Origin of the sequence: Bradyrhizobium sp. S3.3.6, assembly GCF_040546905.1 — a bacterium.
Lineage (GTDB): Bacteria > Pseudomonadota > Alphaproteobacteria > Rhizobiales > Xanthobacteraceae > Bradyrhizobium > Bradyrhizobium cytisi.
The window spans coordinates 338,170-450,346 of sequence record NZ_JBEPOT010000004.1 but is presented as its reverse complement, the minus strand read 5'-3'; the positions used below and the strand labels follow the sequence as shown (position 1 = coordinate 450,346).

The window sequence follows — 112,177 nt, the reverse complement described above, 5'->3', positions numbered from 1 at the left end:
ATCGGGTTCATGCCGGCGGCAACCGACTTGGCGCCTTCGCGAACGATCGCAGCCGCGAGAACGGTTGCGGTGGTGGTGCCGTCGCCGGCCGCATCGGCGGACTTGGAGGCGACTTCGCGCACCATCTGCGCGCCCATGTTCTCGAACTTGTCGTCGAGCTCGATCTCCTTGGCGACGGTGACGCCGTCCTTGGTGATGCGGGGAGCGCCGAACGACTTGTCGAGGACGACGTTGCGACCCTTGGGACCGAGCGTGACCTTCACCGCGTTGGCGAGGATGTCGACGCCGCGCAGCATCTTGTCGCGCGCATCTACGCCGAATTTGACTTCTTTAGCTGACATCTGGATTTTTCCTTGAGGGGTTTAGCTGGGGGAGAGAGGGGGGCTGTTAGGCCGCCTTCTTCTTGGAAGCGGGGACGTCGAGGACGCCCATGATGTCGCTTTCCTTCATGATCAGCAGGTCGACATTGTCGATCTTGACCTCGGTGCCGGACCACTTGCCGAACAGCACGCGGTCGCCGACCTTCAGGTCGATCGGGATCAGCTTGCCGGCTTCGTCGCGGCCACCAGGGCCGACGGCGACGATTTCGCCCTGCGAGGGCTTTTCCTTGGCAGTGTCGGGAATGATGATGCCGCCGGCGGTCTTCTCTTCTGCGTCGATGCGCTTGACCACGACGCGGTCGTGAAGCGGACGGAATTTCATGCAGTCCTCCTAAGTAGTTGCACGGTATGGGAATTTTTAGGCGTTAGCAGTCTGTGCCCACGAGTGCTAGCACAGGTGAGGCTGAAATAGGACAGGAATTTTGCGGGGGCAAGGGCTTCTAGCAGAAAAATCGGCACTCAGAAGGCCTGTCTGCCAGAATCCCTTTACCATCGTTAACCGGTCTTGGAGGGCCCTTGGGGCCGTATTAGCACGGAGCCGCGTCTGCTGCTAACGCATTGAATTTCAACAGCTTGTTAAACTTTTGGGCTTGAGATGGATTGTCAGTTTGCGTCACATTTCTCTCATGTGAGCGCATCTCCACCGGGTGGCTCGTCAGCAGCGTACCGGCAAGCCATCCCTGAATATGCGCTCCTGCAAAGGAGGTTGGCATGGGCTTGCGGGCGGGCGCCGTTTCCGACGATTTCCGGAAACAGCTATTGGGTTACGGGCTGACGACGGCACAGATTCTCTATCGGATGCCGGATCATCCTTCGCTGCTTCAGACCTATGTCTGGCAGAACTACGACATGTTTCCGAAATTCCCGGCGCTGAAGGATTTCCTGGCGTTCTGGGAAGAGAAGCTCGACGGCCCGCTTCACTCGGTGACGGTCGCGCATTCCAAGCTGATCAAGCCCGCCGAGCTGCGCGCCGTGGATGGCGTGTTCCGGCTGAATTGAGGGCTTGGACGGTGCGGTAGGGTGGGCAAAGGCGCGCGCACTTCGCGCGCCGTGCCCACCATCTCTCCGCGCTTCCATTTGCAATGGTGGGCACGCTTCCCGCTTTGCCCACCCTACGAGATATGTTTCCGTGCTAGCCTTTCCCGATAACACCAGGGGAGGCCGGCCCATGGCCAAGAAGACAAGCAAGAAAACAAGCAAGAAAACAAAATCGCGCAGCGCAGCCCAGACTGCGGTGAAGAAGCGGAGCGGCGCCAAATCCGCCGCGCGATCCTCCGCGCGCAAAGCCGTGAAAGCGAAGGCGCGCACGACGCCCGCCAAGACAACAACCAAGGCCGCAACGAAGAAACCCGCGCGCCCGAAGCAGCGCATCGCCATCAGCCACCATCGCGAGGAAGATTTCAAAGCCGACGGCCTGCGCGCCTACGCAAAATACCGCGACCTCGGCATCGCCGCTGCAAGCCATGGCCTCGCGCAAGCCCATGTGATCCGCCTGCAAGGCCCCTGCGATCCTGCCGAGGTCTCAAAACTGCACTTCCACGACGTCGACTTCCAGATGGTCTACGTGCTCAAGGGCTGGGTGAAGACCTACATGGACGGGCAGGGCGAGACCTTGATGAAGGAAGGCAGCGCCTGGACCCAGCCGCCGAAGATCAAGCACATGATCTTGGATTATTCTGACGACGTGGAGTTACTGGAGGTGATTTTGCCTGCGGAGTTCAAGACGGTGGAGTTGAAGGCGTAGCGGCCCGACTCGCTCCGTCGTCATTGCGAGGAGCCCTTGCGACGAAGCAATCCAGACCGCCGCCGCGGAAAGATTCTGGATTGCTTCGCTGCGCTCGCAATGACGGGCCCCCCGACTACCGCTCGAGATAGCCCAGTTCTTCGCTCATGATCTTGCGCGCATATTCGCCGAAGACATCGATCAACCGGCCGCGCGCGGCATAGGGCGGATAGAGCAGCGCGATCGTGACGGGGACAGCAGGGTTGAAGGGACGCGCAATCAGGGCCGCGCCAGAGCTCTCGTCATGCGCGGCAATCGGATTGATGATGCTGATGCCGAGACCCGCCGCGACCAGGGCACAGACGGATGCGCCCAGATCGGTCTCGGCAACGACGCGGCGCGTGACGCCGGCCTGCGCAAAGATCATATCGATGCGATCGTGGAGCGGGCTCCCCGTGGCGAAGGAGATGAAGGCCTCATTGGCGAAATCGGCAGGGCGCAGCGTCTTCTTCTGCGCAAGACGATGCGCCTTCGGCATGATCGCGACGCAACGGGTCTTGAGCACCGGCTCGACATGCACCCCCGCAACCTCGCCGTAAAGCATTGCGAGCCCGGTGTCGCAAAGCCCGGAACTGACCCAGTCGTGCACGGCGCTCGCCGTGCCTGACCGGATCGAGATCATCACATGCGGATAGTCGACCTTGAAGCGCGCCGCGATGCGCGTCAGCAGACCGCCGGCCAGGCGCGGCATCGCCGCAACGCTTAGCCGACCCATGCCGAACGAGCGGATGCTTGCTGCGCTGGTCTCCAGTCCCGCCAGGCCGATGAAAGTCTTCTCGACCTCCTGGAAAAAGCGCGATCCGTCCACGGTCGGACGGAGGCGGCCGCCGCTGCGGTCGAACAGCGGGAATTGCGTGATCGCCTCCAACTGTCCGATCAGGCGGCTGATCTGGGGTTGCGAGGTATGCATGCGCTGAGCCGCCTGCGTCATCGATCCCGTCACGAAGACCGCCCGAAAAGCCTCCACATGCTTCAAGCCCATGCGTCTGGTGGCCATATCAAATCCGTATAAGGGAGTGTGAAACTGGAATTTCATCAGATCGGTCTTTTGGACGATAGTCCAGAGCGTGACGCCGTTCGCACGGAGCTGCCCTATCGTTGCTCACCGAGCGCGGACGGCGTCACGAACATTCGCCAAGAGAGGGACGACATGAAAGCGACAACGATCAAGGCACTTGCCGCGGCGAGCGTCGCTGCAGGTCTTCTTTCCGGCGAGGCCATCGCTCAGGGTGCGGGCAGGCTGGACAAGATCCGTGAGACCGGCTCGATCACATTGGGGTATCCCGAGACCTCGGTGCCCTTCGCCTATCTCGACGGTAACCAGAAGCCGATCGGCTATACCGTGGAAATCTGTGAACAGGTGGTGCAGGCGATCAAGACGGCCCTCAAGCTCCCCAAGCTCGAGACTCGCTATAACCCGATAACCTCGGCGACACGCATTCAGCTGCTCGCCAACGGGACGATCGATCTCGAATGCGGCAACACGACCAATAATGTCGAGCGGCATAAACTTGCCGCCTTTGCTCCCACCACCTTCGTTGCGCAGGTCGTCCTCGTCGCGCGCAGGGATGGTGGGGTCGATGTCAACGACCCCACTTCGTTTCGCGGCAAGGCCATCTCCGCCCAGGCCGGCGGCCAGACTTTCAAGGTGATTACGCTGATCAACGCCAGGAACAATCTCGGCATCACGGTCGTGCCAGCCAAGGACACCGCCGAGACCTTCTTGTTGGTGTCGACGGGCCGGGTGGCCGGCTCAGCCAACGATGACGGTCTCGCTTATGCCACGGTCGCCTCGTCCAGGACGCCGGATGACTACCTGATCGGTAGCAAGGGTCTCGAGATGGCGCCTTACGGTATCGTCGAACCCAAGGACGATCCTGCTTTCAAGAAGGTGGTCGACGACGCCGTGATCGACCTGATGAAGAGCGGACAGGTTGCGGCGCTCTACGACAAATATTTCAATTCACCAATCCCGCCGCATGGCCTCAACCTGAAATTTCCGATGAGCGCCGCCCTCAAGCGGGTGCTGGCCAACCCGACCGATTCCGGCGATCCGGCAGCCTACGAATGACGCGCCAAGCGCTCTAGAGGTCCCGCAATGGCACATCGACACGACACGAGTCCGGCGGACGCTGGGTTGCCACCGATCGACCTGCGCAGCGATACGGTCACCAGGCCGACCGATGCGATGTATGCCCGCATGGCCTCGGCGCCGCTCGGTGATGACGGGCTGGATGGCGACCCCACGGTGCAGGAGCTGGAGGCCGTCGCAGCGGCGGCGTTGGGCAAGGACGCCGGCCTGTTTGTGCCGAGCTGCACCATGGCCAATCTGTTGGCGACGCTGGCGCAGTCGCAGCGCAGCGAGCAGATTGCGTTGGAAGCGAATGCCCATATGTACACCTCCGAACGAGGGGCGGCGACGTTTACAGGACAGTTCTACCTCGCCATTGCCGGCACCGACGGCGCGATGGACCTGAATTTGCTGGAAGACGCGCTACAGGGCGAAGGGCTCAAGCTCAGGACCGCCCTTGTCGCGATGGAAACCTCGCACAACAACGCGAGCGGCGCCGTGCTGCCGCTGGAGCATATGCAGGCCGTGCACGCCATGGCCTCGGCCCGCGGCGTTCCGGTGCATCTCGACGGCGCGCGGCTCTTCAACGCCGCGGTCGCGCTCGAAACGGCACCGGGCGAGGTTGCGAGCCATTGCGACACGGTCTCTCTGTGCCTGTCGAAGGGCCTGAGCGCGCCGGCCGGCGCTGTGCTCGCCGGGCCGCGCGCCGTGATCGACCGGAGTCGCAGGTTTCGCCGGATGCTGGGAGGCACGCAGCGCCAGATCGGCATCCTGGCTGCCGCCGGCCTCGAGGCGGTTCAAGTCATGGGTACGCGTCTGGGCGAGGACCACCGGCGTGCGCGAGCCCTGAGTGTTGCGCTGAACGCGATCAACCCAAAGCTCAGCGCGACAATCCCGCAGACGAATATCGTGCAGGTCGATGTCTCTCTCTCCGGGCGCGACAGTGCCGCGTGGTCAGGGGCTCTCGAGAAGGCGGGGCTGAGGGCGAGGCCCTGGGGGCGGCGTCGCTTGCGCTGTGTGACCCATCGCCATATCGACGACGCCGATATTGATCGCGCGGTCGCGGCATTTCGCACCGTGGCTGGAGTTTTGGCTTAGACTCTCTCCGCCGTCATTGCGAGGAGCCCGCGACAAAATCGCGAAGCGATTTTGCGCTGGTGCGACGAAGCAATCCAGACTATCTCCAAGGATGCATTTCTGGATTGCTTCGCTTCGCTCGCAATGACGGCGGAGAGACCTACGTCAACACCCCCACGATCGCGCCCATCAGACACGTCGTCAGCGTGCCTGACACGATCGATTTGAGCCCTAGCGCATTGATTTCGTCGCGCCGCTCCGGCGCCATGACGCCGAGGCCGCCGATCATGATGCCGAGGCTGGCGAAATTGGCGAAGCCGCACATCGCGTAGAGCATGATCAGGCGCGAGCGCGGATCGAGCGTGCCCGGCGGCAGCTTCGAGAAGTCGACATAGGCGATCAGCTCGTTGAGCACGGTCTTGGTGCCCATCAGGCTGCCGGCGGTGACGGCCTGATCCCAGGGCAGCCCCATCAGCCAGCACACTGGCGCCATCACGAGGCCGAGCAGGCGCTGCAACGAGATTGCGGCGCCGCCGATGTTTGGCAGCAGGCCAAGGATGGCGTTGACGAGGTAGACCAGCGCCACCAGCACCAGCAGCATCGCGACGATGTTGATCAGCAGCTCGATCCCCGCGCCCGTGCCCTTCACGATCGCATCCATCGTGCTGGAGACTTCCATCTCGGGATCTTCCAGCGCGCCGCCGGTGCGCTTGCCGGATGTCTCCGGCACCATGATCAGGCTGACGAGGATCGCGGCCGGTGCGCCCAGCACGGAGGCAATAACGAAATGCGCGGCCGCGTCGGGGATCAGCGGCGCCAGCAGCGTCGCATAGAGCACCAGCACGGTACCAGCGATGCCGGCCATGCCGCCGGTCATCACCAGAAACAATTCGCTCCGGCTCATCTGCGCTAGGTACGGCCGCACGAACAGCGGCGCCTCGACCATGCCGAGGAAGATGTTGGCGGCGGTCGAGAGCCCGACCGCGCCGCCGACGCCGAGCGTGCGCTCGAGCAGCCAGGCCATGCCGCGCACGATCGGGGGCAGCACGCGCCAATAGAACAGCAGCGTCGTCAGCACGCTCATCACCAGCACGATCGGCAGCGCCTGGAACGCCAGGATGAAATCGGCGCCCGGCGTCTTCAGGTCGAAGGGCAGGGGACCGCCGCCGACATAGCCGAACACGAAGGAGGAGCCGGCGCGCGAGGCCGCGGAGATGGCGCCGACCGCGTCGTTGATGGCGCCGAAGGCATGCGCGACGACCGGCACCTTCAGCAGCACGATCGCGGTGACGAAGGTCACGACAAGGCCGATCAGCGCCTGCCGAAGCGAGACCGCGCGGCGATTCTCCGCCAGTGCGAACGCGATCAGCAGCAATGCGAAAACGCCGATTGTCGATTGCAGCCGCAGCATGATGTCCCCAAACCCCCGTGATTATGGCCGCGCCTGCGTTGCAAACGCAATGCCGGATGGCTCCAGGTGCCGCCCGCTGTTGACAAGCAGGCCCGCGTCAGCCACGCGAGGCACCTCGATACCAGGGGCGGACCAGCCGAGCGTGACCGAAGGGGCGATGCCAGAACAGCCAGTTTCAGCCAGTCCGGCGGTCAGCGCCGGTGAGCTCCTCCGCCACCGCGCCTTCCTGTTCTTCCTGCTCTCCCGCAGCCTGTCACGCTTTTCCAGCCAGATCGCGGCGGTCGCAATCGGCTGGCAGATTTACGACCTCACCGGCTCGGCCTTCGACCTCGGCATGGTCGGCCTCGTGCAATTTGCGCCCACCGCACTGCTCGTCTTTGTCGCCGGCCACGCCGCCGACCGTTTTGAGCGCAAGCGCGTGGTCCAGCTCTGCCAGCTCGTGGAAGCCGCGACCGCGCTTTATCTCGCAGGGATCACCTATCTCGGTGCGGTCAGCGAGGTGCAGATTTTCGTCGCGACCTTCGTGCTTGGCATCGCCGGCGCCTTCGAGAGCCCGACCACGGCGGCGCTCTTGCCGCTGATCGCGCCGCAGGGATCGCTCCAGCGCGCAACGGCAGTCGCAAGTGGCGCAGGGCAGGTCGCGACCATCACGGGGCCGGCGCTCGGCGGCTTTGCCTATGCGATCGCACCGCATCTGGCCTATGCGGTGATGCTGCTGTTCTGGATTTTTGGGATGATCCTCACCGGCTTCATCCAGCCGCGCCCGCAGGCCGTCGCCAAGGAGGGCACGAGCTCGGACAATATCTTTGCCGGCGTCCGCTTCATCCGCAGCAATCCGGCGATCCTCGGCACCATCTCGCTCGACCTGTTCGCCGTGCTGTTCGGCGGCGTCACCGCGCTGCTGCCGATCTACGCCCGCGACATTCTCCAGACCGGCCCGATGGGACTCGGCGTGTTGCGGGCGGCGCCAGCCGTCGGCGCACTGCTGATGACCATGGTGCTGGCGCGCCATGCCATCACGCGGCATGTGGGCCTGCGCATGTTCCAGGCGGTGATCGTGTTCGGGGTCGCCACGATCGTGTTCGCGCTGTCGTCCTGGATGTGGCTGTCGGTGCTGTCGCTCGCGATCCTGGGTGCGGCCGACACCATCAGCGTCGTGATCCGCTTCTCGCTGGTGCAGCTCGCCACCCCCGACGAGATGCGAGGCCGTGTCGGCGCGGTCAATTTCCTCTTCATCAACGCATCGAACCAGCTCGGCCAGTTCGAGAGCGGACTGACGGCCGCGCTGTTCGGCGCCATGCCCGCCGCCGTGCTCGGCGGCGTCTGCACCGTCGCGGTGGCGCTGCTCTGGATGAAGCTGTTCCCCACCCTGCGGCAGGTGGAAAGTTTGGAGTAGGACCTCCACTCTCTCCCCGTCATTGCGAGGAGCCCTTGCGACGAAGCAATCCAGACTGCTTCCGCGGACGCATTTCTGGATTGCTTCGCTGCGCTCGCAATGACGATTGTTGAAGCGGTACGCGAACTTACTTCGCATCACCCCCGCTGCTAACGCCCCACGCTTCCTACTGTGCATGGGGTTGTTTTCGCGTTTTGAGTTCAGCCGCGTCCCACGAACGGCATCTTGGTGGCCATGACGGTCATGGTCAGCACGTTGGCGTCGAGCGGCAGGCCGGCCATGTAGGCGACGGCATCGCCGACCGCTTTCGCATCCATGCGCGGCTCGTGCTTGGTGGTGCCGTCCGGCTGCAGCACGCCCGGGCCGTTGACCATGCGGTCGGTCATGGGCGTGGCGGCATTGCCGATGTCGACCTGGCCGACCGCGATGTCATACATTCGGCCGTCGAGGTTGGAGGCCTTGGTGAGGCCGGTGATGGCGTGCTTGGTCGAGGTGTAGGCTGCCGAGAACGGCCGCGGCGCATGCGCCGAGATCGAGCCGTTGTTGATGATGCGGCCGCCGCGCGGGCTCTGGTCCTTCATGATGCGGAAGGCGTGCTGGGTGCACAGGAACGGGCCGGTGAGGTTGGTGTTCACGACCGCCTGCCACTGCTCGAGGCTGAGGTCCTCGAAGTTGACGGCGGGTGCGCCCATGCCGGCGTTGTTGAACAGCACGTCGAGCCGGCCGCAGGTCGCCTTCACCTTGTCGAACAGCGCGGCGATCGAGTCCGGCTTGGTCATGTCGGCGGTGATGCACAGGCTCTTGCCTGCTGGGCCGAGCTTCGCGGTCTCCTCGAGCATGTCGAGCCGGCGCCCGACCAACACCACGGTGAAGCCGATGTTCATCAGCGCCAGCGACGCGGCGCGCCCGACGCCGGTGCCCGCACCCGTCACCAATGCGATCTTTTTTGCTTCGCTCATCGTTTCCTGCCTTTTCTTCAGTTGTCAGGTTTTCGGTTCTTTTTCGTTCTTGTAGGGCGGACGCGGAATATTCTGATGCGCCGCGCGCAACGCCGCCGACCAGCGCGAGCGCAGGTCGTGGAAGTAGGGCTCGCCCGCCTCGATGCGATGGTTGAGATCGGCGTCGCATGCATCCGCGCGCACCACCAGCACGTCGATGGGGAGGCCGACGCCGAGGTTCGAGCGCATGGTCGAATCCATCGAGATCAGGCCGGTCTTCAGCGCCTCGTAGAGCTCGACGTCGTAATGCATGGCGCGGTCGAGCACCGGCTTGCCGTATTTGTGCTCGCCGATCTGCAGGTAGGGTGTATCGGTGGTGCACTCGATGAAATTGCCGGCGGTGTAGACCATGAACAGGCGCATGCGCGCACCCTTGATCTGGCCGCCGAACAGGAAGGAGACGTCGAAGGAGACGTCCTCGGATTTCAGCGCCGGCCCTTCGGTCGCGTGCACCGCCCGGATCGCCCGGCCGATGCGCTGGGCGGCCTGGAACATGGTCGGCGCGTTCATCAGCGTCTCGATCTCACCCGTGTCGGGGTCTTCCAGGCCCTCGGTCAGGGTGGAGAGCACCGACTGGCTGATGGCGAGGTTGCCGGCGCTGGCGATCGCCATGATGCGGTCGCCGGGCTTGGAGAAGATATGCAGCTTGCGGAAGGTCGAGACATTGTCGAGGCCGGCATTGGTGCGGGTGTCGGCGATCATGACCAGCCCGTCCCGAACCAGGATTCCACAACAATAGGTCATTTCCAGTCCCCGACGCGTTTTGGCTCAAGCAACAGCTAGTTGCGTGGAATTACTAGCCAATTTCAAAGGGCCGGTCCAATCCCAATGCGCCCCTGAATGAAGCTAGCTCTGCCGCTGCGACTGCGACTGCGATTGGCCGCCGCGGCCGGCCTGCTCGACCTTGACCGCGACCGTCAGCGTCTCCGCGCCGCCGCCATAGCGGGTCCCGCGCACCGGTGCTGCGCCGAGATAATCGAGCCCGATCGCGACGCGGACATGGGCGTCGGTGGTGCAGATGCTGTTGGCGGGATCGAAGCCGACCCAGCCGAGATCGGGAACATAGGCTTCCGCCCAGGCATGGCCGGCGTCCTGATGCACGGTGCCGTCGGAGCGCAGGAAGTGTCCGGAGACGAAGCGCGCCGGCACGCCGCCGGTGCGGGCGCAGGCGATGAAGATATGCGCGTAGTCCTGGCAGACGCCGCGCTTGAGCGTGAACGCCTCGGTCGCCGACGTGCCGCTGTTGGTTGGATCTTCGTCGAAGGTCATGTGGTCGCCGATTTGCGACATCAGCGTGTGCAGGAAGCCGAGCCTGTCGGTCTCGGCCTCGCTGCGCAACTGCCGCGCGACCGCTGCCATCGCCGGATTGACAGTAGTGAGATCGGTGGTGCGCAGAAACATGTCGGCGGGAAAGCGCTCGTCGGCGCCGCGCAGCACACCGCCGGTATCGTGGGTCTCGATCAGTCCTTCGGCGGTGATCTTGATGTCGGAGACCGGCCCGCAGGACAGCACATGGGTGACATTGCCGAAGGCGTCCTCATGGATGTCGAGCTTGGTGTCGGTCGAGACGTCGATCTGCCATTCCGCCACATATTGCCCGTCATGACTGCCCGGCGTCATGCGCAGGATCTGGATCACGCTCGTCGCCGGCGGTTCGTAGCGATAGGTCGTGGTATGCAAAATTCGCAGGCGCATGGTGGACCATGGTTTCTATGCGTCATTCCGGGACGATGCGATAGCATCGCTCGAGATTCCGGGTCTGGTCCTTCGGACCACCCCGGAATGACGAAGGTCAGATCAGATACTGCTTCGTGATGATTTCGCCCAGCCTGGAATTGTCGGTGATGAATTCCTGAATGAATTCATGCACGCCATGCTGGAAAATGTCGTTCATGTTGCTGTGTTCCAGCCGGTTGCGGATGCCGCGGGCGTGGCGTTGCGCCGGGCCCTGGCGGCCATAGTCGACGCCAATCTGGTCGAGGTTGCGAACGAGATTGTCGTAGCAGCTGGCAAGCGAGCGCGGCAGCGTGCCGTTGAGAATCAGCAGATCGGCGACCAGCCAAGGTTTCAGCGTCTCGCGGTAGACCCAGTGATAGGCCGTCAGTGCCGACACCGAGCGCAGGATCGAGCTCCACTGATAGAAGTCGAGCGGACCGCCGACGTGCTCCTCTTCGGGCAGCAGCACGTGATACTTGACGTCGAGGATGCGTGCGGTGTTGTCGGCGCGCTCCAGATGCAGGCCGAGGCGCGAGAACCAGTAGGCGTCGTTGCGCAGCATGGTCCGGTAGGCCGAGCCGTCGAAGCGCAGCGAGGTCTCCTGCACGAAGCGCAGGAATTTTGCGAGGTCCTCGCGGGTGGAGGTGCCTTTGCTCCAGACCTCCTGAAGCTCGATCCAGGCCGAGTTGATGGTGTCCCACATCTCGCTGGTCAGCGCCGTGCGCACCGAACGCGAGTTCAGTCGCGCCGCCTCGATGCAGTTCCTGATCGAGGACGGGTTGTCGGCCGAGAACGAAAGGTAGTCGACGACGTTGTGCTCGTTGGCTTCCTCGTGGGTCTGATAGAAGCTTTCCGCGACGCCGGCGGTGAGCAACGCGGAGTCCCACTCGTTGGTCTTGCCGATATAGGCGGCGGGAAGCGCGGTGACGCGTAGGGTCGCATCGATGGTGCGCGCGAGGTATTCGGCCCGTTCGACATAGCGGGCGAGCCAGTAGAGGTTTTCGGCGGTACGCGACAGCATCTCTCTACTCGTCCAAAATCCAGGTGTCTTTGGTGCCGCCGCCCTGGCTCGAATTCACCACGAGCGAGCCTTCCTTCAGCGCAACACGTGTCAGCCCGCCCGGCACGATCGTCGTGCTCTTGCTGCCGGTGAGCACGAAGGGCCGCAGATCGACGTGGCGCGGGGCGAGGCCGGAGGCCGTGCAGGTCGGGCAGGTCGAGAGCGCCAGCGTCGGCTGGGCGATGAAGCCTTCCGGTTCGCGCTTGAGCTTCTCGCGGAAGGCTTCGATCGTCGCTTTGGTCGCGGCAGGGCCGATCAGCATGCCGTAGCCGCCGGAGCCGTGTACTTCCTTCACGACGAGCTCGCTCAAATTATCCAGCACGTAGGCGAGATCCTTCGGCTCGCGGCAGCGCCAGGTCTGCACGTTCTTCAGGATCGGCTCCTCGCCGAGGTAGAATTTCACGATCTCCGGCATGTAGGAATAGATAGCCTTGTCATCGGCGATGCCGGTGCCGACCGCGTTGGCGAGCGTGATGTTGCCGGCCGCGTAGGCCGACATCAGCCCGGGCACGCCGAGCGCCGAGTCGGGCCGGAAGGTGAGGGGATCGAGGAAATCGTCGTCGACGCGGCGATAGATCACATCGACCCGTTTCACCCCTTCCGTCGTCCGCATGAACACTTCGTTGTTCTTGACGATGAGGTCGCGGCCCTCGACCAGCTCGATGCCGAGCTTGTCGGCGAGGAAGGAGTGCTCGTAATAGGCGGAGTTGTAGACGCCGGGCGTGAGCAGCGCGACCGTCGGCTCGCCTGAGGCACTGTTCGGCGCGACCGAGCGAAGAGCGGAGAGCAGCTCGTCCGGATAGCGCTCGACCGGCGCCACCCTGTGGCGGGCGAACAGATCCGGAAACAACCGCATCATGATCTCGCGGTTTTCCAGCATGTAGGACACGCCGGACGGTGTGCGCGCATTGTCCTCCAGCACGATGAAGTCCTCGGCATCGACCCTGATGATGTCGATGCCGGCAATGTGCACGTAGACGTCGTGCGGCACCTGCTGGCCGTTCATCTCGGGGCGGAAGACCGGGTTCTGGAAGATCAGATCTTCAGGCACGATTTCGGCGCGGAGGATGTCGCGGCCGTGATAGATATCGCGCAGGAACATGTTGAGCGCGCGCACGCGCTGCTTCAGGCCCCTCTCCAGCAGCGACCATTCCTTGCCGGACATGATGCGCGGGATCACGTCGAAGGGGATCAGGCGCTCGGTGGATTCGGAATCGCCATAGACGGCAAAGGTGATGCCGATGCGGCGGAACAGGAGCTCGGCCTCCTGGCGGCGATATTCGAGCGCCTCGGGAGGCGTCTCCTTGAGCCAGCGGGCCAGCTCCTGATAGGCGGGGCGAAGGTCCCCGCCGGGAATGTTCATTTCGTCAAACGCGACTGCCATAGATCCCGACTTGTCCCCGCAAGGCGTTGCGCCATTTGGCAGGTCGTCAGGCCTTGGTGAAGACCGCAACGTCCTGGCCATGCGGCAAGAGTGCATGACTCTGAGGAGGTAGCAAGGGGCGGGCCAGCGCGATAAGCATGGAGAAAGGGCATTTGCCGGATATGGCCGGGAAGGTGCCTGAAAAAATGGCTGAGGACTGCTTATTTCGGCAGCAAAACCGCGTGACTTCAACGCGTTACCCCGGCAAATTCGGTGGGACAGCGAGGGACTTTAGGTATGAGCGAGATCGTCACGGCGGGTATTCTGGTCATCGGGGATGAAATCCTGTCCGGCCGGACCAAGGACAAGAATATCGGCTTCATCGCCGAATACCTGACCAATATCGGCATCGACCTGAAGGAAGTCCGGATTGTTTCCGACGACGAGGACGATATCATTGCCGCGTTGAATGCACTGCGGCATCGTTACAACTACGTATTCACCACCGGCGGCATCGGACCGACCCATGACGACATCACCGCCGACAGCGTCGCCAAGGCCTTTGGCGTCGGCATCGACCACCACCCCGAGGTGGTTGCCCGTTTCCGCGAGCGCTGGAGCGAGCAGGACCTCAACGAGGCCCGCCTGCGCATGGCCCGCATCCCCGACGGCGCCGAGCTGATCCAGAGCGCGACCATCCTCGCCCCCGGCTTCAAGATCGGCAATGTCATCGTGATGGCCGGTGTGCCTTCGATCATGCAGGCGATGATGGACATCGTCTCGCCCAAGCTGAAATCCGGCGTCCGCATGCTGTCCGAATCGGTCCGCGCCAATGCGCGGGAAGGCGACATAGGCAGCCCGCTGCGGGCGATCGCCGCCGCGCACCCCGACACCATCATCGGCAGCTATCCCTTCATGGACGAGGAGCAAAAGCCGAACACCAATCTGGTGGTGCGCTCGCGTGATGCGGATAAGCTGGCATCCGCGATGGCGGCGGTGAAGGAAATGCTGGCGGGGTTGAACATCACCCGGTAGCAAATGAACTGCCGACAGACGAATGCAGGAGATGATGATGGCTGGTGAAGCACCGGAACTGAGCGCGCAGGAGCGCGCGGGCAAGGCCTTCCCCGTTTCGTGGGACCAGTTCCACCGGGATTGCCGGGCGCTGACCTGGCGGCTCAACGAGGTTGGCCCCTTTCACGCGGTGATCGCGATCACCCGCGGCGGTCTGGTGCCGGCGGCGATCGTAGCGCGCGAGCTTGGGGTACGCGTGATCGATACGGTCTGTATCGCCAGTTACGATCACACCAAGCAGGGCGATCTCCAGGTCCTCAAGGGCATCTCGGATCAGGCGATGAAGCTCGGGGGCGGTACCGGCAAGGGGCTGTTGATCGTCGACGACCTCGTCGACACCGGCAAGACCGGCAAGCTGGTGCGCGAGATGCTGCCCGACGCGCATTTCGCCACAGTCTACGCCAAGCCGAAGGGGCGCCCGCTGGTCGACACCTTCATCACGGAAGTCTCGCAGGACACCTGGATCTTCTTCCCCTGGGACACCGCGCTCTCCTACCACCCGCCGCTCCGCGACGGGGCGGCGTAAGTATCGCCGTCATTGCGAGCGAAGCGAAGCAATCCAGACTGCTTCCGCGGAGACATTTCTGGATTGCCTCGCTTCGCTCGCAATGACGGGCGGAGCCAGCCATGCCCCTGCAAAACCGCGTCACGCCGACCGGCAACATCATCGCCACCCCGCATCGCGGCCTGTTCACCGGTAATCGCGGCATCATCCATGATCCCGCGACGAAGACGCTTCTGAAGAAGCGCTGGTCGTCGCCGGCCTGGCTCACCTGCACCTGCGAATTCCGCGGCCGCCGTCGCGAGGTGATGGCGCAACGGAGCTGGACCGAGCTGTTCTTTCTCGATGAAGCCACCGCGCTCGCCGCCGGGCATCGTCCCTGCTTCTATTGTCGACGCGACGATGCCAATCGCTTCCGCGCCGCGTGGGAGAAGGGCAACCGCGTGCACGACGTCCGCATGCACGACATCGACACGGTGCTGCACCACGAGCGGCTCGATCACGGCAAGAAGCGGCTTCACACTCTGCTGGTGCCGGTCGCTCAGCTTCCCGACGGCGCGATGCTGCAGCAGGGCAAGGAAAGCTTTCTGGTCACGCGGGGCAGAGTGCTGCTGTGGTCGGCTGCCGGCTATGTTGCGGTGGAGCAGCATCCGGACGAAGCAACGCTGCTGACGCCGCCATCGACGCTACGCACGATGAATGCCGGCTACCGGCCCGTGCTGCATCCGACCGCGTTGCCTTAGCGCAGCGGCTTACCCTCTTCATCCACCGTCGTCCGCGCATCGCGCAGTGCCCATTCGCGGATCACCTGGCGACAGCGGGCGAGCTCGGCCTCGCTCGCCGCATCCGGAACCTTCAAAGCGCGTTCCACCATCGCCTTGCAGATCAGCAGAACGGAGCGGTCCTCCGCGTGCGTCGGCGGCGCAACCGCTGCCAGAGTGGCGGCGACGAGCACAGGTCGGATCACCACCATCACCCGAGCTTGTCGCGCGCGAGCGCGGCGCCGGCGCCGAGCGCCATCAGCTTGGCTTCCGCGATCTCGCGGCGCATCGGCGCCATGCCGCAATTGGTGGTGGCGATGATGTTGCTCTTGGGCACGAACTTCGAGACCGCGTCGATCACCTTGACGACGTCCTCGGCCGTCTCCACCGTATCGCTGGCGACATCGATCACCCCGGCCTGCACGATCTTGTTTTTCAGCAGCGCGAGCAGATCAAGCGGCACTTTGGAATTGCGGCACTCGATCGCAACCTGCTGGATCGGGCTCGCATCGATCGCCGGAAAAATCTGCTCATACTGCCGCCACTGCGCGCCGAGCATCTCCTTCCAGTCGGTGTTGGCCTTGATGCCGTAACCGTAGCAGATGTGCACGGCGGTGGCGCAGGTGAGCCCCAGCGCGGCGCGCTCCAGCGCCTTGATGCCCCAGTCGTTGACCTCGTCCATGTAGACGTTGAAGGCGGGCTCGTCGAACTGCACGAGATCGACACCGTCGGCTTGCAACGCCTTGGCTTCCTCGTTCAAAAGCTCGGCGAAGGCGAACGCCATTTTCACCCGATCGCCATAGTAACGATCGGCGATGGTGTCGATGATGGTCATCGGGCCGGGCAGAGTGAATTTCAGTTTCTTCCTCGTGTGCGTGCGCGCCACACGCGCCTCGTCGGCATGGACGCGGCCCTTCAACCGAAGCGGCGCGACCACCTGCGGCACCATCGCCTTGTAGCGATCTTTCCGGATGCCCATCTCGACCTTGTGGGCGAAATCGATGCCCTCGATCTTCTCCAGAAAACCGTGCACGAAATGCTGCCGGGCCTGCTCGCCCTCGGTGACGATGTCGATCCCGGCGTCCTCCTGGACCTTCACCGCAAGCATCGTCGCGTCGCGCTTGGCGCGTGCAAGCTCGTCACCTTGCGACTTCCAGGGCGCCCAGAGCATGTTGGGCTCGGCGAGCCATTCCGGCTTGGGCAAGGAGCCCGCGATCGTCGTTGGAAACAGCATGGGTCCCTCCCGGCGGGTTGTGATTGCGCCTCTGTCTGCCATGTCTTAACGTCGAGGTACAGAACAACAAAAGTCGCCCCCACCGTGCGTCATTGCGAGCGCAGCGAAGCAATCCAGAAACTTTCCGCGGCGGCAGTCTGGAGTGCTTCGCTGCGCTCGCAATGACGGAGGAGAGAGCGTACCGAATACAAACAAAGGAAACGCCATGATCGAATTCTTCTTCGACTGCTCCAGCCCGTGGACCTATCTCGCCTTCCACAATATCCAGCCGCTGGCCAAGGAGCTAGGCGCCGAGATCATCTGGCGGCCGATCCTGGTCGGCGGCATCTTCAACACCGTCAATCCGAGCGTCTACGCGCAGCGGGAGACGCCGGTGCCGCTGAAGGCGCGCTACATGAAGAAGGACCTTCAGGACTGGGCGCGCTCGGCGGGCCTAGCGATCAAGATGCCGCCGACGGTGTTTCCGGTGAACAGCGTCAAGGCGATGCGCGGCTGCATCTGGTTGGGCAAGGCGATGGTGCCGTTCGCAACCGCCTTGTTCGAGACCTATTGGGGCGACGACAAGGACATCTCGCAGGACGCGGTGCTGGCCGAGATCTGCAGGAAGGTCGGCGTCGACGAGCAGAAATTCTTTGCTGGCATCTCGGAGCAGGCGATCAAGGACCAGCTCAAAACCAATACGGAAGAGGTCGTCGCGCGCGGCGGGTTCGGTTCGCCGACGATTTTCGTCAACAAGACCGGCATGTATTTTGGCAATGATCGCCTGCCGCTGATCCGCGAGGCGCTGCTGCGTAACAAGGCGAGCGCGGCCTGATGGTGCGGGCCGTCGTCTGCCGCGCGCTCGGCGCACCCGAAATGTTGCGGTTGGAAGAGTTTCCCTCGCGCGCCCTGAAGCCGGGCGAGGTTCGGGTCGCGATCCGCGCCGCCGGGTTGAACTTTCCGGATGTACTGATGGCGGCCGGCGAGTACCAGCTCAAGCCCGAGCTGCCGTTCACGCCTGGCATGGAAGCCGCCGGCGACGTGACCGAACTCGGCGCAGAGGTGAAGGGCGTCGCTGTCGGCGACAAGGTCATCGTCAGGATGCGCCACGGTGCCTTCACCGATGAAGCGGTCGTGACGCCGTCACAGCTCACGCCACTGCCATCGAACTTTGATTACGCCGAGGGCGCGACCTATCTCGCCGGCCACGGCACCGCCTATCACGCGCTGATCGATCGCGGCAGGGTCCAGCCGGGCGAGGTGCTCTTGGTGCATGGCGCTGGTGGCGGCGTCGGCCTTGCCGCCGTCGAGATCGGCAAGATGCTGGGCGCGACCGTGATCGCGACGGCGTCCAGCGACGAGAAGCTGGCGATCGCCGAGGCACGCGGCGCCGACCATCTCGTGCGCTACGACCGCGAGCCGTTTCGCGACGCCGTCAAGCGCATCACCGATGGCCGTGGCGCCGACGTGGTGTTCGACCCCGTCGGCGGCGAGGTGTTCGAGAACTCGATGCGCTGCATTGCCTGGGGTGCGCGGCTGCTGGTCATCGGATTCACCGGGGGCATCGGCTCGGCGAAAACCAATCTGCTGCTGATCAAGGGCGCCAGCGTGCTCGGCGTGCGCGCGGGAGAAGCGGTGCGGAAAAATCCGGCGCTCGGCGAGTCGCGCCTGAAGGCGCTGCTGCAATGGGCGGAGGAGGGTAAGCTGCGCCCGAATATCTCGCACCGCCTTCAGCTGGAAGATTGCGCCAAGGCGATGCGGCTGTTGCTCGACCGCAAGGCGATCGGGCGGGTGGCACTGGTGATGGAGTGACGTGCCGTGGTGACGGTGCCGTAGGGTGGGCAAAGGCGCTCGTGCGCCGTGCCCACCACCTATCTGCGAGTGAAACGAAATGGTGGGCACGCTTCGCTTTGCCCACCCTACGATCCCTCACTTGTATTCCCGCTCTGTCCACCACGGAAAATAATCCGGCATATCGCTGGACACCTTGTTCTTGAACTGCGCCGGCCGCTTCTCCAGGAACGACACCACGCCTTCCTTCACGTCCTCCGAGCGGCCGCGGGCGTAGATGCCGCGGCTGTCGACCTTGTGGGCTTCCATGGGATCGTCGGCGCCCATCATGCGCCACATCATCTGGCGGATCAGCGCCACCGACACCGGCGCGGTCTTGGCCGCGAATTCCTTGGCGAGCGCGCGGGCGGTCGGCAGCAGATCATCGGGGGCGACGACCTTGCTGACGAGGCGGCCGGCGAGCGCTTCCTGCGCCGGGAAGACGCGGCCCGAATAGCACCATTCCAGCGCCTGCGAGATGCCGACGATGCGGGGCAGGAACCAGCTCGATGCCGCCTCCGGCACGATGCCGCGCTGGGAGAACACGAAGCCGAAACGCGCGGCGTCCGATGCGATGCGGACGTCCATCGCGAGCTGCATGGTGACGCCGATGCCGACGGCAGGACCGTTCACCGCGGCGATCACGGGCTTCAGGCACTTGAATATGCGCAAGGTCACCTGACCGCCGCCGTCGCGGACCTGCGGATCGCTGTAGTCGACCTTGCCGTCGGCAAAACGCTTCACCGGGCCGCGACGCGCGTCGCGATCAAACGTGTCTGCACCGGAGGAAAGGTCCGCGCCCGCGCAAAAGCCGCGGCCTGCGCCGGTGACGATGATGGCGCGGACGTTGTCGTCCTTGTCGGCGGCGTCGAACGCGTCGATCAGCTCGGCCTGCATCTGCGCGTTGAAGGCGTTGAGCTTGTCGGGCCGGTTCAGCGTGATGGTGAGGATCTGCTCGGCGACCTCGTATTTGATCGTCTCATACGCCATGGGTGGTTTCCTTCCCTTGTCTCTTTGACGTTCTCTCTAGCACGTCATTCCGGGGCGCGCGAAGCGCGAAGCCGGAATCCATTTCTCCACACCACTTGTGCGGATGAATGGATTCCGGGCTTGCGCCAAGAGGGCGCAACCCGGAATGACGAGAGTGTGTTTACTTCGCCGGCGGCTTGGGCCAGGGCTTCTGCGCGCCGCGCAGGCTCTCAAACGCCTTGGCTATGCCGAGCACGCCGATATCGTCGAAGCGGCGCCCGACGATCTGCACGCCGACGGGAAAACCCTTGGCGTCGAAGCCGCCATTTATCGAGACCGCCGGGTTCTCCGACATATTCCACGGCACGGTATAGCAGATGTGCTCGAACGGCTTCATCGGATCGTTGGTGGGCGAGGCCCAGTCCGCCGCATAGTTCACATTCGGCGCGGTCGGCGAGATCACGTAATCAATCTCGCAGAACAGCTTTGACGCCGCCGCACGGATCGCCATGGTCTGATTGAAGCCACGGATGACATCGACGCCCGACAACTTTGCGCCGGACTCGCCCCATCTAAAAATATACGGCAGCACCTTTGCCTGTTCGGCCGCCGTCAGCTTCGACAGATCGTCCCACATTCGTGCGCGCCAAAAGTTGTTGAGGCCGTCGAGCATCTCGCGCGTGAGGATGCCGTCGACTTCGGTGACGACGCTGCCTGCGGATTCGAACGCCTTTGCGGCCTTCACCGCGACCTCTCGCACCGGCTTCTCCAGCGCCATGCCGGTGCCGGGATCGAGCATCAGGCCGATGCGCAGCTTGCGCGGGGATTTCTCCAGACCCTTCCAGTTGAGCGGCTCGGCGGGCAGGCTCGTGCCGTCGCGCCGGTCGGGCTTTGCGATCACGCTCATCATCAGCGCGCAATCATCGACCGTGCGGGTCATGGGGCCGGCGACGCGGCCGACATAAGCGGGATCGATCGGCACGCGGCCAAAGCTTGGTTTCAACCCGACGAGACCGCACCAGCCCGCGGGCAGGCGCACCGAGCCGCCGATATCGGTGCCGAGATGCAGCGGGCCATAGCCGGCTGCAGCTGCGGCGCCCGCACCGGCGCTGGAGCCGCCGGGATTCTTGGAGAGGTCCCAGGGATTGCGCGCGAGCGCGTGGAAGGAGGAGAGCCCCGAGGACAGCATGCCGTAATCGGGCATGGTGGTTTTCGCGAACATGATTGCGCCGGCCTCACGCAGCCGCGCGGCGGGCGGAGCGTCCTTCTCGGCCGGGACGAGCTTGACACTGGCAGCCCCCAGCGGCACCGGCACTCCCTTGGTCGCGATGTTGTCCTTCACCGTAACAGGCACGCCGTCGAGCGCGCCTGACGGCTCACCGCCGTTCCAGCGCGCGGTCGAGGCCTTGGCAGCCTCTCGCGCGCTGTCGGGATCGAATGCATAGAGCGCCCTGAGGTGTGGTTCCCACGCAGCGACATGCGCGAGCACGTCCTCCAGCACCTCGCTCGGCGAGAACTGCTTGGCGCGATAGCCTGCGATCAGATCGACCGCGGAGAGATCGTGCAGCGAGGTGACCGCCTCTTCGACGCCCTTCTTGTGCATCGTTAAACCACCGGCATGCGCGTTTCGATGATCCGGGCGAACATGCTGGCGCCGATCGGCAGGATCTTGTCGTCGAGCACGTAGCCGGGATTGTGCACCGGCACGGAGCCCTCATGCCCGACCCAGAAATAGGCGCCGGGAATGGTTTGCAGCATGTCGGCAAAGTCCTCGCTGCCCATCTTCGGCTGGCTGCGGGTGATCACCTTGGCGGGATCGACGATGGTGCGCGCAACGTCCTCGACCACCTTGGACTGCTCGACCTGGTTGACCAGCACACCAAAGGTGTCGCGGATGTCGACGTCGATCTCGCACTGATAGGCGCTGGCGATGCCAGCGCAGATCGTGCGGACGCGTTGACTGATCAGGGCGCGGACTTCATCCGAGAAGGTGCGGATGGTGCCGCAAAGATGCGCTTCGCCGGGAATGACATTGTAAGCGGAGCCGGCATGGATCTGGGTGATCGACACCACGGCGGCCTGGAGCGGCTCGACATTGCGGCTGACGATGGTCTGGATCGCCTGCGCCAGCGTGGTCGCGATGATCACCGCGTCCTTGGAGCGCTCCGGCATTGCGCCATGCGCGCCATAGCCGGTGATGCGGAGGTCGAAGAAGTCGGCGCCGGCCATCGCCGGGCCGGGCAGGATCGCAATCTCGCCGAGATTGAGGTCGGGCGCGTTGTGCAGGCCGTAGAGCTCGTCGCAGGGGAATTTCTCGAACAGGCCGTCCTTGATCATCGCGCGGGCGCCGCCGAGGCCTTCCTCGGCCGGCTGGAAGATCAGGTGCACGGTGCCGTCGAAGTTCCTCGTTTCCGCGAGGTAGCGCGCGGTGCCGAGCAGCATGGTGGTGTGGCCGTCATGGCCGCAGCCGTGGAAGCGGCCGGGGATTTTCGAGCTCCATTTCAGATTGGTGTTCTCTTCCATCGGCAGCGCGTCCATGTCGGCGCGCAAGCCGATGCGTTTGCCGCTCGCGCCCTTGCCCTTGATGACGCCGATCACGCCGGTGCCGCCGAGGCCGCGATGCACCTCGATGCCCCAGCCCTTCAGCTTGTCGGCGACGATGCCGGAGGTGCGGACCTCCTCGAAGCCGATCTCGGGATGGGCGTGGAGGTCGCGGCGGATGGCGGTGAGTTCGTCGGCATAGCCGTCGATGCGGTCAATGGTGGGCATGTGTCCTGTCCGGTTGGCGTGATAGGGCTTAGCGAGATTTGGGCATGAAAACGGGGCCGTTCGGCTTGATGCGGATACCCGGCCGCAGGCGCGTCCAGGGCAGCGAGGCGGTATCGGCCGGCATCGCGCCGGGCGCGGCGCAGATCATCAGCTTTTCCGCGATCGGCTCGAAATCGGCGCGGAAATGCACCGAGCTCTTGTTGACCAGAATCTTCTCCGCCGTCGGCTCGATGCCGACATAGCGGTACATCGCCTGATCGGCGAGCTGCGCCTTGTGCGAGGAGACGACGACACGGACGTCGCCGATGCGCAAGGCCGCGGACGGGCCCATCTCCATCTCGCGGCCGCCGTAATAGGGGCCGGGCGCGATGAAGCGGCCGTCGGAGAGCTTCTCGACGACAAAGGTCTCGGTATAGGGCTCGTCGCCGGGAATGCCGGACTTGCCGCCGAGCGAGAGCGTGATGGTGGCGCCGACGCCGGCCGCATGCGCGGCCTTGGCCGACGCCGGATCGTAGATCGCGCCGGTCGCGGCGCTCGCCTTGTTGCGCACCAGCGCGCGCAGCATGCCGGTGGTGTCGGAATCGCCGCCGGCGCCGGGATTGTCCTGGGTATCGGCGATGATGATCGGCTTGCTCGCGCTCTTCGAAAGCTCCATGGCGTGGCGGACGCCATCATCGGGCGACCAGATCTTGCCGTCGAAATCGTTCTCGTGGCTTTCGATCAGCTTGACGATCGCATCCGCCGCACGGTCGGCATCTCCTTGCGTCTTGCCATAGGCGAACACGCTCGGCCCGCAATCGCGGAAATCGGCCGCGGGGAAGCCCGGCGCGAAAGAGAGCGTCGGAACCGCATCGCTTTCGAGAGCGGCGAGCTTTTCGTAGATGCCCTTGGTGGGAAAGTCGTTGGTGCATTGCCAGCTGATCGCGATCAGGAAGGGCAATTGGCGGAACGACTTTGCAAAGGGCTGCTTGGTCTTCAGCAGCAATGCGAGGTGCCTTGCAGAGGCGCGGCCGGTCTCTGCCATGTCGACATGCGGATAGGTGCGGTAGGCAATCAGCGCGTCCGCATGCTCCATCATCTCGGGCGTGACGTTGGCGTGGAGGTCGAGGCTCGCGACCAGCGGAACATCCTTGCCGATGACGCGGCGCACGCGCGCCAAAATCTCGCCTTCGCCGTCGTCGAGATGCTCGGTGACCATCGCGCCATGCAGATCGAGATAGACCGCGTCGATCGGGCCGGCGGCCGCGATGCCGTCGACCATCACCTTCACGATGCGCTCGAAGGCCTCCTTGGTGACATGCGCCGAGGGGCTTGCACCACAGGCGATCGTCGGAACGAGTTCCCAGCCATGGGCCTCAGTGCTGTCGACGAAGCCGGCAAGGCCGACATTGATGCGCCGCATCACCTTCAGCACGTCGGCACCTTCCGTCATCGCCGGCCAGCCGCCGCCATGCTGGAAGTCCGCGAACGTCGCCTTCGTCGGAGCGAAGGTGTTGGTCTCGTGCAGGAAGCCGCCGACGGCGATACGTGTCATCAATACAAGTCCAGCGATTGAAAGTTCGCGACGTTAGCCTTGGCGCTGAGGCGAGAGCAAGGTGGGGAGCCCATGTCGCCGCGCATGGCTTTAAGTCATTTTCGAATGCTGGTGATCGCTCCCGTCATTGCGAGCGAAGCGAAGCAATCCAGAATCTTTCCGTTGCGGCAGTCTGGATTGCTTCGCTCCGCTCGCAATGACGGAGTATGTGGATCAAGCCGTCGCCGCCACACCCTCCGACACCGGCCGGAAATTCGCAAAATCCCAGCCGCGGCCCGGCGCTGCTTCGAGCAAGGCCCGCGTGTAGGCCTCCTGCGGATGCGTCAGCACCGCGCCGGCCGGGCCCTGCTCGACGACGCGGCCGTGCTGCATCACCACGACCTCGTCGCAGATTTGGGCGGCGACGCGCAGATCATGGGTGATGAACAGGATGGCGATGCCGAGCCGCTTCTGGATCTCGTGCAGGAGTTCCAGCACCTGCGCCTGCACGGAGACGTCGAGCGCGGAGACGGCTTCGTCCGCGACCAGCACATCGGGATCGAGTGCGAGCGCGCGCGCAATGGCGATACGCTGGCGCTGGCCGCCGGAGAACTGGTGCGGATAACGCGACACCGCGTCGGCCGGCAGGCCGACCAGCTCGAGCAGCTCGCGGGCGCGCTTCATGGCATCGGCATGCGAGACGCCGTAATTGATCGGGCCTTCCGCGATGCTCTCGCCGACGGTGACACGCGGGTTGAGCGAGCGGTAGGGATCCTGGAACACGATCTGGATCTTCTGCCGGTGCGGCTGCAGCAGGCGGCGCGAGATGTCGGAGATCTCGCGGCCGGCCAGCCGCACGCCGCCGGAGGTCGGATCGATCAGGCGCACGATGCAGCGCGCGACCGTCGACTTGCCCGAGCCGCTTTCGCCGACGATGCCGAGCGTGCGGCCCTTGCGCAGGGTGAGCGTCACCTTGTCGGCGGCAACGACCTCGCGGCCTTTGCCGAAGAACGCGCGCTCTTTATAGACCTTGCTGAGCTCGTTGGCCTCCAGCACCACCGGTTCCTTGGTCTCGGGCCGTGCTGCCCGGGGCACCAGGCTCGGCACCGCAGAGAGCAAATTGCGGGTGTACTCCATGGTCGGATTGCGCAGCACGGTGTCGAGCGGGCCGGTTTCAACCAGACGCCCCTGCCGCATCACCGCGACGCGGTCCGCGATCTCGGCGACCACGCCCATGTCGTGGGTAATGAACAGCACGGCGGTGCCGTGATCGCGCTGGAGGTCACGGATCAGGGTCAAGATCTGCTTCTGCGTGGTGACGTCAAGCGCGGTGGTCGGCTCGTCGGCAATCAGCAGCTTCGGCTCCAGCACCAGCGCCATCGCGATCATGATGCGCTGCCGCTGGCCACCGGAGAGGCGGTGCGGGTAGGAGGCGAAGATGCGCTCGACCTGGGGCAGGCGCACCTGCTCCATCATGTCGAGGATCCGCTTCTTGCGCGTTCTGGCATCGAGATCGGTGTGGGCGCGCAAGACTTCGTCGATCTGGCGGCCGACGTGCACGACCGGGTTGAGCGCGGTCATCGGCTCCTGGAAAATCATCGCCATCTGCGTCGCGCGTAGCTGGCGCAGGCGGCGGTCGGTCGCGGTGAGGATCTCCTCGCCGACGAGTTTGACGCTGCCGCTGGTCGGAACCAGCGTGCCCTTCGGCAGCAGGCCCATCGTGGTGAGCGAGGTCACCGACTTGCCCGAGCCGCTTTCGCCGACGAGGCACAGCGTCTCGCCTGCGTGCACCTGGACCGAGATGCCGTCGATGATCTTGGGCCCGCCCGGCTTCTTGCCGACGGAGACGACGAGGTTGTTGATGTCGAGAATGGGGTTGGTCATCAGGTCACTCCGTCGTCATTGCGAGGAGCGAAGCGACGAAGCAATCCAGAAATCTTTCTGCGGAGGCAGACTGGTTTGCTTCGCTTCGCTCGCAATGACGGAACAAGGGGCACGGCCGGCGAGACAAATCACTTGCCCTCCCGCTGCTTCATGCGGGGATCGAGCGCATCGCGGGCGGCGTCGCCGATCAGATTGATGCTGAGGATGGCGATCGAGAGCAGCAGGCCCGGCCAGAAGATCAGCGTCGGCTTGAGCTGAAAATACTGGCGGCCCTCGGCCATGATGTTGCCCCAGGTCGGCGTCTCCGGCGAGATGCCGGCGCCGAGGAAGGAGAGGATGGCCTCGGTGAGGATGGCGGAGGCGCAGACATAGGTGCCCTGGACGATCAGCGGCGCGATCGTGTTCGGCATCAGATGCCGCCACATGATTTTTGGCAGCGACGAGCCGACCGAGATCGCCGCTTCGACATAAGGTTCTTCGCGCGCCGACAGCACCACCGAGCGCACCAGGCGCGCCACGCGCGGGATCTCGGGAATGGTGATCGCGATCAGCACGGTCCAGATGCTGGCGCCGGACAGCGAGACCACGGCGATGGCGAGCAAAATGCTCGGCATCGCCATCAGGCCGTCCATGACGCGCATCAGGACGGAATCGATCAGCTTGAAGAAGCCGGAGACAAGACCGATCGCAAGGCCAATGACGATCGAGAGGATCGCCGAGCCGATGCCGATCAGAAGCGAGATTCGGCCGCCATAGATGACGCGCGACAGCAGGTCGCGGCCGTAGGCGTCGGTGCCGAGCAGGAATTGCGCCGAGGAGGGCTTCAGCCGCAGTGACGGTGCAAGCTGGATCGGATCATGCGGCGCGATCAGCGGCGCCAGCACCGAGATCAGCACGATCAGCGCGAGCAACACCGTCGCCGTGGCGATGATCGGTGTCGAGGTGAGGAAGCCGAAACGCGGCCGCAGCGGCGACGTGATCGGAATGGATGACTGGGGAAGGGTATCGACTGACATTTTGTTGTTGTCCTAGCCTCAGTACCGGATCCGGGGATCGAGCAGCGTGTAGGCGACGTCGATCAGGAGATTGACGACGACGTAGATCAGCGAGGTCAGCAGGATCATCGCCTGGATCACCGGATAGTCGCGCGCCAGCACCGCATCGACGGTGAGGCGGCCGATGCCGGGGATGTTGAACACGCTCTCGGTCACGACGACGCCGGAGATCAGTAGCGCGAAGCCGGTACCGATCACGGTGATCACGGGCACAGCGGCGTTGCGCAGCGCGTGCCGCATCATCACCGCGACCTCGTTGATGCCCTTGGCGCGTGCCGTTCGCACGTAATCTTCGCCGAGCACATCGAGCATCGCCGCGCGCGTCATGCGCGCGATCAGCGCGATGTAGATGAAGGAGAGCGCGCAGGTCGGCAGGATGATGCGCTCGAAGAAGGCGCCGAAGCCGGTCGAGATGCTCTTGAAGCCCTGCACCGGCACCCAGCGCAGGTCGATCGCAAAGACCTCGATCAGGACATAGCCGACCACGAACACCGGCACCGAGAAGCCGAGCACGGAGAGGCCCATCACGAAACGGTCGATCCAGGTGCCGTGCTTCCAGGCCGCGATCACCCCCAAGGGCACGGCGACGATGACGGCGAGGATGATGGTCGACAGCGCGATCGAGATCGACGGCTCGACGCGCTGGCCGATCATCTTCATGACCGGCAGGTTGGAGATCAGCGACGTGCCGAGATCGCCGTGCAAGAGCTTGCCGACCCAGGTGATGAACTGCACGATCAAGGGCTCGTTGAGGCCGAGCGAGGCGCGAATGCGCTCCAGCCGCTCCGGCGTCGCATTGTCGCCGGCGAGGATCGCGGCCGGGTCGCCGGGCGTCAGCCGCAGCAGCAGGAACACGAACAGCGCGACGACGCCCATCACGGGCACCGCAGCCAGAACGCGGCGAATGAGATAACCTAGCATGAACCTATCTCCGGCTGCGGAACTTGCGACGCCCAGAGGGCACCCGTGGATTCGATCGTGTCTATCATGCGTGCCTGTCGTTCGGGCTGGAAAAGCCGGCCGGAGAACCGTCGTCTCGGGGCAAATTGTGTGCCAAGGGCAGGGCGGTCGCAAGAGGCCGCCCCGCATCGGTTTTGCGACCACTCAGGATGCACAGCGCATCTCGCGCTCAACCGCAAGTTCGCCCCGAAGCGAAGGGACGGTTGGCGGCGCGTTGAGCCCGCGCCAGCCGTCGATGGTTGCGGCAATCATTTGCGCGGTCGCGGCCGATAACGTCCAGCCGAGATGGCCGTGGCCGGTGTTGAAGAACACGCCGGGCATCCGGCCTGCTCGCACCACCGGCATCATGTCGGGCATCATCGGACGCAGCCCGGCCCACGGAATAATGCGAGACGTCTCGACCGCCGGGAAATTGCTGCGCACCCAGTCGATCAATGGCTGCACGCGGTCGGCGCGGATGTCGCGGTTGAAGTCGTTGAACTCGGCCGTGCCGGCAACGCGAAAACGATCCGCGCCGAGCCGGCTAGTGACGATCTTGGCGGCTTCGTCGAGCAGGCTGACGGTCGGCGTCGCGCTACGGCTTTCGTCGGTATCGAGGTGCACGGTGATCGAATAGCCCTTCACCGGATAGACGTTGACGCGCTCGTCGAGCAGGGCGGCGAAGTGACGGCTGGCAACGCCGGCGCAGACCACGACGCCATCAACCTTCAGCACGCCGCGCGCGGAGGCGACCGCGTCGCTTGCGGACAGATCAGCCCAGCCGATGACGAAGCCGCCGCGGACTTGCGCGATGGAATCGATATTGGCCTCATGGATGAAGGTTGCGCCGCGACGCTTGCAGGCATCCGCCAGCCCGCGCGTGAACTTGTGGATGTCGCCGGTCGCATCCGACGGCGTGTAGAAGCCGCCGTAATAATCCTTGCGCAGCGTCGGCTCGATCGTGCGGATTTCCTCCGAAGTCACCGGGCGCCGATCGAGCCCACCTTCCTGCAGCAGTGCATTGACGCGCAGGCCGGACTCGAAACCCTTCCTGTCGTGATAGATGTGGAGGATGCCGCGACGTTCGAGATCGAAGTCGATGCCTTCGCGTGCCGCAATCTCGAACAGGTGCTTGCGGGCTTCGATCGCGAGCCGCGTGGTCAGAATCGTGTTGGCACGGTAGTTTCCGATATTGGCGACGAACTCGCTCATCCAGGAATATTTGTGCCAGTTCGGCCGCGGGTTCATCAGCAGCGGCGCGTCGCGCCGGAACATCCAGCGCAGGCCTTTCAGGATCGTGGCGGTGCTATTCCACACCTCGGCATTGCTGGCGGAGAGCTGCCCGCCGTTCGCAAACGAGGTCTCCATCGCGGCGTAGCGGTGCTTGTCGAGCACCGTCACCTCAAAGCCGCGTTCGAGCAGGGCATAGGCAGTCGTTACGCCGGTGATGCCGGCGCCAATGATGGCGATATGAGTCATGATGAAGTCGGGGCTCCCGTGAGTTAGAGTCGGCTAACCGCCGGCCCGAAAGCCGTTGGCGGCGCCCCATCTGTCACGGTTACCTGAGAGCTTGATCCGACACGGACCTCGACGAGGGCGGACCTCACAAGGCCAATACGGACTATCCCCTTCGGTGGACGTCACGATGTCTCATTCGTGCCGTCTCTCTCCAGATCGTCCTGACGATACAGTCCTTTTGCCTGAGAGTTTCCGGGGCGGTTGCTCCGTCGGCGCCGCAATGAAAGCTGGAAGCCTTCATTGCGATCTCTCCCGCATCGTCGCGTGGACCATCGAGCAGTACGATGCGCCTTATTTTTAGACAAGGCTAAATTTGAACCGCGCCTGCCAACGCATTGTGCAGTGCGAAGTTGATTCAATTACTCCAGCGTCGCAAGCAACCCAGCCATCAAGCGCCCGCGTTCAACCAGGCTCTCGACCTCGATGAACTCCTCGAGCGTGTGGCCATTGCCGCCGCGCACGCCGAGACCGTCGAGCGTCGGAATTCCCATCGCGCCCGTAAAGTTGCCGTCGGAGCCTCCGCCGGAGCTCGCATGCGGTAATTCCGCGCCGAGAGATTTGGCGATGCCGCGCGCCTTTTCATACAGCGCCATGGTGCCGGCATCCGCCTCCCACACCGGCCGCGTCACGCCACGCGTCACCTTGAAGTTGACGTCGTTCGCGGTGCCCGACAGTGCCAGCATCCGCTCGACGCCGCGGTCGAGATCGGCCTGGCGCTTCGCCATGGAGAGCGCTTCGCCGGTGGCAGTCGTTGCGACGCAATTGACCCATTGTCCGCCATGCACGACGCCGACCGAGAAAGTGCAGTCTTCCGTCGTCATCGCGTCGATGGCAAGAATCTGCCTTGCCATCTCGCGGATTGCCGAGCGACCCGCCGACAGGGTCGCGCCCGCGTGGCTCGGCCGCCCCGTCGCTTCCAGATTGAATCGCGCGATGGCGTAACGTCCGGTGGTGACGCCGTTGTCGGCGCGGCCGGGCTCGGGCACCAGCACATATTTGTTGCGCGCAGCTTCCGCCTCGATGATGTCGCGCGTCGAGGGCGTGCCGACTTCCTCGTCCGGCGTAAATAGGATGGTGACCGGCAGCGGCGTGGTGAAGGACGCGCGCGCCAGCTGCCGGATCGCTTCCAGCGAGAGATAGTTGCCGCCCTTCATGTCGTAGATGCCCGGGCCGTAGCACTTGTTGCCCTCGCGCCGCCATTTCAGCTTCTCGATGGTGCCGACCGGGTGGACGGTATCCACGTGCCCGGCGATCAGGATGCCCGGCTCGCCCTGCTTTGGATGCGGGAAGCGCGCGCGGACGACGCCGCCAAAGCCCTGACGGCCGGCGATGCGCTCGATGGTCGCACCCATGATCGCCATATCCCGCGCTGCGATATCGAGCATACGGTTGACCGCTCCTGCGTCCCAGGTCGGGCTCTCGCATTCCACCCAGGTGCGCAGGCCCTCGAGCATCGCCTCGGAATCGAAGGGAAGATTGGCTGGATTCATCTTGATGTCTCTCAAGCTTCGAAAGATGGAATGCGCATTGCATCGGCGCGGGCAGGACAAGCGGGAAGAGTTGTAGAGCCAAACCGGTCATTGTGGAGCCCGTGCGCGCGATGCCATGGGCTGCACCGAAACCGGATTGACGCGCTCAACACTGTCTGCAAGTCTCGAAAAGATAAAGGCATTGCATGAGGTTAGTTCGCCTAAGGAACGAACCGAATGCCCAACCAATAACCTGCCTTTGAACAGTTTCACGCCAGGAGAAACTTTCTATGTTGAGCTTGATGCGCCGGGGGCGACGCGCGTTCGCCTCCACACTCGCGCTGTCGGTCGTCGCACTTGCGACGGCGATGGCCTCGCCGGTGTTTGCGGCCGGCAAGACCATCACCGCGGTGATGCATTCGGATCTGCGCATCATCGATCCGATCTTCACCACCGCCTACATCACGCGTGACCATGGCTACATGGTCTATGACACGCTGATCACGACGGATGCGAACTTCAAGATCCAGCCGCAGATGGCGGACTGGAAGATCTCGGACGACAAGCTCACCTACACCTTCACGCTGCGCGATGGACTGAAGTGGCACGACGGCGCGCCGGTGACGGCGGAGGACTGCGTCGCTTCGCTGAAGCGCTGGGCCGCCGTCGACGGCATGGGCCAGCAGATGATGACCTTCACGGCCAGCATCGAGGCGACCGACGCCAAGACCATCACGCTGAAGCTGAAGGAGCCGTACGCGCTCGTGCTGGAATCGATCGGCAAGCCGTCCTCGCGCGTGCCCTTCATGATGCCGAAGCGCCTCGCCGAGACGCCGCCGGACAAGCAGATTCCGGAGCAGATCGGCTCCGGTCCGTTCAAGTTCGTGCAGGGCGAATTCCAGCCCGGCGTGAAGGCGGTCTACGTCAAGAACACCGACTACGTGCCGCGCAAGGAGCCGGCGAGCTGGACCGCCGGCGGCAAGGTGGTGAAGGTCGACCGCGTCGAGTGGATCACCATGCCGGACTCGCAGACCGCGGTGAACGCGCTGCAGTCGGGCGACATCGACTTCATGGAAGTGCCACCGTGGGATCTGCTGCCGGTGCTTGAAGGCAATCCCGACCTCAAGGTCGATACGCTGAACAAGTTCGGCTACCAAACGCTTGGCCGCATGAACTTCCTCTATCCGCCCTTCGACAATCCGAAGATCCGCCGTGCGGCCTTCCTGGCGATGAACCAGAAGGACGTGCTCGACGCGCTGGTCGGCAACCCGAAGTACTACAAGATCTGCGGCGCCTTCTTCATCTGCGATACGCCGTTCGCAACCGACGTCGGCTCCGAGACGCTGGTCAAGGGCAACGGCATGACGGAAGCCAAGAAGGCTCTCGCCGAGTCCGGCTATGACGGCACGCCCGTCGTGGTCATGGTGCCCGGCGATGTCGTGACGCTGAAGGCGCAGCCGACCGTCGCGGTTCAGCTGCTCCGCGAAGCCGGCTTCAAGGTCGACGCGCAAGCGACCGACTGGCAGACGGTGGTGAGCCGTCGCGCCAGCCAGAAGCCCCCGAAGGAGGGCGGCTGGAACATGTTCTTCACCAACTGGGTCAGCGCCGACGTGTCCAACCCGATCTCCAATCTCTCGATCGGCGGTCAGGGCAAGAAGGGCGGCTGGTTCGGCTGGGCGGAAGACGCCAAGATCGAGAAGCTCAAGGACGACTTCGTCCGCGCTGCCTCGCTCGACGATCAGAAGAAGATCGCGACCGAGATCCAGAAGGAAGCCTATGACCAGGTGATCTACGTGCCGCTCGGCCAGTATCTGGCGCCGAGCGCATGGCGGAAGTCGCTCTCCGGCGTGCTCGACGGCCCGGCGACCCCGGTGTTCTGGAACATCGACAAGTCCGAGTAAGGCCAAGCCCGAAGGCGAAGGCGCGTGTTAGCGCGCCTTCTGTCCCAATCATCACGCGGCGCCGCTGTCATCAGTGGCGCCGCTCGCCGGGAGAACTTGTCGGCAGAACTCGTCAGGAGAACTTCAATGTTCCAACTCATGCGCCGGGGGCGTCGGGCGTTCGTCTCCAGACTTGCGATTTCAGTCGTGGCGCTCTCGGCACTGGCCTCGCCAGTTCTTGCCGCAGGTAAGACCATTACCGCCGTGATGCATTCGGATCTGCGCATCCTCGATCCGATCTTCACCAGCGCCTACATCGCGCGTGATCATGGTTACATGGTCTACGACACGCTGATCGCGACGGATGCGAACTTCAAGATCCAGCCGCAGATGGCGGACTGGAAGATCTCCGACGACAAGCTCACCTACACCTTCACGCTGCGCGACGGCCTGAAGTGGCATGACGGCGCGCCGGTCACCGCGGAAGATTGCGTCGCCTCCCTGAAGCGCTGGGCCGCCGTCGATGGCATGGGACAGCAGATGATGCTGTTCACCGCGAGCATCGAGGCGACCGATTCCAAGACCATCACACTGAAGCTGAAGGAGCCGTACGCGCTCGTGCTGGAATCGATCGGCAAGCCGTCCTCGCGGGTCGCTTTCATGATGCCGAAGCGTCTCGCCGAGACGCCGCCGGAGAAGCAGATTACCGAGCAGATCGGCTCCGGGCCCTTCAAGTTCGTGCAGGCCGAATTCCAGCCCGGGGTGAAGTCGGTCTACGTCAAGAACACGGACTACCTGCCGCGCAAGGAGCCGGCGAGCTGGACCACCGGCGGCAAGGTGGCGAAGGTCGATCGCGTCGAATGGATCACGATGCCGGATGCGCAGACCGCATTGAACGCGCTGCAGTCGGGCGACATCGATTTCATGGAAAATCCTGCCTTCGAAATGTTGCCCAGCATCGAAGCCGACAAGGAGCTCAAACTCGAGATCCTGAACAAGTTCGGCTTCCAGACCGGCGCGCGGATGAACTTCCTCCATCCGCCATTCGATAACGTCAAGGTTCGCCGCGCAGCACTGCTGGCGGTCAACCAGAAGGACGTGCTCGATGCGCTGATCGGCAATCCCAAATACTACAAGACTTGCGCCGCGGTCTTCATCTGCGACACGCCGTTCGCGACGGATATCGGCGGTGAGACCCTCGCTAAGGGCGGCGACATTGCTGCGGCCAGGAAGGCGCTCGCCGAGTCCGGCTACGACGGGACACCAATTGTGCTCATGGCGCCGGGCGACGTGCTGACGCTGAAGGCTCAACCGATCGTCGTGGCCCAGCAACTGCGCGAAGCCGGCTTCAAGGTCGATCTGCAGGCGACCGACTGGCAGACGGTGGTGAGCCGGCGCGCCAGCCAGAAGCCCCCGAAGGAGGGCGGCTGGAACATGTTCATCACAAACTGGGTCAGCGCCGACGTGGTCAATCCGATCTCCAACGTCGCTGTCGGCGGGCAGGGCAAGAAGGGCGGCTGGTTCGGCTGGGCGGAGGACGCCAGGGTCGAGCAGCTCAAGGACGCCTTCGTTCGCGCGGCCTCGCTCGATGATCAGAAGAAAGTGGCAACCGAGATCCAGAAAGAGACCTATGATCAGGTGCTCTATGTCCCGCTCGGTCAGTATCAGGCGCCAAGCGCGTGGCGGAAGTCGCTCTCCGGCGTGCTCGACGGCCCGGCGACGCCGGTGTTCTGGAACATCGACAAGTCCGAGTAAGGCAAGTCGGAACAGGGAAAGATGTTTCCCTGCACCTTTCGTCCAATCATCACGCGGCGCCGCCATCATCAGCGGCGCCGTTGTCGTTTGGCGGTCCTGCGTCGGCGAAATCCGCCGAACTTTAAGTCTTCCAGACTCCAATCATTGCTATTTGTTTCCGAACTGAAATAGATGGTTGGTCCTCGGACATCACTTTCCCTTCCATCGATTTGAATCCGTTGGTTTGATTCCCTTGCTCGATTTTGCATTGCAGGCGATGGCCGAACGGTCGGATCGCGCGCCGTCGCGCTGGCGCCGGCCATTGCTGCGCTGGCTGGATGGCGTTGAGGCAGGCTGGGCCGTGCCGCTTCTCATCGCGTGCTTCGTTGCGATCTGGGCGCTGTATCTCGCCATCGCCTATGCCGGCGGCGGGCTGCATCCCGACACGCTCGAGGCCTGGACGCTGGGACGCAATTTCGCCTTCGGCTATCACAAGCATCCGCCGCTGATGGGCTGGATCGCGGCTGCATGGACCGCCGTCTTCCCGCTCAGCGACTGGTCGCTGCAACTGATGGCGATGGTGAATGCGGGCCTCGCGCTGGTCTTCGTCGATTGCGTCGCGCGGCAATTCGTGACCGGCCACAAGCGCATCCTGGTGCTCCTGCTCCTCATGCTGACGCCGGCCTATCAATTCCACGCCCAGCGCTTCAACGCCAATGCCGTGCTGCTCGCGATCTGGCCGCTTGCCATATGGTGTTTTCTACGCGCGTTCGAGACCAGGTCCGCTGTCTGGGCGGTCGCGCTTGGATGCACCACGGCGCTCGCCATGGCCGGAAAATATTACTCGATCTTCCTGGTCACGAGCTTTGCATTCGCCGCGCTGGCGCATCCGGCGCGGCGCGTCTATTTCAGCTCGGCGTCGCCCTGGATTTCGGTCGTCTCCGGGCTCGCAGTGCTGTCACCGCACATCTACTGGCTTGCGACCACGGGCGCATCGACCTTCACCTACGCGCTGAACCACGCCAACGGCAATGCCGTCAGCTCGCTCGGTGACGTCAGGAATTTTCTGCTGGGACTGCTGGCAGCCATCAGCGTCGCCGCCGTGATCTGGGTGCTCGTCGCGGGTACGCGGCTCAAGCGGTTTCCGGCCGACTTCGCCGCGATGAGCCTGGGCCTCCGGCTTCTCTTCTACGTTGCCATCGGCACGATTGCTCTGCCGGTCCTGACGTCGCTCGCGATGGGCACGGATCTGCCGTCGCTATGGGGCTTGCAGGGATTGTTCCTGTTCGTCGTGCTGATCGTCTGCGGCGCGCGTTATCCCGTCGAACGGTTCTACACCGTCAATGTCACGGTCATTGTCGCCGGCGTTGCGCTTGTCGCCGTGCTGGTCGCCGCGCCGATCCATGCCGTTTATCGCAATAGCCACGGTTATGAAGAGGGACGGAATCTTTACGCGCAGGCAGCCAGCGAGCTCACCCGGCAATGGCGCGACCTGACCGGCGAGCCGCTCGGAGCCGTCAGTGGTGACGATTCGCTCGCTTTCGCCACGGCCTTCTACAGTCCGGATCATCCGCATTATTCGCGGCCGTTCGAGCACCAGTACGATTGGGGCCTGCCGCGCCAGACGACGCTCGACCGGGGTTGGGCAGCGCTCTGTTTCCGTGATCAGGATGATTGCGGCCGCTGGATGGAATGGGTGTCCGCGCGCGCCGAAAACTTTGTCAGGCGGGAATTCACCGTGCGGGCCTCGCTGTGGGGCCAGCCGGGCCTGAGCCGGAACGTGGTCGTGCTGATGGTGCCGCCACGCGCGAGCAGCGGCGCATCGCCCGAAAGCGCAGCGCAGGATTTCAGCGCCAGCAGGCGCAATCCGGAATAGGCGCGTCTCTCAGCAATGGCTGTCGCGCACCCGTTCAAGGCCTTCGCTTGCGAAGGGCGGCGGTGTGGAGGCGGGCTGCTTTGCGTCAGCAGCCTTTCGCTGCGCCTCAGTCTGTTCCGACGCGTGATCAGTTTCGTTGCGTTTCGGTTCCATGAGGCGATCTCTCGAAAATGCTGCAGGACAACATCGAGGCGCCTGCGAAGTTCCTCACACGATGGGGCGATGATGCGGCTTGAACAGCCGTCCCTTCTCCACCACCAGAACGATCGCGAGCGCTGCAAGCGTCGACAGGAAGAATCCGATCGAGAACGGCAGCAGCGTGCCGTCAAAGCTCTGGCCGATCGCGGTTCCGACCGCGATGCCGATCAGCGTCGTGATCGAGCCGTAGAGCGAGGAGGCGGTGCCGGCGATGTGGCCCTGCGGCTCCATCGCGAGCGCGGTGAAATTGGCGACCATCATGCCGAACGAGAACATCATCAGCGCCGACAACGCCATGAACAGCGGAAGCGGCAGCACACCGAGGATCTCGGTCAGCAGCATCACGCCGGCCACCGCGGTGTAGAGCGTCAGCGCGCCGTGTGAGATCACGCGCATGCCGAGCGTGCCGACAAATCTGGCGTTGAGGAAACCGGCAATGGCGGTGCCGGCCGCGATTGCCGCAAAGGCGAGCGGGAAGTAATGGCCGAGGTGATAGATGCCGGTGAACACCTGCTGCGCGGAGAATACGAAGGCGAACAGCGCGCCCATGACGGCGCCGGCGGCCGTCGCATAGCCGATGGTCTGGCGGTTGGTGACGGTCTGGCGGAAGGCCGAGAGCACGTCGGCCGGCGCCAGCGATCTGCGTTCGGACTCGGGGAGGGTTTCGGGCAGTCGCAGCACGCTCCATGCGAGCGCGAGCACGCCGTAGAGCATCAGCACGACGAAAATGCCGCGCCATTGCGTGACCAGCAGCACGGCCTGTCCGAACGAGGGCGCGATCACGGGCACGGCGATGAAAATCATCATGGCAAGCGACATCACGCTCGCCATGCGGCGGCCGGCATAGCAGTCGCGCACGATCGAGGTCGCGATCACGCGCGTCGCGGAGGTGCCGAGGCCCTGCAGCGCACGGGCGAGCAGCAGCGTCTCGAACGAGGGCGCTGCGACCGCCAGCACGCTCGCCACCGCATAGACCGCCATGCCGCCGAGCAGCACCGGCCGGCGCCCGAACCGGTCGGACAACGGACCCATGACGAACTGTCCCGCGCCGAAGCCGATCAGGAAGGTCGACAGCACGAGCTGAAGATGGTTGGCGTTGGGAATGCCGAAAGCCGCCCCGATATTGGGCAGCGCCGGCAGCATCATGTCCATCGCGAGCGGATTTAGCGCCATGATGGACGCGATCACGACAACGAATTCGGGAAAACCCATCGGACGGTGCCCGGAGGACACCCAGTCGTCGGCATTGACGTCGGACAAGCAGCTCACCTTTGATTCCAGAGCGCACATCTAAGGCCCATGCTGCATCGCACAACCCATGTTTTGGGATGGCTGTCAGGCGGGACCGGGAGGGACAACAAATGGTGAAGGGGTCGCCGGCTCAGGCAGATCGAGATCGTCGCCGCCGTCACGCGCGGGCTGGCCGCCCGCGCGTCGCGCCAGGCACAAGTTTGAAACCAGGGATTCACCATAACACCGGGGACAACCAGTCGGGGAGATGAATCCGCAACGCATCCTGTCCAATGTGGCCTGACCGGACGCCGATCAGGCGGCGTTGAGGGGATATAGCGAGCAGGCAGGGTATCAGGGGTGTCGGACGTCACCGGAACAGCACGATGGTCGGGACCGTCGGCCGAGATGGCCGGCCAGCGCAACGCCCGGCTTGCCTGCCTGATCGCACTGGTGGCGGTGCTGGTGCTCGGCAATCTCGCCAACTATGCCGCGCCCGATATGAATTACGGCTGGGACGTCCGCGTCAACTGCGCCGCGGTCGAGGCCCATGTCGACGGGCTCGATCCGTACTACGTGAAAAATCTGAAGGGCACCCGGTTCTCTTATCCCTATCTGCCGGCGACGCTGGACGCCTTTCGTCCGTTGTGCGCAGGCGGCTTTCTTGTCGACCATCGCCGCGGCGTCTTTCTCGCCATCGCCGTGCTCTGTAGCCTGTTGCTGCCCGGGATCGGCCGGACACGCAGCTTGCGCGACGTGGCGCTGAGGGGACTTTACGTGCTCGGCGCGTTCGTTGGTTTCGAATGGGTGCTGGCCTCGGGCAATTTCGCGATCCTCGGCGGCGGACTGACCGCCGCAGCACTTGCCCTTCTGCTTCGCCCCGCGAAGCCCGATGATCGGCATGATGTCCCTCGCATGGCAGGGGCGGCACTGCTCGGAATCGTGATGTCGTTCAAGCTGGTCTTCTGCCCGGTACTGGCCGCGCTCTATTTCCTGCCGCTGCCGCGGCGGCGGAAACTTGTCCTGATGACGGTGGCGGGCCTCGGCTTCGCGCTGCCGATCCTGGTTTCGGTCGTCTTCTATCCAGGCTTGTTCTCGAGCTGGTTGCTCGCGATCACGGGCGGGATCCCCGGTCAGCATTCTGTCCAGATCGAGGAAACCAATCCGTCGCTGCTGCTGTGGGCACAGACCATCGTGGACCGCGTTGGACTTGCCGACAGCAAGCCGCTCGTGTTCGCCATTTACGCGCTGGCGGCGAGTGCGCTCGTGCTCGCGCCGCTCGGCTGGTCGCTGCTGCGCGCGATCCGCAACAATGAGGGATCGTTGCCGGCGCGCCTCGACCGCTGGCTGATCGATCATCCCCAGGCCGCGATGCGGATCACGGTGCTTGCGATGTACGGCCTCTATCTCTGCTCGCCGCGCCTGAAGGAATATGCGTTCTTCGAGCTCGCGGTTTACGCCGCCGTCCTGATCGTCGATCTTCCGGCCGCAGCCCTTGCAGCGGTCCTGACCATCGGCGTTGCCGTTCCGACGCTGGTCTCGATCACGGGGGTTACGATCGAAGGTGGTTTTGTCCAGCTCGCGGTCGCACTGATGTGCTTCTGGATCCTGTTGCTCGATTTTCGAGCCGAGCCGGAACGCCTCGAGCAGAAGGCCGTGCGTCCATGACGAGCGTCGCCTCGTCCGCAGACGCAGGAGCGGAGCGGTCGCTTGCCGCGGGGGCGCCGCGGAGGAGCCGGCTGAGCCGCTTCCTGCTGATCTTGGCCGTATTGCTCCCCACGGCGGTCGCCGTCGATCTCAGCGTCAACAACACCTTCGGCGCGGACGTGCGGGTCAACTGTGCGGCGGTGGATGCCCATCGCGGGGGACGCGATCCCTATTTCGTCAGGAACCTGAAGGGCACTGATCTTTCCTATCCCTATCTTCCGGTCACCCTCGATGCCTTTCGGCCGCTCTGTGCCGGCGGCTTTCTCGTCGCGCATTACAAGGCCATCTATCTCGTGCTTGGGCTGATCTGCGTGCTGCTGCTGCCCGGTCTCGGCAGGGGCCGCGAGGGCCTGCGCGACGTCGTGCTGCGTGGCGTGTTCGCGCTTGGGGGTTTTCTCGGGTTCGAATGGGTCTTGGCGAGCGGCAATTTCGCGATGCTAAGCGGCCTGCTGACGGCTGCATCGCTTGCGCTGCTGCTGCGTCCGGCGCAGTCCGAAGGGCGCGAGGATGCGGGCTTCGTGCCGCAGCTCGCCGGCGCGGCCCTGCTCGGCCTCGTCACCTCGTTCAAGCTGGTGTTTGTCCCGGTCCTCGCCGCACTCTATTTCCTGCCGCAGCCGAGACGTCGCAGGCTTGTCCTGATCGCGGTAGCGGCGGGCATGTTCGCGCTGCCGATTCTGGTTTCAATGGTGTTCTATCCCGAGCTGTTTTCAAGCTGGTTGAGCGCGATCTTCGGCCAGATTCCCGGACAGCATTCGCCGGGAAGCGAGGATAATCCGTCTCTGCTCTTCTTCGCCCAGACACTTGCCGACCGCGTGTCGCTCGCCGGCAGCAAGCCGGTCGTTGCCGTGCTCTATGGGCTCATCGCGGTCGCGCTCGTGCTCGCGCCGCTCGGCATTTTCGTGTGGCGCATGGTCAGGGCACGGGGCAGGGGCGCCAAGACCTTGCCGGCGAAGACCTCGCCGCTTCAGGCCCTCGACGACTGGTTGATGGCTCATCCCGACACCGCGCTGCGCATCACCGTGCTCGCGATGTACGCGCTCTATCTCTGCGCGCCGAGACTGAAGGTCTATGCCTTTTTCGAGGCGGCGCTTTATGCCGCCGTTCTCATCGTCGACCTGCCTGCGGTGATGGTGGCGATCGTGCTGACGATCGCGATCGCCATTCCGTTCGTGGTGGCGGTCTCCGGCATTGCGTTCGTGGACGGATTCGACCTGCTCACGGTCGCGATCGTCTGCTTCTGGATCCTGCTGTGGGCGCAGTCGGCGTCGTCAGCTCAAATGGTGCGGGCAGCCGGGGTCGAACCGGCACAGCGCTTGCGCACCGAGGGATTTTAAGTCCCTTGCGTCTACCAATTCCGCCATGCCCGCTTGATCCAAAGAGATCAAACACTTAAGTCCCGTCCAGCCGTCTGGAATTGGCGCTTGCCGTGCTGGGCGGGCGGTTCTTCCTTAAGCGAGCCGGCGGCACAAGGCAAAGCCTCAATCCGGACATTTGGCCCTGCTTTAGGCATTCTCAATTCACGGGGACTATTTTTCCGGCCATGGCTGCTTCGCTTTCCTCTTCCCTGCGCGCCTGCTGCGCGGTTGCCGCGCTGGTCGCGGCCGGCTTCGCGCTGTCCGGCTGCGCCGGCGTGAGCGAGACGATCGCTCCGGGCTTTGCCGATCCCGCCAAATACGAATTGTACGACTGCAAGCAGCTCGAAGGGGAGCGCAAGGCGCTCGCCGCCCGCACCGCCGAATTGCAGAAGCTGATGGACAAGGCGGAGACAGGGGCCGGCGGAGCGGTCGTGTCTGAGCTTGCCTATCGCAACGATTACGTCGCGGTCCGTGGCTCGGCGCAGTTGGCCGACGACGCCTGGCGCAGCAACCGGTGCCGGGAAACGCCGCCCAATGCGGCGCCGGCGGCCGCTGTGCCGCAGCGGCCGGACATCAAGCCCGCTCCGAAACGCTAGGGCGATGCGGCTCCTGCGTCAGGGCCGCCAGCCGTAGATCCAGTCCTGCCGCGCCAGCATACGGTCCGGCCCGAGTGCGCGGATCGCGAGATCGCGCGCGAGCGCGAACGGGCCGCCGAGATGATAGATCCGGCCTTGCTGCCGCGCGGTGCGCTGCACCTTCCTGACACGGGCCTGACGTATCAGGCCATATTGCTTCAGCGCAGCCGCGACGCCGGCTGCATCCTCGGCAGCCTCGATGCTCAGGTGCCGGGCGAGCACGGCTGCATCCTCGATCGCCATGCCGGCACCCTGGGCTGCGAACGGCAGCATCGCGTGCACGGCGTCGCCGAGCAGCGCGACCTGACCCGCGCTCCAGGGGCATCCGTCCGGAACGGCGAACAGCGCCCATTTGCGCCAGCTGTCGACGGCGGCGAGCATCATCCGCGCCGTCGGCGGCCAGCGCGGCGCTGCGAACGCGTCCATCACCTCGAGAGGATCGCCGGGCGTGCTCCAGCCCGGCCTGTTCCAGGTGCCCGGCAGCACCGCGACCACGTTGAGCTGGCGGCCGCCGGCGATCGGGTAGGCGACGAGATGGGCGTTTGAGCCCATCCAGAGCTGGACCCGCCGCGCGGTGTACTCCTTGGGCAGCTGCGTGGCATCGAGCGTGCCGCGCCAGGCGATCAACCCGGAGAAGCGCGGCTGCACCTCGGGAAACAAATGCTGGCGGACTGTCGACCAGATGCCGTCGGCACCGATCAGGGCGCTGGCGAGATCGCTACGGCGGATGGTTCCGCTGCGATGGACGACCGTCAGTCCCCTGGCATGGGGAGCGACATCCTCGAACGTCGCGCCCAACTTCAAGTCGATATCGGGATGGTCCGCGATCGCGCCGGCGAGCGCGGATTGCAGGTCGGCGCGATGGACCACCCAATAGGGGGCGCCGGCGCGATGGGCCGCGGCCTCGCCGAGCGGCATTCGCAAAAGTTCGCCGCCGGCCCGCGCGCTCATGATCGAGACCGCGTCCGGGACGACCGCGCGCAGCTTCAGCCGTTCCGTCAGACCGAGCTCGACCAGCACGCGGCTGGCATTGGGGGAGAGTTGCAGGCCGGCGCCGACGTCCTCGAGCCGCTCGGCCTTTTCCAGCACGACGATGCGAAAGCCGCGGGCGGCCAGCGCAAGCGCAGCCGTCAGTCCTCCGATTCCGGCACCGGCGATGACGATCGTTCGCGGGAGGGCCACCCCTGACCGAGGTGAACGGTCAGGCCACCTTGTCCTTCAGCACGCATTCCGGCGGACGGGCTTCGCCCGCCTTCAGGTCGGCCGCGAAGCGGTACAGCGTCGAGCAGTACGGGCAGATGATCTCGTTGTCATTGCCGAGATCGAGGAAGACGTGCGGATGATCGAACGGAGGGTTGGCGCCGACGCACATGAACTCTTGCGAGCCGATCTCGATGACGGGGACACCGGCATCGTTATGGAAGTGCGGGACGACATGGTCGGACATCGTAACTCATCCTGGAGTGGCAATGGTGGCAGACACAATCACGAACTGACGCGGCATCATTAAGGCGCCGCGGACCATACTGATGGGTGCAGGTGATTGCTAGTCCAGCGGAACCGAAAGCTCCGCAATTGCCCCATGCTCATTTGCTCATGCAAATTCGACACAATCTTGCGGCCTGAGAGAAGCCCTTCTTTCGTCGGGGACGTTGTGTCGCAATTTTGGCATACTATGTCTGCGGACGCGTATAATTGCGGCAAAAGACGAACCATCAGGCGCAACTGATCTTAGGACCGTCCAGGCTTTCAGCATGAAGTGGCTGCGAATCAGCTCAGCATTGACCGGGATCGCCGCATGCAGCCTTGTGCTCGTGCAGGTAGCACCGCATGCCCGCGAGGCCGGCGCGATTCTCGCCGCCCGGGACGATCCCGCGGCCCTGTCGGAACTCAAGCTCGATGCGGCTCTCGCGCACAACGACCGCCTGGTTCAGGACAATATCGAGGCCGCGCTCGCGGCCGGGGATGGCGATCTCGCCGACAGTTTTGTCACGCTCGCGCATGACCGCAACATCGCGCTGCCCGACGATCTCCTGAGCCGGGTCAGCGATGCCGTCAAAACTGAAAATTCCACATCGCATTTTGCCAGGCGCTTTGCCACCGGGCTCGTCACCGGCAATGCCGATGATGTCGCGAGCCTGTCCGGGACCGTTGCCGGCGATCTCTTCGTGATCGGCGATATCAGGGACGTCGTCCGCGAAGGCAAGCATCTCGCCATGGGCGAGGACACCGACCGCCTCGTGCTCGGCCTGGCCACCGCGGGCCTCGCGGTGACGGCCGTGACCTATGTGTCGGCCGGCGGTGCCGCGCCGGTGCGCGCCGGGCTGACGCTGGTGAAGGATGCCCGCAAGGTCGGACGGCTCGGCGAAGGTCTCGCCGCATGGGCCGGCCGGTCGGCGCGCGAAGTGGTCGACACGCCGATGCTCCAGAATGCGGTCGCCTCCGGCTCGGTGCTGCGGCCGGGTGAGACGGTGAGCGCGATCAAGGCCGCGTTCCGCGTCGAGAAGGCTGGCGCGCTGGTCCGGCTCGGCAAGGACGTCACCCGCGTAGCCGAGAAGACCGGCACGCGCGGCGCCATGGACACGCTGCGTATTGCCGAGGGCCCGAAGGACGTCGCGCGGGCGGCGCGGCTTGCGGAAGCGCAAGGCGGCAAGACACGCGCGATCATGAAGCTGCTTGGCCGCGGCGCGCTGTTGCTTGTCGGCGGCGCATTCGATCTCACGCTGTGGCTGCTCGGCGCGGCGTTGACGCTGTTCGGCCTGTTGTCCTCGATCAAGGCGACCACCGAGCGCCTGACGCAAGCCTGGTGCGATCGCCGGCGACGCCGCCGGCTCCGCCGGGCGCGGCTGGCCGCCGACGCCGCTCTGGCAAACACGGCCGTCACGGCCTAAAGCGCGATCTTCGTCGCGCTTTAGGTTATTGTTTGAGCATGATCTTGCCGGAAAACCGCTACACACTTTTCCGGATCATGCTCTAAGATCAATCTTCCCCCACAAACACTGCGGAACTGCTGATGCCGAGCTTTCACAACGGCGCCGTTGAAATTGCCTACCTCGACGAAGGCGAGGGCGATCCGATCATCCTGCTGCACGGCTTTGCCTCGAGCAAGAACGTGAACTGGGTCTACCCGACCTGGGTCTCGGAGCTGCGCAAGAACGGCCGCCGTGCCATTGCGCTGGACAATCGCGGCCATGGCGACAGCGCAAAGCTCTACGAGCCCGCGCAATATTCGATTCCGACCATGGCCGGCGACGTGCTCGCGCTGATGGACCATCTCGCCATCCCGCAGGCCGACATCATGGGCTATTCGATGGGCGGGCGGATGACGGCCTGGCTCGGGCTGAACGAGCCGCAGCGGCTGCGCTCGGCGATCCTCGGCGGCATCGGCATCGGCGGCCTGATCGAGGGCACCGGGCCCGGCGAGAACGTGGCGAAAGCGCTGGAAGCTCCTTCGCTCGACGACGTCACCGATCCCGTCGGCCGCACGTTTCGTGCGTTTGCAGACCAAACCCGTTCCGATCGCCGTGCGCTCGCCGCCTGCCTGCGTGGCACGCGCGATCTCATGACCAGGGACGAGGCCGCGCGCATCGACGTGCCCGTGCTGATCGCGGTCGGTTCGACCGATGACGTCGCGGGTTCGGCCAGCGCGTTAGGGGCGATCATCCCCGGTTCGGAAGTGCTCGATATTCCGGGCCGCGACCACATGCGCGCGGTCGGCGACAAGGTCTACAAGACCGGCGTGCTGGATTTCCTGGCACGGCGCGGCTGAGGTCTCTTCCGCCGGCTCGTCGTCGCCAGACGAGCCGAATAGCGCCATCAGCACCACGAAGGTCGCGACCCACACCATGCGCGCGCCATAGCGGTCGTGCGGGCCCGAGATCACGCCGCAGATGAAGGCATTGCCGAGCAAGGCCAGCGTCACGGTCGCCGCCAGCAGCGTCAGATCGTCCAGCCGGCGATTTGCGAGTGCGTGTCCGAGGAGCCCGACCAGCGCCAGCATCGAGACCAGCGCGACGGGGACGTGCAGCCAGTTGACGTAGTCGAAATTGACGCCCCGGTTTTGCTGGCGCGCCGCGCGCATCGGCGCCACTTGCGCAGGGATGTAGCGTTCGATGATGCCGTAGGTGTGCGGGATCCAGACACTGGCGCCTTCGCCGGTTGCGACATGCAGCAATTGCTGGCCCATCGCCCGCAGCGCTGCACCGGCCTGCCACGCAGGATAGTCGGCGAGTGAGTGCACGACGATGTTGCCCATCTCGTCGTTGAGCCCCTCGAAGCGGCCCAGCGTGTTGAACATGCTGGTGCCCCACAGGAACTCGTCGGCGGTCGCCGGCAGCTCGTTACGATAGGGACAGAGCTTGAAGCTCTCATGCGGGCAGTGATCGCCAAGATAGCGCGCGACGATGCCGTCCTGCATCATGCGGCCGAAGGCGACGCCATAGCCGCCGGGCGTCCAGGCCCATTTGCCTGACAGCGCGTGGTTCGCCGAGATCAGCATCAGGCCGCCCACGACGATTGTCAGGCTCGCCTGCGCCAGTCCGGCAATCGGGAGGCGACGCCCGAGGAACGGCCGCGCCATCCAGCCGGCGACGCAGAGCCCGAGCAGCACGCCGAGCGTGGCGCTGTGGGTCGCGGCGGCAAAGGCGGTGAAGCCGAACAGCGAGACTTTTTCGAGCACCGAAGTCCGGCTTGCACCAGTGATCAGCAGGAACAGCGACAGGATCGAAAGACCCGCAAAGATGTCGGTGAGCAGCATGCTGGCGAGCCAGGGCAGCGCGGTCGACAGCATCAGCAGCAGGCTGATCGCGACGAAGCGGAATGTCTGCATCAGCCCCAGCACGCGCAGCGTCAGCTGCAACAGCCATAGCGTCGCCAGCGACTGGACCGCGAGGTTGATCCAGAAGCCGAAATTCTCGCCGTAATGCAGATAGAGGCCGAACACGGTGGAGCGGCTGGGGACGAGATAACCTTCGTACCAGCGCGCCAGATAGCCGCCGGTATCCCATTGCAATAGCGGATAGCCGTTCCAGAACGCCGGCGCGATCATGAGGAGGGGCAGAGCCACCGCCGCCAGCCGCAGCCAAAACGTACCCGCGGCGCGCGCGCGCAATTGATCGGTTGTGATGCTCAAATCCGCTCCGTCCCTGTCCGGACCATGCCCGCAATCACGGTTGGGGCGAAATTCACCAATAGTTTGACGTCGCCCGGCTTGAATTTGGCGAGACTCTGACCATTTTGAGCCGACCTTGCCGCCTGGGGGCGTTCTGAGAAACCGTTGTGCTTCAATGCGTTGGCGGGCTTTCACGAGGCAAGGCACTGTTCACTCTCAGGCAAGCCCGTCAGGACTTTGTCGCCTAGACTGTGTTATAGAACCAGCCAAACGAGCCAATTCGAAAGAGCAGATCCCATGGCAGTGCATCAGGTCAATCCGGGAGCAAAGCTTGCGTCGCTCGATCCGATCTGGGAGCGGATCCGGGGCGAGGCGGAGGACATTGTCCATCGCGAGCCCGAGCTTGCGACCTTCATCTATTCGACGGTGCTGCATCACAGCCGCCTGGAAGACTCGGTGATCCACCGTCTCGCCGACCGGCTCGATCATGCCGCGCTGTCGGGCGATCTGGTGCGCCAGACCTATGACGAGGCGCTGCGCGACGATCCCGATCTCGGCAATGCCTTCCGCGCCGATCTCGTCGCCGTCTACGACCGCGATCCCGCGACCTCGCGCTTCATCGACCCCTTGCTCTACTTCAAGGGCTTTCACGCGATCCAGACCCATCGCCTCGCGCACTGGCTCTTGCTGAAGGGCCGCAAGGATTTCGCGTATTACCTCCAGAGCCGCGCATCGGCGGTGTTCCAGACCGACATCAATCCCGCCGCGCGTATCGGCCGCGGCATCTTTCTCGACCATGCCACCGGCTTCGTCTGCGGCGAGACCGCTGTCATCGAGGACGACGTCTCGATCCTGCACGGCGTCACGCTCGGCGGCACCGGCAAGGAAAACGAGGACCGTCATCCCAAGATCCGCCACGGCGTGCTGATCGGCGCCGGCGCAAAGATCCTCGGCAACATCGAGATCGGCCATTGCGCGCGCATCGCGGCCGGCTCGGTCGTGGTCAAGCCGGTGCCGCACAACGTCACGGTTGCGGGCGTGCCCGCCAAGATCGTCGGCGAGGCCGGCTGCGCCGAGCCGTCGCGCACCATGGACCAGATGATCAACGCGATGGGGCTTTAGAGGCGCGTTAAGGGCCGGATTTTCCGGCCCTTTCCGTCCCCAAATTCTTTGGCAATTCATGCTGGCGGTTCGCCGCGTCTCGTCCTAAAACCCGCCGACCAATTTTGATCGGAGACTTGCCGTGGACGTCAAAGAAGTCAGAAAGCTCGATGCGTATCTGAAGCGCGTATTCGGCAATCCCAAGATCCGCGTCGTGCCGCGGCCGAAGAAGGACGACTCCGCCGAGGTCTATATCGGCGAGGAGTTCATCGGCGTGCTCTTCGTCGACGACGAGGATGACGATCGCTCGTTCCAGTTCCAGATGGCGATCCTGGAAGACGATCTGGTCGAGCAGGAATAGGCGCGCGCTCTCTTTTCCGTCATTGCGAGCGAAGCGTTTTCGTCATTGCGAGCGAAGCGAAGCAATCCAGAGATATCTCCGCAGACGCAGTCTGGATTGCTTCGCTCCGCTCGCAATGACGGATGCTACTCCCGCGGCCTCATAGCTCTATTTCTTTGCCAGAATGCGCAGCCGCGCCGGCGACCGTGATGCCCTCCGCATCGACGAGCTCGGCTTGCACGACCATGTCGTGCTCCGTCCGCTCCGTCACCCGCGCTAACTCCCACCGCCGGAAGCCGCATCGTGCAGACCCACGGATGTATGATGGCATTATGCGCCTGTTTTGCCCGACGGGTCAAGCCTGATTTCGTAAAATACGAAGTCAGGCCGATGCTGGGCTACTGTGCATGGGGTTGTTTTCGCCTTTTTGTTGCGGTGGGTCCGCGCTCAGCGTCGCGGCCCGCCCAATTGCGCCGTCAGCTTCTCCATCGCGTCCGCGACGTCGCGCCATTGCGACAGCCAGCTGCGCGGAAAGCGGAAGGTGAGGTCGGCGCCGCCGACGCGGCGCTCGGCGAGGCACATGCCGGGCGTGGCCGCATCGCGCGTGCAGCGCGCAGTGAGCGCGGGGCTCGTCGCGGAATAGAGATCCTCGCTCCCATAGGGCGTGTCGCTGCGGAACATCCGCATCGTCAGCCCGTCGTCCGGTGTCGCCGCAGCCTGGTCGAAATAGCGCGGATAGATCGTCGCGGTTCGCTGCTCGGGCGACAGCGCATCGTGATGCGCTGCGATGGAGAGGAAAATGCGGTCGATCGGCTGCATCGTCGTGTCCACCGTTTCAGCGGTCACGTGCCTCGGTCCATTGGGCGCTTCCAGCGAGGGATAGAGGAAATCGAGATCGATGCGCTCCTGCGGTCCGGAGTGCCGCTGGATCTTCATCCGGATCGCCGGGATCGGCAGGTTGAACAGCGTTCCGCCGACGCTGACCGGCAGCTTGTCCGGCGCGTCGGCACCGCCCGTGCTCCAGGTCGGCCACAGCAGATAGGCAACCAGCGCGATTGCGCTCGCCGCGCATGCGCCGGTGAGCGCAAACGGGACGAGATGCGCCCGGGCGCGGGTCTTTGCGCTTGTCCTGGATGAGCGGGGAGAGGTTACCGAAAACACCGTCATGACGTCGCGCAAATGGGCCCCGGGGGTCGGCCGGTGGCCGACGAATCACCGGCGAATATGCCACGTGGCGGCGATATCGCAGAGGGTTCCCGGCTACCAGGAACGGGTGAGGGCTCTGCGTGGGCCGGACGGCGGCGTTAACCTTCGCTTAAGGATAATGTAGCGTTAACCGGCACGATTTGTCACAGGAAGGCTCCTCGCGTTGCGTATGGGCGGACTGTTCCGATGACACCTGAAGCTTTCAATACTCTCTTCTCGATCGGCATCGGCTTCGCGCTCGCGGGCGCGCTCGCAAACGGATACCAGGCGATGTCGCAACGGCCGGCCGGTTTCGGGCTGTTGCAGGAGGGCGTGGCTCCCAGGACGTTTGCGGCGGTGCCGTTCCTGGTGTTCGCGGCGCCCTTCATCATCATGCGCAACACGCTGCGCGGCATGCGGTTGGAAAGCCGCCGCTTCGAGTTCGTGATGATGGCGACCGTCATCGCCGGCTTCTGGAGCATGATGAGCGGCACCTTCTTCCTGATGACGCTGCGCGCCACCGGCGTGCTGGGCTGAGGCCTTGCAGGGCTGCGTGGCGCGGCAGCCCTTTGCCTCCGCGCCGTCGTTTGGCTATGGCTGGGGTTGACGCGACAGGAGACCTCCATGGCGATCTACGAGCTCGACGGGCAGGCGCCCGATCTTCCCTCTGACGGCAATTACTTCATCGCGGAGACTGCGACCGTGATCGGCCGCGTGCGCCTGAAGCCGGGCGCGAGCGTCTGGTTCGGCGCGGTGCTGCGCGGCGACAACGAGTGGATCGAGATCGGCGAGGGCGCCAACGTGCAGGACGGCTCGACCTGCCACACCGATCTCGGCTTTCCCCTGGTGATCGGCAAGAACTGCACCGTCGGCCACAACGTCATCCTGCACGGCTGCACCATCGAAGAGGGCGCGCTGATCGGCATGGGCTCGATCGTGATGAACGGCGCGAGGATCGGCCGCAACAGCATCGTCGGCGCCGGCTCCGTCATCACCGAGGGCAAGGAGTTTCCCGAACGCTCGCTGATCATCGGCTCGCCCGCGCGCGTGATCCGCACGCTCGACGATGCCCAGGTGCAGAAGATGGGAAGTGCTGCGCGGTTCTACGTCGCCAACGGTCCGCGCTTCAAGAACGGCCTGAAGCGGATCGGCTGAAGCCGGCCCTCTGCCGGGCGCGCATCACCGCGGTTCCCGAACAGTAAAATTACCGCCTGGAATTTTAAGCCCCCGCTAGCGCTGCAGTGCCTATCTGTTTCATGCTCGGTCTCGTCGCGCTCATTCTCGCCGGCCTCAACGTCGTCGTGATGCGGAGCTCGGTGGTCGGGGCGCTGGCCGAGATCACGCAGGCGACCGACCGGATTGCGGATGGAGATGTCAAGAGCGAGGTGCCGCATCTGCGCCGTCATGACGAGATCGGACATCTTGCGCGCGCCGTGCAGCACTTCCGCGACGCGGTGGCGCGTGTCTTCGAACTCGAGGAGCTCGAGCTCGGCACCGCGCAGGCCCGCGATGCCGCGATGACCGAGCGCGACCGGTTCAACGACAAGTACCAGGCCAAAAAATGGCAGCTCTCGGCAGCGATCAACAGCATGCCGCAGGGCCTGATCATGCTCGACGGCAAGGCGGCCGTGGTCGCCATGAACGCCAATTACCGGCGGATCTACAACCTGCCCGAGACCATGCAGGCCGGATCGACGCTGGAGGAAATCCTCCAGCACCGGGTCAAGAGCGGGTTGTTCAGCGGCGACGTCGCAAAATACGTCGCGGCCGTTCGCGAGCGCATCGCCAAGCGCGAGCCTGCGGCCAATGAGATCAGCCTGAACGACGGCCGCACCATCAAGATCTACGAGCGCCCGATGGATGGCGGCGGCTGGGTGTCGGTGCAGGAGGACGTCACCGAACAGCGCCAGCGTGAGCGCATTCTCGAACGCATGGAGCGCTTTCTCGCCACCATCATCGAGAACGTGACCGAGGGCATCATCGCCAAGGATGCACGCAACCAGCGCTACGTCTTCGTCAACAAGGCGGCCGAGAAGATGATCGGCATGTCGCGCGGCGAGATCATCGGCAAGACCGCGCGGGAATTGTTCTCCGCCGAGGCGGCCGAGCTGATCGAGCGGCGCGACCAGCAGCTTCTCGCGCAGAAGCAGCAGCTCGAACCGATCATCGACACCATCGACAATCCCACGCGCGGACGCCGCGTGATCTCGGCCCGCCGGGTCCAGATCGGAGGCGCCGGCGAGGAATCCCACATGTTCGTGACGATGGTCGAGGACCGCACCGAGAAGATGGTGGCCGCCGCATAAAACGTCGCCATCCTGTCGCGCCCCAATTGCTTCAGCTTGTCGAACGTGTCCTCGTCGAGCGCGATCAGTTTGCGCATGATCGTGGCTGCCTCCCTGTTTCAAGCGGATGTGACGGGATTTGCTCCGGAACCTGTCTTTGCCGCAGCGGTTGATAGGGCAAATAGGGCAAGGAGAATTTCGGATGGGCAGATCGTCCGCAAGCGCTTACATCAAGACGATGATCGTGATCTTCGCTCTCGCCGCGACGCCGGCGATTTCGTTCGCGCAAACTACGGGCGGCTCGACCGGATCAACGTCCGGCGTCGCCAATGCGCCGGCGCCGCCGCCTGGTACCAACAGCCTGGGCACGGCGCAATCCTCCGGCGCGAACAGGGCGCCCGGTGTCACCACCGGTGCGGCTTCGGGTGCGAATGCGAGTGCAGATGCTACGGTGAACGCCGAGAACCGGCAGCTCGACAAGAAGATGAAGAGCATCTGCCGCGGCTGCTGACGCTCGCGCGGAAGTGAGCCGCCGCGCCTATCATCGATGATCGAGTGACATTAGCTTGGCCTCTCTTTGGAATGTGGAGCGTTTCCACGCGGAGGTTGAGTTCATGCTACGCAAGATGATCGTGGTCGCACTGGCCATCGCGGCAGTCGGTCTCGCAACGCCCCAGGCGCAGGCGCGAGGAGGTGGCGGCGGCCATTGGGGCGGCGGTGGCGGCTGGGGCCACGGCTGGCACGGCGGCGGCTTCTGGCCCGGTGTCGCGATCGGCGCCGGCATCGCGGGCGCCGGCTATTATGGCGCCTATGGCTACGGCTATGGCGGCCCCTATTATTACGATTCCGGCGCCGGCTATGACGATGGCGGTTATGGCGCGCAGTGCTACCTCGCGCGGCAGCGCGTGATGACGCAATCGGGCTGGCGCGTCCGCCGCGTTCAGGTCTGTGAATAGGGCTGCGACTAGCGCGGGTGCGCGGCCGAGGCACCTAGATACCGCAGCAGTAAAAAAGCAGCAGTAAAAAACAAGGCCGTTGACGCAATATACCGTCAACGACCTTGCCAGCCCCGGATATTAAAATCGGCTCACGCCATCCGGTATGGGCAAGCATCGCGCGGAATCATACGGACGAGTGTGATCCATTTCACAAGTGGCAAAAATAAAAGGTGGTGGCGCGGGATCCAATCAGCCGCGTGAGCGTTTGTGGGCGCTGGCATGGCGGTGGCGCGCGGGTTTCCTCGGGGTAACCGAGGGCGTGTCGCCCTCGGTGGAGCGGACGCTGGCAAAGGATTGTCGCAGACCGTCGATGGATTCGTTCAAATTGGCGACCTGCTCCGACAGACGCTTGGTGTCGGCCTGCTGCGAGGCGAGCAGCCGCCTCATGGTCAAAAGCTGGTCTTGCACGACCTGGAGCTGGTCGATCGATTCCTGCTGGGTCGCCTCCAGCCCCTTGGTCTTCTCGACGAGCTGCTCGGAGGCCTGCGCCGTGCGCGCCTGAAGCTGCCGCGATGCGACCACCCGGTCGGTCTCGGGCGCTGCGCCGGTATAGGCGCGCCAGATCGCGATCGAGGTGACGCCGGCGATCAGCAGCAGCAGCGCTGCAGCCGTCAGCGCGATCGGCTGGGCACCGAGACGGAGGAGGGGATTGGACCGTGTGTCCTCTGCGAGATCGATCATCGCTGACAAAACCCAAATTGAAACTTGGTGAGTGGCGAAGAGCGGCAGCACGCGAACGCAGAACGAGGCGGCCGGAACGTCCCGAAAGCGTTACAGTTCAGCAACAAATGGGACGAAAAGGTGGCCGCCGGTGGAAAAAGCGCAATTGACCCAAGGCGACGGCTCTGGCGGGCGAGGGCGGCACGCCCAAAAGAAGTCCCTGTCGGGCCGAATTCGGGTTGAGCGGAGAGTATCACGGTACAGCCTATCGTGATGCGAAGGTGCCGCGGAGGCGGGCGGACTCATCGTCGACCGGAGGGCTTACGGCTGAAACGTCGCAAACTGGCCTGAATAGGTCTTCGAACGCGGCGCCGCGTAGGGGCCGAGTCGGGACGTCGTCAGCCCAAGCCGCACCAGTCCCTCGGCCAGCGTCACCGCCGCCGCAACGCCGTCGACCACCGGCAGGCCGTGGGTGGCGGAGAGCTCGGCGGCAAGATCGGCCATACCGGCGCAGCCGAGCACGATGGCCTCGGCGCGGTCGTCGCGAATCGCGGCCGCGATTTCCGCGGAGATTTTGCCAAGGGCGTCTGCGTTGCGCTCCTCGAGCGCGAGCACAGGGACCTCGGCGGCGCGCACGCGGACGCAGCGCTCGGCGAGGCCGTACTTCCGCAAATTATGCTCGATCGGCACGATGGAGACACCGAGCGTCGTTACCACCGCAAAGCGCGCCGCGATCAGGCTCGCCACATGGAAGCCGGCTTCGCCGATACCGATCACAGGCGCTTTTGCCACCGCACGCGCGGCATCGAGGCCAGTGTCATCAAAGCAGGCGATGATGTGCGCCTCCGTGCCGTCGCGGTCGGCGTCACGGATGCAGCCGAGCATGCCGGGGACGGCGAAGGCCTCGTCGTAAAATCCTTCGATCGAGACCGGCCCCATCGCGGGCTGGCGTGCGTCAATCACAGTGCCGGGCTGCGCGATCGCGCGCGCCGCCGCGGCGATCTTCGCCGTCATCGACGCGGTGGTGTTGGGATTGACGACGTGCAGTCGCATCGCAGTTAGACAAGCCCTTTGCCGGCGTCCGAGCCCTTGGCCGCCTGCCGCTTGTTGAGCATGTGGATGGTGCCGAGCGCAAGCGTGATCACCGCGAAGGACACCGCGGAGATGATGGTGCCGAGCGCATAGATGTCCGGGTTCGTCACGGTCGTGGTGAGGCCCTGGAGATCAAGCGGCAATGTATTCACCGCGCCGATCGCCTGGCTGGAGCGCGCGAGCTCGTCCCAGGACAGAGTGAAGCCGAACAGGCCGATGCCGATCACCGAGGGCAGGATGATCGGCAGCACGACATGGCGGAAGGCCTGCCACGGCGTCGCACCGAGATCGCGCGCGGCTTCCTCGAGCCGGGGATCAAAGCGGTTGAAGATCGCAAACATGATCAGGAGGCCGAACGGCAGCGTCCAGGTCAGATGCGCGCCGAGTCCGGAGGTGAGCAGGCCCATCGAGGTCTCGAAATTCTCGTTCCAGTGTGCCTTGATCAAATCGTCGATGATGCGGAATTCGAGCGAGATCCCGAGCGAGGTGATGATCGAGGGAACGATAAGGCTCGCAATCGCCGAGTAGAACAGGATGCTTTGCGCTTTGAACTTCCGGCGGAAGGCCATGCCGGCAGCGACCGACAGCACGACGGTGACTGCCATCACGATGACGCCAAGCAGCAGCGAGCGGCGGAAGGCTGCGCCGAGATCGACGATGCCGGTGCCCTGGAACAGCTTTGCCAGCCAGTAGGTCGATACGCCGTTCATCGGGAAGGTGAGGCCGCCTTGCGGTCCCTGGAACGACAGCACGTAGATCGCGATCATCGGGCCATAGAGAAACAGCACATAGGCCGCGAAGAAGATCGCGAGCACGTAGAAAGAGCGCGGGCGTCCTTCCTTCATCGCCTACAGCTCCTTCTTGATGTCGACGATGCGCGACATCATGGTGATGATCAGGAAGGTGATGACGAGCAGGATGACGGCATTGGCGGCCGCGGCCGGGAATTGCAGCGCGTTCACCCGCGTCTCGATGATCTTGCCGGCAGAGGCAATCTGCTGGCCGCCCATCACGCCGATGGTGATGAAGTCGCCCATCACGATGGTGATCACGAAGATCGAGCCGATCACGATGCCGGGCTTGGCCAGGGGAATGATGACGTTGACCAGCGTCTGGAAGCCGGTGGCGCCGGCGTCATAGGCTGCCTCGATCAGCGACTTGTCGATGCGCACCATCGAATTGAAGATCGGCACCACCATGAAGAAGGTGAAAAGGTGCACCAGCGCCAGCACCACGGAGAATTCGGAGAACAGCAGCCATTCGAGCGGCTGGTTGATCAGCCCGCTCTTGACCAGGCCCGAGTTCACCAGGCCGTTGCGACCGAGCAGCGGGATCCAGGCGATCATGCGGATCACGTTGGAGGTCCAGAACGGGATCGTGCAAAGCAGCGACAAGCCCATCTGCCAGGTCTTTGACTTGACATGGAAGGCGAGGAAGTAAGCGACCCAGAAGCCGATGAAGAGCGTGATCGCCCAGACCATGACGCAGAGCTTCAGGGTCTTCACATAAGTTCGCCCGATCGTGCAGAGATCGGGGAGCTGCGCGATGCAGCCTTCGAACGTGTCGGTGTAGCCGCGGCCCGAAAAAGTCGGCAGCAATTGATATTCGTTGTAATCCCAGAACGAGACGATGACGACGAAGACGAGCGGGATCAGGAAGAAGGCGAGAAACACCAGCATCATCGGCCCGGCCTGAAGCCAGGAGATGAAGGAGGGCGACAGGCGCGCCGCTTTCGCAGGGCGCGCCGTCTCCGATCCCCGGACGAGGTCCGGGGATGGCTGTTGCAGGATGTCTTCCGACGTATCCATCACGCGGCGATGAACTCGTTCCACTTGCGGACCATGTAGTCGTTCTCGTCCATCACGGCATTCCAGCACGCGACGCCGCCCATGCGGTCCTCGTAGGAGCCGCCGTCACGCACCGCGCCTGCCTTCTCGAGCAGCGAGCCGTCGGGCGCCTTGATGTCCTTTTCGGCCGGCTTGCCTTCCATCCAGTAAGCCCATTCGTAGGGCTCCATGTTCGCCTTCGCGGTCGAGAGCACGGCCGAATAGTAGCCCTGGCGGTTGAGGTATGCGCCGGCGTAGCCGGACAGGAACCAGTTCACGAACTCATAGGCCCAGTCGAGCTTCGGACCAGAGACGCCCTTCGAGACGCAGAAGCCCGAGGCCCAGGAGCGATAGCCTTCCTTGAGCGGCTGGAAGGTGCAGGCGATGCCCATCGAGCGCACCTTCGTCACCGCCGGCGACCACATCGACTGGATGACGGTCTCACCTGAGGCCATCAGGTTGACGCTCTCGTTGAAGTCCTTCCAGAACGCGCGGAACTGGCCGGCCTTCTTGGCCTCGGTCATCACCTTCATCGTGAGATCGATCTCTTCCTTGGTCATGTTGCCCTTGTCGGCATATTTGTACTTGCCGGTGGCTTCCACGACCATCGCGGCATCCATGATGCCGATCGAGGGGATGTTGAGGATCGAGGCCTTGCCCTTGAACTCGGGGTTGAGCAGTTCAGCCCAGGAGCTGATCGGGCGCTTGATGATGTCGGGACGGATGCCGAGCGTGTCGGCGTTGTACACGGTCGGGATCAGCGTGACGAATTCGGTCGCCGTCTTGGAGAAGGTCTTGGAGTCCTTGCCCTCGAGATAGAGCACCTTCCAGGGCGCGGTGCCCTGGCTGCCGATCTTCTTGCCGCCGGGGGTCTCGCCCTTGGTGAAGACGGGCGTGATGTTGTCGAACTCCTTGATCTTCTTGGAGTCGAGGGCAAGGATGTTGCCCGACGGTACCAGCTTCTTCAGCGAGAAGTATTCGGTGTCCAGCACGTCGAAGGAATTCGGCTGGGTCATCACGCGCTTGGTGACGTCGTCGGTGGTCGCGGTGATGTATTCGATCTTGATGCCGGTGTCTTTCAGGCACTGCTTGGAGATGTCGTCGCCCTCGTTCACGGCGGTGCCGAGATAGCGCAGCACCTTCGGCTCGGCCGACATCACGTAGGGGAAGCCGGTGATGGCGCCGGAGCCGGCGGCAAGGCCGGCGAGACCTGCGGTGCTCTTGAGTAGCGTGCGGCGGCTGACGCCGGTCTTTCTGGTGGTCTCGGTCATTCCAGTCACTCCTCTGTGTTGCGCATTTTCTATGATGACGGCGCTATTGCAGGCGTTGCGCCTTGACGGGATCCCAGGTGACCAGCACGCGATCGCCTGGACGAAACGGATGGACGTCGAAGGTGGCTTCGGGAACGTGGGAGAACAGGGCGGTACCGTCGTCGAGCGTGAGCGAGACGGCGACATAGGAGCCCTGATACTCGGTCTGGGTCAGCAGCGCCGGTGCGCCAAACGCACCGTCAGTGACCGGCTTGATGCCAAGCTGATCGGCGCGCACGGCGATGAGTTTGCCGGCGTCGCTGAGGACGTTGTGACCGCCGATGAAGCGGGCCACGAATTCGGTGCGGGGATGGTGGAAGATGTCGCGGGCCGTGCCCTGCTGCTCGATCTTGCCCTGGTTCATCACCACGATGTGGTCGGCGAGCGCCATCGCCTCTTCCTGGCCGTGGGTGACCTGGATGAAGCTGATGCCGAGCTCGCGCTGCAGCCGCTTCAACTCGCCGCGCATCCTCACCCGCAGGAATGGATCGAGCGCCGACAGCGGCTCGTCGAGCAGGAGGATCTGCGGCTCGGTAATCAGCGCGCGGGCGAGCGCAACGCGCTGCTGCTGGCCGCCGGAGAGCTGGGCGGGCAGGCGGCCTGCATAGGGACTCATCGCCACCAGCTCCAGCAATTCGCCGGCCCGCTTATGCCGCGTCGCACGATCGACGCCGCGCATTTTCAGGGCAAACGCAACATTGTCGAGCACGCTCAGGTGCGGAAACAGCGCGTAGGACTGGAACATCATCGCCGTGCCGCGCTTGGCAGGCTCGAGGTCGGTGACGTTCTGGGGGCCCAGGATGATGTCGCCCTCGCTGACCGCCTCGTGGCCTGCGATCATGCGCAAGGTCGAGGTTTTGCCGCAGCCGGAGGGGCCGAGCAGGCAGCAATAGGTGCCGGCGGGAATCTTCAGATTGACGGTGTCGACCGCCAGCGTCGTGTCGTAGCGCTTGGTGACGGCGACCAGTTCGAGAGCGGCGGGAGTGGCCATGGCGTGTCCGCGAGAGGGGCGATCTTCCGTCTCTCTCCGCAAGGTCCGTGCCAACAGTGCAAATTTGGTCGAATTTTAAAACTGTGCAGCGGAGTCAGGTCGTTAGACCGAATCCGGCGCGGTTGTCCGGCGCACGGGCCGGGCAGGGATGTGCACACGAAATGGGCGAAGATTGTATAAAGTTTCGCCTGTGATTGGATACAGCTCGTCGACTACCATTCGAGACCTGATGTCGTAGACCGAGCCCTCAAACCAGTCCTTCGAACTGATGGCCGCCAAATCCCGCCCGAAATCCGATGTGCCCGACGCGAGCGATCGCGTCAGCCGGATCAGGGAGGGCGTGACTGCGGCCATCCTCGAGCATCGGCTGCTGCCGGGCACCAAGCTCGGCGAGGACGAGATCGGCGAGATCTATGGCGCGAGCCGCACGCTGGTCCGCACCGCGCTGCAGCAGCTCGCGCATGAGGGCATCGTCAACATCGAGAAGAACCGCGGTGCCTTCGTCGCGCGCCCGACGCCGGCGGACGCCCGCGAGGTGTTCGAGGCGCGCCGGCTGATCGAGCCCACCATCGTCGATCATGCTGTCGATGCCGTCTCGCCAGCATGGATCAATCGCCTTCAGCAACATCTGGCTGAAGAGCGCGAGGCCGAGCAGCGTGGCGACACGCGCGCCTCAGTCCGCCTCTCCGGCGAATTTCACCGGCTCATCGCCGAGATGAGCGGCCACAGCATCTATCTCGGTTTCCTGAAGGAGCTGATCGCGCGCTCCTCGCTGATCATCCTACTCTATCGCCGTCACGACACGCCCGCCTGCGGCACCGATCATCACGCCGGGATCGTCACCGCGATCCGCAAGCGCGACAACCAGACTGCGCGTGCGCAGATGCTGTCGCATCTGAACGAGATCGAGGCCGAGCTGTTCCTGAAGGATCCCGCCGCTGACGAGCTGCGGCTCGCCGACGTGTTGGGCGCGTAAGCGAATCGCACCGCTCGGCTAGGGCAGCGAAGATCCTTGGTTGCGCCTGACGATCTTCAGCACCAGCAAAACAGCACCGATGACCAGCAGCAGGACACCGACGAGAGTCGTGCCGCTGGATTCAAAGGTTACGCCGACCGCGGTCAGCAGGCATCCGATGATGATTGCGAAGAGCCCGCCGAGTTTCTTGATGAGCAGGACGTGTCCGTCACTTGTTTGTGCCACCATATTACGCCTCGCCACTTGATGTCGCGGCCTGCTTGCAAAGTTTGTCTCTCGCCCCATGATCTCTTGTTGCGCAGGCCGCACCGGATCGTACTCCTGTTAATGAGGGTTGCAATCTTGCGTTGATCGCGGGCCGAATCCGATGTCCGCCTTTTGACTAGAGTTCGATGCAAGTGAGGCAGCCGCGCTTACGCATTTTGCGGAGTAGAGGAGTAGAAATGTTCTGCTGCCACGACCAATGTATCTCTCATCGACTCGTATGGCTGACTTGCAGAATCTCCCTGTGGTTGTAAATTGACTCGACAGGATCATCGGCATCTATTGGTTGATGCGCGTTGAGTTCTAGAACCGAGCCGACATGAGTTGGATCCGTTCTGCGGAGTGGTGCGATGGCGTCGCATTCAGTCATCGATGAGCGGGAGCCGGCATACGTTTCGACCGGCCATCTGCCAAGTCCGGAGGCTGTGCAGTCGCTGGTGAATGAGGCGCAGCGACGCTTCAAATCAAATCGCGATGGCGAGAATTCGCAGGTCTATCCGGCGCTTGCCCGGGTGCCGAGCGAGCTGTTCGGCGTCTGCGTCGTCGGCACCAGCGGCCATGTCTATGGCGCCGGAGACCTCGACTACGAATTCTCCATCATGAGCGTGTCAAAGCCGTTCTTGTTTGCGTTGGTCTGCGAGACCATCGGGCCCGAGGAAGCGCGCGCCAAGCTCGGAGCCAACGCGACCGGGCTTCCATTCAATTCGCTCGCCGCGATCGAACAGGGTAGCGGCCGCACCAATCCGATGGTCAATGCCGGCGCGATTGCGGCCACCAGTCTTGCGCCGGGCGCCACTGCTGCGGCGCGATGGACGTTCATCCATGACGGGCTGTCGCGCTTCGCTGGCCGCGAACTGCCGCTCAACGAGGAAGTCTATGCGTCAGCGTCGCAGACTAATTTCCGCAACCGCAGCATCGCGCGGCTGCTGGAGAGCTACGACCGCATCTATTGCGACGCGAAGGAAGCGACTGATCTCTATACGCGGCAGTGCTCGCTCAATGTGAGCGCCCGCGATCTTGCCGTGATGGGTGCGACCTTGGCCGATGGCGGCGTCAACCCAGTCACCAAGAAGCGTGTCGTCGATGCCTCGGTCTGCCATTACGCGCTCGCCGTCATGATCACCGCTGGACTGTATGAGACGTCAGGCGACTGGCTCTACGACATCGGCCTGCCCGGCAAGAGTGGAATCGGCGGCGGCATCGTGGCGGTGTCGCCGGGCAAGGGAGGTTTCGGCACCTTCGCCCCGCCGCTCGATGCCGCCGGCAACAGCGTGCGGGGACAACTCGCGGCAAAATTTCTGTCGCAGCGGCTGGGGATGGATCTGTTCGTATCGCAACCGGAGCAATGAATGCGCAAAAACGATCGGCGGGCCGTTGGCCTGATCGATCGTAACCCCCATCAAGCGGGAGGACGTCATGGCCACGCAGACAATCTCGATCGGCGGCATTCACGGGGAAGAGCGCGTGTCATGGATTCCCATGATTTCGATCGCGCTCGGCCAGATGATCATGTCGTTCAACGTGGCCTCGCTGCCGGTGGCGATGGGCGGCATGGTCACGAGCTTCGGCGTGGCGCCGACCACGGTCGCGACCGGGATCGTGGCGTATTCAATGCTGGTGGCGGGCTTCGTGATGCTCGGTGCCAAGCTCGCTCAGCGCTTTGGCGCCTTGCAGGTGTTCCGCGGCGCAGTCGTTCTCTTCTTCATCTCGCAGCTCATGATGACGTTCAGCCCGACGGCCACGGTCATGATTTCGGCGCAGGCGCTCTGCGGTGCGTCCGGCTCGGTCATTGTGCCCTCGCTCGTCGCGCTGATTGCCGAGAACTATGCCGGCCGTCAGCAGGCCACCGCACTCGGCGTGCTCGGCTCGGCGCGCGCGGCGGCCGGTGTTCTGGCTTTCGTGATCGGCGGCGTGCTCGGGACCTATATCGGCTGGCGGCCGGCGTTTGGCATCCTGATCGCCGCCTCGGCGATCGTCTTCCTGATGAGCTTTCGTCTGAAGCCCGATCGTGGCCGGCCGGACGTGCAGATCGACCTGATTGGCGTCGCGCTTGCCGCAAGCGCAATCATCCTCATCAGTTTCGGCTTCAACAATCTGAACGGCTGGGGCCTCGCGGTTGCGACGGCGAATGCGCCATTCGATCTGCTTGGCCTGTCGCCCGCGCCAATCATGATCGTGCTCGGAATCGTGCTGGGACAGGGGTTTCTGCTCTGGACGCACCGGCGCCAGGCCGCTGGTAAGACGCCGCTCCTTGCCCTCGAGGTGATCGACTCGCCGGAAGAGCGCTGTGCGGTGTTCGCCTTGTTCGCGGTGGTGGCGCTGGAGGCCGCGCTGAACTTCACCGTGCCGCTCTATATCCAGATCGTGCAGGGACGTTCGCCGATCGCGACTGCGATTGCGATGATGCCGTTCAATCTCACGGTCTTCTTCTCGGCAATGCTGATCGTGAATGTCTATGAGCGGCTGACGCCGCGGCAGATCGGCCGCTACGGCTTTGCGCTGTGCACCATCGCGCTGGTCTGGCTCGCTTTCGTCGTGCGCAACGACTGGAGTGAGGTCCCTGTGCTGTTCGGGCTGGTGCTGTTCGGCATCGGCCAGGGCTCGCTGGTGACGCTGCTGTTCAACGTTCTGGTGACGGCGTCGCCGAAGGCGCTCGCCGGCGACGTCGGCTCGTTGCGCGGCACCACGCAAAATCTGGCTGCGGCGCTCGGCACGGCGGTGGCCGGCGCGCTGCTGGTCGGCCTGCTCAGCACCATTGCGCTGGGCAAGATCACGGCGAGCCCGGTGCTGACGCCGGAGCTGCAGGCGCAGGTCGACCTCGGCAACATCACCTTCGTCAGCAACGATCGCCTGCGTAGCGTGCTCGAGCGCACCAGCGGCACGCCGGAGCAGGTCGCGGAAGCCGTCCGCGTCAACACCGAGGCTCGGCTGCGGGCGCTGAAGATCGGACTCTTGATCATGGCGGGCCTCGCGCTGATCGCGATCATCCCGGCGGGACGGCTGCCGAACTATCTGCCGGGCGAGATTCCGAGCGATGAGACCACAGCGAAAACGTGAGTTCGAAACCGGGCAGGGGATTTCGCGAAGGAGACCCCCATGAATGAGATGGATCGCCGCGACGCGCTGCACCTCATGTTCGGAGGCGTGATCGTCGCAGGTGCAGGCGTGAGCCTGTGGCCGCAGGACGCCGCCGCCTTGGTGGACGTGTCGCCGCTCGATCAACCAGCTTCGACCAGACGCGAACCCGCGGGACGGGTTTATGCGCAATCGACCCGGCCACGGCCTCCGGCTCACCGCCCACCTCGTCGGCCGCCGCCGCGACCGCCGTCATGGCACCGGCGGCGCCGGCGTTGGGTATGCTGGTGGCATCGTGGTCGCCGTCATTGCGGCTGGCGTTGGCATTAACCGAGGGAGGATGTCATGACGACTTACGATCACAGCGCGCCGATGGGCGCGACCGGGCTGCCACAGCCATCTCGCTGGGTCTGCGTGCTGCTGGGTCTTTTCATGGTGTTCACGGGGCTGATGGTGCTGGGCGACGTTGCCTTCTTCACCGTGATCAGCGCGCTGTTCATCGGCTGGATGGCGATCGCCACCGGCGCCTTCGAGATCTTCCACGCGTTCTGGACCAAGGGCTGGGGCGGCTTTGTCTGGCAGGTGGTGCTTGGCGTTCTCTACATCGCCTTCGGCATCGTTCTCATCAGCCAGCCGCTGACCGGCGCGCTGCTGCTGACCTACGCGCTTGGCGTCGCGCTCCTCGTCTCCGGAATAGTCCGCATGCTGATCGGCATCGGCCGCTGGCAGCAGGGCGGCGGCATCATGCTGGCCTCCGGCCTGTTCGGCGTGCTCGCCGGCCTTGTCATCCTGACCGGCTTTCCGATGACCGGGCTCTGGGTGTTGGGCATGCTGCTCGGCATCGATCTGTTGTCGCACGGCATCGGCTGGCTGACCTTTGCCTGGCGGCCCGTCGCAGCGGCCACATAGCGGCACCCCAGCGCGGAGATTGAACATGTCGGGATTGAGTGCGCGGGCCGGCCTCGCGGTGCTGCTCGCAATGATTGTCTGGAGCGCATCGCCCGCGCCGGCCCAGCAGGATTCTGCCGTCCTGTTCCGCAACGTCAAGATCTTCGACGGCAACAATGCGACGCTCTCGGCCGTATCCAATGTCCTCGTCAGGGATGGCAAGATCGAGAAGATATCGACCGCGGACATCGCGGCCACTGGCCAGATGATCGACGGCGGCGGCCGGGTGCTGATGCCGGGACTGATCGATGCGCATTGGCACGCGATGCTGGTGAGGCCGACGCCGATGGCGGCCCTCGGCGATGTCGGCTACAACAATCTGCTCGCCGCCAGTGAGGCGACGGCCACGCTGATGCGCGGCTTCACCACCATACGCGACATGGGCGGGCCGAGCTTCGGCCTCAAGCGGGCCATCGACGAGGATCTCGTCGCCGGCCCGCGCATCTATCCGTCCGGCGCCATCATCACCATCACCGGCGGTCATGGCGATTTCCGCCAGCTCACCGATTTGCCGCGAACGATCGGCGGCATGCTCAGCCGCATGGAGCTGATCGGCGGCAGCCTGGTCGCCGACAGCCCGGACGAAGTGCGCGTGCGCGCGCGCGAGCAGCTGATGCAGGGTGCTTCCCAGGTGAAGCTCACCGCGGGCGGCGGCGTCGCTTCGCCCTTCAGTCCGTTGGATGTCTCGACCTTCACCGAGCCCGAGCTGCGCGCCGCCGTCGAGGCCGCCGACAATTGGGGCACTTACGTCGCCACGCACGCCTATACGCCGGTCGCGATCCAGCGCTCGATCGCCGCCGGCGTGAGATGCATCGAGCACGGTCACCTCATGGACGAGGCGAGCGCGAAGCTGATGGCGGAGAAGGGGATCTGGCTCAGCACGCAGCCGTTCCTGGATATGTCCGCAGCCGCCGCGCTCGGGCCTTCGGAACAGGACAAGATGCGGCAGGTCGTTGCCGGCACCGACCGCGTCTATGCGCTGGCAAAGAAGTATCACCTCAAGACCGCCTTCGGCACCGACGTCCTGTTCTCGCAGGCGATGGCGGAGAGGCAGGGCTCAATGCTCGCCGCGCTGACGCGCTGGTACACGCCGGCCGAAGCGCTCACGATGGCAACGTCGACCAATGCCGAGCTGTTGAGCCTGTCGGGCCCGCGCAATCCCTATCCCGGCAAGCTCGGCGTGGTCGAGGAGGGCGCGTTCGCCGATCTCCTCCTGGTCGACGGCAATCCGCTCGACAACATCGCCCTTGTCGAGGATCCCGCGACGAATTTTGTGGTGATCATGAAGGGCGGCAAAGTCTACAAGAACATCCTGCCGCGCTGAAAGCTGCCCCCAAAAAAGTTGCGGCCAGGCTTTGGGGGAAGCCTGGTTGTTGAAGGTTCCGTCAGTGCGGCTGCCCGATCAGCTCCGCATTGCGCTGAACCTTGCAGATGATTGCGGCTGTCGACCGAGATCACAACTTGTGATAGTTTAAGTCATTTCATCACGTAGGACTGGAGGTAGCTATGAATTGGAAGCCACCACGGAAGTCCATCAGCGATCTGAACGCGATCCATGTGCCGAATGAGTCCGGCGACGCAGTTGCTCATTTTGAGTGGCCAGATGAAATCGCCTTTGAATGGGAAGATCTGGTGATGTCCCTGGCGAGGACATTGGCCATGGCGCTGCCTGAGAAAGGTTTGACTCAGGAAGAGCGGTTGCAGCTTGCTCGCTCTGTCGCGATGCCGACTGCTGAGCGTATCAACGTTTTTCTCGAGAAAGAGGAAGCAGAGTTCAGTTTCAGCGATAAGCTCGAAATTCTTGCCGACATAAGGCCTGCGATCTCCGGTGAGGTTGGCGCGGCTGTGGCAGATCTCGTCATGGAGCATTTCAATTGCCACTGGCGGTCGAACGGGAACGACGCTGGTTTCGTCATCGCAAAGGGCGTTGACGTAACCGACGAGCGGATACCGGATTTCGTCTATGATCCGGGCGGCAAAGGCGGCTTCGAGCCAGGGCAACTGATCGCCGTCGAGGCGAAAGGGAGTCTCTCCAAGACCGGCGGCCCACGCCCTGCGATCAAGCGGCTCGCCAAGAAGGCCTTCGGCGGACAAGTGAAGAAGTATCTGGGCGCCAAGGCCGATGGATGCTTGATCGCTGCGGGTTACGGCGTGGCCTATGGATCGGTACCAGGCAGCAGGGAGTCGACCCTCGCTATCGCCAGCTCGCACAAATTTCAAACTGCCTTGCAGCCGCACAAGGTGCCGGTCCCGCTATCGGCCGCGGCGACAGGGCAGATCCTGCCGGCGCCTGCCGAGGCGGAAGCCGAACTGCACCACGACGAGGAGCAACAGGAGGACCGGTCAAAGATGGATTTGCGAACGGCGCCTCAAATTGAATATCGGCAGGACGAACGGCGCAGCGAGCGCGAAGCGGACGATACAGGTGGGTTGGGCGACGGCGGCGATGATGGTGGCCGCGAGCGTGGCGGAGGACGGCCGCGTGCGACTCCGGCGCGTCGCGTGGCACTAGCAAATTATGAGACGGTGTTTCAACTATGCGGAGCGCTGGCCGCGGCCAGGTCAATTCGCGACATTCTGTCGGACGAGAGAACGCGCGTGTCCGAAACTGCAGACCGGTTTCAGGAATTTTACGAGATCGGGGATGGCGAACCGATTCTGATCGGGTCACCCTATCGTTATGCTTGGTGGTACCCGGATCACAGTTTTGGAATCTCGGCAAAATCAGCTGAGGAGATACTCAAGATCATTGCGCAACCGGGAGAACTTCCACCCTCACTCGATCTCAGCGTCGTGCCGTTCGATCGACGCCGTATTCGAGACGGAGCGATCGAGGCTAATTTTCAAGGTGATGGCTTCGCGTTCTTGACGAGTTGGTCGGGCCCCTACAGACATCGCACCTGGGACCTTCGCGAGGGCGCCTGGGCGGACTAAGGCCCGGATGTTACGATGGAGTGACATCGCGAGCTCGTCTTGACAGCCCATCGCCGCGGCCACGCGCTCTTGCCCCCAAAAAAGTTGCGGCCAGGCTTTGGGGGAAGCCTGGCCGCGCGCGAACCGGTCTGGGACGGGGAGGGGTGGGGATGTGACCGGGTCGCGTAACTCCTTCGCTTATCTCTACTGATCTCTTGCGCTGGCGGTGGAGACCGCCGGCTTGGTATCGCCGAGCGACACCCAGACATTAGGATCGGCCTGCGACTGGCGCTTGACGAAGCGGTAGCCGGTCTCGGTCCAGGCAACGACGCTCTCGTTCTGATTGTCGAGAACGAACTCGCCCTTGTCGGTCTTCACCGTCAGCACCGCGTGTCCTTCGCCCTTCTTGTCGCGCACGACGGTGATGAGCAGGGCCTCGCGCGGCCATCCGGCATCGATCAGCATCTTGCGCTTCAACAGCACGTAGTCTTCACAGTCGCCGTAACCGTCGGTCGGCAGCGACCACTTCTCGATCACGCCCCAGTGGTCCTGGTCGGTCAAAGGCTTGATGGTCTCGTTGACCCAGCGATTGACCTTGGTCAGGTCGCGCCACGCGGTCTGCGACATCACGATGTCGCGCGGCTGCGTCGGCCCGCCCTGACACTGAGCGGTATTCTCTGCACAAAACTCGACCCAGCCGATCGGCGCACGCGTGGTGTCGCCGAGACTCGCGTAGAGCAGACGGCTTTCACCGGCCTGCGCTGCCGCGCTGATCCCGAAGAGCATGGCGGCGATCGCCACTCTCTTCCCCTGTCCCCTGAAGTCCAACATTGCGGCCCCCGTTTCTTGTTGGGACCACATTTCGCATGGAGCTTTTGAGTTGCCGCTAAGTCAACCAAGTCAAGTCGAGACGAATACAAGTAAAAGGCGCGGAGATTTCGACCTATACTTGAATATAATTCGAGTAAAATTGGAGAATACTGCAATTGATTCAAATTGTAGGGATTAACGCGGAAACGCTGGCGGAACTGCAGTTTCAGTGCGCGAACAAGCTGCGCGTTAACCGGCGTGAGGCCGCAACCGGACGCGAAAAAGGCGGCATCCGCATCGCGGAAGCCGCCTTTGAGGCCGAGAAATCAGGGGTTTTGGCGCGCTTTCGCTTTACCGCGCGGTAACGCTCTCTTCGAGTGTCTCGATCGGCTGCGAGTGCAAGAACTCCAGCGCGAAGCCATCTTCGAGGTTTCGGACCACGCGGCCCTGGACCCGGCCGAGCAGAACCGTCGATTTCAGCGGCGGGCGATTCTCCGCGGCGATGGCGGCGCCGGACAGCGACAGGTCGATGATGCGGCAGGTCATCTTGGTGCCGTCCTCGAGCGTCAGCACCGCGATGGGGTTGCGCGGCACGATGCGGTCGTGGCGGCGGTCCTCCGGCAGGTTGAGGATGTCGCGGTTGGCGAGCCAGGTCAGCTGGGCCGCGAGCTTGTCGCGCTTGCGCGGCGTCGCGCCGACCGTCATTGCGAAGCCGTTGTCGATGATCCGGGTGATCTTGCCCTCGACCCGGCCGATATGGTCGAGATAGGCGACCACGCGGTCGCCGACATTGCCGATGCCGGGCGCGAGCAGCGCAAGCCCGCCGGGCGACATGTTGATCACCTGGCAGGGAAATTCACGGCGATCCGGCAGCATGTAACGGCCGAGCAGGTGAACCTTCACCCGTTGGAAACGCCGACGTTCCTCGGCGGCCGGAAGAAATTTTTTGTTCGCCAACGCCATTTTCACTACCCGACCCCCCGCCCGGGCGGAGTCCGGGACGACCCTAAGGTGCACAGGGTTAATGCCGCGTTATGATTTGGCGCGGCGATGACGCACCGAAACAATGCGTTCAAAAACCCACATCAAGGGCGGGCAGGCCAATACCGCCAGTGCGCCGAGGTCGAGCGCGACCGCCGCCGTCCCCACCGATTTGGCCAGCCACCCCGCCACCGCCGGCCCCAGCATCATCGCGCCGTAGAAGAGGGTGTAAAACACGCCCATGCCGATCGCCCTGGTCTCCGGGACGAGCACGCGGGCGGCGAGACTCATGATCGGGCCGGCCGGATGGCCGCCGATCAGGCCGATCAGGACGAGGATGGTGATGACGGCATCCGATCGGCTCAGCCAGGCCAGCAGGGCGGCCACGACGAGGCTTGCCGCAATCGCCAATATAAAGGGCCGCTTGAAGCGATCGGCAAGGTACCCGCCCGCCGGCACCGAAACCACCGATAGCCACATCACGACGCTGATCGCCGAGCCGGCCCCCGCGATGCTCCAGCCGCGCTCGGCGAGCAAGGAGGGGCCGAACGAGAAGATCATGGCGAAGCCGACATTATAGAGGCCCCAGATCATGCCCGCGACGATCACCGCCAGCAGTGCGAGCAGATCGAGCCGGCCTGAGCCGGCCGCGGTGACTGTTGCGCCCGGCGGCGGCTGGTAAAGCGTGATCAGGACGATGCCGATCGCGCTCAGCGCACCAGTCGCTGCGAATACGGCGCCCGCGCCATAGGCGGTGCCGATCGCCGGCAGCACCAGCAGCGAGATCGCAACGCCTGCCGGCCAGGAGTTGACGAAGATCGCCATCGCGGTCGCGATCTCCTTACCCGCGAACCAGTCGGTGCCCATCTTGGTGAGTTGCACCGTCAGCAGCACGCCGCCGGCGCCGCAGACGAGCCGGCCCGCCATCTGCAGGCCCCAGATGTCGGTGGTTGCCATCACGAGGCTACCGGCCGTCATCAGCAGCAGGGCCACGATCGTCGTCGGCTTGTCGCCGAGCGTCCGGCCGATCGCGCCGCCCGGCAGCGCCAGCACCACGCCCGGGGTGAAATAGAGCCCGATCAGGAGGCCGATATCGGCGAGCCCGACGCCAAAGGTCTTTTCAAGCAGCGGTGCGACCGCCGCCACGCTCTGGAACTGGAACGCGATGGTGAGGCGAACAACGAACAGGATCGCAAGAATGCCCCAGCGATTGCGCAATGCCTGGTCTCCCCAACCCGCTTATCAAGCGTGCGGTGGGGACCAGAGTCAACAGGCTGCTAGCCCGCACCTTGGCGCCACCGCGCATCTCACTTACGCTTCACCTCACGCCCGCACCAAACAAACACAACGAACGGGCGCCGAGGAAACAGCCATGCAACAGATCCGCGTCTGCACCCACGCCGGACCAGGCTCAGAGCCCGTGATCAAAACTGTGCCGTGGCCGACGGTCGGCCGCAAGGGTGCGCTGATCAAGATCGGCGCGTGCGGCGTCTGCGGCACCGATTTGCATATCCTGAAAGGCCATTGGCCGAAGCCGCTGCCTTGGCCGTTCACGCTCGGCCATGAGATTGGCGGCGTCATCGTCGAATGCGGCGACGAATTCACCGAAGACTTCATGAGCAAGCCGCTCAAGGTCGGATCGAAGGTGATGATCCCGCCGTTGATGCCGTGCGGCCGCTGCTACTACTGCATCCATTATCCGCAGACCGCCAACAAATGCCTGACGCCGGTCTATTACGGCCGCTATCTCGGCTTCGACAAGGTGCCGCACATGTGGGGCGGCTGGGCCGAATACGTCTACGTCGACCTCGACATGCTGCCGGGCACCAAGATCTACAAGCTGCCCGAGGATATGTCGCTGCGGCTGGGCGCATTGTCCGAGCCGCTGACCTCCTGCATCCGCGCCTTCAACCGCGCGACCCGCGCCGGCGGCTTCAGCTGGGGCGATACGGTGGTGATCCAGGGCTCGGGCCCGATCGGCATTTTGGCGGTCGCGGCCGCCAGGGAGATGGGGGCAGGGCGCGTCATCTGCGTCGGCGCGCCGGAAGAGCCGCGCCTCAAGCTCGCGCGCGAGTTCGGCGCGGAAGCGACCGTGAACATCGAGGAGATCAAATCGCCGCAAGATCGTATTGCGCGCGTGCGCGAGATCGTGGGTGGTTTCGGCGCCGATCTGGTGATGGATTGCTCGGGCCATCCGACCGCCGGTCCCGAAGGCATCGAGATGCTGCGTGACGGCGGCACCTATGTCGAGATGGGCCAGTTCACCGATGCCGGCTCGATCGAGACCTCCTGGCACCGCATCTGCACCAAGGACCTCAACGTGCTGGGCTCCTGGGGCTTTACCGGCAATGATCTGCCGCTCGGCGTCGACATGCTCTACCGCACCCGCGACAAATATCCCTGGCTGAAGATGCAGACGATCTATCCGTTCACGGAAGCGGGCATCGCGCACGCCGTGAAGGACGCGATGGCGATGAAGACAGTGAAGTCGACCATCGTGCCTTGGCCGGAATTGGTGGAATAACAGTAGCCCGGATGGAGCGCAGCGCAATCCGGGGCCGCTGGTCCCGCATTCTGCTCCGCTCCATGCGGGCTACGAGCCGGAGTTTGGAATGAAGGACGAGGTGACAAGCGAACAGACAACAGAATCCAAGCCACGCACCCGCTCGCCCTTCAATGCCATCCGCGCGATCGACTACACCGTCATCTTCGTGCGCGACATGGCGGCGATGCGGCGCTTCTATGAGGGCGTGCTCGCCTTGTCCCTGCTGCGCGAGTTGTCGCCGAACTGGATCGAGTATGGCCTCGGTAGCAACACGCTCGCATTGGCGCGACCAAGCCGGACCGCGGCTGATCCGCCGACGCCGACGGGCAGCGCCTCGCTGCAACTGGCCTTCAGGGTCTCCGCAGCCGAGGTCGATGCGTGCGCTGACGAGCTCGTGCGGCAGGGCGTGGCGCTGCTGTCGCCACCGACGAACCAGCCGTTCGGGCACCGGACGCTGTTCTTCCGGGATCCCGACGGCAATCTTCTGGAGATTTATGCCGAGATCTGAGATGGACGGGACCGAATGCCCAAAAAGTTCCTCAGGGAATCCGCGACTTATTCACGTCACGGTGAAACTAAGGCCAAGGTTCCGGCTTTCAATTGACGGGAGAGTTATCGTGAAGCGAATCCTGAAACCCGTCACCTACATCCTGGCTGCCATCTACTTCCTGGTGGATGCGGTGTTCATGGCCGTGGCGCGGCCGATCTCGGGCTGGCTGGCGCGGCATTTCGAATTCAAGCGGCTGCGTGCCTGGATCAAATCGCTGCCGCCTTATCCGTCGCTCGCGCTGTTTTCCGTGCCTGTTATCATCCTGGAGCCGATCAAGCCGGTGGCCGCATACCTTGTCGCGACCGGTCAGTTCCTCAGCGGTGTGTCGGCATTTGTCGGTTGCGAGCTGCTCAAGCTCGTGCTGGTCGAGCGCCTGTTCCACCTCACCCGTGACAAGCTGATGCGGATTCCGGCATTCGCCTGGGTGTACGGGAAGTTCACCGAGATGAAGACATGGCTGCAGGCCACCGAAGCCTGGCGCGCCATCCGCGCCTTGAGCCGCGCCGCGAAAGACTATGTCGTGCGGCTCAGAACAAGGCTCGCGGGCAGCTTCAGCAGGCTCGTGACGTCAAGGGACTAGAACCGCACCCTCTATGCGAGCTTGCGCGCCGCGGCGGCGGCCTTGTCGCCGGTGTTCGGTGCACAATTTTGGCCAGATGGCAGCAAAAGTCCGCCGTTCCAGTCCAAAAGAGCGCTGAAGGCGTCAAAGCGCGCCAAAAGCGCCGGGGCTGAGCATCCCGGCCTTGTTCACCCTGTCGCCAAGGCCATGCATCAAAGCCATGGTGATTTGGCTGCTTCTGGCGTAAATAGCGTCCAAATCAAAATCATCGTGGGTGTGACCGGGCCTTCTGCAGTGACTGCAGCGTCAGGCGCCCCGGCTTTCCGTTCCGCGCCCCGGACCAACCAAGGTTTTCCATCCCGTGTCTTTTCCGGCCCTGACTGCGCCGCTCGCCCGTGCCTTGGCTGAGCGCAATTACGATTCACCGACCCCGGTTCAGCTCGCCGTGCTCGGCGAGGATGCCGTCGACCGCGACCTTCTGGTGTCGGCTCAGACCGGCTCGGGCAAGACCGTCGCGTATGGTTTGGCTATGGCCAAGGATCTGCTCGATGGTGCCGAGCGGTTCGCGCAGGCCGCAGCCCCTCTGGCCCTCATCGTCGCGCCGACCCGCGAGCTCGCCTTGCAGGTCCAGCGCGAGCTGACATGGCTCTACGAGCATGCGCGGGCGCGCGTCGTCTCCTGCGTCGGCGGCATGGACCCGCGCCGCGAGCAGCGCGAGCTGGCCGCGGGCGCCCATATCGTCGTCGGCACGCCCGGCCGCCTGTGCGATCATTTGCGGCGCAACCGTCTCGACATTTCGGAATTGAAGGTCGTCGTGCTCGACGAGGCCGACGAGATGCTCAATCTCGGCTTTCGCGAGGACATGGAGTTCATCCTCAAGACCACCCCGGACACGCGCCGCACCTTGTTGTTCTCGGCGACGTTTCCGCGCGGCATCGTGGCGCTGGCGAAGCAGTATCAGCAGCAGGCGTTCCGGATCGAGGTCGCCGGCGACGAGGGCGGTCACGCCGATATCGAGTACCGCGCCATCCGGGTCGCTCCCGGCGATGTCGAGCATGCGGTCGTCAACGTGCTGCGCTTCTACGAGTCGCCGAGCGCGCTGGTGTTCTGCAACACGCGCGATGCGGTCAGGCATTTGCAGGCGGCGCTGCTGGAGCGCGGTTTTTCCGTGGTCGCTCTCTCCGGTGAGTTGACGCAGAACGAGCGTACCCTGGCGCTCCAGTCGCTCCGGGACGGGCGCGCCCGAATTTGCGTCGCGACCGATGTGGCGGCGCGGGGCATCGACCTGCCGAGCCTCGACCTCGTCATTCACGCCGATCTGCCCAATGACGCGGAGGTCATGCAACATCGCTCAGGCCGCACCGGGCGTGCGGGCCGGAAGGGCGTCAGCGTTCTGCTGGTGCCGCCGATACGACGGCGGCGTGCGGAGGTGCTGCTGAATCTGTCCGGCATCGACGCCGTCTGGGGGACCGCCCCGCAGGCGGATGAGATTCGCAAGCTCGATCATGAGCGCATGAAGGACGTGTTGTTCACCGAGGAGACGACCGCCGACGATCTCGAGCTGGCGAAGGCCTTGCTGGCCGAGCGGTCGGCCGAGGACATCGCCGCAGCACTCGCGCGGCTCTATCGGGCGCGGCTGCCGTCACCTGAAGACATTCTCGATCCCGGCGAGGCGCGTGGCCGGCCGCGCGACGATCGTGGCCGCGACGATCGGACATCGCGCGATCGCACGTCGCGCGACGATCGCACGCCGCGCGACGATCGAAAGCCGCGCGGCGATGACCGCTCCGAGAGGCCCCGACCCAAATCGGGGAAATCGTCGCCGAAGCACGGCATGACAGAGGCTACCGTATGGTTCCGGGCCAACATCGGACGAAGAAAGAACGCGGAAGCGCGCTGGCTCTTGCCGATGATCTGCCGTCGCGGCGGCATCGACAAGGGCGACATCGGCGCCATCAAGATCATGGACACCACGACCGAGTTCGAGATTACCGAGCGGGTTGCGGAATCCTTCGCTGCCAAGATCAAGCGTCCGGACAAGGAAGACAATATCCGCCTCGAGCCGATGACGGGTGCGCCGCAAGCAAAGGCGGCTCCCGAAGAGCGGTTCGAAGCGCCCAGGCGCGAGACCCGAGACAGCGATCATCGCGAACGCCGCGACGATCGCGCGCGCGACGCCGGTGGCTTTAAGCCAGCCGGAAAATCACACGGCGAGCGCGGGCCGAAATTCGAGGATGCTCCTTCTTTCGGAAAGAAAAAGAAGCACAAGAGCAAGCCTGGCCATGCAGAGCCTTCGGTCGCGCCGTGGCCAGCGAAGGGTGCGCCGGGCAAGAAGGCCAAGAAGAAGCACCGCGGCTGAACCCCGGCAGCGTCACGCACGGGGAAGGGGGCTATCGGGTGAGCCCGCGCAGCATGTAGGTCGCGCTCGCGCCATAGGACGAGAGTTTGTCGCGCAGCGCCGCATCCGGTGCAACGCCCTGGAAACCGAGACGCTCCCACAGTGGTTGCGTGCCGTAGACCGAGACCAGCGCAAGCGTTGTGATGCCTGACGATCGCGCCAGCTCTTCGATCTCTGCGAGATAAGCGCGCGCCACGCCGCCGCGGAAGTCGGGCAGCACGGCGACATCGTGCACATAGAGACAGTCTGCAGCATCGGGCAATCGGTCGAGGAACCCGTCGAGCGGCGGAATCTGTTGCTGAATCCAGGGATGCGCGAGGCCGTAGCCTGCGATCTGGTTGCCTGCAGCGAGCACGCAACAGCCGTCCGGATAGAGCCGCATCTTTTCCGCGAATACTTCCGGGCGCTCGGGGAGATCAGGATGGATTCGTGCCGCGATCGCGCTGATCGCGGCGAGGTCTTCAGCGTGCGCGCGGCGCCAATGCGGCTTGCTCATCCCGACTGTTCCGTATCAACCATCGCAATTTATTCCGCCGCGCCGATGTGCGCAGCCAAAAATATCTTTGCGCCATTTTGAGGAATACCGCACGCGGTGCGGCGTCCTACCCATGCGAACCAATTGCATGACAGGAGACACCATGACGACATCTTCGATCCGCCTCGCGCTCACGCTCCTCGCGTCGCTCGCGATGACCTCGGCTGCCTTCGCGGCGCCGCCGGCCAAGACCGGCAAGACCGACAAGGGCAACGTGCTCACCGACGCCAAGGGCATGTCGCTCTACACCTTCGACAAGGACATGGAAGGCAAGTCGGCCTGCAACGGACCGTGTGCGACAAACTGGCCGGCGCTGAAAGCCGAGGCCAGCGATGCAGCCGGTGACGGCTACACCATCATCACGCGCGACGACGGCTCCAAGCAGTGGGCCCATAACGGCAAGCCGCTCTACACTTTCGCCAAGGACACCAAGCCCGGCGACGTCACCGGCGATGGTTTCCTGAACGGGGCTTGGCATCTGGCAATGCCGTGAGCGAGTGCGCTTCCGTCGCCACCTAGACGGCGAGGGCTGGCCGAAACGCGAGAAGCATCGTCGTATGCGCGGGTGCCGTGCAACTGCGGCCGGTTGCGCTAGCGGTAGAACGTTCCGGCAGGCTCAAACGGCTCTCGGGATCGACGCCTCTCGATAGCTCGATAGTTTGCCGGCACTGATCTCAAGTTGGTGCGCAAAATTGTAGCAACTTTAGAGACGCAGGATTCGCTCTGCGCCGCCGCGTCGCACTAATCGAATTATTTCGAATTGAGAGTCAGAAAGCGAACCGAAGCATCGACTTTCGTCGGTCATAGTTGGCTCCGGCGGGGGCGAGAGCGGCATGTCCGCAGCAGCAACCCACCATCGTGAAAGCAGGGGCACTGATGTCCCGGTGCTGTACGCATCTGGACGCGTCGGGGAGTCTTCAATCCATTATCTGGTTTCGCTTGAAAGGATGAAAGCCCGTGAGTGATGTCAATGTGAAAGCCGAAACGAATGCCGCCCCGCTGAATGGGACGGCGAACGGAACTACAGACCTCAAGTTCGACATGCCGTTTTTCAACATCCAGGCGATGCTCGGCGATCTCACCGCGCCGGCGGCAACACGGGCCAAGGCAAATTTCGAGCAGATGAAGACGACTTCCGAGCAGATCACCGCGGCCCTTTGCGACGCCTGTTCGACCAATGCCAGGCGTGCCGCCGATTACGGCACCAAGGTCATCGAGATATCCAATGCCAATACCAGCTCCGTGCTGGAATTTTTCTCCCAGCTTGCGGATGCGAGGTCGTTTGCGGACCTCGTCAGTCTCTCCACCGCCCACGGTCGCAAGACCTTTGAAGCGGCTTCCGCCCAAAATCGGGAGCTTTGGGATCTGGCCCAGAAGGTCGCGACCGAGACGGCCGAGCCGATCAAGAACAGCTTCAACCGGGTTCTGCACAGGGCTGCTTGAATCGAAGCGACCGGCCACGTGGATCGGCTGGACGAGCGTCTTCGCGAGAAGAGGCGCCGTCCAGCCGAGGACGGTCAGCCTTGCCGCGAGGTGATGCCGAGCTAGAGGGAAGCCAAGATGGGTATGGTGATGATCAAATGCCCGGAAACGGGCAGCGCAATTCCGACAGGCATCGAGATGGATGGCGAAAGATTTCGCTCCAGTACGGTGTTCTTTTCGCGCACCTATTGCCGGATGTGCGCGGCGACGCACGAGTGGTTCGCCCGAGAGGCATGGGTCTATGAATCGGCCTTGGCGAACGGGAGGTCCGGGGGCGGGCAGCCATACCGCGCCGGCGCGGCGTGAAGGAGCCTTGACGCATCCTGCGACACGATCCGATCGATCCTGCGGCTCATCACCTTGTAGCATTCGCAAGCGACGATCTCGAGCCGTCGCTTGTCGATTTCGAGCTGACCGCGCCGATTGGATTTGATGGCCCTTGATGTTCGAAGTGCGCTCACGACGCGCGTGACCGTGGGGCGCCGAACGCCGAGCAATTCCGACAGCGTCTCCTGGGTCAAGGGCAGCACGTCACCGCCGCCCGTCCGGTCGTGAATGTGAAGCAGCCAGCGAGCGAGGCGCGCTTCGACGGAATGCAGCGCGTTGCAGGCCGCGACGTGCAGGAATTGCGTCATCATCGCCCTGGTGACAATCTGAACAGCGCTTGCAATGGCCGGACTGCGTTCGAGCGCTGCTTGGAATCGCGCGGGCGAGATTTGTAGTGCGGTCCCGGCCACGCGGACAACCGCCGTCAGGGGGGATCGGACCGGACCGAGCGCCGTCATGAGTCCGATGACGCCGTCGTTGCCGATCACCGCGGTTGCGGCCGTCTGTCCGTTCGGCAACTCCATGATGAGGGCAATTGCGCCGCTACAGGGGAAGTAGAGGTGTTCGATCCGGTCGGCCGATCGAACGAGGACTGCGTCGTGCTCGATCGGTACTTTTCGCAAATGCGGTGCAAGCAAAGCGAAGTCGGCCGACGGTAACGCAGCTAGCAGGCGATTACCAACTCTGGTCGCGTGCTCCATCACGGGAATCGCGCCTCGACGGACGCTCGACGGCGAGCAAACGCATCGTCACCGGCCGAGCCGCGTTACCGCGAACTCGCTTGGCACGGCAAACGGACAAACGTGGTTCAGCCGGCAAGGTTCCAATGACGGAGCGTAAGCGCCCTAACGAAGCCCCTCATACACTATCAGCCCGCGTGCGACCTGCAATTTGCGGATCGCGCGCGGCAGCAATTTCTCCGGCTGGTGCAGATAGCGCCACGAGGTGACGGTGAAGGCGGAAAGCGCGCCGCATTCGTCGTCAAACGGCGCAAGCACGCCGGTTACGCTGACCGGCGTGTGCGGGCGAGCGTTGAAGGGCAGCAGCAGCAGCTCGAGATGGGCCTTGCTACCGTCCTCGCGCGTGGCCGTGATGCCGGCAATGGCGCCGAGCGTCTCGTCGGCGACGATGGTCGCGATTTCCTCGATCTCGCTGCGGCAGCCTTCCGTGAACAGCGCGGCGAAGCTCTGGTCCTTGAGATCGAGGCCTGCGAGCGCGCAGACGCGGGTGCCGGCGACGCGGAACGGAAAGCCGAGCTTCGGCTCGCAGGACAGGACGAAGATGTCGCCGAGCAGCTCGCGCACGGCGGCCGGGTCGATATCGGCCCGATCAGGGGCTCGCGCGCTGCCGCGCTTCTTGTCCCAATACGCAAAGAACGCGCGGTTCGACGGATGTTTCATGACTGACGCTTACCCCTCGGCGCAACCTCATGGGACAAACCTGTCCCGCTTCAGTGCACCTGAGATCCCTGTGTTGTTGTGCAGGAGGGGAATTGCAGCGTCCATGCCGCGGGGGCGTTTTTGGCCTCGCGCGGGCCGCCTTTGCGTCGTTAACGTTAAATTAACTATGCGCTTTGCGTTCGTCCCGCAGCTGCTAAGGTGATCGCGGTCGCAAGCCTCGTCGCTTTCTTCCAGGTTCTCGGCGAGGTCTGTACACGGGCGTCAAGCAGTTTGGTCACTGGCCGCGGGGAGGGGTGGGGATACTCCTTGTTCCTCTGCGGCATGATCCGGAAAAGTGCGTAGCGGTTTTCCGGCAAGATCATGCCCAAACAACAACCTAAAGTGCGGTGACGCGCTTTAGGGGCCGGCAAGATCGACACGGATAGGGAGGGCTTTCCCAGGGCTCTCCCTTTTCCTTTTGTGCACTTGCGCAAGCCCGGTAAAGGCGACTATCTCCAAGCTTGTTGCTTCGATCGCGCCTGAAAGCGAAACCGCCTTGGATTCCCCGTCACCACCGTCAGACCAACCGGTCGTCGTCGAAGAGGCCCCGCGCGAGCCGATCCTGACGCTGCCACTGGCGCTGACGGCCTATGTCGTCCTGCTGGCGGCTATCCATCTGCGGGTGCTGTTGCCGCCGGAGCTGGAGAACTGGACCATCGACGTCTTCGGCTTCATCCCGAAGCGCTACGATTCCTCGCTGGTCAATTTGCAATTCGAGGGCGGCGCGGGTGCCAAGGTCTGGACCTTCTTCACCTATTCGCTGCTGCACGCCAATCTCACCCATCTCGCCTTCAACGTGCTGTGGCTGCTGCCGTTCGGCAGCGCGCTGGCGCGGCGCTTCGGCGCGGTGCGCTTCTTTGTGTTCCTGGCGGTGACGGCCGCCGCCGGTGCGCTCGCCCATCTCGTCACCCATGAGCACGCGGTGGTGCCGATGATCGGCGCCTCGGCCTCGGTGTCGGGCGCGATGGCGGCCGCGATCCGGTTCGCCTTCGTGCGGGGCAGCTTCCTGTCGTTCAGCCGTTCGGATGCCGATAGCGCCGCAAAGGTTCCGGCGCTGCCGTTGTTGCAGGCCCTGCGGGACCGGCGCATCGTCGGCTTCCTGGGCGTGTGGTTCGCCCTCAACATCGTCTTCGGCGTCGGCGCCATTGGCGTCGAAAGCGACAGCGCGGGCGTCGCCTGGGAGGCGCATATCGGCGGCTTCCTCGCGGGGCTGTTGCTGTTCGCGCTGTTCGATCCCGTGCCGCGCGTGCGAAAAGATGATGCTGCGGATGCGTCGTCACAGGACATTTCAAGCGGTATTTGAAGCGGCGCTTGCGGCGCGGCCCGAATTCATCCATCATTCCCGGGAAGAATGTTCCGAAGCGACAAGCCCGTAGAGGCGATGCTTCGCGAAGCGCCTGAACGTGAAGCCGGCGCTGAAACTGTTAGTCGAAGACTCACGAACAAGTCCGGACCGCACCAAGCGGACGGATCCGATTCAGGGAGGCGACAATGACGGTACGTACTATTCTCAATACCAAGGGCCACCAGATCGTGAGCGTCGAGCCCGACGCAAAACTGGCTGCCGCGGTCAAGCTGCTCGCCGAGAAAAAGATCGGTGCGGTGCTGGTGATGAACCAGAGCCGGCTCGAGGGCATCCTGTCGGAGCGCGACATCGTGCGCGTGCTCGGTGAGCGCGGTGCGGGCGTGCTGGAAGAGCCGGTGAGCCAGGTCATGACCCGCAAGGTCGTCGCGTGCAAGGAGACCGACACGGTCGCCGAGCTCATGGAGATGATGACCACCGGCAAGTTCCGCCACCTCCCGGTGCTGGATAACAACAAGGTGGTCGGGCTGATCTCGATCGGCGACATCGTCAAGCGCCGGGTCGAGGAATACGAGTCCGAGCAGGAAGCCCTGCGCGACTACATCAAGACGGCCTGAGCCGCCTTACTCGCCGGGCTTACTCCGCCGCCTTGGGCGCGGCACCTTCGGGCGCCGGCGCCAGCACGTCGATCGTCTCCTGGATCGACTCCAGCGCGCGTTCGGCGGCGCGGGTGCCGTGCGCGATCAGCTCCTCGGCACGATGGAAATCGAACCAGCCGTACTGGCCGACCCGAGGCGTGATCAGCAGGTCTGGCGGATCGCCGGCGAGCCGCGCGCGGGTGATGCGGTCCTGCATGATGTTGAAGGCATCCACCATCACCGAGGAGATGCCGGGACGACCGGCACTGCCGAAAAACTCGCGCTTGACGGTTCTCTCCGGCGAGAAGATGCGCGGAAAGCGCCGCTTGGCCGGAATTTCCTCAGTGACTGGAGCAACCGGCGCGGGCATCGCTCCGTGCTGATAGATCGTCGTCGAATGCGTGAAGATGTCGGTGGACAGATTGACCGCGATGACGATCTCGGCACCGAGCGCCCGCGCAGCCGAAACCGGCACCGGATTCACCAGCGCGCCGTCGACCAGCCAGCGGTCGCCGATCATCACGGGCGAGAAGATGCCGGGCAGCGCATAGGAGGCGCGCATCGCCTCGACCAGGCGCCCGCGCGTCAGCCAGATCTCGTGGCCGGTGCGGACCTCGGTCGCGACCGAGGCATACTTCATCGGGAGGTCCTCGATCATGGTCTGGCCGACCGCGTCCGCCAGCCGGCTTGCGAGCTTCTGGCCGCCGATCAGGCCCGAGCCGTCGAGGCGGATGTCGAGATAGCCGAGAATGTTGCGCACGCCCTGCAGGCTGCGCGCCCAGTCTTCCAAAGCGTCGAGCCGGCCGGCCGCGTAAGCGCCGCCGACCGCGGCGCCGATCGAGGTGCCGACCACGACATCGGGCACGATGCCGTTGGCCAGCAGCGTCCTTATGATACCGATATGGGCAAAGCCGCGCGCCGCGCCGCCTCCGAGTGCGAGGCCGATGACCGGCTTGCGAATGCTGCCGAGGCCGACCTTCTCGCCATTTGCCCCGTTCACGCTCCGACCTCTCAAGATGTCCAGCACCGAAACTCTCCTATTCCGGGCCGTCCTCACTCCAGAGTAGGCGCCGCGCTTCCGCTCCGCCAGAAAGAGGGCAAAGCTTGGTTTATAGCGTTAGGGACGCTGGGGGCAGGAGTGTGGCGGAGGCCGATTGCCATTGATCTAATCACGCAGGCGTCAGCCGGGTTCCAAAGAACCTGTATTTCATGGGATTTCAGAGGCTTGAATTTGCCGCGTTTTCGGTGAAAAGCAGGAGACATGACTCTCGGGGGTGACGGCATCATCGGATGGCGGCGCGGCGGCAGGCTGCTGCCGGCGCTTGTTCTTGCTGCGTGCCTCGGTTTCCTCGGGCAGAATGCCGCGCAGGCCCAGCTTTTCTCGGACCGGCCGCCGCCGGTGCCCCCGGCTTCGGTGCCGGATCCCGGCAGCGCCGTCAGCCTGGCGCCGCCCTCCGGTCCGGGCGCCGGCCCTCTGAGCCTGCCGCCGACCCTGACGCAGCCGAATACGCCGAGCATGCCGCCGCCTGCGGTGACGACGGTGCCGCCGGCCGCCCCGCTCAATGCGGCCGCGCCCGGGCAGGCTGTGCTGTCGCTGAGTGCCAAATACGGCAAGGACACGCCAGCGATCACCAGTGGCCTGGTGTGGCGGGTGTTTGCCGACCGGCCCGACGAGAACGGCACTTTCAAGCTGATCCGCGAGGATCGCAACCCGACGCCCAACATCGTGCTGCCGCCGGGCAATTACGTCGTGCACGTCGCCTTCGGCCTCGTCAGCGCGGTGCGTACCGTCAGCCTGAAGGCCGAGACCGATCGCGAATCCTTCGTGCTGCCAGCCGGCGGCCTCCGCATCGAGGGTCGCGTCGGCACCAGCCGGATTCCGCTGAACCAGATCTCGTTCGCGATCTACAAGGGCAGCCAGTTCGAATCCGGCGAGCGCGCCTCGCTGGTGCCGAACGTCGCCGCCGGCGACGTCGTGCTGCTGCCGGAAGGCACCTACTACATCATCTCCAATTACGGCGACGCCAACTCGGTGGTGCGCTCGGACATCCGCGTCCAGGCCGGCAAGCTCACCGACGTCACCATCACCCACCGCGCCGCCGTGATCACGCTCAAGCTCGTCAGCGACAAGGGCGGCGAGGCGCTCGCCAATACCGCCTGGTCGGTGCTGACGCCCGGCGGCGACGTCATCAAGGAATCGATCGGCGCCTTCCCCCGCGTCGTGCTCTCCGAAGGCGAATACCGCGCCATCGCCAAGAACGAAGGCAAGGTCTACGAGCGCGGTTTTAACGTCGTGAACGGCGTCGACGGCGAAGTCGAAGTCGTCGCGCGCTGATCTTTCGCCTCGCCCCGCTTAGCGATTTTCCGCAACATCGTACCGCGCTTCTCATCGAGCGCACGCAAAGCCAATCAGGCGCTGGTCGCCCGGTGAGTGTCCGCTTACCGGGCATTTCCGTCCTGTGTATCGCTGCAAGCGTACCCAAGCTCCGCCGCGGAGGATAAGAAAACACCGGCGGCATCGGCTTATTCCGGGCTCGGTGCGACTTCGTCATAACGGTGCAAGATACGTATTTCCGATAATCAATTTCATTCGCTTTCCATCCTGCTGGGTTATATGTCGGCTATCCGTCAAAAGGGGGAGGCCGGGGCAGGCTTGTATGCCAGCACCGGCAAGGAGCAGGGGACCAAGCGCGTCGGCATGTTCGAAGTGATCCTCACCAGGCGCAAGCGGTTCGGTTGGCGGTGGCAGGTCTGCGACCAGTCCGGCAAGATATTCGCCGATGGCTTCGAGCGCACGCGGCCGTCCGCCAAATATTATGGCGAGCGCGCGCTGTTCTTCCTGTTGTCGCAGGCTTATTTGCATAACCGTTCCGCGGCTGCGAGCGAGGATTAGCGGCGCTCGGCAGGCGTTTGGCGCGGCTGCGCGCATTGCCGGATCCGGTGATCGAGCGGTTGGCAGGGTAGTCCGCCGACAATCCCTTGCGTTGCCCGACGGGCAAAACATCCAAGCCCTCGGTCAATCCGCACCGTCAAAAATATTCCACTTTACCGAAATTCGGAAACGGCGTATGTGTGGTCCCACTCCGGCCCAAGGAAGAGGGGCGTGTCGCGATCGTCACGAACGCGGGCTGGATGGCGGTGGACGTGGTCACGTCGGCGCGAAGGGTTTTGCAGGGCGGGCAACCGTGAGCAAAACCATCGCGCACACGACCGGTGTGATCCGCGTACGGCGAAATCGTGTGGTCCTGGCGCCCGGAGCCTGTGCGTCAAGGTTTGCGGTGATGCGTTGTGTCCAACCGGACATGCGTATCGATCATCCGCAAGGCGACGGGGGCAATAGTGCATCGCTCCCCGGGGAGAGCACGACATAAGCCGTAAAGCCACTGCGCAGGGAAGGCCGGATGTTTGGCTTCACCTGTATGCCGCTGTGCAGATTTTTATAGCGCAATCATCGCACAGTGGACCGTGGGTGCCAGCCGGCACCCGGTCTTCCCTGCGCCCTTTTTCAATTGAGGGTGAGGCGACGGAGCAAAGCTCGGGCGAGATGAGCCGCGAGGATGCGAAGGCGTGTCTAACGTCGAGCAAAGGTCTCGTGCCCCGGACGCTGCGCAGCGCTCCTTCAGCGGTGCGCTGCAGAGCCGGGGCCCATGCATCAGCGAGTACGCGGCCTGCTGGGTCCCGGCTCTGCGCAGCAGCGTAAGAACGCTGCAGCGCGTCCGGGACACGAGAGACGTGGATGCCGCTACTCCACCCTCCGTCATTGCGAGCGCAGCGAAGCAATCCAGAGTCTTGCCGCAGATACATTTCTGGATTGCTTCGCTGCGCTCGCAATGACGACGTAGCGACACATCGCGTTTTAAATGACCGTCATAGTCTCTAACCCACGCTAACCATCGCCCGACTTAAAACAGTCATAATCGCCGAATGGAACCCGCATCCGCGCGCTTTTTACAAGCCATTAAGCGGGGTTGCATTGGATGCGGCGTGAAAGTGCGTTGGGGACTGCAATGAGTGCCGCGAAGAAGATGCCGGGCAAAGCGACAACCGAAATGTTCGATGACATCCCGGTGCTTCAGCGCAAATGGCGTGCCGCGTTGAAGCCGGGCGACCGGCTGCCGCGCTATGAGGACGTGATGCTGGGCAGCCTCGGACGGCTCGCCGACCACATCGCACTGCTCAAGGGCGACGATGTGCTCGAGCTGTCGCGCAGCGGTCGTTACGTGCAGAAATGGCTCGGCGAGGAGCGCTGGGACATTCCGCTCGCTGAGCTGTCGCCGGATTGTGCCACCGCGCTGTCGGAGGCGGTGGCAAGCGCGCTCAGGAACGGGCAGCCGCACCAGGCCAGCGCTCATTGCGTGCGCGACGGCATGGTCCGGACCTACGACGTGCTGGCATTGCCGACGGCCTCGCGCTGGGGCGCGACGCTGGTCGGCGCCTATGTCAACGAACGCGGCGCGCAATACAATCTGCTCGACGCGATCTTCTCGTCGACCGATGATGCGGTGGTGTCGCTGGCGACCCTGCGCGACGCCGACGGCGCGCCGTTCGATCTGCAGGTCGTGCACCACAACAAGAGCGCCGGGCTGCTGCTGAAGGTCGCAAGCGGAAGTCTGCTGTGGCGGCGGATCGGTGAGGGCAGCACGCTGCTGGCCTCGGCCGAGATCATGACGTTTCTGCTCAAGGCCGTCTCCGGCGGCCGCGGCGAGCAGCTCGAGATCGAGCACGAGGGCCGTTATCTCCGGCTCAGCGCCACCGCCTTCGCCGACGTGGTCTCGCTGACGATCTCGGATGTCACTGCGCTGAAGCGCCGCGACGCCTCGTTCCGGCTTCTGTTCGACAACAACCCGATGCCGATGTGGGTGTTCGACGCCGACACCAAGCAGTTCCTTGGCGTCAACGACGCCGCAGTCCAGCATTACGGCTACAGCCGCGCCGCGTTCCTGCGCATGAAGCTGCACGAGATCTGGCCCGAGGACGAATGGGACAGCCACGCCGAGGCGCTCGAGCGCATCGGCGACACCTATCATTCCTCGCGCAACTGGCGGCATCTGCGCGCCGATGGCAGCGAGATCGAGGTGCTGACCTTCGGCCGCCGCGTCGCCTTCGACGATCGCGACGGCTATCTGGTCGCGGTCGTCGACATCACCGAGCGGCGCAAGGCCGAGGCGCGGATCGCGCACATGGCCCATCATGACGGGCTCACCGATCTCCCGAACCGCGAATATTTTCAGGAGCGCCTGAAGCAGGCGCTCGACCAGGCCGTCGGCAAGCGCGTCGGCGTGCTCTATATCGACCTCGACCTGTTCAAGAACATCAACGATTCCTTCGGGCATCCGGCGGGCGACCGCCTGCTCAAGGAGGTAGCCGAACGCCTGACCAATGCGGTCCGCGGCGCCAATCTCGCAGCAAGGCTTGGCGGTGACGAGTTCGCCGTGATCCTTGCGGCGGACGTTTCGCCGAACGAAGCTAGCGCCTGTGCGACCTTGCTGATCGACATGCTGAAGGCGCCCTACGACATCGACGGCCAGGAGATGGTGATCGGCGCCAGCATCGGCATCGCACTGTCACCGGGCGACGGCGTAACGTCGGAGGAGTTGATGCGCAACGCCGACATGGCGCTGTACCGGGCGAAGTCCGACGGTGGCGGCGTGCACCATTTCTTCGAGCGCGAGATGGATCTCCAGGCGCAGAAGCGCCGCGACATGGAGCTCGATCTGCGCCGTGCGTTTGCCAATGGCGAGTTCGAGCTGCACTACCAGCCGCTGGTCTCCATCGCCTCTGACCGCATCTCCGGCTTCGAGTCGCTGCTGCGCTGGCATCATCCCGATAAGGGAATGATCTCGCCGGCGGAGTTCATTCCGGTCGCGGAGGACATTGGCCTGATCACCCAGCTCGGCGAGTGGGTGCTGCGCGAGGCCTGTGCCGAAGCGGTGAAGTGGCCTGTTGAGGTCAAGGTCGCGGTCAATCTGTCGCCGGCGCAATTCCGCAGCCGCAACCTGGTTCAGGTGGTGATCTCGGCGCTGGCGCAATCCGGCTTGTCGCCGAAGCGGCTCGAGCTGGAGATCACCGAGTCGATCTTCCTCGCCGAGACCGACGCCAATCTCGCCACGCTGCATCAATTGCGCGAGCTCGGTGTCAGCATCTCCATGGATGATTTCGGCACCGGCTATTCCAGCCTCAGCTATCTCCGCAGCTTCCCGTTCGACAAGATCAAGATCGACCGCTCCTTCGTGAAGGATCTGGCGCAACGTCCCGACTGCGTCGCGATCGTGCGCGCGATCTCCGGGCTTGGGCGCAGCCTCAACATCACCACGACCGCGGAGGGCGTCGAAACCAAGGATCAGCTGGACTGGCTGCGGGCCGAAGGCTGCAACGAGGTACAGGGCTTTCTGTTCAGCGCGGCGCGGCCGGCGGCTGAGATCGGAAAGCTGCTGGCTGATTTCGGCCAGCACGCATCACGGGCGGCGTAGCTCTTCGGGGTAGCAGTCGTAGACCAGCGCCTTGAACGCCGGCGTGATGCGGCCGCGCTCGTTCTGGGTCTGCTGCATCAGCACGTAGACCATGTCGAGCTTGGGATCGACGCCGAAATAGGTGCCGCTGCCACTGTCCCATTTCAATTCACCGATCGATCCCGGCGGCGGCGGCTTTGCGTTGCCGGGATCGGTGCGCACAGCGAGACCATAGCCATAACCAAAGCCGTCACCAGGGAAATAGAAATAGTCGCGGCCGACGCCGGAGCCTGGGCCTATCTGGTCGGTGGTCATGTCCTTGAAGGCGGCCGGGCTGAGATAGCGCTTGCTATCGAACTCGCCGCCGTTGAGCAGCATTTGCGAGAAGCGCTGATAGTCGGTGACGGTCGAAAGCAGACCGCCACCGCCGGATTGCCATTCCGGATGGTCGAGACGCTCGCGCTCGGCATCGAGCAGGATCTGGTCGGTCGGCAACGGCCGCGCCATGTGTTCGAGCTCGTCAGGCGTCGTCAGCACGAATTTGGTGCTGGTCATGCCGAGCGGATCGAAGATGCGCTGCTTCAGGGCGTCGTACAGGGTCTGCCTGGTGATGATTTCGATGACGCTGCCGAGCACGTCGGTGGAATGACCGTAGCGCCACAGCGTTCCCGGCTGGCGCGCCAGCGGCAGTTTTGCGATGCGCTCGGCGAATTCCCTGTTGTTGAAGGGGCCCTCGAAGATGTTCGCCGCCTTGTAGGCGAGCTCGACCCATTTGCCGCCGATATAATCGTAGCTGATGCCCGAGGTGTGCCGCATCAGGTCCCGGATCGTCACCGGGTGGATCGGCGGCACCAGGTCGAGCGCCAGCGAGCCGTCGGGCTTGGTGACCTCGAGTCCCACCTTCGTGCCCGCGAACAGGGGGATGTATTTCGACACGGGATCGGTGAGCGCGAGCTTGCCTTCGTCGATCAGCATCATTGCAAGCACGCTGGTGATCGGCTTGGTCATGGAATGGATGGCGAAGATCGTGTCCGGCGTCATGGAGAGCCGTGTCCTGACGTCGCGCACGCCGAACATCTTGAAATAGACCGGCTTGCCGTGCTGCTGGATCAGGACGATCGCTCCCGGCAATCGGCCGGTGGTCACCTCGTTTTCGAAGAACGCCGTGATGCGTCGCAGCCCGTCTGTGGAGGGGGCGGGGACGCCGCTGGCGCGGCTCCGGGCCATCGTGCCGGCCAGCATCGCGGCCCCGACCAGAAATTCACGACGCTTCATCCGGGCTTCCTCCCCCGCCGGGAACAAAGCCGCAAGACGTCCGATGCGTCAACAAGACTTCGATTAAAAACGCGTCACGATTTCGGAAAGGACCGGTCGCGGACGATCCTCGCTCGGCTTGGTTGGCGTGCCGATGTGGACGAGGCCGGCGAGCTTTTCGTCCGCCTTGAGGCCAAGGCCGTCCAGCACATCGCGATCGAAGGAGAACCAGCCGGTCAGCCAGCAGGCGCCGTAGCCGAGCGCGGTCGCGGCCGTGACGATGTTCATGACGCTGGCGCCTGCCGACAGTTCCTGCTCCCACGCCGGCACTTTCGGATGCGGCTTGGTGAGGCTGACGATGCCGATCACCAGCGGCGCATCGGTGAGGCGCTTGCGCTCGGTCTCGATGTCGGCTGTGGGGGCGCCGGGATTCTTCCGCGCAAAGACCTTGGCGATCACCTCGCCGGCGCGCTGGCGGGCATCGCCTTCGAAAATGATGAAGCGCCAGGGCGCGAGCTTGCCATGATCGGGCACCCGTGCGCCGATGGTCAAAATGGTATCGAGCTCGCCCGGCGAGGGGCCGGGTCCGGTCATCTCGCGCGGCTTGACCGAGCGGCGGGTCTTGAGGAGTTCGATGGCGTCGGGCACTGCAATTACCTCATCGGCTGGTCGTCGGGCGTGCAGTCCTCACATAGGAACGCACGCCCGCAACCGAAAGCGAGTTTAGATCGATTTCAGGGATCAGGCCGGCTCGCGCATCCGCCGGACATCCGGCGGGGTCGCCTCGTCGACCAGCGCGGCGATTGCCTCCGCGGTCGTCATCACCTTCTGCCCGTCGCTGCCAAGCCGGCGGACCGAGACCGAATGCGTTTCGGCCTCTTTCTTGCCGACCACGAGCAGCGCCGGAATCTTGGCCAGCGAATGCTCGCGGACCTTGTAGTTGATCTTCTCGTTGCGCAGGTCGATCTCGACCCGAAGCCCTGCGCGCCGCGCCTGCTCCAGCACCTGCTTGGCGTACTCGTCGCCTTCCGAGGTGATGGTCGTGACCACCGCCTGCACCGGCGAGAGCCAGAGCGGGAAGTTGCCGGCATAGTGCTCGATCAGGATGCCGATATAGCGCTCCATCGAGCCGCAGATCGCGCGGTGCACCATGACAGGCGGTTTCTTGCCGCCGTCATGGTCGATGTAGAACGCGCCGAATCGTTCCGGCAGGTTGAAGTCGACCTGCGTGGTGCCGCATTGCCAGTCGCGGCCGATGGCGTCGCGCAGCACGTACTCGAACTTCGGCCCGTAGAAGGCGCCTTCGCCGGGATTGATCTCGGTCTTGATGTGATTGTTCTGCGCCTGGATCTCGCGCAGCACGGTGGCCATCACGCGCTCGGCGTGATCCCACATCGCATCGGTGCCGACGCGTTTCTCCGGTCGCGTGGAGAGCTTCACCGTGAGTTCGCCGGTAAAGCCGAAATCGGCATAGGTCGACAGGATCAGATCGTTGATCTTCAGGCACTCTTCGGCGAGCTGGTTCTCGGTGCAGAAGACGTGCGCATCATCCTGGGTAAAGCCGCGCACGCGCATCAGGCCGTGCATGGCGCCGGACGGCTCGTAGCGATGCACCACGCCGAACTCGGCGAGGCGCAAGGGCAGGTCGCGGTAGCTTTTCAGCCCATGCTTGAAGATCTGGACGTGACCTGGGCAGTTCATCGGCTTGAGCGCAAACCAGCGCTTGTCCTCGGCCTCGTCGCCGGCCGATTGCGCCGCGAACATGTTCTCGCGATACCAGCCCCAATGGCCGGAGGTCTCCCACAACGACTTGTCGAGGATCTGCGGCGCGTTGACCTCGTTGTAGTCGCCGGTCAGGCGTCGCCGCATATAGGCGATCAGCTGCTGGAAGATGGTCCAGCCCTTCGGGTGCCAGAACACGACGCCCGGACCTTCCTCCTGGAAATGGAAGAGGTCGAGCTCGCGGCCGAGCTTGCGATGATCGCGCTTCTCGGCTTCCTCGATCTGCTTGAGGTAAGCGTCGAGGTCCTCCTGCTTGGCGAAGGCCGTGCCGTAAATACGGGTCAGCATCGGGTTGTTGGAATCGCCGCGCCAATAGGCGCCGGCCACCTTCATCAGCTTGAAGGCGTTGCCGACCTTGCCGGTCGAGGTCATGTGCGGGCCGCGGCAGAGATCGAACCAGTCGCCCTGGTAATAGATCTTGATCGGCTCGGTTCCGGGAATGGCATCGACCAGCTCGACCTTGAAGGTCTCGCCCTTGTCGCGAAACACCTGTTTTGTTTTTTCGCGATCCCAGACCTCTTTGGTGAAAGGCTTGTCGCGCGCGATGATCTCGCGCATCTTTTTTTCGATCGCGGCAAAATCTTCCGGCGTGAACGGCTCGTTGCGGAAGAAGTCGTAATAGAAGCCGTTCTCGATCACCGGGCCGATGGTCACTTGCGTGCCCGGCCACAGCGATTGCACGGCCTCCGCCAGCACGTGCGCACAGTCGTGGCGGATCAGCTCGAGCGCGCGCGGATCATCGCGGTTGACGAGTTCGATCTTCGCATCGGCGTCGATCGGATCGTTGAGGTCGGCGAGCTCGCCGTCGAGCGCCATCGCCACCGTGCGCTTGGCCAGCGACGGCGAGATGCCCTTGGCGATCTCCATGCCGGTCGTGCTCTTGGCGTATTCGCGCCGGGCGCCATCGGGGAAGGTGAGGGTGATTTTTTCCGGCGGGGTCACGGGTCTCAGATTGCTGAGGCTGTACTGGAAGCCGGATTCGGACTTGGGTTGTTCGGACTTGGGGTCCTTGGGCTGGTCGGTCATTGCTTTTCTCCTGAGGCTCACTCCTGCGAACGAGCGCAGGTAAGCGGGAACGAGCGATATATCAGGCGATTCGGCCTGTGCAATCCGGCAATTCCAAGAAAGTGGCGCGCAAAAGCCGGGGCGGTGCTCCAACTATTTCGAACGCCGCTCTTTAACTGCAGGTGCGTCTGTTCTACATGCACTTGCATGGAAAGTCCCCGCGCCGGCCGTTTCACGCCAACCGCCCTGATGCTTGGCAATCTCGTCACTGGTTGCTCGGTGCTGGCGCCTGCGGGGATGCTGCCGGAATTATCTGCGGGGCTCGGCATCAGCATCCATGCGGCCGGGCTGCTCATCACCTTCGGTGCAATCACGCTGTGCATCGGCTCGCCGTTGACGGCGTGGCTGACCAGCCGCATCGAACGGCGGGTCTTGCTCACGACCACGCTCGCGGTGCTCGCCCTTGGCAATCTCGCCTCGGCCTTTGCGCCCGACTATGCAAGCCTCCTCGTCATCCGCCTGGTGATGCTTGCCGTCGGCGCACTCTACACGCCGCAGGCTGCCGGCACGGCGGCGCTGATCGTGCCGGCGGAGCGGCGCGGTAGCACGATCGCCTATATCTTCCTCGGCTGGTCGTTAGCTGCCGCGGTCGGCCTTCCGCTGATCACTTTCATCGCCAGCCGCTACGGCTGGCGCGCCGCTTATGGCGAGATTGGCGCGCTCGGCTGCGTCAGCTTCCTGTTGCTGCTGGTGCGCCTGCCGGCCGGCTTGAAGGGCACGCCGGTTGACCTGAAAACCTGGAGCGAGGTCGGGCGCGACAGGACGATCCTGCTGCTGCTCGCGATCACGATGCTGCAGATGTCCGGACAGTTCGCAGTGTTCACCTTCATGGGCCCGCTGCTCAAGAAGCTGACCGAGGCGAGCCCGGATGCGATCGGCATAGTGTTCGGCATCTATGGGGTGTGCGGTTTTCTCGGCGTTGTGGTGGCGACCCGTATCGTCGACACATGGGGGCCATACCGAACCTCCTTGCTGTTCACGTGCCTGTTACTCGCGGGCATCACCGTGTGGGTGCTGAGCGCGGGCACGCTCGTGTTGATGGCGATCGCGGTGGCGATCTGGGGACTGGGCTTTGCCTCGACCAACTCGATGCAGCAGGTACGGCTGGTCGCGGCAGCGCCCCCGCTTGCGCCTGCAACCGTCGCGCTCAATACGTCAGTCCTCTATATCGGCCAGGCCATCGGCTCGGCCGTCGGAGGGCTGCTGTTTGCCCGCGATCTGCTGCACAGCACAGGTTTCGTGGCGGTCGGCTTTGTCGTGCTGGCGCTGGTCCTGGTGCTTGCGAGCCGTCCCCGGCCGGCCGTTGCCGCCCCGGGCTGAAGCAGGCATTTCCCCTGCAAGGCGCTTGGCAAACCGCGCGGGAGAGCGCTAGAAGGCCCGTCATGGGGACCAAAGAGAGTTGACTGAAATGAGGATGATTCTGGCGGTTGCCGCGGTGCTCTATTCAGCCTCCGCGTTTGCGCAGACCGACAAGCCACCGATGGTGGGGGACAAGCCGCTGGTGCAGGTCAAGCCCAAGGGGACCAAGACCGGCACCAAAGAGGCCGCCGCCAAGCCGGCTGCAGCACCCAAGGGCAAGCCGCAATCGATCGCGGCTCGGCTTCAGGCCTGTCTCGATACTGACGACGGCACCAAGGACCGGCTCAACTGCTACGACGCCATCATCCCGCCGACGCCCAAGCCGAAGCCGGCGAAGGCCAAGGGCTATGCCGATTGCCGGTTCTTCAAGGAAGAGGACGAGCGGCTGGCCTGCTTCAACGGCTTTGCCGAGAGCATTCCGAAGCTGCCCAAAACCTGAGATCAAGAGCTGAGGTTCGAGGGCCGGACGCCTGGTCGGCGATCCGGCTCAGCATCGCTCGTTCGCAAAGTTCAGACTAACGGCTTGGCGCGGAAGAGCTGGTGGCTGCAATGCGCGTCAGCGCCAGCGCCGGCGTCGCCGACATCTTCACCAGCACGTCCTTCAGCGGATATTGCGTCCACGCGCGGTTGACGTAGTCGCGGTGCGTAATGCCGTCGCCGGTTTCGACGAACACGACACTACCGGGACGCAAGGGTCCATCCATGTCCTCGGAAACACCGATGCCCTTCTGCCGCAACATGCTCATCAGCTCGCGGTCGCGCCGTGCGGTGTAGTGGGTGTAGGAGCTGACGAAGAAGCCCGAGCGGTGGCTCTCGATCCAGGATGCGAATTTGTCCATCTCGCCATAGACCGCATCGAGCAGCACGACGCCGCGGACGCGATCGCTGATGCCGCCGACCTCGAGGCTCCAGGCGGTCGGCAGGAAGCCGCCGCTATAGCCGACGATCACGATCGGCATGTTGGCGAAGGCCCGCGCGCTGTTGGGATCGCCGGTCAGCTGCGCGAGGTGGCTGGCTGACTCTTCCATGAAGCGCTTGAGGCCACCGGGCTGCCAGAATTTTCCAGCGCTGGAGTCTGCGGCATCGACAGCCATCTGCGGCGCGAGCAGCACGGCATTGGCGCCGGAATCGGTGATCTGCTGCGGCACCAGCTGGCGGTCGCGCACGTCGCGCTCGAGCGTTGCGCCATTGCCGTGGAAGAACACCACGATCACGCCAGGCTTGCGCACGTCGAAATGCTCGGGGACGTGCACCAGGACACGGCTGTCGTTGTAGGTCTCGTCCTGCCAGAACACGCGCCCCGAGTAGCTGCGGTGGCCGCGGCGGTCGCCCTTGGAGATGTTGAGAAAGGGCGCGTCGGACGCAGGGTTGTTGCCGAAATAAGGGAAGGCCGAGGACTTCATGCTGACGAGCGCCGTCAGGTCGTCACGCGCCGGGCGCTGGTAGGGGACCTGCGGCGCGAGCGAGGCGACCTTGTACGGTGCCTGCTCCGGCTGTTGCTGCACGGTGCGCTTGGGCGAGAAGTCCGACATCTGCCGTTGCAGGAAACTCTCGCTCGCCGAGGGGAAGCGCTCCCTGAACTGCGGGGCCGGGAAGCGATCCTCAAACGTGTCGCTGCTGGCGACTTGCGGATTGGTCTTGGGGACGGTCTGATTGACGACCGGGACATTGGCCTGCGAGTTCGCGGCGAGCGCCGCCGGATTGGGAGCTTGGCCGCATTGAACCAGCGTCAGCGACAACGGCACCAAGCCTGAGATCAGGGCGATCCGAAGCGCATGACCGCGCGCCCCGGACGCCTTGGTCCGGTCAGCGCGCATGTCTGCTCTCAATTTCGGAACGGCCCCGACCATCCACCCATGACCCCAAGTCACGACCCAAGTCACGTCCATCGGCAAACTTAAGACAATTGAGCCAACTGGCGTTTAGGCGACGTTAAGTGTCCGGAGAAACTTCCCCACATCCGGAACGATCAAAAAAGACCACGCAATCGTGTCGCGATTGTGGGAGCGCCGCGCGTATTTCCGCGGCCGACTACGGCTTTATTGCTCGGACGCGGGCAAGGAAGGTGGCTAATTACCTATTTCAATCGCCTCATTTAACCCTTGTTAACCCTGCTTGAATTGACTGGACCAATCTGCACGATGCCTCCGATGAGGCGCGACGCCTGAGGCTAAGGACCCAGATGACGGCATCAGATGCGGGAACCGCGCCCTGGACCGGGCGGCTGACCGGCGGCTCCGGGATCTCCGTTCTGGTCGCAACCGCGATCGTCGTTGCCGATATGATCGGGGTCGGCGTCTTCACGAGCCTCGGCTTCCAGGTCAAGGACATCCCCTCGGGCTTCTCGATCCTCGCGCTGTGGACGGTCGGCGGCATCGTCGCGCTGTGCGGCGTGTTCTCCTACAGCGAGCTGGGCGCGATGTTTCCCCGCTCGAGCGGGGAGTATAATTTCCTCGGCCGCGCCTATCATCCGGCCTTCGGCTTTCTCGCCGGCTGGGTTTCGGCGACGGTCGGCTTTGCCGCGCCCGTAGCCCTCGCTGCCATGGCTTTCGGCGAATACGCCAAGTCCGTCATGCCTGAGGTGCCGCCGATCCCGCTCGCGATCGGCGTGGTGTGGCTGGTCTCGATCGTGCAATTGGCCGGCGTCAGGCACTCCTCGACCTTCCAGCTGATCTCGACCATCCTCAAGGTCGTGCTGATCGTCGCTTTCCTCGTTGCAGGCTTCGTCGTCGGCACGCCGCAGCCGATCTCGTTTGCACCCCACGCCGGTGATTTCGCCCATATCGTGAGCGCGCCTTTCGCGATCGGGCTCGTCTTCGTGATGTACTCGTTCTCGGGCTGGAACGCCGCGACCTACATCATCGGCGAGATGAACACGCCGCAGCAGAGCCTGCCGCGCGCACTGCTCGCGGGCACGCTGATCGTGCTGGTGCTGTATGTCGCGCTCAACGCGGTGTTCCTGTACGCGACGCCAATCAGCGCGTTGGCCGGCCAGCTCGACGTCGCAAGCGTGGCCGGCAGCGCCATTTTCGGGGGCCTCGGCGGCCGTATCGTCGGCGCGATGATCTGCGTCGGCCTGATCTCCTCGATCAGCGCGATGATGTGGATCGGCCCGCGCGTGATGATGACGATGGGAGAGGACATCCCGGCGCTGCACGTGTTCTCGAAACGATCGGTGAGGGGTGCGCCGGCCTATGCCATCCTGTTTCAGCTCGCGGTCGCCAATCTGCTGCTGTTCACGCGCAGCTTCGAGGCGGTGCTCGACTTCATCCAGTTCTCGCTGCTGTTCTGCTCGTTCTTCACGGTTGCCGGCGTCATCAAGCTGCGCATCACCGATCCCGACCTGCCGCGGCCCTATCGCGCCTGGGGGTACCCATTCACGCCGCTCATTTTCCTGATCGTGACCGCATCCATGATGTACTACCTCTTGACCGAGCGGCCGGTGCAGTCGCTGTCGGGGATGCTCGTCATGCTCTCGGGCCTGTTGATTTATGCAGTTTTCCGCAGGCGGCCGGTCGCCGCTGCCACGTCACACAATCGCGAATAGATATGTTTCGACCCATGAGAATTGCGGCCGTCGCTCTTGCCCTTATGGCTGCGGCCATCTCGTCCACGCGCGCGGCCGAGGTTACCTTCGACGACACTGCGCGCTTCCTCGCAGGCATGCAGCCTTCAGCGGACTCGCCGCTGGTGGCGCTCACCAGGGACCCGTCCTGGCAGCATCACGCCAAATTCTTCGACAGCGCCTTCGCCCAGCTCGAGCAGCGGCAGTTGTCGAAGATCCGGAACTGGTCGGACGTCAATCTCGCCGCGCCGCGGCCGACCATGTTCTACTTTTTCAGCGGCCCGGATTTCCTCTACGCCAACGCCTTTTATTCCAAGGCCAGCACCTACGTGCTGGGCGCGCTGGAGCCCGTCGGCGCGGTGCCGGATCTGACCAGGCTGCCGCGCGGCTCGGTCAATGCCGCACTCTACAATGTCGAGCGCTCGCTCGGCTCGATCCTGAGCTTCTCCTTCTTCATTACCAAGCAGATGAAGGTCGACCTGCACGCCAACCAGGTCAACGGCACCTTGCCGATCCTCTACGTATTCCTGGCGCGCTCCGGCAAAACCATCCGCAACGTCGAGACGGTCGCACTCGACGACAAGGGCGGGGCGCACACGGGCAATGACAATCCTGGGCCGAATGCCACACGCGGGGTCCGCATCACCTTTGCAAGTGCCGACGGCGAGGCGCGCACGCTGTATTATTTCTCGACTGATCTCTCCAATTCCGGCGCGCGCGCAGCCGGCTTCCTGAAATTCTGCGAGACGCTCGGGCCCGGCAACAGCCTGCTCAAGAGCGCGTCCTATCTCTTGCACGGGGGCAACTTCACCGTCGCCCGCGATTGGCTGCTCGCCAACAGCGCGACCATCATCCAGGATGATTCCGGCATTCCGGTCGCCAACTACAATTCGCGGCAATGGCGCTTCTTCCCGTTCGGCCGCTATCTCGGGCCGATCGGCGAATTCCCCGGTCGTTACCAGGAGCGTTACGCCGAGCTGTTCACGCGCGCCCAGCCAATCGATTTCGGCGTCGGCTATCGCTGGCGGATGCATGAGTCGAACTTGCTGCTGTCGGTGAAAATGGCGGCGAGCGAAGCCGCGCCGGCCGCGGAGACGACTTCGTCCGCCGAGCCGCCGCCCAAGCCGCGACCGAAGCGGCCGCGTCCGCCCGAGCCGGTCCCACCGCCCGGGCGATTCTTCTGGTTCCGCTAGTCTAGCTACCAGTGCACGCTCTGGCTCGGCACGATGAATGCCGTCGTGCTTTGCGGCGTCGCAAGGCTTGTTGCCAGATACCAGCCGGATCCGACGACGAGCACGAGCAGAGCAATGATCGCGAGCACGTCGATGGTTCTGGGATCGTGATCCCTCGGATTGAATCCGGGATGCGGGCCTGGCCTGAAGCGAAAATGAGGGCTGATTTTCCAGCGCATTGTTGTTTCCTCCCTGGGGGAGCATCACAACAACGCGAGGGGAAAGTTCCGGTTCCGGTCAGGGCAGTAATGCGCAAAGCACCGCAGCATGCTTACGGGGCGTTCACTCCGCGCCAGCGGCCGTACCGCCAGGGCAGGTACCAGCGCGCACTCTTCGGCACGGCGAGGGGCACGTTGTCGATACCCGACGTGCCGAAGGGATTGCAGCGCAACAGGCGCGCGAGTGTCATCCAGCCTCCGGCCCAAAGTCCGAACCTCTCGATTGCCTCGTCGCCGTACAGGGAGCAGGTCGGCAGGTGTCGGCAGTTGTAGCCGACCAGCGGCGACAGCGTGTGTCGATAGAGCCAGATCAGCGCGCGACCGAATCTGCGCGGCAGCCGCAGCGCTTCAGTAACAGGAGTGGAGCAGTGCTCGCAGGCTGAGTGCTTCATGTGCGCTGTGTCGCCATCGTGAGCGCCCGGTTGCGCAGTTCCAGCGCAGGGAACAGCAAGTTGTTGTGTCCACGCCATAGTTTGCCTGCTTTCTGGGAGCAGTGCAGCAAGTACCTATGGACGATCTGTATTCCCCCGGATACCATTTTGGTGAAGTTCATGTGAGATTCATTGGAACGTCGAAACGGGGTTTGCCTGATTGCTTTTGGGGCTTGGGGAAGGAACGAGTTTGAAAGTTCTGAAGTCGCTCAACCTTCGCGGCTGGTTGCTTGTGGGAACCGCCGCTTGTGGTGTTGTGTTGGCGGGCGCCGTCGCGGCCTTTGGCTCGTCGGCCAGCGCTGGCGTCTCGCTCGAAGAGCGCAAGCTGCCGATGAAGTTTGGCTGGGTCGCCTGCGAGCCCAATTGCCGCGGCTGGGTCAGCGCGGTCGGCATCATTACTGCTGATACCCCGAAGGACTTTGATGACTTCGCCCGTGGACGCCAGCTCGGCGGCGCCACCGTTGTGCTCGACTCCAGCGGCGGTTCCGTCAACGACGCGATCTCGCTCGGCCGCCGCTTCCGCAATCTCGGCCTTCTCACCACCGTCGGCATCACGCAGCAGGGCGGCGGCGGGCAGGGTGCCCGTCCGGCGGTCGCCTCGGAAGCCTATTGCGAATCCATGTGCGTGTTCCTGCTGCTGGCCGGCAAGAAGCGCTACGTGCCGGAAGCGGCCCATGTCCGCGTCCATCAGATTTGGATGGGCGACCGGGCCGATGATGCCAAGGCCGCGAGCTACAGCGCGCAGGATTTGATGATCGTGGAACGCGACATCGGCCGGCTCGCCAAATACACCTTTGACATGGGCGGGGCGGGGGACCTGCTGTCCCTCGCGCTCAACGTGCCGCCGTGGGAAGATTTGCACGAGCTGGACACAGCCGAGCTGAAGCTCACCAATCTCGTGACGACCAATCTGGTGGCCGACGTGCTGCCGCATGTGGATATCTCGGCGCCTGCGGTGGCCGAGCTTACGCCGAAGACGCAGGCAAGGTTCGGCGAGGAACCGGAGCCGCAGCAGGCTGCCAAGTCGACCAAGACGGCGGAAGCCGTGGTGCCCACCGGTGGCGCGGTGACAGCACCGGCGGCGCCGTCGCAGAAGTAAGAGCCCCAGTCTGGTCTCAGCCCTGCGCGGTGGCCGGCTGCATTGCCTTGGCCTCGATCTGGCCGATCGCATCGACCACAGCATCGAAGGTCAGCAGCGTCGAGGCGTGACGCGCCTTGTAGTCGCGGACCGGCTCGAGGAATTTGATTTCCTCCCATTTGCCTTCGGGAGGCGAGCCATTCTCTTTCAGCATCTTGCGAACGGTTTCGCGTAACTCACGGAGTTCGCTCGCGGTCGAGCCGACCACGTGACTTGCCATGATGGATGAAGAGGCCTGTCCCAGCGCGCAGGCCTTCACGTCATGCGCGAAGTCGGTGACGGTGTCACCCTCCATCTTGAGGTCGATCTTGACGGTTGAGCCGCACAGCTTGGAATGGGCCGTGGCGGTGGCATCGGGGTCCGACAACCGCCCGAGGCGCGGAATATTTCCGGCCAGCTCGATGATCCGCTTGTTATAGATGTCGTTCAGCATGTGATGGAGTCCAACACTGACCTGCCGGATCGGCCTTGGCGGGCGCGGTCCACGGCCCTATATAGGGGCGGAACTGGCGGAAAAACAGTCCGGCGGTGCGTCGGCGATGATCCAGATCCGGCGTTATTGCCAAGAAACCTCTTTCGCCAAATACTGTTCTCTCCAGGCGTCCGGCGGCTTGTCCGCCCCGTCTGCCGGTGACACTCCGGCCGCAAGGCCGTCGAACGGAGTAGACATGGACGCTACAATCAAATCCATCCGCCCGAACAAGCCCTCTGACAAGCAGCTCGAGAGCCGCCCGGCGGAGCTCGATCCTGCCGAATTCCTTGCGGCCGCCGTCCGCGCCGACCAGCCGCGTCCCGCGCGTGCCGAGGCGGAAGCCGCGGTGAAGACGCTGCTCGCCTATATCGGCGAGAACACCGGGCGCGAGGGCCTGCTCGACACGCCGCGCCGCGTCGTCGAGGCGTTCGACGAGCTCTATCAGGGCTACCACCAGTGCCCGGCCGAGGTGCTCGACCGCACCTTCGGCGAGACCGCCGGTTATGACGACTTCGTGCTGGTGCGTGATATCGAGTTCACCTCGCAATGCGAGCATCACATGATGCCGTTCTACGGCAAGGCGCACATCGCCTATACGCCGGTGGAACGCGTCGTCGGCCTGTCGAAGCTCGCGCGCCTCACCGACATCTTCGCCCGCCGGCTCCAGACCCAGGAGCATCTGACGGCGCAGATCGCAGCCGCGATCGACGAGATCCTGAAGCCGCGTGGCGTTGCTGTCCTGATCGAGGCCGAGCATACCTGCATGTCGGTGCGCGGCGTCGCCAAGCATGGCGCCTCGACCTTCACCAGCCGCTATACGGGCATGTTCCGCGACAACCCGGCGGAGCAGGCCCGCTTCCTGTCCATGGTGCGAGGCATGACGCGCTGACCTCGCGGATAACTGGCGAGGTTTGTCGTGTCCGCTCACTCCCGCGAGATCGAGGAAGGCCTGTCCTTCCTCCCCAAGTTCGATGCCGCCGGCCTCGTGACCTGCGTGGCGACGGACGTCACCACCGGTGACGTGCTGATGGTCGCCCATATGAATGACGAGGCGCTGCGCAAGACCATTGCCACTGGCGAAGCCTGGTACTTCAGCCGCTCGCGCAATGCCTTGTGGCGAAAAGGTGAGACCTCAGGTCAGACCCAGCGCGTGGTCGAGATCCGCACCGATTGCGACCAGGACGCCGTCTGGCTTCGCGTCGAGCAGATCGGCGCGGCGTGCCATACCGGGCGCAGGTCCTGCTTCTATCGCAAGGTCGAGGCCGAGGGCGGCGGTGCAAAGCTCGTCTTCGTCGACGCTGACAGGCTGTTCGATCCGAACGCAGTCTACAAGAAATAGCGAGCTGTGATTCCGGGGCGCGCGAAGCGCGAGCCCGGAATCCGTTCTACGGCATCACGCGCGGTTAGATGGATTCCGGGCTCATCGCTACGCGATGCCCCGGAATGGCTCGGGGACGGGCAGCCCCCCGAATTAACCCCGCATTAACCATAACTGTCCCACGGTGTGGCGATCAGGCGTCCGAACTGCCGGCGCCGCTCAAACGCCGCACGGGCCCGTCACGCCATCATGTCGGTCGACAATTCCAGTGCCTCGCAGACGGCCGCATCCGACTCATCGCGGCGCGTTGCGGGCGCGATCAAGCAGGCTTCGAACCAGACCGGCGTCAGCTTCGAATACATGCTGACCACCGCCAAGATGGAATCGGATTTCGATCCGTCGGCCGGTGCCACCACCTCGTCCGCCCACGGTCTCTATCAGTTCATCGACCAGACCTGGCTCGGCACTGTGAAAGAGGCGGGTCCGCAGCTCGGCTATGGCAACTATGCCGACGCCATCAGCAAGACCTCGTCCGGCACTTACACCGTCGACGATCCCTTCATGAAGCGCACGATCATGAAGCTGCGCGACGATCCCGAGGCCGCTTCCAGCATGGCGGCGGCGTTGACGCAGTCCAACAGCTTCAAGCTCACCGGTCTGCTCGGCCGCAGGCCGTCCGACAGTGAGCTCTATATGGCGCACTTCATGGGCGCCGGCGGCGCGGCGAAACTGATCGCCAATGCCGAGGACAACCCGCAAGCGGTCGGTGCGCGGCTGTTTCCCAATGCGGCATCCGCCAACCGGTCGATCTTCTACGCCAAGGATGGCCGCGCGCGCAGCGTCTCCGAAGTCTATTCGGTGCTGAACGCGCGCTATGCGAGCGCCTCGAATGCGAAATCCACGCGCAGCGCGATGGCGATGTATGGTGACACGCCGTCGACCACGCAGGTCGCCGCCGCCAACGGCGTGCAGACCACCGTGCCAATGGTCAATGGGGCCGCCTATCTCCAGACCTTTCCGGATGCGCGTGGTGTGACGCCGGTGAGCGCGACATCGTCGGCGACGGTCGCCGACAACACGCCGATCACGCCGGCATTCCGTTCGATCTATCAGCCCGGCGATGCGACGCAGCCAGTCTCGACGACGGTGCAGAAATTGTGGGGCAACAACGCCTCGCTCACTTCGGTCGCGTCGACAACGCCCGACGTGCGGCCGCCGCAGCCGCTTGATCTGTTCAGCGATCGCAGCGGCACGTTCTCGAGCTAGCGCGCTATCGCGCCCTTGGGCTGCTTCCAGCCCTTAACAAATCATCAATAAAACCAGCCAGTTATGGTGAACGCTTTGTTAAGCGTCGTGGTTTATTTTGTGTTGCAGGTGACAGGCCGTCACCGTTTTCTTTTTTTCGTTGCGTAAGCCGGAAGCACCATGATTGTTCGGCAGTTCATTAATTGGATCAGGACCGCGCCCGCCGGTGAGCGGGCGGAGGCAACGCGGGCGTTGGCCCGGGCCTGGCTGATCTCGGATCTTTCTCACGACGACCGTGTCGCCGCCGAGGGCGCGCTGCTGATGCTGCTCGACGATCCCTCGCCCCTGGTGCGGCAGGCGATGGCCGAGGCGTTTGCGCGCAGCACGGATGCGCCGGCGTCGATCGTGCGGGCGCTGTCGGCGGACCAGCCGACCGTGGCGCTGCCCGTACTCGAATATTCGCCGCTGCTGATCGATGCCGATCTCGTCGACATCGTCGCGACCGGCAACGACGAGGTGCAATGTGCGGTCGCCCGCCGCATCGCGCTGCCGGTCTCGGTCTGCGCCGCCATTGCCGAGGTCGGCTGCGCGGCCGCCGCACTGGAGTTGATCGAAAATCCCCACGCCGAGCTGGCACCGTTCTCGTGGAACCGCATCGTCGAGCGTCACGGCCATCTCGCCGCGATCCGCGAGGCGATGCTGGTGCTGGACGACATTCCTGCCGCAACGCGCGCGGCACTGGTGGCAAAGCTTTCCGAGACGCTGGCACAGTTCGTGGTGGCGCGGAATTGGCTGAGCGCCGACCGTGCCGAACGCATGACGACCGAGGCGCGAGATCGGTCCACCATGAACATTGCGGCGCGCTCGCGCGGCGACGACATGCAGGGCCTGGTGAAGCATCTGCGGATCACCGGCCAGCTCACCGCGGGCCTGATCCTGCGCGCGCTGCTGTCGAGCAATCTCGAGCTCTTTGATGCGGCACTTGCCGAATTGGCCGATCTGCCGCTCGCGCGCGTCTCCGCGCTGCTGCACGACCGTGGCGGCAACAGCCTGCACGCGCTGCTTCGTCGCGCAGGCTTACCCGAGGCGACGTTCGCAGCGTTCCAGGTCGCGCTTGATGCCTGCCACGAGCAGGGCTTTGTCGACACCGACGACACCGCGGCGCGCTTGCGCCGGCGCATGGTCGAGCGTGTGCTCACCCATTGCGAGGCCGACCGCGGCGCCACCGAGCCGCTGATGGTCCTGTTGCGCCGCTTCGCCACCGAATCCGCGCGCGAAGAGGCGAGGTTGTTCTGCGACGAGCTGGTTGCGGAAGACACGATCGATCCGGTGTACGACGACCTGATCGCAGCGTAGTTCAAGCCGGACCCGCAAACTTCGTCATTGCGAGCGCAGCGAAGCAATCCAGAGTCTTTCCGCGGAGGAATTCTGGATTGCTTCGCTGCGCTCGCAATGACGAGAGGAGAGAGCGGAGTCGTTACTCCGCCGGCGCGATGCTCGGCGCCAGGATCACTTCGAGATGCTCGGGGCGGTCGCGGTTGACGTCGGCGAGATAGTCGTCGGCGACCTTGCGCAGACGGCGGCTGAGCTCGGCGGAGATGCTGATGCTGTCGAGCTTGGTGTTCTCGTGCACGATGGCGAGGATCGCGTTGATGTGGTGCGTGAACAGTTCGGCCGGCACCTTCTCGAGATCCGGCGCGTGCTCGATGACGCGGCACAGGCTCTCGGCAACTCCCGCCGCGGCCGGAAAGCCGAACGTGGCGGCGTCGCCCTTGATGTCGTGCGCGGCGTGGAACAGCTCGTCGCGCCGCGCCTTGGTGAAGCCGTCGTTGCCGATGGCGACGTAGGCAGACGACAGCCGGTTGACCTCGGTCGTCATCCAGCTCTTGAACTCGCCGGACAGATCGGCCAGCGCCTGCTCGGCGCGTCCGATCGGATCGTCCAGGTCCTTTTCCTCGACCCGGCGCAGAACCTTACGCAGCGGATTGGGCTGCGTGATGATTTGATGCGTGGCGAAGGCCGTGACCTCGATGTCCTTTGCGCTGTTCTTCGCCATGATGCCTGCCTCGTCGGGTGGGACCCTGCGCTAGATGGAGGAGCGGGCCTTGTCGAGCAGCGAGGGCTGCTGGAGCACCTCGTGCTTTTCGCCGACGCGGCGCTCCGGGCCCATATAGGCGGAGTTGGTGTTGCGGCGCCGGTCAGGGCCGAAATAGGTCTTGGTCTTGATGAAAGGCCGGGGACTGGCGACCACGTTGAGAATGCGCTGGTAGAGGCCCTTGGCCGAGATCGGCTTGGCCAGGAATTCGGTGACGCCGGCATCGCGCGCGACCGTGACGCGGCGCTTCTCGGAATGGCCAGTCAGCATGATGATCGGCGCGTAGGGGTTGCCCTTGGATTCAGGCTGCCGGATCATCTGCGCGAGCTCGAGCCCGTCGAAGATCGGCATCGCCCAGTCGGTGATGACGATGTCGGGCACGTAGTGACTGTACATTTCGAGCGCCGTGGCGCCGTCCTCGGCCTCATAGACCTCGCGCGCGCCGAACGAATGCAGCAGCGTCCGCAGGATGCGGCGCATGTGCGGATTATCGTCGCAGACGAGAAAGCGCAGCTTGTTGAAGTCGATGCGAAACATGACGCCTGGGCCAAAGCGGTCAACCTTCGTTAACCATATCGTGCCGAGGGTTAACGAAGCGTTGCGAACAGGCGGGCGGCGGGGGGCGGAGCAGGCAGGTCAGTAGCCGAACTGCTCGCGCAGGATCCGTTCCTCCAGGCTGTGGCCGGGATCGAACAGCATGCGCATCGAGATGGTCTTGTCGGACAGGATCTCGACGCGCCGGACCCTGCGTACCTCCTCATGGTCGGCAACGGCCGCGACGGGCCGCTTGTCGTCTTCCAGCACCTCGATCACGACGTAGGCCGTGTTGGGCAGCAGTGCGCCGCGCCAGCGCCGCGGCCGGAAAGCGCTGATCGGTGTCAGCGCCAGCAGCGCGGCGTTTATCGGCAGGATCGGCCCCTGTGCGGAGAGATTATAGGCGGTCGAGCCTGCCGGCGTCGCCACAATGATGCCGTCGGCGATCAGCTCGGGCATGCGCTCGCGCTCGTCGATCAGGATACGCAGGCGCGCCGCCTGGTAGGTCTGGCGGAACAGATAGACCTCATTGATGGCGTGATGCAGGTGGACGCGGTCATGGGTGTCGGTCGCGCGCATCAGCAGCGGGTTGATCCCGGATTCATGCGCGGCCTGGAGACGGGCGCGGAGGTCGTGCGTCGAGTATTCGTTCATCAGGAAGCCGACCGTGCCGCGGTGCATGCCGTAGATCGGCTTTCCCGAGCGCATGTGGCGGTGCAGCGTCTGGAGCATCAGCCCGTCGCCGCCGAGCGCGACCACGACGTCGGCCTCGCTCGGATCGCAATTGCCATATTGCGTGGTGAGCTGGTGGAAGGCGGCCTCTGCCTCGCTGCTCGGGCTGGCGACGAAGGCGATCCGGTCGTATCGCGATGGCTTGGTCATGGCTTCCAGGCAGGTGTTGCTGGCTCGAGAAAGTTCCGCCGAGGTCGTCTATACGACCTGGGCCTCCATTGTCGAGGACGACCGCCCGGAAGGCAAACGCGCCCAGCGGGGAGGGCAAAAGCCAAGCGGATCGGCCCGGAAAGCCCTACCTGGGCCTCCAATTCCCCAAACCGTCGCAATTGCCGGCTACAGCTGCGGCCAGCGACCGACGGGCCGGGGCAGGGAGAACAATCATGGTCATAGGCTTGCCGATGCTGCGCTGCGCGGGGCTGGTGCTGGCGGTGTCTGCCTTCGCGCTCGCAGACGTAGCGTTCGCAGACTTGGCGCGCGCGGACGATCCGCCGCAGCCGCGCAACGAGGCGGCGGCGCCTGCGGGACAGAAGGGCGGTCGCGGCGGCAATGCAGCGCAGGCCTCGCCATCTGCCGCCGACCAGCATCGTCTGCCCGGAGATTCGACCACCAAGCAGACCCTCGATCTGCCGGGGCGAACGCTCAACTTTGCCGCGACCGCCGGCTCCATCCGCGTATTCGATGACAAGGGGGAGCCGCTCGCCGACATCGCCACCACGTCCTACGAGCTCGACGGCGCCGATCGCACGCGCCCGGTGACGTTCCTGTTCAACGGCGGGCCCGGTGCCTCGTCGGCGTGGCTCCAGTTCGGCGCGGCCGGGCCGTGGCGGCTGCCGCTCGACGGCGAGGGGGTGTCGCCGTCGGCCTCGCCCGAAGTGAAGCCTAACGCGGAAACCTGGCTCGACTTCACCGATCTCGTTTTCATCGATCCCGTCGGCACCGGCTACAGCCGTGTCATCGCGAGCGGCGAGGATGCACGCAAACGGTTCTATTCGGTCGATGGCGACGTCAACGCGATTGCGCTCGTGATCCGCCGCTGGCTCGAGAAGCACAACCGCCTGACCTCGCCGAAATATGTCGCTGGCGAGAGCTATGGCGGCATTCGCGGGCCCAAGGTCGTGCGCCAGTTGCAGATTCAGCACGGCGTCGGTGTCAAAGGCTTGGTCCTGGTGTCGCCGCTCCTGGATTTCCGCGAGTTCACAGGCACGAGCCTCCTGCAATATGTCGCGACCTTGCCGAGCTATGTGGCGGTGGCGCGCGAAGCCAAGGGGCCGGTCAAGCGCGCCGATCTCGCTGATGTCGAGGCCTACGCCCGCGGCGAATTTTTGGCCGATCTCGTCAAGGGTGAGGCGGACAAGGAAGCCTCCAATCGTCTTGCCGACAAGGTCGCGGAGCTCACCGGCATCGACCCGGCGGTGAGCCGCAGGCTCGCCGGCCGCTTCGACGTCGGCGAATTCCGTCGCGAGCTCGACCGCAAGAATGGCATGGTGACCGGGCGTTACGACGCCTCCGTGCGCGGCTTCGATCCCTATCCGGATTCGAGCAGCTCGCGCTTCGGCGACCCCTCGGGCGATGCGCTTCAGGCGCCGCTGACGAGTGCCGCGGTCGATGTGCTCACGCGCAAGCTCAACTGGCGCCCCGACGGCTCCTATGAAGTCCTCAACGGCGCCGTGGAGCGCAACTGGGACTTTGGTGGCGGCATCAACCCGCCGCAATCGCTGTCGGAGCTGCGCCAGATCCTCGCCACCGATGCGAAGCTGAACGTGCTGGTCGCGCATGGCCTGTTCGATCTCGCCACGCCCTATTTCGGCACGAAGCGGGCGCTCGACCAGCTACCGGCCTTTGTGACGTCGCGCGTGAAATTCGTCGTCTATCCCGGCGGCCACATGTTCTACTCGCGCGATGGCTCGCGACAGGCGCTTCGGAGCGAGGTCGAGGCGCTGATCAGGGAGTAGGCCGGCGTTTTCGTGGCGGGTATCTCCGTGCGATCTCGCGCGCGACGACGACCGCCGGCTTGACATTGGCGCCGGCGATCCAGATGTCGCTGACCTTGCCGCGCTTGTCACGGACGCGGCGCACCGGCTCGCCGTGGCTGGAAACTCCCGCGGCCCAAGCAAGCCTGCCGGTGTCGCGGCCGGTGACCTCGATCTCGCCGGAATCCATGAACGGATTGTTGAACTGGGGATTGGCGAGCAGCACGCGGTTGCCTATCGGCACGAAATCTGTCGCGCCCCAGATCGTCCACCAGCGGCCGGTCCAGTCGCGCAGGCGCCGGTCGGCTGCGCCGCGGGTCTTGAAGACGCGCAGGATCTGCATGGCACCGTCCATCCAGATCGGGGCTGCGCCGTCGATGGAGTTGCTGAGGATGCTGATCGCGAGCTCGCATCCGGGGATGGAGCAAGTCCGCGAGATGTAACCCTGGAAGCCGCCGCCATGCCCGAACCAGTCCCAGCCGTCGGTCTTGCCGGCGTTGACGCCAAGGCCGTAATAGCCCTCGAGACATTGCGGCACGCGCCAATGGTTGCGCGTCATCTCGCGGCGGCTCGCGACCGACAGCACGCTCTTCCTGGCGTTGGGAGCGAGCTGGGCAAAGAAACGCGCTGTGTCGGCTGCGGTAGCGACGAAGCCTGCGGCCGATGCCATCGCGTGCGCGGGATTATCGCCAGGGATTACGCAGCGCTCGCCGAGCGGCAGCTTTCGCGTGTGGCCGCGCGCAAACAGCGCGCCCCTGGGAAGCGGCGCATTTGGCTCGGTCTCGCGGAGGCCTGCAGGCTCGACGATCTCGCGCTTGATCCAGGCGGCGTAGGGCTCCTTGGTCACCGCTTCGATGATGAGCCCCATCAGGGCAAAGCCGTGGTTGGAATATTTGAAGCGCGTGCCTGGCTCGATCGCGGGAGGCCCCTTCAACTCGGCGAGCAGCTCCTTGGCGTCGAGATAGGGACGGCTGTCGATGAACTGGCCGGAATCGGCGCCGTCGCGCGTCAGCCCGGAGCTGTGCGAAAGCACCTGGGCAATCGTGGTCTCGGCCACGCGCGGATGCAGACCGCTCACATATTGGCCGACGGGATCGTCGAACCTGAGCTTGCGCTGCTCGCGCAGCTTCATGACGCCGGCCGATGTAAAACTCTTCGAGTGCGAGGCGATGCGGAAGCGATGGCGCGGGGTGAGCTTCTCGCCGGTGTCGAGATTGGCAAGGCCGAACGCATGTTCGGCGACAACCTCGCCGCGATGGACGTATGCGACCATGACGCCGGGCTGTTGGGCCGTCGTTTGCTGGAATTCGATCCAGGAGCCGATGTAGTCGATCGCGGATCGCAGCCACGTGTCCATTGCGCACCAATTTGCGAGGGGATCGGTTGCGAGAAGCTAGCCGAGAAAGCAGAACGGGCACAACCCGGAAGGTTGTGCCCGTTCTGTCATGCGAAGATGCGATGTCTTCAGTAGACGAGCGTCGCGCCGGTCGGCTTGTCGAGCGCGGCAGCCAGCGAGCGATATTCGGAGCTGTCGGTGCCGGCGAGCATGGCAATCTTGTTCAGGTGATACTGCGCCTGTTCACGGTTGCCCTGCTCGAGCTGCCAGAGGCCGTAATACTGCCAGGTGCGGACGTGGTTCGGATCGTCCTTCAGCGCGATCTCGTAATAGACTTTCGACGACTGGTAGTCGCCGAGCTTGCGATAGGAATAGCCGATCAGGTTCGCGACGTCGGCGACGTCGTCGCGCTTGAGCGACTTCAGCTGGCCGATCGCGCCCGTATAGTCGTTCCTGTCGTAGATCGTAGTATAGGCGGTGCGATAGGCCGCGAGGAATTTCGGGTCGCTGACGGAAGAGCTCTTCTTCTTGCCCTTCTTGGACGAGTTGTCCGACTTCGGCGGTGAGGAGGGCTCATCGCTGCCCGCCGCATAGGCGCTGGTCAGCACCGGCGCGGCCGCCAGCGACATGGCGACGAGTCCCGGCACGACAAGCATTGAGAATTTGCGCATTGAAGTTCTCCCGTATGGAACGTGGCGATCCTACACGATTGCCCGAATACCGGAACACCCGGTACGCAAAAACATTCCCGGCACCCCGGTGTATTCGCCTTTCCTCAGATGACAAACTTGTCATCGAGATGAACGGGAGCTGGCCGCGGGCTTCAGACAGGGTTCAGTGCGCTCCCTCTACGCTCTGACCCATGATCGAAGGGTTGGCGAGAGGGCGCCCGCCTCAAGATCCTTCCAAGAGGAGACCACCATGTTGAAGACCATTTCCGCAGCCTTGCTCGCAGCTTCCGTCATCGCAGCCCCGGCCTTCGCAGCTGAAGCCGGCAAGACAACCACGACCGCGCCAGTCATCAAGGCGGACCAGGCCCAGAGCAAGGTCTCGACCACCGCCGCGAAACCCGACGCCAAGACGGCCGACATCAAGTCGGGCGCCAAATCGGGCGCCAAGTCAGATGTGAAGGCCGATGCCGATACCAAGGCCAAGGCGATGAACGCCAACGCAGCGATCACGCCGGACCAGCACAAGACCGTGCGGACGCATCGTCATCACGACAAGCACCTTTCGGCCAAGAAGTCGCTGAAGACGCCGTCGGGCGTCACCAAGCCGGTGACTATCGAGAAGCGCAGCTAACGACTGATCTGATCCCGCGCGGCGGCATCCCTGGATTGCCCTGCTGCCGCGCGCGGAGTTCAGGCCCGGCTCGCCCGTCACGCCCCGCGCGCAAGCGCGAGGCGCTGGCGGCGGGCCGGTGCGCTGTCTGTGGAAGCGAATTCCCTTTGCGCAACCTTGGAGCTAGAAACAACTCCGAGTCCGACTGGCTGGAGCGAGTCCGACTGGCTGGAGAATGTGATCCCTTGGGGCGATTGGCGAAACGCGCGGCGATCCTGGTGCTGCCTCTGGCGCTCACGGCCTGTTTCGGCAGCGATGGGGACCGTCCGTCCCTGCTGGAGGGAGGCCAGGCCGGAGGGCCGCAGTCCTTTCCCGATAATTTTCGAAGTGACGCGCTGGCCCTGATGCGCGCCTATCTCAACAATCCGGTCGGCGTGCGCGACGCCAGCATGGCCGATCCGGTGCTGAGGGAGGTCGGCGGGCGGCAGTTCTATGTCAGCTGCCTGCACTTCACGCCGCGCGAGACCGATGGCACCTATAAGGCGATGCGAGAGCGCGCCATCATCTACGTCAACGGCCGGGCCGACCGCGTCATCGATCGCGCTAACGAGATCTGCGCAGGCGCGGTTTACGCACCCTTTCCAGAACTGGAAAAGATGGCGCGGTAGCGCAAAGCGCGCCTTCATCGCGCGATGCTAGGACAAGAACCGCCGGAGCCGCTGGATCACATTTCGGCGAGCTTTGAACGGATCGGTTTTGCCCTGCGACAAATCGTTACGGCTGGACATGTGCGGACGACAAAATCTGCCGGCGCAGGCCGGACGAGATGGAACAAAAGCGCGATGTTGCCGCTCCGTCACAGTTGCGAACGATCAACGTTCCGGCATCGCCGCGAAGCAACCCAATTCACGCCACGTTGTTTCCTGAGTGTCGTACGTGAAAGAACGGGGATGACCATGAAGACGATATTGCTCGGGGCAGCAGCTCTGCTCGCTCTGGCCGCACCGGCGGCCGCAGCGGACATGCAGCCGCACACTTACACCAAGGCTCCGGCCTACACGCCGCCGCAGGCGATCTACAATTGGACCGGCTTCTACATCGGCGGCCATGTCGGCGGCGCCTTCGCCGGGGACAGCAGCTTCCAATCCAGCGACGCCCGCTTCCTGGGCGGCGTGCAGGGCGGCTTCGACTACCAGTTCGCGCCCAATTGGGTGGTGGGTATCGAAGCCCAGTACTCCTGGCTGCCGACCAACAATAACGGTGTCACGTTCCCGCTGGGCACCCAGGTGACCTCGAGCACCGACCAACTCGGGTCGGTGACCGGCCGCATCGGCTACACCTGGGGCCCGACGCTGCTCTACGCCAAGGGCGGTTACGCCTGGCGCAACGGCGGTCTTGGCGTGAACATCGCCGGCGTGCCGCAGGCCTTCACCGCCACCGGCAACAGCAAGGACGGCTATACCGTCGGCGCCGGCCTCGAATACATGTTCGCGCCGAACTGGTCGGCCAAGGCCGAGTACCAGTATTATAACTTCGGCAGCACGACGATCACCGCCGGTCCAGCCGACGTCGTCGGCGTTCGCGGCCGGGACGACGAGCATACCGTCAAGGTCGGTGTGAACTACCGCTTCGGCTGGGGCGGTCCGGCGGCCTCGCGCTACTGATCCGCCGCGCGCGAGCACGACCACGATCTGACAAAGGCCGGCTTCCTGCCGGCCTTTCGCTTGTTTGCCTTGCGTGAACCATCTGGCGCGTCATTTGCAAGCAAACAGTCTGGCGCGCGCCTTCTCACGCGTGTCACGGGGATCGGGTAAACCAAAAATAATTTCTGCGACTTACGGAACTGGCGCTCCGGAAAGCGGTATTATTGAATTGCTGGGCTGGTGGGACAACGAACATGCGTATCTTGGCGTCGGTGGTGGTGGTCTCGTGTTTCGTCGCCCTGCCGTGCTCTGCCCAAACAATCCTCAAATCCGAGCCTTTGATGTTGGCACCCTACGAGGTCGCCTTCGTGAAGGACGCCTCCTGTCCGTCGGGCAAGGTGCTCAAGGTCACCGGGGCGATCCGCGGGCTGCACCGCCGCAAGGCCTGCGTGGCGCTTGCCGGTGAGCAGGCGTCGCTGGCGATCGCGACGCCCTGAGACACTCGGCCAGATCTCACGAGCTGAGCTGAAGCTCCAACCTGGATTCCCGCTCGGCGTCCGCCTTGTTCTTGGCGGGGTCCTCGCCTTGGGCGGCCCGGCATGATCTGATCTCATAGTCATTGTCGAGCACCCGGCGCGGACCTTGCCGCTCGTCGTCGGTGCCGAGGTCCACGACCAAGCCGCTCCGTTGCGCGAGTTTCCAGACGTCGGCTTCGCTCGGATAGGCCTTGCTGATCTGGCTGTCGTTGCAGAACAGGGCGTAGGGCATGCTTCCCGCTCCCGGAAAGCCCGTTAACGACTTCATGGCGCGAAGGGTTCCAAGCCGATCACGGGGCCGTGATCCGCCCTGATCAAGGGGGGAGGGGCGCCGTGCCCTGAGTCCCTTAACGAGTCCTGAATCCCCCAAAAAAGAAACTTTGGGACTCATTTGGCGGAATCAGCGGATGTTTCCGGCCATGTCGACCGACCTGAAAACCTGCTGCGGGCACATGCTTCTGCCCCTGACGCTGGCACTGTTCGGTGCCTGTGCAGCCAATCTCTGGCTGGTG

The 112,177-nt window shown here is 64.1% G+C and carries 108 protein-coding genes, 1 tRNA gene and 2 riboswitches (1 of these 111 cut by a window edge); of the genes, 56 read left to right on the top strand and 53 right to left on the bottom strand.

Annotated features, from left to right (window positions below):
• Together groL and ABID59_RS14825 are read right to left on the bottom strand one after the other, a co-directional pair.
• A protein-coding gene (gene groL, locus ABID59_RS14830) for a chaperonin GroEL (protein ID WP_148751550.1) crosses the window boundary here: on the bottom strand, window positions 1-341 show its start. It extends 1,300 nt beyond the left edge of the window; only the first 341 of its 1,641 coding nucleotides appear in the window; its start codon is at window positions 339-341; the stop codon falls past the left edge of the window.
• A gap of 46 nt (window positions 342-387) precedes the next feature.
• On the bottom strand, window positions 388-702 hold the full coding sequence (locus ABID59_RS14825; protein ID WP_027518760.1) for a co-chaperone GroES: 315 nt from the start codon (window positions 700-702) through the stop codon (window positions 388-390).
• Between the two features lie 389 nt (window positions 703-1,091).
• Between ABID59_RS14825 and ABID59_RS14820 the strand changes: the two genes are divergently transcribed.
• Both ABID59_RS14820 and ABID59_RS14815 read left to right on the top strand, forming a co-directional pair.
• Window positions 1,092-1,379, top strand: a complete 288-nt coding sequence (locus ABID59_RS14820; protein ID WP_148751551.1) for an usg protein — start codon at window positions 1,092-1,094, stop codon at window positions 1,377-1,379.
• Window positions 1,380-1,548: 169 nt separating this feature from the next.
• A complete protein-coding gene (locus ABID59_RS14815; RefSeq protein ID WP_354083843.1) occupies window positions 1,549-2,124 on the top strand; it encodes a cupin domain-containing protein in 576 nt (191 codons plus the stop codon).
• A 115-nt stretch (window positions 2,125-2,239) separates the two neighbouring features.
• Here the strand turns inward: ABID59_RS14815 and ABID59_RS14810 are convergent, their stop codons facing one another.
• On the bottom strand, window positions 2,240-3,160 hold the full coding sequence (locus ABID59_RS14810; RefSeq protein ID WP_148752837.1) for a LysR substrate-binding domain-containing protein: 921 nt from the start codon (window positions 3,158-3,160) through the stop codon (window positions 2,240-2,242).
• 153 nt (window positions 3,161-3,313) lie between these two features.
• Between ABID59_RS14810 and ABID59_RS14805 the strand changes: the two genes are divergently transcribed.
• Together ABID59_RS14805 and ABID59_RS14800 are read left to right on the top strand one after the other, a co-directional pair.
• Complete coding sequence (locus ABID59_RS14805) at window positions 3,314-4,234, top strand: amino acid ABC transporter substrate-binding protein (protein WP_354083842.1); 921 nt, start codon at window positions 3,314-3,316, stop codon at window positions 4,232-4,234.
• A 66-nt stretch (window positions 4,235-4,300) separates the two neighbouring features.
• A complete protein-coding gene (locus tag ABID59_RS14800) occupies window positions 4,301-5,332 on the top strand; it encodes a threonine aldolase family protein (protein WP_354083841.1) in 1,032 nt (343 codons plus the stop codon).
• A gap of 139 nt (window positions 5,333-5,471) precedes the next feature.
• On the opposite strand, the gene ABID59_RS14795 is transcribed toward ABID59_RS14800, so the two are convergent.
• Window positions 5,472-6,722 (bottom strand): NupC/NupG family nucleoside CNT transporter, encoded by a 1,251-nt coding sequence (locus ABID59_RS14795; RefSeq protein WP_354083840.1) that lies wholly within the window; start codon window positions 6,720-6,722, stop codon window positions 5,472-5,474.
• A 157-nt stretch (window positions 6,723-6,879) separates the two neighbouring features.
• Between ABID59_RS14795 and ABID59_RS14790 the strand changes: the two genes are divergently transcribed.
• A complete protein-coding gene (locus ABID59_RS14790) occupies window positions 6,880-8,118 on the top strand; it encodes an MFS transporter (RefSeq protein ID WP_354083839.1) in 1,239 nt (412 codons plus the stop codon).
• 200 nt (window positions 8,119-8,318) lie between these two features.
• Here ABID59_RS14790 and ABID59_RS14785 read toward each other — a convergent pair whose 3' ends face one another.
• The 5 genes from ABID59_RS14785 to ABID59_RS14765 form a co-directional block, all read right to left on the bottom strand.
• Complete coding sequence (locus ABID59_RS14785; RefSeq protein ID WP_148752841.1) at window positions 8,319-9,077, bottom strand: SDR family oxidoreductase; 759 nt, start codon at window positions 9,075-9,077, stop codon at window positions 8,319-8,321.
• A 24-nt stretch (window positions 9,078-9,101) separates the two neighbouring features.
• Complete coding sequence (locus ABID59_RS14780) at window positions 9,102-9,860, bottom strand: proteasome-type protease (protein ID WP_148752842.1); 759 nt, start codon at window positions 9,858-9,860, stop codon at window positions 9,102-9,104.
• Between the two features lie 102 nt (window positions 9,861-9,962).
• Window positions 9,963-10,811 (bottom strand): transglutaminase family protein, encoded by an 849-nt coding sequence (locus tag ABID59_RS14775; RefSeq protein ID WP_354083838.1) that lies wholly within the window; start codon window positions 10,809-10,811, stop codon window positions 9,963-9,965.
• Window positions 10,812-10,908: 97 nt separating this feature from the next.
• Window positions 10,909-11,853: an alpha-E domain-containing protein gene (locus ABID59_RS14770; RefSeq protein ID WP_354033341.1), complete on the bottom strand. Its 945-nt coding sequence runs from the start codon at window positions 11,851-11,853 to the stop codon at window positions 10,909-10,911.
• 4 nt (window positions 11,854-11,857) lie between these two features.
• Entirely contained in the window at window positions 11,858-13,276 is a 1,419-nt protein-coding gene (locus tag ABID59_RS14765; protein WP_354083837.1) for a circularly permuted type 2 ATP-grasp protein, read from the bottom strand.
• A 276-nt stretch (window positions 13,277-13,552) separates the two neighbouring features.
• On the opposite strand from ABID59_RS14765, the gene ABID59_RS14760 reads away from it, so the two are divergent.
• From ABID59_RS14760 to ABID59_RS14750, 3 genes are all read left to right on the top strand, one after another.
• Window positions 13,553-14,290: a competence/damage-inducible protein A gene (locus tag ABID59_RS14760; protein ID WP_148752846.1), complete on the top strand. Its 738-nt coding sequence runs from the start codon at window positions 13,553-13,555 to the stop codon at window positions 14,288-14,290.
• A 37-nt stretch (window positions 14,291-14,327) separates the two neighbouring features.
• Entirely contained in the window at window positions 14,328-14,855 is a 528-nt protein-coding gene (gpt, locus tag ABID59_RS14755) for a xanthine phosphoribosyltransferase (protein WP_187435030.1), read from the top strand.
• A gap of 101 nt (window positions 14,856-14,956) precedes the next feature.
• Entirely contained in the window at window positions 14,957-15,574 is a 618-nt protein-coding gene (locus tag ABID59_RS14750; RefSeq protein ID WP_354083836.1) for a hypothetical protein, read from the top strand.
• Here the strand turns inward: ABID59_RS14750 and ABID59_RS14745 are convergent.
• Both ABID59_RS14745 and ABID59_RS14740 read right to left on the bottom strand, forming a co-directional pair.
• Window positions 15,571-15,804 (bottom strand): hypothetical protein, encoded by a 234-nt coding sequence (locus ABID59_RS14745; RefSeq protein WP_354083835.1) that lies wholly within the window; start codon window positions 15,802-15,804, stop codon window positions 15,571-15,573. The two genes, ABID59_RS14750 and ABID59_RS14745, sit on opposite strands and share 4 nt — an antisense overlap.
• Window positions 15,804-16,826, bottom strand: coding sequence for a methionine synthase (locus tag ABID59_RS14740; RefSeq protein WP_354083834.1), 1,023 nt, complete (start codon window positions 16,824-16,826; stop codon window positions 15,804-15,806). The genes ABID59_RS14745 and ABID59_RS14740 overlap by 1 nt, the downstream gene beginning before the upstream one ends.
• Before the next feature lie 205 nt (window positions 16,827-17,031).
• Here ABID59_RS14740 and ABID59_RS14735 point away from each other — a divergent pair, with 205 nt between their 5' ends.
• Together ABID59_RS14735 and ABID59_RS14730 are read left to right on the top strand one after the other, a co-directional pair.
• Window positions 17,032-17,640: a 2-hydroxychromene-2-carboxylate isomerase gene (locus tag ABID59_RS14735; protein ID WP_354083833.1), complete on the top strand. Its 609-nt coding sequence runs from the start codon at window positions 17,032-17,034 to the stop codon at window positions 17,638-17,640.
• Window positions 17,640-18,617, top strand: coding sequence for an NADPH:quinone oxidoreductase family protein (locus ABID59_RS14730; RefSeq protein ID WP_354083832.1), 978 nt, complete (start codon window positions 17,640-17,642; stop codon window positions 18,615-18,617). The genes ABID59_RS14735 and ABID59_RS14730 overlap by 1 nt, the downstream gene beginning before the upstream one ends.
• A gap of 117 nt (window positions 18,618-18,734) precedes the next feature.
• On the opposite strand, the gene ABID59_RS14725 is transcribed toward ABID59_RS14730, so the two are convergent.
• The 9 genes from ABID59_RS14725 to ABID59_RS14685 form a co-directional block, all read right to left on the bottom strand.
• Window positions 18,735-19,625, bottom strand: a complete 891-nt coding sequence (locus tag ABID59_RS14725; protein WP_354083831.1) for a crotonase/enoyl-CoA hydratase family protein — start codon at window positions 19,623-19,625, stop codon at window positions 18,735-18,737.
• Window positions 19,626-19,785: 160 nt separating this feature from the next.
• Window positions 19,786-21,207, bottom strand: a complete 1,422-nt coding sequence (locus ABID59_RS14720) for an amidase (protein WP_354083830.1) — start codon at window positions 21,205-21,207, stop codon at window positions 19,786-19,788.
• 2 nt (window positions 21,208-21,209) lie between these two features.
• Window positions 21,210-22,373 carry a M20 aminoacylase family protein gene (locus tag ABID59_RS14715; protein ID WP_148752854.1) on the bottom strand — a complete coding sequence of 388 codons (1,164 nt, stop codon included), beginning with the start codon at window positions 22,371-22,373 and terminating at the stop codon, window positions 21,210-21,212.
• A 28-nt stretch (window positions 22,374-22,401) separates the two neighbouring features.
• Window positions 22,402-23,907, bottom strand: coding sequence for a M81 family metallopeptidase (locus tag ABID59_RS14710; protein WP_354083829.1), 1,506 nt, complete (start codon window positions 23,905-23,907; stop codon window positions 22,402-22,404).
• Window positions 23,908-24,120: 213 nt separating this feature from the next.
• The gene (locus ABID59_RS14705; protein WP_354083828.1) at window positions 24,121-25,770 is read right to left on the bottom strand and encodes an ABC transporter ATP-binding protein; all 1,650 of its coding nucleotides are present in this window, start codon (window positions 25,768-25,770) and stop codon (window positions 24,121-24,123) included.
• Window positions 25,771-25,898: 128 nt separating this feature from the next.
• Window positions 25,899-26,786, bottom strand: coding sequence for an ABC transporter permease (locus ABID59_RS14700; RefSeq protein ID WP_148752857.1), 888 nt, complete (start codon window positions 26,784-26,786; stop codon window positions 25,899-25,901).
• 18 nt (window positions 26,787-26,804) lie between these two features.
• Window positions 26,805-27,746, bottom strand: coding sequence for an ABC transporter permease (locus ABID59_RS14695; protein ID WP_354083827.1), 942 nt, complete (start codon window positions 27,744-27,746; stop codon window positions 26,805-26,807).
• A gap of 183 nt (window positions 27,747-27,929) precedes the next feature.
• Window positions 27,930-29,243: a D-amino acid dehydrogenase gene (locus ABID59_RS14690; protein WP_354083826.1), complete on the bottom strand. Its 1,314-nt coding sequence runs from the start codon at window positions 29,241-29,243 to the stop codon at window positions 27,930-27,932.
• A gap of 68 nt (window positions 29,244-29,311) precedes the next feature.
• A riboswitch (glycine riboswitch) is annotated at window positions 29,312-29,439 on the bottom strand.
• 3 nt (window positions 29,440-29,442) lie between these two features.
• Window positions 29,443-29,547, bottom strand: a riboswitch (glycine riboswitch).
• A 94-nt stretch (window positions 29,548-29,641) separates the two neighbouring features.
• Window positions 29,642-30,772 (bottom strand): M20/M25/M40 family metallo-hydrolase, encoded by a 1,131-nt coding sequence (locus tag ABID59_RS14685; RefSeq protein ID WP_354083825.1) that lies wholly within the window; start codon window positions 30,770-30,772, stop codon window positions 29,642-29,644.
• A 269-nt stretch (window positions 30,773-31,041) separates the two neighbouring features.
• Here ABID59_RS14685 and ABID59_RS14680 point away from each other — a divergent pair, with 269 nt between their 5' ends.
• The 3 genes from ABID59_RS14680 (at window position 31,042) to ABID59_RS14670 (ending at window position 36,241) form a co-directional block, all read left to right on the top strand.
• Window positions 31,042-32,652, top strand: a complete 1,611-nt coding sequence (locus ABID59_RS14680; RefSeq protein WP_148752860.1) for an ABC transporter substrate-binding protein — start codon at window positions 31,042-31,044, stop codon at window positions 32,650-32,652.
• Window positions 32,653-32,778: 126 nt separating this feature from the next.
• Window positions 32,779-34,386 (top strand): ABC transporter substrate-binding protein, encoded by a 1,608-nt coding sequence (locus tag ABID59_RS14675; protein WP_354083824.1) that lies wholly within the window; start codon window positions 32,779-32,781, stop codon window positions 34,384-34,386.
• A 256-nt stretch (window positions 34,387-34,642) separates the two neighbouring features.
• A complete protein-coding gene (locus ABID59_RS14670) occupies window positions 34,643-36,241 on the top strand; it encodes a glycosyltransferase family 39 protein (protein ID WP_354083823.1) in 1,599 nt (532 codons plus the stop codon).
• A 207-nt stretch (window positions 36,242-36,448) separates the two neighbouring features.
• Here the strand turns inward: ABID59_RS14670 and ABID59_RS14665 are convergent, their stop codons facing one another.
• Window positions 36,449-37,699: a multidrug effflux MFS transporter gene (locus ABID59_RS14665; RefSeq protein WP_354084054.1), complete on the bottom strand. Its 1,251-nt coding sequence runs from the start codon at window positions 37,697-37,699 to the stop codon at window positions 36,449-36,451.
• Window positions 37,700-38,029: 330 nt separating this feature from the next.
• On the opposite strand from ABID59_RS14665, the gene ABID59_RS14660 reads away from it, so the two are divergent.
• Entirely contained in the window at window positions 38,030-39,337 is a 1,308-nt protein-coding gene (locus tag ABID59_RS14660) for a hypothetical protein (RefSeq protein WP_246230011.1), read from the top strand.
• A gap of 1,317 nt (window positions 39,338-40,654) precedes the next feature.
• On the opposite strand, the gene ABID59_RS14655 is transcribed toward ABID59_RS14660, so the two are convergent.
• Window positions 40,655-40,743 (bottom strand) — tRNA-Leu (locus ABID59_RS14655).
• A 173-nt stretch (window positions 40,744-40,916) separates the two neighbouring features.
• Between ABID59_RS14655 and ABID59_RS14650 the strand changes: the two genes are divergently transcribed.
• On the top strand, window positions 40,917-41,327 hold the full coding sequence (locus ABID59_RS14650; RefSeq protein WP_354083822.1) for a twin-arginine translocation pathway signal: 411 nt from the start codon (window positions 40,917-40,919) through the stop codon (window positions 41,325-41,327).
• Window positions 41,328-41,345: 18 nt separating this feature from the next.
• Here the strand turns inward: ABID59_RS14650 and ABID59_RS14645 are convergent, their stop codons facing one another.
• Together ABID59_RS14645 and ABID59_RS14640 are read right to left on the bottom strand one after the other, a co-directional pair.
• Window positions 41,346-42,548 (bottom strand): FAD-dependent monooxygenase, encoded by a 1,203-nt coding sequence (locus ABID59_RS14645; protein ID WP_354083821.1) that lies wholly within the window; start codon window positions 42,546-42,548, stop codon window positions 41,346-41,348.
• Window positions 42,549-42,567: 19 nt separating this feature from the next.
• Entirely contained in the window at window positions 42,568-42,813 is a 246-nt protein-coding gene (locus tag ABID59_RS14640) for a zinc-finger domain-containing protein (protein ID WP_007602543.1), read from the bottom strand.
• A 307-nt stretch (window positions 42,814-43,120) separates the two neighbouring features.
• Between ABID59_RS14640 and ABID59_RS14635 the strand changes: the two genes are divergently transcribed.
• Window positions 43,121-44,257 carry a hypothetical protein gene (locus ABID59_RS14635; RefSeq protein WP_354083820.1) on the top strand — a complete coding sequence of 379 codons (1,137 nt, stop codon included), beginning with the start codon at window positions 43,121-43,123 and terminating at the stop codon, window positions 44,255-44,257.
• 122 nt (window positions 44,258-44,379) lie between these two features.
• Window positions 44,380-45,135, top strand: a complete 756-nt coding sequence (locus ABID59_RS14630; RefSeq protein ID WP_148752865.1) for an alpha/beta fold hydrolase — start codon at window positions 44,380-44,382, stop codon at window positions 45,133-45,135.
• Here ABID59_RS14630 and ABID59_RS14625 read toward each other — a convergent pair.
• Window positions 45,016-46,497 (bottom strand): hypothetical protein, encoded by a 1,482-nt coding sequence (locus tag ABID59_RS14625; RefSeq protein ID WP_354083819.1) that lies wholly within the window; start codon window positions 46,495-46,497, stop codon window positions 45,016-45,018. The genes ABID59_RS14630 and ABID59_RS14625 overlap by 120 nt on opposite strands.
• 276 nt (window positions 46,498-46,773) lie before the next feature.
• On the opposite strand from ABID59_RS14625, the gene cysE reads away from it, so the two are divergent.
• Window positions 46,774-47,598, top strand: coding sequence for a serine O-acetyltransferase (gene cysE, locus ABID59_RS14620; protein ID WP_148752867.1), 825 nt, complete (start codon window positions 46,774-46,776; stop codon window positions 47,596-47,598).
• 121 nt (window positions 47,599-47,719) lie between these two features.
• Window positions 47,720-47,938, top strand: a complete 219-nt coding sequence (locus ABID59_RS14615) for a DUF3126 family protein (protein WP_148752868.1) — start codon at window positions 47,720-47,722, stop codon at window positions 47,936-47,938.
• A 426-nt stretch (window positions 47,939-48,364) separates the two neighbouring features.
• On the opposite strand, the gene ABID59_RS14610 is transcribed toward ABID59_RS14615, so the two are convergent.
• Window positions 48,365-49,084, bottom strand: coding sequence for a hypothetical protein (locus ABID59_RS14610; protein ID WP_354083818.1), 720 nt, complete (start codon window positions 49,082-49,084; stop codon window positions 48,365-48,367).
• Window positions 49,085-49,309: 225 nt separating this feature from the next.
• On the opposite strand from ABID59_RS14610, the gene ABID59_RS14605 reads away from it, so the two are divergent.
• The 5 genes from ABID59_RS14605 (at window position 49,310) to ABID59_RS14585 (ending at window position 52,343) form a co-directional block, all read left to right on the top strand.
• Window positions 49,310-49,639: a DUF6949 family protein gene (locus ABID59_RS14605; RefSeq protein ID WP_148752872.1), complete on the top strand. Its 330-nt coding sequence runs from the start codon at window positions 49,310-49,312 to the stop codon at window positions 49,637-49,639.
• Between the two features lie 87 nt (window positions 49,640-49,726).
• Window positions 49,727-50,257, top strand: a complete 531-nt coding sequence (locus ABID59_RS14600; protein ID WP_354083817.1) for a gamma carbonic anhydrase family protein — start codon at window positions 49,727-49,729, stop codon at window positions 50,255-50,257.
• An 86-nt stretch (window positions 50,258-50,343) separates the two neighbouring features.
• On the top strand, window positions 50,344-51,408 hold the full coding sequence (locus ABID59_RS14595) for a PAS-domain containing protein (RefSeq protein WP_354083816.1): 1,065 nt from the start codon (window positions 50,344-50,346) through the stop codon (window positions 51,406-51,408).
• A 181-nt stretch (window positions 51,409-51,589) separates the two neighbouring features.
• The gene (locus tag ABID59_RS14590) at window positions 51,590-51,898 is read left to right on the top strand and encodes a hypothetical protein (protein WP_354033363.1); all 309 of its coding nucleotides are present in this window, start codon (window positions 51,590-51,592) and stop codon (window positions 51,896-51,898) included.
• A 103-nt stretch (window positions 51,899-52,001) separates the two neighbouring features.
• A complete protein-coding gene (locus ABID59_RS14585; RefSeq protein ID WP_354033364.1) occupies window positions 52,002-52,343 on the top strand; it encodes a hypothetical protein in 342 nt (113 codons plus the stop codon).
• Between the two features lie 231 nt (window positions 52,344-52,574).
• On the opposite strand, the gene ABID59_RS14580 is transcribed toward ABID59_RS14585, so the two are convergent.
• The 6 genes from ABID59_RS14580 to ABID59_RS14555 form a co-directional block, all read right to left on the bottom strand.
• Window positions 52,575-53,066: a hypothetical protein gene (locus tag ABID59_RS14580; RefSeq protein ID WP_354033365.1), complete on the bottom strand. Its 492-nt coding sequence runs from the start codon at window positions 53,064-53,066 to the stop codon at window positions 52,575-52,577.
• A gap of 300 nt (window positions 53,067-53,366) precedes the next feature.
• Window positions 53,367-54,098: an aspartate/glutamate racemase family protein gene (locus ABID59_RS14575; protein ID WP_354083815.1), complete on the bottom strand. Its 732-nt coding sequence runs from the start codon at window positions 54,096-54,098 to the stop codon at window positions 53,367-53,369.
• Window positions 54,099-54,103: 5 nt separating this feature from the next.
• Window positions 54,104-54,982, bottom strand: coding sequence for an ABC transporter permease (locus tag ABID59_RS14570; RefSeq protein ID WP_354033367.1), 879 nt, complete (start codon window positions 54,980-54,982; stop codon window positions 54,104-54,106).
• Between the two features lie 3 nt (window positions 54,983-54,985).
• Window positions 54,986-55,945, bottom strand: a complete 960-nt coding sequence (locus tag ABID59_RS14565) for an ABC transporter permease (RefSeq protein WP_148752906.1) — start codon at window positions 55,943-55,945, stop codon at window positions 54,986-54,988.
• Complete coding sequence (locus ABID59_RS14560) at window positions 55,945-57,234, bottom strand: ABC transporter substrate-binding protein (RefSeq protein WP_354033368.1); 1,290 nt, start codon at window positions 57,232-57,234, stop codon at window positions 55,945-55,947. The genes ABID59_RS14565 and ABID59_RS14560 overlap by 1 nt, the downstream gene beginning before the upstream one ends.
• Window positions 57,235-57,277: 43 nt before the next feature.
• Window positions 57,278-58,264 carry an ABC transporter ATP-binding protein gene (locus ABID59_RS14555; protein WP_354033369.1) on the bottom strand — a complete coding sequence of 329 codons (987 nt, stop codon included), beginning with the start codon at window positions 58,262-58,264 and terminating at the stop codon, window positions 57,278-57,280.
• 268 nt (window positions 58,265-58,532) lie between these two features.
• Here ABID59_RS14555 and ABID59_RS14550 point away from each other — a divergent pair, with 268 nt between their 5' ends.
• Window positions 58,533-59,240, top strand: coding sequence for a GntR family transcriptional regulator (locus tag ABID59_RS14550; RefSeq protein ID WP_354083814.1), 708 nt, complete (start codon window positions 58,533-58,535; stop codon window positions 59,238-59,240).
• Window positions 59,241-59,258: 18 nt separating this feature from the next.
• On the opposite strand, the gene ABID59_RS14545 is transcribed toward ABID59_RS14550, so the two are convergent.
• Window positions 59,259-59,468: a hypothetical protein gene (locus ABID59_RS14545; RefSeq protein ID WP_187435026.1), complete on the bottom strand. Its 210-nt coding sequence runs from the start codon at window positions 59,466-59,468 to the stop codon at window positions 59,259-59,261.
• Between the two features lie 386 nt (window positions 59,469-59,854).
• Between ABID59_RS14545 and glsA the strand changes: the two genes are divergently transcribed.
• The 5 genes from glsA (at window position 59,855) to ABID59_RS14520 (ending at window position 66,461) form a co-directional block, all read left to right on the top strand.
• The gene (gene glsA / locus ABID59_RS14540) at window positions 59,855-60,853 is read left to right on the top strand and encodes a glutaminase A (RefSeq protein WP_354083813.1); all 999 of its coding nucleotides are present in this window, start codon (window positions 59,855-59,857) and stop codon (window positions 60,851-60,853) included.
• Window positions 60,854-60,920: 67 nt separating this feature from the next.
• Window positions 60,921-62,561: an MFS transporter gene (locus ABID59_RS14535; RefSeq protein WP_354083811.1), complete on the top strand. Its 1,641-nt coding sequence runs from the start codon at window positions 60,921-60,923 to the stop codon at window positions 62,559-62,561.
• A gap of 363 nt (window positions 62,562-62,924) precedes the next feature.
• Window positions 62,925-63,488 carry an HdeD family acid-resistance protein gene (locus ABID59_RS14530; RefSeq protein ID WP_148752883.1) on the top strand — a complete coding sequence of 188 codons (564 nt, stop codon included), beginning with the start codon at window positions 62,925-62,927 and terminating at the stop codon, window positions 63,486-63,488.
• Window positions 63,489-63,513: 25 nt separating this feature from the next.
• The gene (locus tag ABID59_RS14525) at window positions 63,514-64,851 is read left to right on the top strand and encodes a metal-dependent hydrolase family protein (RefSeq protein WP_354083810.1); all 1,338 of its coding nucleotides are present in this window, start codon (window positions 63,514-63,516) and stop codon (window positions 64,849-64,851) included.
• Between the two features lie 182 nt (window positions 64,852-65,033).
• A complete protein-coding gene (locus tag ABID59_RS14520; RefSeq protein ID WP_354083809.1) occupies window positions 65,034-66,461 on the top strand; it encodes a hypothetical protein in 1,428 nt (475 codons plus the stop codon).
• Window positions 66,462-66,644: 183 nt separating this feature from the next.
• On the opposite strand, the gene ABID59_RS14515 is transcribed toward ABID59_RS14520, so the two are convergent.
• Entirely contained in the window at window positions 66,645-67,271 is a 627-nt protein-coding gene (locus ABID59_RS14515; RefSeq protein WP_187435028.1) for a transglutaminase-like cysteine peptidase, read from the bottom strand.
• A gap of 155 nt (window positions 67,272-67,426) precedes the next feature.
• Between ABID59_RS14515 and ABID59_RS14510 the strand changes: the two genes are divergently transcribed.
• A complete protein-coding gene (locus ABID59_RS14510) occupies window positions 67,427-67,615 on the top strand; it encodes a hypothetical protein (protein ID WP_354083808.1) in 189 nt (62 codons plus the stop codon).
• Here the strand turns inward: ABID59_RS14510 and ABID59_RS14505 are convergent.
• Complete coding sequence (locus tag ABID59_RS14505) at window positions 67,602-68,213, bottom strand: PilZ domain-containing protein (protein WP_027536189.1); 612 nt, start codon at window positions 68,211-68,213, stop codon at window positions 67,602-67,604. The genes ABID59_RS14510 and ABID59_RS14505 overlap by 14 nt on opposite strands.
• Before the next feature lie 69 nt (window positions 68,214-68,282).
• The gene (locus tag ABID59_RS14500; protein WP_354033377.1) at window positions 68,283-69,449 is read right to left on the bottom strand and encodes an MFS transporter; all 1,167 of its coding nucleotides are present in this window, start codon (window positions 69,447-69,449) and stop codon (window positions 68,283-68,285) included.
• A 154-nt stretch (window positions 69,450-69,603) separates the two neighbouring features.
• Here ABID59_RS14500 and ABID59_RS14495 point away from each other — a divergent pair, with 154 nt between their 5' ends.
• From ABID59_RS14495 to ABID59_RS14480, 4 genes are all read left to right on the top strand, one after another.
• Entirely contained in the window at window positions 69,604-70,755 is a 1,152-nt protein-coding gene (locus tag ABID59_RS14495; protein ID WP_354083807.1) for a zinc-binding dehydrogenase, read from the top strand.
• 88 nt (window positions 70,756-70,843) lie between these two features.
• Window positions 70,844-71,284 carry a VOC family protein gene (locus ABID59_RS14490; protein WP_354083806.1) on the top strand — a complete coding sequence of 147 codons (441 nt, stop codon included), beginning with the start codon at window positions 70,844-70,846 and terminating at the stop codon, window positions 71,282-71,284.
• A gap of 109 nt (window positions 71,285-71,393) precedes the next feature.
• A complete protein-coding gene (locus ABID59_RS14485) occupies window positions 71,394-71,906 on the top strand; it encodes a hypothetical protein (RefSeq protein WP_148752890.1) in 513 nt (170 codons plus the stop codon).
• 340 nt (window positions 71,907-72,246) lie between these two features.
• The gene (locus ABID59_RS14480; protein WP_354083805.1) at window positions 72,247-74,244 is read left to right on the top strand and encodes a DEAD/DEAH box helicase; all 1,998 of its coding nucleotides are present in this window, start codon (window positions 72,247-72,249) and stop codon (window positions 74,242-74,244) included.
• 31 nt (window positions 74,245-74,275) lie between these two features.
• Here ABID59_RS14480 and ABID59_RS14475 read toward each other — a convergent pair whose 3' ends face one another.
• Complete coding sequence (locus ABID59_RS14475; protein ID WP_354033381.1) at window positions 74,276-74,779, bottom strand: GNAT family N-acetyltransferase; 504 nt, start codon at window positions 74,777-74,779, stop codon at window positions 74,276-74,278.
• 142 nt (window positions 74,780-74,921) lie between these two features.
• Between ABID59_RS14475 and ABID59_RS14470 the strand changes: the two genes are divergently transcribed.
• Both ABID59_RS14470 and ABID59_RS14465 read left to right on the top strand, forming a co-directional pair.
• Window positions 74,922-75,311 (top strand): COG4315 family predicted lipoprotein, encoded by a 390-nt coding sequence (locus ABID59_RS14470; protein WP_187435029.1) that lies wholly within the window; start codon window positions 74,922-74,924, stop codon window positions 75,309-75,311.
• A 464-nt stretch (window positions 75,312-75,775) separates the two neighbouring features.
• Window positions 75,776-76,261, top strand: coding sequence for a phasin (locus tag ABID59_RS14465; protein ID WP_148752894.1), 486 nt, complete (start codon window positions 75,776-75,778; stop codon window positions 76,259-76,261).
• A gap of 278 nt (window positions 76,262-76,539) precedes the next feature.
• Here the strand turns inward: ABID59_RS14465 and ABID59_RS14460 are convergent, their stop codons facing one another.
• Window positions 76,540-77,328: a Crp/Fnr family transcriptional regulator gene (locus tag ABID59_RS14460; RefSeq protein ID WP_502916799.1), complete on the bottom strand. Its 789-nt coding sequence runs from the start codon at window positions 77,326-77,328 to the stop codon at window positions 76,540-76,542.
• Between the two features lie 144 nt (window positions 77,329-77,472).
• The gene (locus tag ABID59_RS14455) at window positions 77,473-78,027 is read right to left on the bottom strand and encodes a PAS domain-containing protein (protein WP_148752897.1); all 555 of its coding nucleotides are present in this window, start codon (window positions 78,025-78,027) and stop codon (window positions 77,473-77,475) included.
• A gap of 535 nt (window positions 78,028-78,562) precedes the next feature.
• On the opposite strand from ABID59_RS14455, the gene ABID59_RS14450 reads away from it, so the two are divergent.
• A complete protein-coding gene (locus ABID59_RS14450; RefSeq protein WP_148750136.1) occupies window positions 78,563-79,369 on the top strand; it encodes a rhomboid family intramembrane serine protease in 807 nt (268 codons plus the stop codon).
• Window positions 79,370-79,557: 188 nt separating this feature from the next.
• Window positions 79,558-79,986, top strand: a complete 429-nt coding sequence (locus ABID59_RS14445) for a CBS domain-containing protein (RefSeq protein ID WP_148750137.1) — start codon at window positions 79,558-79,560, stop codon at window positions 79,984-79,986.
• Between the two features lie 19 nt (window positions 79,987-80,005).
• Here the strand turns inward: ABID59_RS14445 and ABID59_RS14440 are convergent, their stop codons facing one another.
• Window positions 80,006-81,034 (bottom strand): patatin-like phospholipase family protein, encoded by a 1,029-nt coding sequence (locus tag ABID59_RS14440; RefSeq protein WP_354083804.1) that lies wholly within the window; start codon window positions 81,032-81,034, stop codon window positions 80,006-80,008.
• 234 nt (window positions 81,035-81,268) lie between these two features.
• Between ABID59_RS14440 and ABID59_RS14435 the strand changes: the two genes are divergently transcribed.
• From ABID59_RS14435 to ABID59_RS14425, 3 genes are all read left to right on the top strand, one after another.
• The gene (locus tag ABID59_RS14435; protein ID WP_354083803.1) at window positions 81,269-82,342 is read left to right on the top strand and encodes an RgsD C-terminal domain-containing protein; all 1,074 of its coding nucleotides are present in this window, start codon (window positions 81,269-81,271) and stop codon (window positions 82,340-82,342) included.
• A 279-nt stretch (window positions 82,343-82,621) separates the two neighbouring features.
• Entirely contained in the window at window positions 82,622-82,900 is a 279-nt protein-coding gene (locus tag ABID59_RS14430) for a hypothetical protein (RefSeq protein WP_430640161.1), read from the top strand.
• A gap of 1,114 nt (window positions 82,901-84,014) precedes the next feature.
• Window positions 84,015-86,477 (top strand): putative bifunctional diguanylate cyclase/phosphodiesterase, encoded by a 2,463-nt coding sequence (locus ABID59_RS14425; RefSeq protein ID WP_354083802.1) that lies wholly within the window; start codon window positions 84,015-84,017, stop codon window positions 86,475-86,477.
• Here the strand turns inward: ABID59_RS14425 and ABID59_RS14420 are convergent.
• The 3 genes from ABID59_RS14420 to thrS form a co-directional block, all read right to left on the bottom strand.
• On the bottom strand, window positions 86,463-87,731 hold the full coding sequence (locus tag ABID59_RS14420; protein WP_354083801.1) for a serine hydrolase domain-containing protein: 1,269 nt from the start codon (window positions 87,729-87,731) through the stop codon (window positions 86,463-86,465). The genes ABID59_RS14425 and ABID59_RS14420 overlap by 15 nt on opposite strands.
• Window positions 87,732-87,794: 63 nt before the next feature.
• Complete coding sequence (locus ABID59_RS14415; RefSeq protein ID WP_354037272.1) at window positions 87,795-88,358, bottom strand: nitroreductase family protein; 564 nt, start codon at window positions 88,356-88,358, stop codon at window positions 87,795-87,797.
• A 93-nt stretch (window positions 88,359-88,451) separates the two neighbouring features.
• Entirely contained in the window at window positions 88,452-90,518 is a 2,067-nt protein-coding gene (gene thrS, locus ABID59_RS14410; protein ID WP_187434718.1) for a threonine--tRNA ligase, read from the bottom strand.
• Between the two features lie 186 nt (window positions 90,519-90,704).
• Between thrS and ABID59_RS14405 the strand changes: the two genes are divergently transcribed.
• A complete protein-coding gene (locus tag ABID59_RS14405) occupies window positions 90,705-91,877 on the top strand; it encodes an MFS transporter (RefSeq protein ID WP_354083800.1) in 1,173 nt (390 codons plus the stop codon).
• 88 nt (window positions 91,878-91,965) lie between these two features.
• Entirely contained in the window at window positions 91,966-92,355 is a 390-nt protein-coding gene (locus ABID59_RS14400; protein ID WP_354083799.1) for a hypothetical protein, read from the top strand.
• Between the two features lie 76 nt (window positions 92,356-92,431).
• Here ABID59_RS14400 and ABID59_RS14395 read toward each other — a convergent pair whose 3' ends face one another.
• On the bottom strand, window positions 92,432-93,733 hold the full coding sequence (locus ABID59_RS14395; protein ID WP_354083798.1) for an alpha/beta hydrolase: 1,302 nt from the start codon (window positions 93,731-93,733) through the stop codon (window positions 92,432-92,434).
• 365 nt (window positions 93,734-94,098) lie between these two features.
• Here ABID59_RS14395 and ABID59_RS14390 point away from each other — a divergent pair, with 365 nt between their 5' ends.
• On the top strand, window positions 94,099-95,463 hold the full coding sequence (locus ABID59_RS14390) for an APC family permease (RefSeq protein ID WP_354083797.1): 1,365 nt from the start codon (window positions 94,099-94,101) through the stop codon (window positions 95,461-95,463).
• Window positions 95,464-95,477: 14 nt separating this feature from the next.
• The gene (locus ABID59_RS14385; RefSeq protein WP_354083796.1) at window positions 95,478-96,674 is read left to right on the top strand and encodes a hypothetical protein; all 1,197 of its coding nucleotides are present in this window, start codon (window positions 95,478-95,480) and stop codon (window positions 96,672-96,674) included.
• Window positions 96,675-96,679: 5 nt separating this feature from the next.
• Here ABID59_RS14385 and ABID59_RS14380 read toward each other — a convergent pair whose 3' ends face one another.
• Entirely contained in the window at window positions 96,680-96,892 is a 213-nt protein-coding gene (locus tag ABID59_RS14380) for a hypothetical protein (protein WP_148750158.1), read from the bottom strand.
• 92 nt (window positions 96,893-96,984) lie between these two features.
• Entirely contained in the window at window positions 96,985-97,323 is a 339-nt protein-coding gene (gene yidD / locus ABID59_RS14375) for a membrane protein insertion efficiency factor YidD (RefSeq protein WP_354037263.1), read from the bottom strand.
• Window positions 97,324-97,552: 229 nt separating this feature from the next.
• Here yidD and ABID59_RS14370 point away from each other — a divergent pair, with 229 nt between their 5' ends.
• A complete protein-coding gene (locus ABID59_RS14370) occupies window positions 97,553-98,461 on the top strand; it encodes a COG3904 family protein (RefSeq protein ID WP_187434720.1) in 909 nt (302 codons plus the stop codon).
• A gap of 16 nt (window positions 98,462-98,477) precedes the next feature.
• Here the strand turns inward: ABID59_RS14370 and ABID59_RS14365 are convergent, their stop codons facing one another.
• Complete coding sequence (locus ABID59_RS14365) at window positions 98,478-98,933, bottom strand: iron-sulfur cluster assembly scaffold protein (RefSeq protein WP_148750161.1); 456 nt, start codon at window positions 98,931-98,933, stop codon at window positions 98,478-98,480.
• Window positions 98,934-99,168: 235 nt separating this feature from the next.
• Between ABID59_RS14365 and folE the strand changes: the two genes are divergently transcribed.
• The 4 genes from folE (at window position 99,169) to ABID59_RS14345 (ending at window position 102,891) form a co-directional block, all read left to right on the top strand.
• Window positions 99,169-99,861, top strand: coding sequence for a GTP cyclohydrolase I FolE (gene folE / locus ABID59_RS14360; RefSeq protein ID WP_354083795.1), 693 nt, complete (start codon window positions 99,169-99,171; stop codon window positions 99,859-99,861).
• 27 nt (window positions 99,862-99,888) lie between these two features.
• Window positions 99,889-100,311 (top strand): phosphoribosyl-AMP cyclohydrolase, encoded by a 423-nt coding sequence (hisI, locus tag ABID59_RS14355; protein WP_354037259.1) that lies wholly within the window; start codon window positions 99,889-99,891, stop codon window positions 100,309-100,311.
• Window positions 100,312-100,539: 228 nt separating this feature from the next.
• The gene (locus ABID59_RS14350; protein WP_354083794.1) at window positions 100,540-101,556 is read left to right on the top strand and encodes a lytic transglycosylase domain-containing protein; all 1,017 of its coding nucleotides are present in this window, start codon (window positions 100,540-100,542) and stop codon (window positions 101,554-101,556) included.
• 159 nt (window positions 101,557-101,715) lie between these two features.
• Window positions 101,716-102,891, top strand: a complete 1,176-nt coding sequence (locus ABID59_RS14345; protein ID WP_354083793.1) for a DUF2336 domain-containing protein — start codon at window positions 101,716-101,718, stop codon at window positions 102,889-102,891.
• A 121-nt stretch (window positions 102,892-103,012) separates the two neighbouring features.
• Here ABID59_RS14345 and ABID59_RS14340 read toward each other — a convergent pair whose 3' ends face one another.
• From ABID59_RS14340 to ABID59_RS14330, 3 genes are all read right to left on the bottom strand, one after another.
• Entirely contained in the window at window positions 103,013-103,591 is a 579-nt protein-coding gene (locus ABID59_RS14340; RefSeq protein WP_354083792.1) for an Hpt domain-containing protein, read from the bottom strand.
• Between the two features lie 30 nt (window positions 103,592-103,621).
• Window positions 103,622-104,167 carry a response regulator gene (locus tag ABID59_RS14335; protein WP_008133731.1) on the bottom strand — a complete coding sequence of 182 codons (546 nt, stop codon included), beginning with the start codon at window positions 104,165-104,167 and terminating at the stop codon, window positions 103,622-103,624.
• Window positions 104,168-104,266: 99 nt separating this feature from the next.
• A complete protein-coding gene (locus ABID59_RS14330) occupies window positions 104,267-105,046 on the bottom strand; it encodes an NAD kinase (RefSeq protein ID WP_148750172.1) in 780 nt (259 codons plus the stop codon).
• 233 nt (window positions 105,047-105,279) lie between these two features.
• Here ABID59_RS14330 and ABID59_RS14325 point away from each other — a divergent pair, with 233 nt between their 5' ends.
• A complete protein-coding gene (locus ABID59_RS14325) occupies window positions 105,280-106,851 on the top strand; it encodes a S10 family peptidase (protein WP_354083791.1) in 1,572 nt (523 codons plus the stop codon).
• Here the strand turns inward: ABID59_RS14325 and ABID59_RS14320 are convergent.
• Entirely contained in the window at window positions 106,841-108,226 is a 1,386-nt protein-coding gene (locus ABID59_RS14320) for a serine hydrolase domain-containing protein (RefSeq protein ID WP_354083790.1), read from the bottom strand. The two genes, ABID59_RS14325 and ABID59_RS14320, sit on opposite strands and share 11 nt — an antisense overlap.
• Window positions 108,227-108,333: 107 nt before the next feature.
• A complete protein-coding gene (locus ABID59_RS14315) occupies window positions 108,334-108,876 on the bottom strand; it encodes a tetratricopeptide repeat protein (protein WP_354037252.1) in 543 nt (180 codons plus the stop codon).
• A 250-nt stretch (window positions 108,877-109,126) separates the two neighbouring features.
• Here ABID59_RS14315 and ABID59_RS14310 point away from each other — a divergent pair, with 250 nt between their 5' ends.
• The 4 genes from ABID59_RS14310 to ABID59_RS14295 all read left to right on the top strand — a co-directional run bounded on the left by ABID59_RS14310 (window position 109,127) and on the right by ABID59_RS14295 (window position 111,626).
• Entirely contained in the window at window positions 109,127-109,507 is a 381-nt protein-coding gene (locus ABID59_RS14310; RefSeq protein WP_354083789.1) for a His-rich protein BRANT, read from the top strand.
• A 224-nt stretch (window positions 109,508-109,731) separates the two neighbouring features.
• Complete coding sequence (locus ABID59_RS14305) at window positions 109,732-110,154, top strand: hypothetical protein (protein ID WP_187434722.1); 423 nt, start codon at window positions 109,732-109,734, stop codon at window positions 110,152-110,154.
• Window positions 110,155-110,442: 288 nt separating this feature from the next.
• Window positions 110,443-111,150, top strand: a complete 708-nt coding sequence (locus ABID59_RS14300; RefSeq protein WP_187434723.1) for an outer membrane protein — start codon at window positions 110,443-110,445, stop codon at window positions 111,148-111,150.
• Window positions 111,151-111,383: 233 nt separating this feature from the next.
• On the top strand, window positions 111,384-111,626 hold the full coding sequence (locus ABID59_RS14295; RefSeq protein WP_354083788.1) for a hypothetical protein: 243 nt from the start codon (window positions 111,384-111,386) through the stop codon (window positions 111,624-111,626).
• 16 nt (window positions 111,627-111,642) lie between these two features.
• Here ABID59_RS14295 and ABID59_RS14290 read toward each other — a convergent pair whose 3' ends face one another.
• Window positions 111,643-111,897: a hypothetical protein gene (locus ABID59_RS14290; protein ID WP_148750186.1), complete on the bottom strand. Its 255-nt coding sequence runs from the start codon at window positions 111,895-111,897 to the stop codon at window positions 111,643-111,645.
• Between the last annotated feature and the right edge of the window lie 280 nt (window positions 111,898-112,177).

Bases quoted from the DNA above. Each gene is read 5' to 3' on its own strand.
- ABID59_RS14815 (WP_354083843.1), top strand. From the start codon at position 1,549: ATGGCCAAGAAGACAAGCAAGAAAACAAGCAAGAAAACAAAATCGCGC.
- ABID59_RS14730 (WP_354083832.1), top strand. From the start codon at position 17,640: ATGGTGCGGGCCGTCGTCTGCCGCGCGCTCGGCGCACCCGAAATGTTG.
- ABID59_RS14545 (WP_187435026.1), bottom strand. From the start codon at position 59,468: ATGGTGGCACAAACAAGTGACGGACACGTCCTGCTCATCAAGAAACTC.
- ABID59_RS14700 (WP_148752857.1), bottom strand. From the start codon at position 26,786: ATGTCAGTCGATACCCTTCCCCAGTCATCCATTCCGATCACGTCGCCG.
- ABID59_RS14300 (WP_187434723.1), top strand. From the start codon at position 110,443: ATGAAGACGATATTGCTCGGGGCAGCAGCTCTGCTCGCTCTGGCCGCA.
- ABID59_RS14805 (WP_354083842.1), top strand. From the start codon at position 3,314: ATGAAAGCGACAACGATCAAGGCACTTGCCGCGGCGAGCGTCGCTGCA.
- ABID59_RS14560 (WP_354033368.1), bottom strand. From the start codon at position 57,234: ATGACCGAGACCACCAGAAAGACCGGCGTCAGCCGCCGCACGCTACTC.
- ABID59_RS14525 (WP_354083810.1), top strand. From the start codon at position 63,514: ATGTCGGGATTGAGTGCGCGGGCCGGCCTCGCGGTGCTGCTCGCAATG.
- ABID59_RS14455 (WP_148752897.1), bottom strand. From the start codon at position 78,027: ATGAAACATCCGTCGAACCGCGCGTTCTTTGCGTATTGGGACAAGAAG.
- ABID59_RS14520 (WP_354083809.1), top strand. From the start codon at position 65,034: ATGAATTGGAAGCCACCACGGAAGTCCATCAGCGATCTGAACGCGATC.
- ABID59_RS14775 (WP_354083838.1), bottom strand. From the start codon at position 10,811: ATGCGCCTGCGAATTTTGCATACCACGACCTATCGCTACGAACCGCCG.
- ABID59_RS14685 (WP_354083825.1), bottom strand. From the start codon at position 30,772: ATGAATCCAGCCAATCTTCCCTTCGATTCCGAGGCGATGCTCGAGGGC.
- ABID59_RS14530 (WP_148752883.1), top strand. From the start codon at position 62,925: ATGACGACTTACGATCACAGCGCGCCGATGGGCGCGACCGGGCTGCCA.
- ABID59_RS14395 (WP_354083798.1), bottom strand. From the start codon at position 93,733: ATGCGCGCTGACCGGACCAAGGCGTCCGGGGCGCGCGGTCATGCGCTT.
- ABID59_RS14630 (WP_148752865.1), top strand. From the start codon at position 44,380: ATGCCGAGCTTTCACAACGGCGCCGTTGAAATTGCCTACCTCGACGAA.
- ABID59_RS14820 (WP_148751551.1), top strand. From the start codon at position 1,092: ATGGGCTTGCGGGCGGGCGCCGTTTCCGACGATTTCCGGAAACAGCTA.
- ABID59_RS14695 (WP_354083827.1), bottom strand. From the start codon at position 27,746: ATGCTAGGTTATCTCATTCGCCGCGTTCTGGCTGCGGTGCCCGTGATG.
- ABID59_RS14675 (WP_354083824.1), top strand. From the start codon at position 32,779: ATGTTCCAACTCATGCGCCGGGGGCGTCGGGCGTTCGTCTCCAGACTT.
- ABID59_RS14650 (WP_354083822.1), top strand. From the start codon at position 40,917: ATGGCTGCTTCGCTTTCCTCTTCCCTGCGCGCCTGCTGCGCGGTTGCC.
- ABID59_RS14770 (WP_354033341.1), bottom strand. From the start codon at position 11,853: ATGCTGTCGCGTACCGCCGAAAACCTCTACTGGCTCGCCCGCTATGTC.
- cysE (WP_148752867.1), top strand. From the start codon at position 46,774: ATGGCAGTGCATCAGGTCAATCCGGGAGCAAAGCTTGCGTCGCTCGAT.
- ABID59_RS14435 (WP_354083803.1), top strand. From the start codon at position 81,269: ATGACTCTCGGGGGTGACGGCATCATCGGATGGCGGCGCGGCGGCAGG.
- ABID59_RS14340 (WP_354083792.1), bottom strand. From the start codon at position 103,591: ATGGCGAAGAACAGCGCAAAGGACATCGAGGTCACGGCCTTCGCCACG.
- ABID59_RS14720 (WP_354083830.1), bottom strand. From the start codon at position 21,207: ATGCACAAGAAGGGCGTCGAAGAGGCGGTCACCTCGCTGCACGATCTC.
- ABID59_RS14575 (WP_354083815.1), bottom strand. From the start codon at position 54,098: ATGCGACTGCACGTCGTCAATCCCAACACCACCGCGTCGATGACGGCG.
- ABID59_RS14335 (WP_008133731.1), bottom strand. From the start codon at position 104,167: ATGTTTCGCATCGACTTCAACAAGCTGCGCTTTCTCGTCTGCGACGAT.
- ABID59_RS14740 (WP_354083834.1), bottom strand. From the start codon at position 16,826: ATGCTGTTTCCAACGACGATCGCGGGCTCCTTGCCCAAGCCGGAATGG.
- ABID59_RS14325 (WP_354083791.1), top strand. From the start codon at position 105,280: ATGGTCATAGGCTTGCCGATGCTGCGCTGCGCGGGGCTGGTGCTGGCG.
- ABID59_RS14760 (WP_148752846.1), top strand. From the start codon at position 13,553: ATGAGCGAGATCGTCACGGCGGGTATTCTGGTCATCGGGGATGAAATC.
- ABID59_RS14430 (WP_430640161.1), top strand. From the start codon at position 82,622: ATGTCGGCTATCCGTCAAAAGGGGGAGGCCGGGGCAGGCTTGTATGCC.
- ABID59_RS14475 (WP_354033381.1), bottom strand. From the start codon at position 74,779: ATGAGCAAGCCGCATTGGCGCCGCGCGCACGCTGAAGACCTCGCCGCG.
- ABID59_RS14315 (WP_354037252.1), bottom strand. From the start codon at position 108,876: ATGCGCAAATTCTCAATGCTTGTCGTGCCGGGACTCGTCGCCATGTCG.
- ABID59_RS14390 (WP_354083797.1), top strand. From the start codon at position 94,099: ATGACGGCATCAGATGCGGGAACCGCGCCCTGGACCGGGCGGCTGACC.
- ABID59_RS14350 (WP_354083794.1), top strand. From the start codon at position 100,540: ATGTCGGTCGACAATTCCAGTGCCTCGCAGACGGCCGCATCCGACTCA.
- ABID59_RS14635 (WP_354083820.1), top strand. From the start codon at position 43,121: ATGAAGTGGCTGCGAATCAGCTCAGCATTGACCGGGATCGCCGCATGC.
- ABID59_RS14610 (WP_354083818.1), bottom strand. From the start codon at position 49,084: ATGACGGTGTTTTCGGTAACCTCTCCCCGCTCATCCAGGACAAGCGCA.
- ABID59_RS14810 (WP_148752837.1), bottom strand. From the start codon at position 3,160: ATGGCCACCAGACGCATGGGCTTGAAGCATGTGGAGGCTTTTCGGGCG.
- ABID59_RS14565 (WP_148752906.1), bottom strand. From the start codon at position 55,945: ATGGATACGTCGGAAGACATCCTGCAACAGCCATCCCCGGACCTCGTC.
- thrS (WP_187434718.1), bottom strand. From the start codon at position 90,518: ATGACCGACCAGCCCAAGGACCCCAAGTCCGAACAACCCAAGTCCGAA.
- ABID59_RS14600 (WP_354083817.1), top strand. From the start codon at position 49,727: ATGGCGATCTACGAGCTCGACGGGCAGGCGCCCGATCTTCCCTCTGAC.
- ABID59_RS14580 (WP_354033365.1), bottom strand. From the start codon at position 53,066: ATGATCGATCTCGCAGAGGACACACGGTCCAATCCCCTCCTCCGTCTC.
- ABID59_RS14320 (WP_354083790.1), bottom strand. From the start codon at position 108,226: ATGGACACGTGGCTGCGATCCGCGATCGACTACATCGGCTCCTGGATC.
- ABID59_RS14680 (WP_148752860.1), top strand. From the start codon at position 31,042: ATGTTGAGCTTGATGCGCCGGGGGCGACGCGCGTTCGCCTCCACACTC.
- ABID59_RS14400 (WP_354083799.1), top strand. From the start codon at position 91,966: ATGAGGATGATTCTGGCGGTTGCCGCGGTGCTCTATTCAGCCTCCGCG.
- ABID59_RS14735 (WP_354083833.1), top strand. From the start codon at position 17,032: ATGATCGAATTCTTCTTCGACTGCTCCAGCCCGTGGACCTATCTCGCC.
- ABID59_RS14745 (WP_354083835.1), bottom strand. From the start codon at position 15,804: ATGGTGGTGATCCGACCTGTGCTCGTCGCCGCCACTCTGGCAGCGGTT.
- ABID59_RS14710 (WP_354083829.1), bottom strand. From the start codon at position 23,907: ATGACACGTATCGCCGTCGGCGGCTTCCTGCACGAGACCAACACCTTC.
- ABID59_RS14365 (WP_148750161.1), bottom strand. From the start codon at position 98,933: ATGCTGAACGACATCTATAACAAGCGGATCATCGAGCTGGCCGGAAAT.
- ABID59_RS14725 (WP_354083831.1), bottom strand. From the start codon at position 19,625: ATGGCGTATGAGACGATCAAATACGAGGTCGCCGAGCAGATCCTCACC.
- ABID59_RS14345 (WP_354083793.1), top strand. From the start codon at position 101,716: ATGATTGTTCGGCAGTTCATTAATTGGATCAGGACCGCGCCCGCCGGT.
- ABID59_RS14750 (WP_354083836.1), top strand. From the start codon at position 14,957: ATGCCCCTGCAAAACCGCGTCACGCCGACCGGCAACATCATCGCCACC.
- ABID59_RS14790 (WP_354083839.1), top strand. From the start codon at position 6,880: ATGCCAGAACAGCCAGTTTCAGCCAGTCCGGCGGTCAGCGCCGGTGAG.
- ABID59_RS14785 (WP_148752841.1), bottom strand. From the start codon at position 9,077: ATGAGCGAAGCAAAAAAGATCGCATTGGTGACGGGTGCGGGCACCGGC.
- ABID59_RS14690 (WP_354083826.1), bottom strand. From the start codon at position 29,243: ATGACTCATATCGCCATCATTGGCGCCGGCATCACCGGCGTAACGACT.
- ABID59_RS14765 (WP_354083837.1), bottom strand. From the start codon at position 13,276: ATGGCAGTCGCGTTTGACGAAATGAACATTCCCGGCGGGGACCTTCGC.
- ABID59_RS14705 (WP_354083828.1), bottom strand. From the start codon at position 25,770: ATGACCAACCCCATTCTCGACATCAACAACCTCGTCGTCTCCGTCGGC.
- ABID59_RS14590 (WP_354033363.1), top strand. From the start codon at position 51,590: ATGGGCAGATCGTCCGCAAGCGCTTACATCAAGACGATGATCGTGATC.
- ABID59_RS14495 (WP_354083807.1), top strand. From the start codon at position 69,604: ATGCAACAGATCCGCGTCTGCACCCACGCCGGACCAGGCTCAGAGCCC.
- ABID59_RS14605 (WP_148752872.1), top strand. From the start codon at position 49,310: ATGACACCTGAAGCTTTCAATACTCTCTTCTCGATCGGCATCGGCTTC.
- ABID59_RS14490 (WP_354083806.1), top strand. From the start codon at position 70,844: ATGAAGGACGAGGTGACAAGCGAACAGACAACAGAATCCAAGCCACGC.
- ABID59_RS14460 (WP_502916799.1), bottom strand. From the start codon at position 77,328: ATGGAGCACGCGACCAGAGTTGGTAATCGCCTGCTAGCTGCGTTACCG.
- folE (WP_354083795.1), top strand. From the start codon at position 99,169: ATGGACGCTACAATCAAATCCATCCGCCCGAACAAGCCCTCTGACAAG.
- ABID59_RS14570 (WP_354033367.1), bottom strand. From the start codon at position 54,982: ATGAAGGAAGGACGCCCGCGCTCTTTCTACGTGCTCGCGATCTTCTTC.
- ABID59_RS14555 (WP_354033369.1), bottom strand. From the start codon at position 58,264: ATGGCCACTCCCGCCGCTCTCGAACTGGTCGCCGTCACCAAGCGCTAC.
- ABID59_RS14780 (WP_148752842.1), bottom strand. From the start codon at position 9,860: ATGACCTATTGTTGTGGAATCCTGGTTCGGGACGGGCTGGTCATGATC.
- ABID59_RS14715 (WP_148752854.1), bottom strand. From the start codon at position 22,373: ATGCCCACCATTGACCGCATCGACGGCTATGCCGACGAACTCACCGCC.
- ABID59_RS14515 (WP_187435028.1), bottom strand. From the start codon at position 67,271: ATGTTGGACTTCAGGGGACAGGGGAAGAGAGTGGCGATCGCCGCCATG.
- ABID59_RS14310 (WP_354083789.1), top strand. From the start codon at position 109,127: ATGTTGAAGACCATTTCCGCAGCCTTGCTCGCAGCTTCCGTCATCGCA.
- ABID59_RS14420 (WP_354083801.1), bottom strand. From the start codon at position 87,731: ATGAAGCGTCGTGAATTTCTGGTCGGGGCCGCGATGCTGGCCGGCACG.
- glsA (WP_354083813.1), top strand. From the start codon at position 59,855: ATGGCGTCGCATTCAGTCATCGATGAGCGGGAGCCGGCATACGTTTCG.
- ABID59_RS14505 (WP_027536189.1), bottom strand. From the start codon at position 68,213: ATGGCGTTGGCGAACAAAAAATTTCTTCCGGCCGCCGAGGAACGTCGG.
- gpt (WP_187435030.1), top strand. From the start codon at position 14,328: ATGGCTGGTGAAGCACCGGAACTGAGCGCGCAGGAGCGCGCGGGCAAG.
- ABID59_RS14425 (WP_354083802.1), top strand. From the start codon at position 84,015: ATGAGTGCCGCGAAGAAGATGCCGGGCAAAGCGACAACCGAAATGTTC.
- ABID59_RS14385 (WP_354083796.1), top strand. From the start codon at position 95,478: ATGAGAATTGCGGCCGTCGCTCTTGCCCTTATGGCTGCGGCCATCTCG.
- ABID59_RS14295 (WP_354083788.1), top strand. From the start codon at position 111,384: ATGCGTATCTTGGCGTCGGTGGTGGTGGTCTCGTGTTTCGTCGCCCTG.
- ABID59_RS14405 (WP_354083800.1), top strand. From the start codon at position 90,705: ATGGAAAGTCCCCGCGCCGGCCGTTTCACGCCAACCGCCCTGATGCTT.
- yidD (WP_354037263.1), bottom strand. From the start codon at position 97,323: ATGAAGCACTCAGCCTGCGAGCACTGCTCCACTCCTGTTACTGAAGCG.
- ABID59_RS14445 (WP_148750137.1), top strand. From the start codon at position 79,558: ATGACGGTACGTACTATTCTCAATACCAAGGGCCACCAGATCGTGAGC.
- ABID59_RS14290 (WP_148750186.1), bottom strand. From the start codon at position 111,897: ATGCCCTACGCCCTGTTCTGCAACGACAGCCAGATCAGCAAGGCCTAT.
- ABID59_RS14550 (WP_354083814.1), top strand. From the start codon at position 58,533: ATGGCCGCCAAATCCCGCCCGAAATCCGATGTGCCCGACGCGAGCGAT.
- ABID59_RS14380 (WP_148750158.1), bottom strand. From the start codon at position 96,892: ATGCGCTGGAAAATCAGCCCTCATTTTCGCTTCAGGCCAGGCCCGCAT.
- ABID59_RS14535 (WP_354083811.1), top strand. From the start codon at position 60,921: ATGGCCACGCAGACAATCTCGATCGGCGGCATTCACGGGGAAGAGCGC.
- ABID59_RS14330 (WP_148750172.1), bottom strand. From the start codon at position 105,046: ATGACCAAGCCATCGCGATACGACCGGATCGCCTTCGTCGCCAGCCCG.
- ABID59_RS14795 (WP_354083840.1), bottom strand. From the start codon at position 6,722: ATGCTGCGGCTGCAATCGACAATCGGCGTTTTCGCATTGCTGCTGATC.
- ABID59_RS14470 (WP_187435029.1), top strand. From the start codon at position 74,922: ATGACGACATCTTCGATCCGCCTCGCGCTCACGCTCCTCGCGTCGCTC.
- ABID59_RS14585 (WP_354033364.1), top strand. From the start codon at position 52,002: ATGCTACGCAAGATGATCGTGGTCGCACTGGCCATCGCGGCAGTCGGT.
- ABID59_RS14825 (WP_027518760.1), bottom strand. From the start codon at position 702: ATGAAATTCCGTCCGCTTCACGACCGCGTCGTGGTCAAGCGCATCGAC.
- ABID59_RS14670 (WP_354083823.1), top strand. From the start codon at position 34,643: ATGGCCGAACGGTCGGATCGCGCGCCGTCGCGCTGGCGCCGGCCATTG.
- ABID59_RS14640 (WP_007602543.1), bottom strand. From the start codon at position 42,813: ATGTCCGACCATGTCGTCCCGCACTTCCATAACGATGCCGGTGTCCCC.